The organism is Nocardia sp. NPDC058705, from assembly GCF_042749305.1.
Classification (GTDB): Bacteria; Actinomycetota; Actinomycetes; order Mycobacteriales; family Mycobacteriaceae; genus Nocardia.
On sequence record NZ_JBHYRN010000021.1, the window covers coordinates 1 to 111,728 of the forward strand.

Below are 111,728 nucleotides of genomic sequence, written 5' to 3' on the forward strand. Positions count from 1 at the left end.
GCGTGGTTGCCTTCGGCGGCTTTTCGGTACCAGGTCTCAGCGTCGCCGCTACGCTCACCATGTTCGTCGAACAAGACCCCGAGGCTGTACATCGCTTTCACATGACCAATTTCCGCGGCTTTGCGGTACCAGGTTTCGGCTTCATCGGTTCGGCCGCGTTCGTTGAGTAGGACTCCGAGGTTGCCCATCGCGGTGGCGTTGCCTGTTTCGGCGGCTTTGCGGTACCAGGTTTCGGCTTCATCGAGGTTGCCACGATCGTGAAGTAGTACGCCGAGACTTGACATCGCGGACAAATGGCCGGTGTTGGCGGCTTTGCGGTACCAGGTTTCGGCTTCATCGAGGTTGCCACGATCGTGAAGTAGTACGCCGAGACTTGACATCGCGGACAAATGGCCGGTGTTGGCGGCTTTGCGGTACCAGGTTTCGGCTTCATCGAGGTTGCCACGATCGTGAAGTAGTACGCCGAGACTTGACATCGCGGAAGGATGACTGGTGTCAGCGGAGCGCCGAAACCAAACTTCCGCCTCGCCGACCTCTCCGCGCTCGTCGAGCAATACCCCGAGGCTGAACATCGCCTTCACATGGCCGGTCTCAGCAGCATTTCGATACCAAGTCTCTGCCTCGCCCACGTCACCGCGCTCGTAGAACACGACCCCGAGACTGAACATTGCGGAAGCATTGCCTGTCCCGGCAGATTTTCGATACCAAGTCTCTGCCTCGCCGACCTCGCCGCGCTCGTGAAGCAGGGTCCCGAGATTGACCATTGCGGAAGCATGACCGGTCGCGGCAGATTTTCGATACCAAGTCTCTGCCTCACTGGCTTCGCCGCGCTCATCAAGAATGAGTCCGAGACTGGACATCGCAGCAGCATGGCCGGTTTCCGCTGCTTTCCGATACCAGCTCTCAGCTTCGCGGTCCTCCCCACGCTCATCAAGCAAGCTTCCTAAGCTGTACATCGCGGGCGGATGCCCAGAACTCGCCGCGCGCCGAAATAGTGCGCTTGCCATGGCTGTATTCTCGCGCCAAGAAGCGACGTATCCGACAGCTGTCAAAGTCTCGGGTGTGGCGTTGTGGGTCGCGTTGTGCCAGAAGGACTCCGCGATACGACGTGGTACTCGCTGGTTTTGCCCATCGTCGGCGGCGACAAGGTAGTCGAACGCTCGGTAGCTGAGGGTGTCACCCTCATCGCCATCGCGGTATGTGGTTCGCAGCGCAGCGGCGCGGCCGGCGCCGGGTGGAGGCCGACGTGCTGAAGTGATCGCGGTCTGCACGTCTTTGTCGGTGGCGTCGACATGGGGATGAGTTGTCCGCATGCCACGCACCGTGAGCTGGGCCAGAGTCGACTCGGGTATGGGTTCGGTGCGGCCGATGCGTGCCCAGTCGACTGCGACTGTGATTACAGTATGTAGGAGCGGGTTATCTGCGCGCGCATCGTCATAGCGGTCCAAAAGCTCTGGCGCGCCGGCAAGAACCTCACCTAAACCATGACCGTCAAAGGCTAATTCCGGGTATGTACGCTCGGCGGCGGCGCGCTCCTCAGAGTCATCATCGGTGGAAGCCAACTCGATGAGTAGCGACTGATCGAGCAACATTCGAGTCTCGCGCCGCATCTCACCGTCGCCCCTCAACTGGGCGCGCATCTCTGAACGAAGCGTCGCAACCACCAACGTCCGGCCACGGCGTCGGGTCAGTGCGTCCAATATCGTGGAAGTCAGGTCGCCAGCATTACCGGTTAGATACATGTGCAGGTCATCGAGCCAGACCACCAACGTGTCGCTGCTATCGCTGATTCGGGAGGCTGCGGCCAAGTCCGCGATCAGACCGACAACAGGGCTTACGATCCGCGCGGTCGAGTCATAGGCGTGTACTGCTTCGAACAAGGTGCGGGTCTTGCCAGCTTTTGATGGGCCAACGACTACGACAAGCTGATTCCCTCGGAACGCCTTAGCCAGTCGCGAATCGACCCGGTTGGCAGTGCGAGAGACGTACCTGTCCGCAACCCGGAAGTGTCCCGCCCTACCGAACGGTGAACTGGTAGCACCTAAACGGTAGGGATCCAGCTCAGCAACCGTTGGCAGGTCCCCGTCTCGACCCATGATCTGGACCAGGTCCCTCAGATGCCTCGATGGGGCGTGGTCGCCGACAAGGACTGGACCTTCGAATGTGTTCCCTGAGAGTATCGCCCCGATCGAGGGCATGCCGGGCGCAGAACTGTTGGGCGTCAGCCCCGCGCCGTGGAAGGGTCCACGAATCCTGCATTCACCCCGCTGATCTCTGTCGACCCTGCGATCTGGCTGTTGGCAACCCGCACGCCATCTCCGGTCGAGGATATATCGGAGATCTTCAATGCTGCTGCTACCAAACCCCGCACGTCCACGCCCACCACTACCTGTGGGTCGTGCTGGCGGACAACCTCCAGCACCGCCGCCGCCGCAGCAGCCAACTCGGCGTCCGCCGTAGCCCCCGCATCTACGAGATCCTCTGCCAGCGAAGCCTTCTTCGACTCTGAATCCGGCTTTCGCTCCAACCCTGACACGTCCACGTCGGCATATTTGTGCGAAATCAGGTTCTTCAAACTGGCATATGCGTCATGTACGACTTGCTTTGCTGTGTCGCCTACGCCAGCCACAGCGCCCGCAGCGATCGCCGAAACAACAAGTGCCATCACAGGATCCATTCCACAATCTTGCCACCCAGTAGGTAGCGCTGCTTGTGCTTTGTCGAGATCTAGCACTAGGGGATCGCTGTGCAGTCCGGCTGTGGCTTGAGCTCCCACGCCAACCCTGTTCCAGCCCGACTCGATCAGGCTGGTGCATCGTCGATGGGTGGGTTCGACTCGGGGCCCGTGCGTTTCGGTCTCGTGGCTCGCCCTCGAGGCGCGCCAACTCGCGATCAATCGATCGGCTGACTCGGCGGAGATCTCTTCGTTGGGCTCGTCCGTTCTGGATGCGTAGTGCCGGAGGTACTCGGTGGGACCCACTCGAGGTCCCTGCCGAGCACTTCGTCGGTCGGCGCAGGTCGGGTGGCGGTCCGGGGCGCGAGCCAGATAGTCCGACGCGCACGCCAACCATTGGGGTAGTCTCTCGCGTCGTCGATCAACGCGAAGTAGCGCACTGCGGGCTTGTGGCTGTCAAGCATTTTCGCTGTCCTTCACGGCACTGCCCTTGGCGGCGCTGCTCACGGCACAACGACGCCAACGGCCCGAGATAGATTCGGGCCGTTGATGTGTCGTTGTGCCGGGACTTCGAATATGCGGCTACTGGACCGAACCGGCCAACTTGTCGGCGTACGGAGCGATGAATTTTCCGATGACAGGAAGCTCCGTGCGAGCACCGCCACTGTTGTTCGCTCGGACCATGGCCATGATCCAGACGACGACCGTGAAGATCGAGAGCGCGAGGCTGGCGAGGCTGAAGATGATCCCCAGCGCACCGAGGAGCGAGCCGACGATGCTAAGAACGATGTTGAGCACCGACACCGCCCCGAAGAAGACGACCGATTGCGCGGCATGGAGTTTCACGTCGGGATCGTTCTTGCCGACAAAGAGGAAGACGATCCCGGTGAGCCAGCCCATCGCATAGGACAGGATCGCGCTGGTCTTCTTGTCCAAGCCTGCGGACTGCGGCTGGTGCGGGGGAAGCTGAGAAGATGTCATGCGGCAAGTAAATGCCTCGTCTGCCCCCTACCGATCCCAACTTTCCACCTGAACCCGCAGGTCGCGGCCAGCCGAGGTAGGAGCAGAGCCCAGACCGGGCCGCGGTCACTACCAGCGACGATTGCTGGCAGAGATCTCATCGCCAAGGCTACGATGGTCCCTATGTCCCGCCTCGATCGCATCACCTCTGATCCGCAGATCTGCCATGGTCAGCCGGTAGTGCGCGGACTGCGGATCCCTGTGCGGGACATCCTGGAAATGATGGCTTCGGGCATGAGCACCGAGGAAATCCTCGACGACTACCCAGACCTGGAATCCGACGACCTGCTCGCCGCGCTGGAGTTCGGTGCTATCGCCGCAGGCGGACACACCGTCGTCTCTGTCAGCGCAGCGTGAAGTTCCTGGTCGACGCGCAACTCCCGGCACGGCTCGCACGATTCCTGAATGACGCTGGGCACGATGCGCGGCACACATCGCAGTTGTTCGCAGGAAACCGCACCGCCGACGACCAAGTTGCGAAGATCGCCGACTCCGAGGACCGGGTAGTGGTCTCCAAGGCTGCCGACTTCCGGATCTCACACCAATTGCAGGGCCGGCCCCGCCGCCTTCTGGTCATAGCTATGGGCAACATCAGCAACAACGGTCTACTCGCCGTGTTCGAGACACACCTGGACTCCATCGTGGCAGCGTTCGACGACGCCGACCGCGTCGAGATCCGGCCCACCCAGATCGTGGCCTGGCAGCGGACGACACCGGAACAGGACTAGGAACAAGCGGGACCCTGGAAATGACGAAGAACTCGGACTGGGTGAACCTCGACTCCCGGGACGGGCCGGACGGCCAGCGCGACTTGCGGTGAGCTGATCTCCCGTGTGCGTGGCGACTAGTAGCCTCGGGCTTTGCCGTCCATCCAGGCGATGACGTCCAGGGTGCGAAGGACGCTGATTTGTTCAGTGAGTCCGGCTGCGGCGCGGATGCGGCGAAGGCGCTTGTCGAGTTCGTGGTCGTTATGGCGTAGCGCGATTCTGATCGGCTCCAAGTGCTGATCTCGGGTGCCGAGGACGGCGGCGATGACCGTGTCCCAGATCGGGAGAAGTCGGGGTCGTTTACGGGCGAGCAGTTTGCTGGCGATGGTGCGGCCGACGCCGGGAAGCTGACGGAGCTGGGTGTCGAGTTGCCATGCCGGCCAGGACCGTGTGAGTGGGCCGTGTTCATCGGCGAGGTCGCGGTCCGGTCCGATTTGTGCAAGCAGGTCCGCGAAACGGTCGGCTCGGGTGGCGAGAATTTCCCGCGCGGCCAGTGGTTTGACTTCGACCGACAGGAAGCTCACTGCGATCAGATCGTCGGCGGTGAATCGATCGATACTGTCGGTCGTGTCGCCGGCGGTTTTCCAGCTGTCGAAATAGGCACCGACGTAGCAGCGTCCATCGTCGAGATACGGGTCGCCGTAGTAGCGGCGCAGCGCGGCGATCGCGGCCGCGTCGTCGGCGGTCTGCAGTGCCGAAGGCAGGATCAGAGTCATGATGGCTCGCGGGTGGTGCGCCACACTTGGGCGGTGTCGTAGCCGAGGGCGAGCGACTCCGGTGCGGCCAGATCGTCGGAGACGTCGGGTGGAAGCATCATGGCGGATTGCCTTCCTCGATGGGACCTGAATCGTCCCACCAACAGCGCCCGAGTCGACAGAATGGGGATACTGGTCGGGTGGGTCAATTCGACGGCGGAAAGCCGGTTCTCGTCATTGATGGCTCTCGCTTCGATGACTACGACGAGTTCGCTCGGGAGTTCTCGGCGCTGCTCAACGACTGGACGTGGAACAAGAACCCCGACGCGTTCAATGACATCCTCCGGGGTGGATTCGGCACGCCGGAGGGTGGCTTCGTTCTTCGATGGCTGCATTCGGACAGGTCACGGCAGGCGCTGGGTTGGTCCGAGACAGTCCAGTACCTGGAAGATGTCCTCGCACGTTGCCATCCATCGAACCGTGAGCGCATCAGGGCGGAGGTCGAGGCTGCCCGGCGTCAGGAAGGGCGGACGCTATTCGACTTTCTGGTGGAGATCGTCCAGAGGCATGGTGCGGGTGGGAACGAATCGGAAGACGGTATCGACCTCGAGCTGCTCTGAGTTCGTACGATCGACCCGCTTGCCCGCTCCTCCACATGAGCGGACGATCTATGGCGGGCATTGCATAGAAGCGTCGGCTCACCTCTGGTGCGGCGCCAGGATAGGCACACCTTCCCGCACCGCGTCCCAATCAGCGCCCACCTGGTGCGCCAATGCCCGTGCCAACAGGGTGCGCCGCTGCGCCTGTTCCTGGATCAGGAGGGCAGTATCGAGTTCGATTCCCGCGGGAGCGCCGGTTGCGGCCAGGCGGTCCACCCGCTGCTGCATGAACTCGAACAGTCGATAATCGAAATCCGTTACAGCGTCGATGAATTCGTCTGTGCCGACCGACACCTGACCCGATAGCGGCGCGGTGAAGGCGATTTCACCATCGGGATCGACAGGGAACTGCCAAGCTACGGTGACAGTGTCGACGGGATCGACCGAGCGCCACCACCGCAACACGGGTCCGAAACGGAGATAGCCGGTGTCGATACACCGCTGACTGTGGAAGTCGTAAGCGGCGTCGAGCCGCATGTTGTCCAAGACCTCGTCGGTGTCGACCCACTCTGCGGATCCGGCAGCTACGAATTCCGCCAGATCGTCCGGCACGGGTTCGAGTATGAAGGGCAATGCCTCCAGAATGTCCTCCCACAGTCGGACCACGTAATAACCCACCCACGGCGGCGCCGTTCGGTGACTTTCGCGGGGGAACGAGGCCATCGTCTGCTCGGTATATCTCAACAACTCGATTCCACCCACCTCGAGGCAGAACCAGCCCTCGGTGAGAGCGAACCAGTGCAGATGCTGGCTTCCAGCAGGCCCCCACGGGCAGACCTCGTCGACCGGCAGCAACTCGAACCGAAATCGAATCATGTTTGGATACAACCAGATCGTCCGCAGGCTGACGATCGCTCATCGTCGTGAGTCTTCCGCGCAACGCCACAGCTAGACCTTCTGGGCCGGGCTCGAAGGTAGCTGGCCCCTTCCGGGGGTTCCTGGTGTTTCTTGGTGGGCGGGCGAAGTGCGGGATAAACAAAGAAGACCCCAGACCATTTCGCCTGGCCCGAGGTCTTCTCTATGCTCCCCCATCTGGACTCGAACCAGAAACCTGCCGTTTGAATTGCATTGCACCCCAATGGTTCTCAGCGATTCCCAATAGATCCTTTCGCTTGCGGATTTGTCGTTCAAGGTGCTCCCGTCGCATCTCAACCGTTCCCGCTACTTCTCTTTGAATCCGTGTTGTTTCCGTGTTGTGAGTCGAGTCGGCGAGCGCCGGAGGGCGATGTCGAGTGGGCGCACCCTGCGGAGCTCGACCAGAGCGGGCCAACCTGCCTCCGCACTTCGACGTTACCTACCAGGCGCAGATAATCGAGGTGTGTCCTGCGCTGTGCCCGAGCGGAGTGCGCCGCAGGGCTCCGGCGTGCTCGACGTCGAGTCACGGGGGTGGAGGCATCACCGAGCTGGCGATCTGATGGATGCCCCGCCGCCAGTGCGAACGGTACGACCAGTGGTTTCAAGCGGTCAGGTGACGATCGAAGCCGACGACAAGCTCTCCTTCGCGGGTACTGTGGATCGTCGGCCCCGCGGAGTTCTTAAACTCGGACCGGTCCAGACCCAGAGCGTCGCGACATACCCTTCGGGTGAGGCGCGCGGGAATGGCATTGTGTGCCGAGCTCGGCCAGCTCGCGTCTGCCCGCATTGCCGCCTCACTCCCTGGCGAAGTTGAATTCTGGTCGACCGACCGCGACCGTGTCGTTGTGATGCGGCAACCGAGGCTGCATCTGCCGGGGCATAGGTTGCACAGCCCTTAGAAGGCGCCGTAGTTGAGGCGTAACGAGCTGCCGAGGGGACCTACCAGTGCCATGGTCACCAGTCATTTAGATGCAGATGAGACTCAGTACAGGCTGAGCGCTGGTGTTGCTCGGCTTGCTTGGCGCGCAGTCGGTACCATAACCGGATGGCGTACCCCTACGAAGACTTGGACGACTCGCAGTTCGAGCGGCTAGTCGTCCAATGTAGCCGAAAACTGTTTGGAGCTGGTGTTCAGTCTTTCTCGACTGGGCCAGACGGCGGCCGGGACGCTCGATTCGAGGGGGCTGCTGAGAGGTTTCCAAGCGCAGCAAGTCCTTGGACCGGTATTACCGTAATTCAGGCCAAGCATACTAATGCGATGAACGTTCACTACAGTGATCCGGATTTCAGTGGTGAGACGAAGAGTTCTGTTCTGACAGAGGAGATAATTCGAATCAAGAAATTGGCTGACGATAGTGAGGTCTCCAATTACATTTTGTTTTCCAATAGGAGGCTGGGGGCTAACGCTAGTGCTTCGATTGTGAAGCGAATATCTGAAGGTTCAGGGTTAGAGCGCAAATCCATCTTCCTGGCCGGGGTGGAGTATCTTAATGATCTACTGCGGGAGTTTGTAGACATAATCTCCCTGGCTCGTATCGATCCGATAGACGGACCTTTGCTATTATCAAGCTACGACTTGGCCGAAGTAATTCTCGCTATACGGGACGGATTGTCGGCAGCTAGTGCAAGCTCTGACGCCCATGTTGTTGAGCGTGTTTCGTACGAAAGCAAGAACAAGGTAAACAATATGTCGGCTGATTTTGCCGGACGTCTCCGAAAGCTCTACCTTCCTTATTCTATGCAAATAGGGAACTTCCTAGCGGATCCAGGAAACGCGGAAGCGTTAAGGCAGTATGAAGGGGCGGTTGAGGAATTTCAGCTTAAGATTGTGTCTAAGCGTAGGAATTATCAGACATTTGACGAACTATTCAACTACTTGGTTGACTTCTTGCTGAAGCGAGATGCCGTACTTGCTCGTAATGCGCGACTAGTTAGGACGATGTTATTCTATATGTACTGGCACTGTGACATAGGTGAGTCTGCGGATGCTGCTACCCAATAAGCACTCGCATCCCGATGGAACCGTGCTGGCTGCTGCCACTGAAATTCTTAAGGAGCTAATGCGTAAGCGCATTATTGCCTACTCTGACCTCAAAATGGCAACGGCAAAACGGGCAGATTCTACCGACTACCTATTCACGCCAGCGCTGAGCCTACTCTATGTGCTAGGTCTGGTGGAATACTTGCCCAAAATAGACTCGTTCGAGTATACGGGGAAATGATGAAGCTATCGCGACTTTACTCAAACCACCCACAGGCGTTTCGTGGTATAGACTTCAAAGAAGGCTTCAATGTTGTACTCGCGGAAATTCGCGTACCGGAAAATCGAGAACTAGACACTCATAACTTGGGCAAGACGACAGTTGGTGAATTGCTGGACTTCTGCCTGCTGAAGTCGAAATCTGGTAGCTTCTTCCTCTTTAGGCACGAGGTTGTCTTCCATGACTATACTTTCTACCTCGAAGTCGAGCTCGATGACGGTACCTATCTGAATATTGCCAGGTCTGTTACGCCAGGAACGAAGATTGAGCTGAAGCGAGGACCTGAGAAGGTTGCCGATGCGTCGGCACTGGCGCCAGGCGAGTGGGATCATATCGGACTTCCTCTGGACCGTGCGAAGAAGATAGTGGATGGTATTCTTGCTATCGACGCACTCCGCCCCTGGGGTTATAGAAAGCTCATTGGCTATCTAATTCGTTCCCAGCGGGACTATCTTGATGTATTTCAATTGGGAAAATTCTCGGGATCGCACGCGGACTGGAAACCATTCGTAGCGCATCTTCTAGGGATGAGTGCCGAGACGGTAGTCAACCTCTACAGTAAACGTGACGAGCTTGGTGACGAAAGAGCCCGACTATCCACATTGTTGCAGGAGTGGGGAGGAGAGGATGCTGATCCTTCGGTTCTTGACGGATTGATCTCTGTGAAAAGGCGTGCAGTTGAGGAAAAGTCTCACACCCTGGAGTCTTTCGACTTTGGCGCGGAGGATCAGCGTGCGACCGCTGAAGTGGTCGAGAGAACCGAGTCGCGGATTGTCGCCCTGAATGAAGAGCGTTACCGAATTGCTCAGCTGATAGTGCGACTTAGTGAGTCGATCGAGAGCGAGGCTGTAATGTTCCGAACGGCCGATTCGGAACGTCTCTTTAATGAGGCTGGCGTCGTTTTCGGGGATCAACTAAAAAGGGACTATGAGCAGCTTGTCGCGTTCAACCGGGCGATTACGCAAGAACGTCGAGCTGCGCTTAAGCAGCAGCTTGCCGACGCTGAGCGCAGGACGACTGAAATCGACGATGAGTTGCCGAGGCTGAACTTTGAGCGATCGCGCTCATTGGAATATCTACGGAACTCGGAGTCGCTTTCTAAGTACAAAGAGATCTCCCGGGAGTTTACTGTTATTCAAGCGGACTTGAAACAGCTTGAATCTCAGCGCGCAGCTGCTACAAGGCTGATCGAGCTTAGGCGACAAGTACGGCTCCTTGAAGAGGAGTACAGCAGGGTTCAAGATGACACGGAGACTGAGCTGGTCGCTATTAGTCAAGATGAGGGCAGTCACTTCGGCCGTTTGCGTAGATACTTCACTGAAATCATTCACGACGTATTGGGGCAAAATGCTATCCTCGCGATCAGAATAAATTCGAATGGTGGGTTGGATTTCGTTGCTGAATTTGTGGGAGAATCTGGCATCGCAACAAGTGGTGATCGTGGAACTTCCTATAAAAAGCTGCTCTGCATCGCATTTGATCTAGCCGTTCTGCGGTCTTACGCGTCGGTTCCTTTCGCGCGTTTTGTATATCATGATGGTGCATTGGAGCAGCTTGAGCCACGTAAGCGGGCTAAGCTGATAAAGGTATTCCGGCAGTATGCTGAATACGGTATCCAGTCAATTATTTCGGCGCTGGATAGTGATCTGCCAGAACCTGTCGACTCATCTATCACCGCGATATCCGAGCGAGAGGTCGTTCTGGTCTTACATGACGAAGGCGACGCCGGTCGACTATTTCAAATGCCATCATGGTAGAACGTGGTGGCCAGCGAGCCACATGATCGTGTTACTCGCGTGGCGACGGTATCCTGATCGACATCAACAGTGTTGCAATACTGCGTCTTTGGAATCGAGCACTAAGGTTTCGTCGCATTCTAGATTGGTGTACGTGCCTGTCGAAGCGCTACAGCAAACCATCAACTCCGAGCTTGCAGACCACCGCGCAGAACACCAGAGACGACAAGCTCTGACGCTCTCGCAACGACATCGGGAGGAGCGCGCATACCTCGAATTCACACTGACGGCCGAGAACTTCGGTAACGACGAGTATTTCGAACTGGATACCGACCAGCAGATTCGCCGAACAGAACTAGGGTCTATATGCGACCGGGCTGACAGGACCCGGTTCTATTGACCGCTGTGATGCACCAACGCCGCAGGGCGATTCGACCACTACGTCACTACGTACACCAACAACTCGCGCACGGACAGCGCTGTTGATCAACTAATTAAGATTCACAGCAAATAGCTTGTGGCACTTGTCATTGTGCTACGCGCGAGGCTCAAAATAGTGCTTCGCCCTGAGACGATCCGATGGGTGTCGGACGCATGGCCGCTATGTCGCAGGTTCGCGCCCGGGGCGGGATACGCAAACATGGGCAACCGAAAAATGCCTGGTTATCGCAGATCCTATCCGATCTGACACCAGCGGTCCGCCGGTACGGATGACGAATAGTTCGAGGTGGCCGAGCGTCCGACTTGGAGTTCTTGCTCTCATATTTTGGCATAAGTCTTCAGCCCGGCGACCTGTTGCACATGCGTGGTGAAGTGTGGTTTGCGGCGCGCCGGTCAGAGTGGGATCATTTGGTCCGTGGCCTGACTTGAGCCCAATCCTGTGATCTGCCGGAGACTGGGGGTGGGCTCGCCGTTCGATTTGGTGAAATTTAGACGTTGAACGAAGGCATCGATGCTAGCGTCTTGCCACTTTGATTTCGAGGTCGCCAACACGATCTGGTCCGCTCCGAGTACCTGCGCAGCGCGCAGCCTCTTGGTAATGGCGAGTTCACGCTTCTTCTTGTCGCCTAACGTATCACTGTTTTTGACCTCGGCGATCAGGAGTTGCCGGTCGACCAGAGCCAACAAATCGGTCTCAACCAAGTCTACGAATTCGAACTCATACGTGTCCGCGAAGCTGTGCTGTGTGCCTTCACGCAAATGCTTGGACAGCAGCAAGGGGTAGTGGCCGTTGTCTCGGATCAACATTCGGGCGGTGGGATGTAGATCGTAGTACCAGCGGGGTTCGTCGATTGGTTCGCACCACCGGTGCCAGGTGAGTGGGCCAGCCTGGCGACAACGCGGGCATGTGATTACGGTGGCCAGATCATCAATCGGGACGAACGAGCGGTGCGTACAGCTGGGACAGCGCAGAATGAGCCCGCGGTGCAGGAGACCGGCGGTAAGTAGGTCATCGACTAGATCGCGCGCTTCAACCTCAGATGAGCAAGCGCTCAGATTCATGATCCCTGAGAACGTGAGATAGGTCTCATCGCTCATTGTCCAGCCCTGTCCGTCCGGGTAGGTGGCGGCTGACCTCTTCGATACGACAAACTCTTGCAGCGCCCGCGCGATGGGCCCGGACACCAGATCGACCAAAGCCCTTCTGCTTCCCAGCAACCGCGCGAGGATGTCGGCATGTCCTCCTGCTGGCGAGGGCCTCGTCGTCAGTCCATGCAAGTCACCACGGGACTTGGCCCAACTGTCCAGCGCGGGGAACCGCAATTTGGGTCGAGCCAACTGCCATTCCACCGTCGCTCCACCGCTGATGAACGACCACCGGCGGGCCTCGTACGAGATACCGGATCGACCCGATCGATACCATGTCAAGTGCGGGTTCTCATCGTCGGCTATCAAGTCTTTCGGAGCAAGGACTGAAACACCAACCAGCGCGCTCTGGTTAGGGATGGTCACATCAACCTGCCAATTCAGGCCTTGCACCTGGCTGAGTAGGGCATCGGAAAGTTTCGGCACCGGCGGCAGAGCCTGCAGAACGATCGTGCCATTGTCGCTGGTCACCGCACTCGACCACTGGCTAGAGTAGTCCTCAACCAGAGCCAGATGCTTCTTGTTGAAGCGTATATGGGCGATCGACTCATGCTCGATCGACTGCATCGGGGGGTCGTTGAGAATTGGTACACCCCCACTCCACATTCGCGGCGGCCGATGAGCATACTTTTCAGCCATTGTTTTGACCTCCTCTAGTGGGAGTGAAGTCGAGGTGAACACCAATTCCTTGGCGTCGGCGTTGACGGCGCTGGTGAAAATGTCCAGGCCCACGAGACATGCGCTCTGTGACCGCTGCCACCAATCGAGCGGCACCCACCTGCCCTCGCCATAGATGCGATCCCACAACATGGCCCACGCGAAATCGTTGGCGGAGTCGCCGAAAACAACGACTGCGCATGCTCGCGGTCCAGCACCAAATTCGTGTGCCCAGCCCAGTCCGACCTCCGTGCGTGAAAAATCCGTTGGCCGGCCCGCCGCATCAGAGCTGGTCACGCCGTCCAGAGGGTAAGTCTTGGCCGACAGAATCGCGCTTATCGCGGCGCGCTCGTCGGCCGGGGTGACAGGTTTCGGGACCGCTTCGGGGCGTTGATGCGCCCCCCAGGCCGCCGCAGCCGCAACACCTAAGTGACCGCCGAGTGTGTTCGCCGCACCGATCGATAGCACATCAGTGCCGGGGGCGACACCCTCGATGTCGGCTATCGCGGTCAAGGGCGAGCCTGGGCCATTGCGGTAGTGGGCCAGTCGCAGGTCTGCGTGCCCTGGTTCCAAGAGTGATTGTGCGCGGGGCGACCGGTAGTCCGCGCACCGTCGAGAAAGGGACCGGCAAGCGTTCTCGCACTGGTCTTCGGCAGGGGCACCAGTTCGGCTCTGCGCCGACCGTAGAAAGTCGGGCAATCTGACGATGTAGTCCGGGTCGTACTCGCGAAGCAACTCCACAAGGCTTGGATGCACGCGCCCGTCATGATGAGGAAGAACGACGAATCCCGACCCTCCCCAAGTGGACGAAGCTAGGTGAATTGCATTGCGCACGTGGGTATCCCAGTATGCCTTCCCCGGAACGACGATTGCGACCCGGGGGGCGCGGAGATTCATCTGCGCGACTTCTTGCGTGATCATCACGCAGCTATTGTCCGCCCTCACTGTCGTCCGCCCACGAAAGTGTGACCCTATTCGGCAAGAGGCAGGCCACCCGTCTGCCGATGTGCGGCACTCGCTACCTGTCGACCAGCGCCTGCTCGCGCTTCCTGATCTCCATGTAACCAGAACGGAACCCGCCATGGCTACTACACAATCGCCCGTCATCGCACCGGTCGGCCAGGTTCGTCGGCCACCGTTGGACCGCCAATCCGGTGTGGTGACGACCGTGACCGCAGTGCTGGCCGGGGAACAGCAGATCGCGCTTGACGTCGTCGGGGCCGGGACCATTGAGGCGCGGATCATGGTTCGGTGGGGTCGGGTGGCGATGACTTTTACTGCGGCGGAACAGGTTCAGAGGATGTTGGGGCTGTTTGGGTTGGCGCGTCAGGCGATGGTCGGCGTGGTCGAGCGGGTGCCGATGCCCGTGGTGGAGGATCCGGTTTCCGATGTCGCAGTGTTGGCCGCGATCACCTGGACGCATACGCCGACCGGGGCCGCGTCAGTGGAGCGGATGTATCACCTGGGGATGCGTCGCACGATCAGCTTCGTCGCACTGACCATTGGGCCGGTGGCGTTCCACATCCTCGATCGGGCTGGTCTCGATAGCGCGATGAAGGCGCTTGTGCGCGCGCATCAGCTGTCGGTGACCGTCTACGCAGACGGTCACCGCTTCGCCGACGACCCCAACGTCGCTGCGTGGGAACGTAGTAGTCGGCGAGTTCTGAAACCCCACGGCAACGGTTGGTCTTACCGATGACGGTGTCATTGAATCGCTCACCGGCGCGGCGCTAGCTGGATTCGGTGCGTTTCGGTGATCAGCGAGGGATACGCGGTTCGAACCAAGGTCGCAGTTCGGAGGGAACTCGATGACGGACGCCGGCACACCTGAACTGGCTGACACCGCTGCTGTTTCGGATCTGGATCTGTGCGGTACTCCGCTGTCTCCCGCCGACTCTGAGATCGGCGCAGAGCGGGACGCGCAAAAGCCCTTGGCTGCTGGCGATGACGTTGTCAGCGCCGCCCAGATCCTCGTGAGTTATCTGTGGAACAGCGAATACGAGGGCAGCGGTGAAACCCAGCGTGGCCATATTTGGCAGCAGTTGCGGACTCTGACGCGCTGGCTGACCTCCTCGCCCGGGGAGTGACCGCAACTTCCCGCGCCACCAGCGACCTAGGTGCGGTCGACGTCGTCGACAGCACCTAGCGCCGCTACGGCCACGCGCAGACCCTCGACCGCTCCCTGTGGATGCGAGCTGGCGAGATCCTCACATTCCTTGTCTACCAACGAATTACGCGTCGGCGATGCCAGCTCGGCCGCTGACCTGATCATGTCAATCCGAAGGAGTTTGTCGTGTCGTTGCCTTCCTCTGTTCGTCATGCCGAGTTGGGTGATCTGGTCGCGTTGCTGAATCGTCAGCAAGCCGCCAAGGTCGACGTTGTTGTACCCGGCTCATCGTTGCGGGCACGCGGTGGATTGCTCGAACTGTCCGGCGTCGCACCGGTGATGGACGAGCGTGGCGTCACACTCACCGACGGGGCCTATCTGCCCACGGCGGTCGCTGACACTCAGTTGGCGACCAAGCTCAAGATCCCGGCCGGCTATCTGAAGTGGTTGCGCGAGCAGCAACGCACCGATCTCTACGACGCGAACGTCAACGGGCTATTGCACGGCCACGATGACCCCCGCTTGCGGGTTGATGAACAGGAGCGGTCATTTCTGTTGCGGCTGTTCACTTCTGGTGAGACCGGCGAGGCTGGGGTGCTGCGGGCATTCCTGTCTGATCGGTACGGCATCATCGACAACCTCGACGTGCTGACCGCGGTGCTGGACGGCATCAAAGCCGCCGATGCCGAGGTCGTGGTGCGGTCGGCGGACTTGAGCGAGTCCTCGATGCACTGCAAGGTGTATTCGCCGAAGGTCTCCGCGTTGGCGCCGACGTTTCTGCGCAACTATCGGAACCCGTTCGCCCATCCTGAGTTCGAGGCCGAACGACGCAGAGTCGCAGGCGATCTGGACCGGGGACGGCGGTTGGCGGCTCGTGACGGTCAGGGGTATCGGTCCGGGCGTGAGCCGGTGGTGTTCGCAGGGGTCCGCTTCTCCAATTCCGAGGTCGGCCATCACGCGGTGACGTTGAAACCCGAACTGGTAGTGAAGATTTGCGGTAACGGGCTGACCATCCCGTTGCTCGCTTACACGAAACGACACCTCGGTGATCGCCTCGACATCGGCGCCGTCGACACCTGGTCGCACGACACCTACCGCAAGCGGCTGGCGGTGATCACCGCCGAAACCCGCGACAAGGTCACCGAATGGCTCTCGCCGGAGTTCCTCACCGCACGAGTCGGTGAACTGGAACGCCACGCCGGAACCCCGGTGGGTCAACCGGACAAGGCGATCGAGGTCTTGGCGGGAAAGCTGGGTTTCAGCGAGGACGAACGTGCCGGGATCTTGTCGCATTTCATTGCCGCTGGGCAGCTTACGGCGGCGGGGATCGCGAACGCGGTCACCAGCTTCTCCCAAACGATTCCCGACTCCGACCGCGCGGACGCACTCGATGACCTCGCACTGAAAGCCATAACCCTCGTGTGAACGCGCCGGCCTGCGGCGTCGTTGACCAACCCTGCTCGCTTGCCCCATCCACCGTGGGCACCTCACAGGATCTGTCCACGCCCAAGACTTTTCGGAGGTTCTCCCATGACCGACTCGGTGACCCGTCTCGAATTCGACCTGGCCGTCCATTACGGCATCGCCGGCCCCTCGGCCGACCTGACAGCCACCACGATCGCGCAGTGGCGTGAGCGTGATCCGGGTTGGAAAGCCAAGCACTGGGCCTACACCGACCCCGACAACTACGGCGCCCGCAGGTTGCGCCCGATCAACGTCACCACTCGTGCCGCGGTCGCGGACTGACACCGCTGACCGGTCCCGCGATCGAATCCATGCTCGCCATCGAAGGCAGGCACCGACACCGTGCAATCGGTCGGTGCCTGCCTTCCTCACCATTCAGGAGGACTTACGATGACCCCCGACACCACCACCGATCCCGCAATCCCTGAACCTGACAACACCGCAACGCACGGCGCCCGCCCCAGGAACGCAGTGGCAGTCTTCCGTGACCCGCACACTCTCATCACCGACAACAACGTGCGCGAAACGTTCAACCTCGACGACTTTCCCGAGCTCGCCGACTCGATCGCCGAACACGGAGTCCTGACACCCATCACCGCCTACGGCCACCCCGACGACCTCACCGCGACAGTCCGCGACGGGCAGCTCCGCACTTTGACCGCGATGGCTGTCGGGATCGAGCAGGTCCCGGTTTGGTTGATCGAACCCGACGAGGCGCTCGCCGCGAAAGATGGCGAGATCTCACGGATCCTGACGCAGATCACGGTCAACGATCGTCGGATCGCGCTCACCGACGGTGACCGTGCCGCCGGAATCGCGTTGGCTCTCGAGCTCGGAGCGTCGGTTACCCGTGTCGGCAAAGCACTGCAGACCAAACGCGACGAGATCAAGCAGGCCGGCAAGATCGGTGCCTCTGCTACGGCCCGCAAAGCTGTCGACGACGGTCAGCTCGACTTCGATCAGGCTGCGATCCTGGCCGAGTACGAAAACGTGGGCGACGCCGACGCGGTGCGGCAGCTACTCGACACCGACCGCGGGTACTTCAGCTACGAAGCGCGACTGATCGCCAACGATCGTGCCGAACGGCGTACCTACTTCACCGCGGTGTTGCCATGGGCCGAGGCCGGATTCGGCGTGCTGCACGACTACCCGGACTGCGGTGGTTCCGACCCGGTACTTATACACGCGAACGATCTGGTCGACGTCAACGGTGACACGATCGACATCGATAATCTCGGGGCCGACGCGGGCTGGTTGGTGTGGATCGAACAGGCGAGCACTCCGTTGACCGTCGAACGCGATACCGGTGCAATCGTCGACGCGGCCACCGTCGACTGGAACACCGAACACGATCCCGACCGCGAACCCGCCGACGGGTTACGCCACGCTCGCGAAGTCACCCAACACGATCGCTGGCAGGCCGACTACTTCCTGCCCGCCGACCAACTCGACGCCGCGGGTCTGCGACTGGTCAGCGACCTGCCCGACGCCGAACCCACCGACAACCCCGACAGAGAAACCGACGACGCTCTGGCGCGTGAGGAGCTCGCCGCACGACGAGCCGAAGCCGAGGTCGAAGCGGCCGCGCGACGCGAGCAGGAGCGGTTGGCCGCACGGCGGGTCCGTGAACTCAACAAGCAGGGGCTCGCCGCGATGGAGGTACGTCGGGAGTTCGTCACCCGGCTCCTCGCTCGTAAGACTCTGCCGCCGGAGGCTTCGAAGTTCATCGCCGAAGCATTGGTGGCAGAGCCCGCAGTGCTCGGTGAGTACAACGCCTTCGAGACTGCGGCCGAGTTGCTCGGCGGTAAGGGAACTTGGCGGCGCGAGCTCCAACAGGTGGTCGAGACGGCGAAACCGGCACGCTGCCAGGTCATCGTCCTCGGACTCGTTCTCGGCGCCCACGAAAAGCGAGCCGTCAAAGATTCCTGGCGGTACAGCGACACCGGTGTGAGCCGCTACCTGCGGTTCCTTCAGCAAGTAGGCCACGAACTCGTCCCCGTCGAACTCGCAGCAGTCGGCGACCTCGACTACGAACACATCGACATCGACACCCCCGTCAGCGAGCCCGAAGCAAACGCAGCCTGACCGCACCGCGAGGCGGCCGAGTCAATTTGTTGCACCAGGGATCTCGGCTTGTTCTGTCCGCCGAAGACGAAAGGAACTCTGTTGTGGAAGCCAGCGACGAAATCAGCAGCCCGGAGTTCGATGAATTCGACGCCAACTCGGCCGCCACCGAGAACAACGTCCCGCGCCTGCGCGTCGATGACGCCGGCGAGTTGATCGCGGCGATACCCGCGATGCTCGGATTCGTTCCCACCCGGTCGTTGGTCATGGCGTTGCTCAGCGCCGACGCCACACCAGAAGGTGCGCAGTCGATTCGGGCGGTAATGCGGTTCGACATCGACGACGCCGCCGACCCGGCCGGAGTGCAGCACCTCGCGGCCGTGGTCGAAGCGGTGTGCCTGCGCGAGAACCTGACCTCGACCATGCTGGTGGCCGTCGATGACCGGCCGAACGCGTCGACGATCGCCGAGGACGTTCTGCACCACCTCAACCAGGTGGGGATCGAACCCAGTTACGCCTGGTGGGCGGAGGCGATCGTTACCGGTGCCGAATACAAGGACCTGTTGGCGCTCGATCGCGGCGGTCGGGTCGATGACCCTCACGCGTCGACGGTGGCGTTCGCGTATGTCCTCGAAGGCAACCAGATCTACGGTTCCCGCGACGAACTCGCCGACCTACTTACCCCGAACGCTGACCTCGCTGCCCAAATGCAGCCACACATCGGCGGTGCCGCTGACCGCTACCGCGACAACATCGCCGAGGGGAACGACGCAGAACACGGCAACGCTTTCCGACGCGATGCCATCGAGTGGTTGCTCGCCCAGATCAGCGCTGGCGACCCAACGTCGCTCACGGCTGAGGATCTCGCCACGATCGTCGCACTCCTGCGCGACAGGATCGTCCGCGACATCATGTTCGGTCTCGCCGGTACCGAACACCGCGGTACAGCGGAAGCCCTGTGGCGACAGATCGCGTCCGCAACCGAGGGCTCGGATCATGCTGCGGTCGCAACCCTTTTCGGCTACAGCGCTTATCACCACGGCGACACCGTCGTAGCCGCCATCGCGATCACCGCAGCCCTGCAGGCCGACCCCAACCACGTGATGGCGAACCTGCTCGACCACGCGCTACGCGATTGCATTCGACCAGACCAGATCCGACGGATGGCCGTCACCGGACGCAAGATCGCGGCGGCACTCGGCATCGACATCGCCACGACCGTCTAACCCTGTGGCGGCGCGAGGCCGATACGCAGCAGGGCGGTGAGCCAATAGCGGTCGCGGCGGTTCCTCACTGATACACCGCGCGCGTCGACCACCGCAGTTACCGGGTTCGCCGCCGTTGGATCCGTTCCGGCGAACACAGCAGCCGCGCAGTCGCATTGCGCTGGCACGTGCCGCATTCACTGTCAATCACCTACCCACGGAAGGCTTCGCCATGTTCGGTGAAACGAATATGCAGATCATAGGAAATCTCTGTTCCGACCTCGAGCTGACCTACACACCAGCAGGTGTGGCGGTAGCGCACTTCACCGTCGCGTCCACACCCCGCTACCGCGACCCCAAGACCGGCGAGTGGCGCGACAAGGATCCACTGTTCCTGCGCTGCAACCTGTGGCGCGAGGCCGCGGAAAATGCCGCAGCCTCATTGTCCAAAGGCTCGAGGGTGATCCTGATGGCCAGGCTCAAACAGCGCAGCTACCAAACCCGCGATGGCGAGCAACGCACCGTGTTCGAACTCGACATCGACGAGATCGGCCCGAGCTTGCGCTGGGCCCGCGCGACCCTCACCCGCACCACCGGAGGACGCCAAAACGCCTGCAGCGGCACAGGTTTCGGCCAACGCAACGGCATCCGTGCGGGAGAACATGACAGCAGCGGTGGCGCCGTCACCGACAGTCGCGAACAGGACGATCCGTGGTCGAAGCACAGCCCGGCCCCAGACACCGAGGACTCCGGCGGCGACGAACCCTGGGCTACCCCGATATTCGCCGGCGCCGTAGCGGGGGCATTGGGTGGTGAACCCGACTTCTAGCGGTGTTGCCCGGTCTTCTCCGTCCCGCCGGTCTGTGATCGGGTCGGCGGGGCGGGGTCCGGGGTGACGGTCTGGGGTGGACCCAGCCGCTCGAGGGCTACCAGGCCAGCGCGCGCCACGGCTACGGGCCCGCGCCCGGCGGAAACGAGCACCCCGCGCCCGAACCAGCCGCGGCCACCGGTTCGGCCGGTCAGCGCGGGGAACTCGCCCCCGCACGCAGTGGCGCGTTCCCTCCGTCGTGTCGCCCGCTGGCCTGGTCGGTAGCCCTCGGCTGGGCCCACCCCAGCCCGGCACCCCTCGTTGTGCGAAAAGCATGGCAGTTCCAGCGCGCTCGGGTGCCGTCGCATCTCTCGACCACGTCAGGAGTTCCGCTGTGTCCACTACCGCTGCCATCGAATCGGTTGTGCCCGATACGAATCTGTTCATCGATGCGATCGCCGACATCCGAGATACGTTCTTCACCCTCGACCGCGACCACCGCGGCGCACTCGAAGCATTGCCCGCCGCGCTGGCGTTGGCGACCGAGCACGATTGGAAGCTGCTCGACTACATGGTCGAGGTCTTCACCCTCTTTCCACTCGACGCCGCACTGAGCCGGCTCACCTCCCGGTTCAAAACCGCCGACGACCTCGAGCGGCTCCGGATGCTCGAATTGGTGCCCGACACCGACCCCGGCCTACACAGCCACGAAGCCGCCGACCTGGCTGGCATCCTCGAAGCCCGAGCGCGCCGCAACAACTCCACCGTCGCCGACGAGTTCGCCAAACTGCACGCCCAACTTCAGACCGCTGAAATGCCACGCCAGTCGATCCGACTGTGGCGCAACCCGTCCTCACGCCTGGTCGTGCCAGCAACCCGACGCATCGATGCCTCCCGCCTCACCCCGACCCAGCTGCGCACACGCGTCCTCGCTCGCAGGAAACGACGCCCGGCTGAAATCGAACCGTCGCAGGTGTCCGACTACGTCCGCGAGAACCTGTTCGTCGACACCGAAGTCGACGACCAAGGCCGTCTGCGTCGTCGACTCGCCGAACTCGCTGTCCGCGGCATCGTCATCGGCAACCGAGCTCCCCGCGGCTGGACACCGCGCCGCCCAGGCGAGTTGCCGCCACGCCCCGCCGACCTCGCCTCCGCGATCTGGGATCACGAATACTGCCTCTACGTTGCCGATCAACACGACCACGCCCACGCCGTCGCCGGGGCAGCGGCAACGTCACAGGAAGACTCCGTCGCCTGGGCCGCGCAGCGCACCGGACTACACGGCCGCGCCGACCGCCGCGACACCTTCCTGTTCCAGGGCAACGGCCTCGACGATTTCCGGACAGCCATGGCTCCCACCTTGGGGTGGCGGTGTGTGTCCTGCTTCGTCGAACGCTCCCACACCGACCGCCATCCGATTCATTCCCGCGACAACGCCTTCCGCAGCGACGACGGGTTGTGTGACTACTGCCGCAGCGACAACCATCCCGGGCTGCCCGCGCTGGCGGCCGGATTCACGTTCGCTGATCTGGCGACGGCGTACTGCCGGTTCTTCGCCGAGCACTACCCGGACGCTGCGCGCGGGCTGCTCGCTGAGGTTCGGCGTCGCGCACCCGAGTGGCTCACCGCCACCATCGATGGGTTCCTGCTCGAACACCCCGAGTTGCCCGGCGCACCGGAGCCGGCCGCCGCCGAACAGGAGTCCGCGACGGCGTCTGCGCGTCCGCGACGCCGTCGCGAGCGTGCCTTGCCGCCCGGCCTGCGTCAGGCCCGGTGTGAAGGGTGCACCGAGTACAAGCCCATTCACGACGACGGCTTCTGCACCGTGTGCCGTGTCTGGCTCGAACTCGAGGTCCCCGCACCCCGGGAGCATCGCGTCCCCGCCTGATCGACCCGTCGTTGTTCGGTGCGCGGCTGGGAGGCCACTTGGTGCCCCAGCCGCACACCCTCACCAACCGATCTCACCATCGCCCGCAACCTCACCGTGCCCATAGCTCCCTGCCCGTACCCGTGCCACTCCGACGCACCGCATCCACGCACCCTCACTCTCCACCACCCATAACACCCCGCCTCTCATCTCCCCAATTTTCAGGCAAACGTCTGGCACCGCGGAATTGCAATTCGATTACATTACCCGCCAACGCTTCTCAACATTTCCCATCACTTCTCACAGCGAATTTCTCCCCTTGTCAGAGACTATTTCGCCGGTGACAAATGAAGCATGGTCGCAACAATTCACCGGGTCACCGCAGGCAACGGATACAACTACTACTTACGCAATATCGCCGCCAACGACAGCACCGCGCGTGGGCGTTCCTCGCTGGCCGACTACTACTCAGCCCACGGCGAAGCGCCTGGGCGATGGCAGGGGAGCGGACTCGCCGCGGTCGGCCTCGCGCCGGGTGCGGAAGTGACTGAGTCACAGATGAAGTCACTGTTCGGACTGGGCATCCACCCGAACGCCGAACAGATCGAAGATCAGGTCTACTCGCACAAGATCACTCTGGGGGCCAATGACCGTGAAGCCACCCGCGCCGCCGAGAAAGCATCGAAACTAGGCAACAAGTTCTCCGTCTACGAGGCTCACTCGCAGTACCGGCAGCAGTGTTCCGATGCCTTTCGCGCACACAATTCCGAGCAGAACCTCGGACCGACTACCGCAATCCCGGACGACGAACGCGCACGAATCCGCACACAAGTCGCCACCGAAATGTTCACCGCCGAGTACGACCGCCCACCATTGAATGCCCGCGAATTGTCGGGTTGGGTAGCGAAGAACTCGCGTCCGAAACACTCTGCCGTCGCCGGTTTCGACATCACCTTCAGCCCCGTCAAGAGCGTCTCAGTGCTGTGGGCGCTCGCGTCACCCGATATTTCGCGCCAGATCGAGGCCGCACATCGACGCGCGATCGAGGATGCGTTGACATGGTTGGAGCGCAATGCGATCTTCACCCGGTTGGGCCGCAACGGGATCCGGCAGGTCGACGTCGACGGGATCGTCGCCGCGGGATTCACCCACCGTGACAGCCGTGCGGGCGATCCCGACCTGCACACCCATGTCCTGATCGCCAACCGCGTCCGCGCCCTCGACGGTAAATGGCGCACGCTCGACTCCAAGACCCTGTACGAAGCCGTGGTCACCGCCTCGGAGATCTATGACTCCCGAGTCGAGCACCACCTCGAAACCGCCCTCGCTCTGCAGTTCGAACCCCGGCCCGGGCGCACCCCCGAGCAAGTCCAGATTCGTGAAATCGTCGGGATCCCGTTGGAACTGATCGAAGCGTGGTCGCAGCGGGGTGTTGCGATCGTCGCTCGCCTCGACCAGCTCACCGCGGCATTCCAGACGACCTTCGGGCGTGAACCCTCACCGAAGGAGATCTATGACCTGTCGGACCGCGCGACGTTGGAAACTCGTCCGAGCAAACACCTCTCGACCTCACTCGCCGAGCAGCGCGTCACCTGGGCCGCGCAGGCCAGGCAACTATTCGGTGGTCGTGACGGCGTCGAAGACATCGTGACGCGCGCGGTGTCGGTGCCGCCGATACCGCGCCCGCATCCTGATGCCGCGTTCATCGCCTCGGCTGCCGAACGTGCGCTGACAGGGGTCTCGGCCAGGCGCTCGACCTGGGGAGTGTTCAACCTCCGCGCCGAGGTCGAACGCCAACTCCGCGGCCGAATCGCATCTGCCGACTGGAACTGGATACCGGAAAGTGTTGTCGCCGAGGCACTGTCACCGCCGTCAGCAGTTGCGCGCGGTGACCCCGACCTCGCTGAGCAACCGGTATTGCGAGCGGTGCCGACGTGGTTGGGTCGCAGCGACTCCACCGCCGTCCATGTCCGTGCGAACTCCCAGATCTACACCACCGAATCCACCCTGGACGTCGAAGTGGCACTGATCGCGCTCTCGGTCGAGCCCGGCGCTCGCGTCCTGGACGCCGAACTGGTGGCCAAATCCGTCTTCGACTACAACACCACGAACCCGGAGCGACCGCTCAATGCCGGCCAGATCGGTGTCGTCTCGTCCTTCGCCACCTCCGGTCTCCGCGTCCATACCGCCAACGCGCCAGCCGGAACCGGCAAGACCACGGCGATGCAGGTGCTCACTGCCGCATGGCATTCCGGTGGCGGAACAGTCCTAGGAATGGCACCCACCGCAGCTGCGGCTGCTGTTCTGGGTGAGTCGATCGGCACCCGTGCCGAGACCGTCGACAAACTCCTCGACGTCATCAACCGACACACCCCGAGCCCGGACAGCCCAACCATCGCCGGTGATCATCCACCGTCGTTGCCCCAATGGGTACTCGACATCGACGACCGAACACTGGTGATCGTCGACGAACACGTCAAACTCGGCAACACCAAACGCCTGCAGCTGCTGCGGTTCCTGTCTGCGCGCGGAGCGACGGTGCGCTGCATCGGCGACGACAAGCAGCTGCCGGCGATCGAAGCCGGTGGCGCCGACGCCGACATGAACGCAGCCTCGCCTGAACAAACCCTGACGCTCTCGCACGTCGTCCGGTTCGCCTCCACGGGCGAAGCGACCGCCTCGATCGGGCTACGCGAGGGCGACCCGTCCGCGCTGGCCTGGTATCTGGACAACGATCGCATCCACGCCGGGCACACCGGATCGGTCTACGACGACACCTACCAAGCCTGGTCCACCGACGACCTCGAAGGTCGCGACACCGTCATGCTTGCACCCACGCACGATGTCGTGACCGCGCTCAACGCCCGCGCCCGCGCCGACCGACTCGCTCGAACCGACACCGAAACCGGTCCAGAAGTCGTCCTCGCAGACGGTCTGTGCGCTTCGGTCGGTGACACCGTGCGCACGCGACGCAACAACCCGAAGCTGCGTTTCGGCGACCACGACTGGGTCCGCAACGGCTACTCCTGGACCGTCACCGACGTCCACACCGACGGTTCACTGACCGTTTCACACCGACACCGCGGCACCAACAGCGACAAAACGGTGCGGCTGCCGGTCGACTATGTGCGCACGCACGTGCGCCTCGGGTACGCGTCGACGATCGATTCCGCGCAAGGAATCACCGCCGACACCTGCCATGTCGCGCTGTCCGGACGCGAATCCCGCCAACAGTTCTACGTCGCGATGACCCGCGGAATCCACGCCAATCACGTCCACATCGTCACCGCGCTCGACGGCGCCGAAGGCGCGATCTACACCGAACCCGCCACCTACCCGCGCACAGCCATCGAAGTCCTGCACCGCGTGATGGCTCGCGACGGTGCACAAAAGTCCGCGCACACCGCCCTCCGCGACGCCCTCGACCCGGCCTCGAGGATCGGTCGCGCGGTCGATATCTACCTCGACACCCTCGGCCTGACTGCCGAACACGCACTCGGCACCGACCGACTCGAAGCCCTCGACCACGCCGCCGACACCGTCTACCCGAACCTCACCGACAGCCCCGCCTATCCGATCCTGCGCCAGCACCTCGCCCTGATCGCGCTCACCGGCACCGACCCCATCGCCGCGCTCCGCACCGCCGCCGCCCAACGCGAACTCGACACCGCCGATGATCCAGCCGCGGTTCTCGACTGGCGCCTGGACCCGACCGGTGCCCATTCCGCAGGCACCGGTCCTTTGGCCTGGACTCCTGGACTCCCGAACCAGACAGTTGATCGTGCTGTCGCCGAACCAGTTCGGGCACGCGAAAAGATCGTGATCGATCTCGCCGCGCAGATCCGCGCCACCGCACAACGCTGGACACCGAGCACCGCACCCGCATGGGCACGACCACTATTGGGCACCAACCCAGCGTTGCTCGGCGAGCTCGCGGTGTGGCGAGCCGGACTACACGTCCCCGACACCGATACCCGACCGACCGGACCACCCCGCCACATCGACCTCGAACGCCACCACCAACAGCGCCTCGAGCACCGCGTCATCGACGCCTACGGCGATCCGACGCTTCCACGCAACAGGTGGGCCGAGGTCATCGACCGCATCGATCCCCGCATCACCACCGATGCCTACTGGCCCGCTGTCGCTGACAAGATCGACCTCGCAGACCGCGCCGGGCTCGATATCACCACCCTGCTCACCGATGCCGCCGCACACCACCCATTGCCCGACGAGATGCCCGCCGCCGCTCTGTGGGCACGCCTGGAACTCGAGCCCTCCGCTCTCGACACCACCGGAGCCGACCTCCTCCGGCCAGAGTGGCTACCCGACCTGGAAGCAGTTCTCGGCACCCACATGGCCGAACAGATCACCACCGAACCGGCATGGCCACGCGTCGTTGCCGCCGTCGAACGTGCGACCAGCACCTGGACCTCACACGATCTGCTCAGCACCGCCTACGAACTCCTACAAAGCGCCCAACCCGACGACGCCGCACCGCTGCGTCCCGACCAACTCGCCGCCGCCCTGGCCTGGCGCGTCGACGCCCTCCACCACCACACTCCGACACCCCGGCCGACCGCACCCACCGTCGCCGAAACAGGCACAACCGCCACCGATTACGAACAGCCACCGGCGACCGACGCCGCCGAGAACCGCCCACCTTCCATTACAGACAAGGCCACCAGGTCGGACCACACCGAACACCCCACCCGCGACGACACGACCCCCGGGATCGAAGACATCGCACGACTGTTCGCAGCGGGGCGGATCACCGAAGCAGTCGACACGTTCCGACGCTTCAACAACGCACTATCCGAGGAAGAACGCAGCGTCCTGACCGCCGTCGCGGACACCTTGTACCAGAACAGTTTTCCGGTCGCACGTGCTCGACTGCGCTGGGCCGCAGACCAATTCCCGCACCATCGTGAGCTGATCCGAGCGTGCACGCCAACGACCGATCCACACACCTTCCGCCGCGAGACCGGCCCCGATCGTGAACGAACCCGCCCCGCCCTCGACCATCGCGAGCACACCGACCACACGCTCACACCATCCGTGTTCGACCCGATCCAGGCAGCGGGCGACGACGCCTTCGACACCTATCTCGCTGCCGCGGAATCGTCCGAGAGCACTGCATCAGGGACGAGCGAGCGACCTCGAACAGCGGTTGCAGGGTTCCCGATCGACTACGACCTGGCCGCGATGCCCACCATCGCCGGCCTCGCGTGCGTCGACTGCAGCATCGAGCGCCCCCGCAACGCGATCATCCCGGTGCCGCCGCGCCGCTACGACGACGGCCTGTGCCACTCCTGCCGCGACAACGACCGACCAGGAATCCCCGACCACGACCCAACCGACCACATCACGGTGCGATGCGCCCACATCGCCGAAACACACTCTGCACCCGCGGCACTAGCGATGCTGCGCCGAGACTGGCGAGCCCTCGACGCCGCCCGGCGCGCCACCATCGAACAGTGGCTACACGACAACCCGCTCACCGAGCCGCCACTACCAGTGCTCAATTCGCTGCAACGGCTCACCGATCACGAACTCGTCGAAGCGATCGAAGGCCTGCAGCAACGACTCGGAAACATCGCCACCGAGGCCGACTTCTTCGCACCCATCCGACACGATGAAGTCGACATCGAACCTGATCCGGCCGTGCCCGACCACCAACACGCGGCCGACCGCGCACAACAAACCGCGCGACAGTGCGCCAACGAACTCGACATTGCCATCCGTCGACTTCACTCCGCCTCGGTTGCACTCGACAGCGCGCGCGACGAATTCGATGCGCTCTCGGTTGCACGGCGTCGCCAGCGCAAGACCCTGCAAGAACACATCAACACCTTGACCGGTGAACATCGCCAACACGCCGAAGCACACCAACATGCCCGCGCCGCCGCGCGCGCAGCCAACCGCACTGCCAACGAACTGGCAGCCCGCGCCGAACACATCGCAATCGAAGACGAACATCGCCGCCTCGCCGATCATGCCCGAGCCAACGACAACGACGGTGCAGCACGCGACGCAGCTGTCGAAGCGCTACAGCAGACCATCAGTTCCGAACTCGCCGACCACCGTGAAGAACATGAGAGGCGACACGCGCTGACGCCCTCGCAACGGCATCAGGAGGAGCGTGCACGCCTCGAATTCACCCTGAGGGCCGAGTATTTCGATCGCGAGGAGTATCTCAACCTGGAGGTCAACCCACAGATTCGACGAACAGGCCTGGGTCCATAGGCGACCGATCTGACAGCGGACGGACCTATTCACTTCGTGTGCGCCAAATACCGCCGGGGGACCCACCAATGCGTCAACCGACTAGAAGATCGAACGGTGCCGGTCATCGGCATATACAGCGCGGCGAAAGCCACAGCAGGTTGCGGAATACTGATTTCGTCGATCGGGCGTCCGCGTTGTACTCTGGAGCCCTTGCCTTCGCACGGTGAGGTCACGGAAGTAGACCCGCCCATGTCATTCAACCCCGGCCAGCCTGTCGCGACGGACCCCGGCCTGTTCCCCATTCCGGTGGGGCCGGCGCGTCGAAAGGTCATCCAGAAGTACCGTGCATTGGCCGAAGCGATTGGCCGCACGTGGACCGCGACGGTCAGAAGTGATGTCGCCCTGCACCCAGGGAGCAGGTTCGACATCGATTGCGAGCAGGTCGTGATCGACGCGGCCAACGCACTGGTCATCGCCCGCACCATCGACCAGGAGTTCGAGGGTCTCCTGGCTCCGAACGATCAAGAGGCCTACAAGAAATTCCGCGACGATGACACGGACGGACGAATTGTGCGTGGGCTGACGCTGATTCGCAATGCCGACACCCACGCGGATTCGGTGATCGAGATGGATTCGAATCGAGTGGTCGGCGGCGCAGGTGGCTGGCGGGTCTTCCCGGTCTGGAAGGAGCACGCCGATCTGCCCGTCGAAATTCAGAATCTCCATCGCACCGCTTCTGGCGTACACAAACGCTACCGAGACTGGGTCGCGGGCAGACTGGTGGTGGAAACCTTGCTGGACGTCATGCGTTTCTTCGATCGGTGCGATCCGTCACTGGCGCGTCGCTCGGAATCGGGAGACCTCCAGGGCTTTCCGCTCATCGAGATGGGAGCTCAAGGGTATGACTGTCTCCATCCGTACTGGCTGCGGGAAAACGAGCTCAGCGAACAATTGTTGGATCGCTTCATGGCCATGGCGCCGACTGGGGTCGGTCGTCGGATCCACCGCGCCGTACCTCGCATCGACACAACCTTGCTCGTGGGCGTTACCGTGCTGAGCCACTACAGGATGTCGTTCATCGAGTCGGCCGAACAGGTGGCTCGCGATATCGCGGGAGGGTACGTCTACACAGCAGCGACGAATGACGGCGACGTTCCTGTGATGCTATGCGACGGAGTGCTGATGCTTGGAGTAACCGCCCTTGCCCAGGCCGACCTGGCCGCGATCAGCGACGAAGGGGCACTCGCCCAAGACGGCACCGACGACGACATCTGCGCCTCCTGGGAGGCGCAGATGTCCGACGCATTCTGGTACCGCGAGCATCGACGCCCGGCTTTGTGATAAGCAGTGGAACTTAGCTGGTTGGGGCAGGTCACGCTGTCACCGGATCGTGCAGCAGTCCCATGCCGGAGACAACAGCGCGTCGTCGGGCGGCGCCGCGAGTCGCGCAGGGCCTTCGATAAGATGTTGCTCGGTGTATTGAATCCGCGCTGCGGGTGCGCCCACAAGTATTTGAACCCCTGGTTGTGCGGGGGTGTTGGTTCGGGTCTTTCGGTGTTCACATCGCTACCAAAGTGCCTCGCATCGCCCGATCACGTCGGCGTAGGCACGGATCCTGTCGAAGTCGGCATTCCGGAACATCTCGGTCTCGCGGCTGTGGACGGGTCTGCCATCTCGCGCTCGTGGATAGGACAAGTGCGCTCCGTCGCACAACTGACGGGCGTAAGTTTTCACTAAAGTTTCGGCCCGGCTCAGATCCTCCGACGCCATGGTCGCGGTCTTCCACTCCCGCTCGACAGTGAGCCGGTGACGCTCAGAAATCTGCCTGTGCAGCGCAGTGCGGCGTCGAGTCCACCACTTCGTGGTTTTGCCTACCTTGACCCAGTCGCCGGTCAACCCCAGCACATACACGCATCCAAAAGAACCATCTTCGGGATACTCGGCCTCGCCGGTCGCGTCATAGTCGAGTAACCAACGCTCGTACTTCCAATCCAGATAATCCGGAACCAGTCGTACTTCCGCGTTCGCCAGCTGGTTTAGAACCGCGCTGAATTTGCCATGCTCGTCGATCCTGCCATTCGGGCCGGGCGTGGCGCTCATTCCACAGTGCCCAAACAGTGGTTTGGGCACGTCGAACCGGTCTCGCGCTCGGGTAGATAGCCATCCATGACGGCAAATGCGCTGAATTCGATGTTGAGTGGCGCATCGCACTGGACACAGTTGCGTCCAGAAAGCGTTGTAATCCGAACTGTCCGTGTCATGGCATGAGAGTACGTCCGGACACTGACAGCGATGCCTACGGCATGGCGGACCAGGGAGGGGCGTGGCGGAAAGGGCTTCGTTGTCCGGCCTCGGTTGGTCGCGATGGTTCGAGTGCGCGTCGCTCACGGATGTTGTTCGCCCAGAACCGATCTAGGCACCTCTGTGTCGGGGGCGTGCACCGACTCAATGGCTGGTCAGCAGGCGGCGACCGTTGCGGCGGTGAGCAGCACCACGCTTGTCGGTGGTGGTTGCTAACGTTGCTGCTGTGATCAGGCGGTTCTACCCGCGGGCATGCAAGCATCTCGAGGCGGCGCGAGCGCGCGATTCCGAGATGGCCGCACTCTGGAAGTCGCTCCTCGATGGGCCGTTCCTCGACGACGAGGTCGTGATCGATCCCGATCACACCGGGCGAATCGTCATTTATGCGGACTGGCCAGCTGATAGCCGAATGCGGCTGACGGAGCTGTTCCGGCACTGCGTCGATGAACTTTGGGGATGTCTGGACTCGCTGGTGACCGAGTCGGTCGAACAGTTCAGCGTCCTGCATCGTCCTCGAAATCCACAGCAGCCTCGATACTTTCCCATTGCCGACTCTGCCGAGGGACTGGAAGCGTTACTGGCCGAGTCCTGTCTCGACGGTGTCCCTATGCGCCAGGTCCAGCTCATACGTGATTGCCAACCCTTTCTCGGGCCATCCGAACACGCGATTGTCAGCAGGTTCCGCACAGCGCTGGGTCAGCTTCTGGAATGGGACCACCACCTGGAGTCGGGTGTTCAACTCCGTGCCTGGACGACCCCAGTTTTGCCCGAGCTCCGGACCCAAAGCCCGGTGAGGGTCGCGGATTTCACTGTTTCCGAACCTGGCGAACTGATCGATGAGCGCGTTGTCGCAACCTTCCGGCTCGAGAACTACGACTCGGTCGACAGCGTGGCTGCCCGGTCCCGGACGATCGTCGACTTGTGCCTGCCCGAGGGATTTTCACCAGCCGACCACGACGACAGCTTCCACCAACGGCTCAACGAGGTCTTCGACGCCGTCAAGTACGTCTGTGCCTACTTTGCGCACTTGTCCGAAGAGGCCGAGCACCCTCGACAAGTCCTGCTGGGAAGCCGCGCGCAACCACGAGCAAGCTGGTACGACGCAACACAGTCGCCCTGGCAGTGGAGCGCCGAAGAGCTGACGGCGGTTGCGGAATCAGACTTCGGCGTGGGGCGAGTCGCCAATGAAACCGATGACCTCATCCTTGTTGTCGACACAGGCGACGGAACTTTCGAGCGCGTCATCCCGCGGGTTTCACCGGTGCGTGCCCATCCACAGGTCGGAATCGCCGCCGAAGCAGCCATACGCGATGCCGCTGCAACCTGGGGACTCCCAGACTTCGTGACGGTGCCTAGCGTCGAACGCAAAGGTAAGGGCGTCCGCGAAATCAGTGACGGCCTGCTCGTCGTCGGTAAACACGGAGTCATCGTCCAGTCCAAGGCCCGCGAGACTGAGCCCGGTTCGTTCGAGCGGGAAAGGTCATGGATCGACAAGAAGATTCGAGAAGCCACCGGCCAAGTCAAGGGCACTGCTCGGCGGTTGTCGCGTGAAGCGACACTGATGAAGAACGGTCGCGGTCGCACCGTTCGAATCGACGGTCCTGTCATCGACTGGGTCGGTGTCGTCGTCATCGAACATCCAACCCCGCCGTCGAGTCATCCCATTCCCGCGGTCGACTGCGCCGTTCCTGTGATCGTGTTGCTGCGGCGCGACTGGGAGTTTCTGTTCGACCAGCTCCGTTCGACCTACGCGGTGGTCAGCTACCTGCATCGCGTAGGTGAATCGGCCGAGATCCTCGGAACCGAGCCCGAACGGTACTACGAACTCGCGCGAGCAGATCGAGACGCGGCACCTACCGTCGTTGATCCACACCTGATCGGACCTGGGGTGCGGCAGTCGCTCCCATTGCTGCCGACAGCCCCTGCTGGCAGCGACGACGACGAAGCTCACGGCATGGTGCGCATCATGCTAGAAGACATCGCCACCAGCGCATTCGATGCCGACCGCATCGACGTTCTACAAAACGTCCTTGCCTCGATCGATAGTCTGCCGGTCGGCTATCGCACCGAACTCGGTCGGCTTCTGCGCGATGAACTGGCCGCCGCCCGAACCGTAGCTGACGGCGCGATCAGCTGGAGGTCTCGGATCTTCGCAGGAATGCCCGACGAGACCCAACTCGGTTTCGCTGTCTGTTCCGTACTGACTGAGGAAACACGCGCCAGCTTCATTGCCTGGCTGGAGCTTCGTCACCACGAGCGATGTGAGCGACTCAGCACCTACGAGCTGGTCTCAATCGGCGTCCTGCTCACGCCACGTGCAGACAGCTACCGCGAGTGGGACACCACAATGAGTGCAATACATGGCGATCTTGAGCTCACTGAGAATGAGTTGCGCCTGTACCAGTCGGTTTGGAATACCCGGGACGCGGAGAACTAGTCCTTGCTGTCTCGGGTCGTTCGCCTGGCTTCCATCCTGGAGGAGCCTCGGCGTCCAGGACTACGACCGAGCGCGGCTCAGTTCCTTCAATGCCGCGTCCCAAGGCACCGTGCCGAGCCCCCCGTCGATATGGACGAAGCGCACGCCCCACTCGGACAGTTTTTTCACCGCCTCGCGGATCGCGGGGAACGCCATCTGCTCGGGTTTTGCATGTGGCACCGCCACGACCGGACGACCTCCGCCGACAGCCTCGACCAGCATCGCTAAAGGAAGTGTGTCGCCGATCCCGCAAGCCCATTTGGCCAATGAGTTCGACGTGATCGGCGCGACGATCAGTGCATCAGCCGGAGGCAAGAGGTCTACGGTCCCTGGTTCCTTGAACTGTGAGCGCACAGGATGCCCGGTCTCGGCCGCAAGTGCCGAGACGTCGATGAACCGAGCGCCGTTGGGCGACGCGACCACGCACACGTCCCATCCGTCGGCCTGCGCCAGCCTGACCAACTCACCGACATCGCTCGCCGGGGTAGCACCTGTCACGATCGCGTACAACACCGGAGTTCGCTCAGCCATAGCCCCATCGTCGCAGGCGTCGGGAAGATCGGCACTGCTAGGCCGGAACCACGCCCACTCGTTGTGCCAGCCGACCCAAGTCGCCAGTAGTCAGGTCACGCCGCGCTTTGCGCATCATGTGCCCGACGAGCTCTCGAACATGGGTCATATTCCGAACCTGCTGTGGTGCAGTATGTTCTGCCCGCAGAAGGGCGTTTATCGAGGCTGGATAGTTTCGTTTCATCGATTGCGCGCGACCGACTTCGACGAAGTACTGCGCGGTCCGCCCCGCAGTTGGCAATGTGTGGGGATCGAGCTGGCGCGCCATGTGCAGCACGGTATCGGGGTCACGTACTTCCATTGCTGCCGACATCCTCCAGAGCGCGACGTTCGGGGGGCCGAACGTCGGATTCCCCAGAATCGATGGCGCCCCTGATGCTGGCGCCGTGTCCAGTCGTGTTGCTTGGTCGGCAGCCTCGTCCAGGTGCGTTTGCGGGTTGCCGCCGCTGGCTGCGGTCACTAGTGATGCCTGCAGGTGCAGCATGCCGAGTGTCTGTACTTCGCCGACGGTCCGAGCAGTCGATGCCATTCTTTTGGCCGTGTCCTCAGCACAATCCAACGCTGCTTTCAACGCTCCGGGGCGGGAGAGCAGGACCTGGCTGCGGGCGAATGTCGCCGCCGCATGCCCTGGTCGGCTATCGATCATCTGGGATGCGCGTTCAGCTTCCTGCGCCGCCGACCATGCCACAGCCGTGTAGCCGCGGGCTCGCATAGCGATCGACGTACTGAACGCGACCTGAGCCAGCGCGTCCCACGCTGCGTATTGGTCGGCCGTAGATCCGTCGCGTGTTTGCCGATACAGGTCGGTGAGCAGCGCGGGCAACATTGGCGCGAGGGTGGCGTACTCGCATTCCATCTGCAGTCGAGCGGCGTGTTTGCTCGCTGCGACGAGAAAGTCGGCACGGCGCGTCGGGGCCGTGTCGGTGACGTTTCCTGCGGTCCAGAACGCCGTTTCGATATCCGGCACTGCAGCATGAAAATCTGTGACGGGTGTGCCGAGGCGTTCGTGTTCGTGCCCGGTGAGGTCGCCGATGTCGACCGACAGCGCTGCGGCGAGCGCGTGTAGAAGCTTGCGGGAATCGACGGGTCGTTCGCCTGCCTCATATTTCGCGATGGCTCCACGGCTGACACCGACGCGATCGGCAAGAACCTGTTGGGTGATTCCGCGGCGAGCACGGATCGCACGGACTTGCCGACCGACGAACATGTCGCCGTGAGCGATTCCGGTCATCTACTGCTCCCATTCGTGTACGCGAGCGATCAGCATCGCTTTGCCCCGTTGTGCCCGTGTCCCGCAGTGGGACAAAGGTCGTCGCCGACTAGCTCACTCTCAACTGATGCCACCACCATCGATAGCGATGATCGGAATACGCGCATATCGCTCATCCCGTATTTCACACGCAGACAACGGCTTCCAGCCGATCACCCACCTTGGGGGCACCGGCAGTTCCTACGGCAATCAACCCGAACCCCCTCCAGTATCTAGCCATAGTCCGGGATCTGTCGATGTTTGCCTCACCGTGCATGAACTGCCGACCGGATACCAGCTGATCTCCGCCTTCCGTGGAGCATTCGGCCACCTGCCAGGTGACCACCTCATCGCACGCTGGGCTCAAGCGTTCGCGCATTTGCACCGGTGCCGCCATATAAACCCCGCAAACATTGCCCGAATCGATACGCGCAGAGCTGAACTCGCCGAATTGGTCGATGCCTGGGTTGCGAACCATTCCAGGCTGCCCGACCGCGACTACGGCACAGCGCTCGATGAACTCGCCGCCGCGTACATCGGCTTCGAAGCGAAGTTCCACGCGAGCGCACCCGTCGACTTCGACGACCTGCACCGAGCGTGGACCACCGTCGCTGACCACGTCATCGCCTGGGGCGACCTTCGGACCGGCCAGGCAGCCGTGCCGTGGCCGCTGCAGCGCCCATCCGCCGATTGAAAGGTGAACTACCATGCTCGATCTCGACTACCCGACTGACCCACAGTTCCTCGAAACCTGCACACGCGAGGGAATCGAAGCCACCGAAGCCGCGGCCGCCATCGCGGAAGGCACCCTGGTATTCCTGCGTTCCAACGATTCTCGCCATCACAAGGACTTCGTCCCGATCTTCGTCGGCGCGGGTACCCGGCGGAAAGTCACGGCGCTGATCGGCTTGGGACCCAAGGACACCAACCGCGACGCGATTGTCGACAGCATGTCGGTGATTCTGGCCGCCAAACCTGACGCGGTGATCGACCTGACCACGAACCCCGAGGGCATCGCACTGCGCCGCGAGCTGAAGGAAGTGGTGGGGATTCCGTTGGGCTGCTGCCTGACTTACGACCTGTTCGCCCAGCCCCGCAAGAAGCTCGGTCGCGCCGAGTTCCTCGAACGGTTCGAACTCGGACTGGACTCCGGTGTCGACTTCGCGCTGATCCACGCCGGGATCAACCCGGAGTTAGCGCGAATGAGTGAGCAGTCGACACGGATCATGCCCACCACTTCCCGCGGCGGCGGACTGATCGCCCGCTACATGCGGATGCACAACACCGAATCTCCGTTGCACGAGTACTTCGACGGCATCCTCGAGATCTGCCGACGCCGCGGCGTGGTGCTCGACCTCGGCGATATCTTCCGCCCCGGCGCCACAGCCGACGCCGGTGACGACCTGAAATGGCGCGAGATCGAGTTGTTGGCCGTGCTGCGCCGCCAAGCGCTCAACGCCGGCGTCCAAGTTCTGTGCGAAACCGGCGGCCACATCCCGCTGCACCGCATCGCCGAAATCATCCCCGCCTACAAGAAGGCACTCGGTGGCGCGCCGCTGTGGCTGGCAGGCCCGATGGTCATCGACAACGCTGTCACTCTCGACTCGATCGTCAACACGATCGGCGTTGCCACTGCTGGGCAGCACGGCGGAGACATGTTTGCCTCCATCACTCAGGTCGAGCACTACCTGATGCCCACCGGACCCGACACCGCCGAAGCCGTCCGCAACGTCAAAGTCGCCATCACCGCGCTCGAACTGGGCCGCGGCAACACCGACGAAGCAGCCCGCCAGCGAGCCATCTCCGTGGCCCGGCGCGCGAACAACTGGGACGTACAAGCCACCCACGCGCTCTACCCACGGTTGGCCGGCAACGCCTTCATCAACGCCGGATTGAAAACCGGTGCACCATGCACGATCTGCGGATCGCTGTGCCCACACCTGACAGCCAAAAAGGACAACGAAGAAACTCCTGTGCCCGCCAGTACGGCTTCATCGTCGATCACTGCCGTGAAGGGCTGACCAATGACCGCGACCGCTCCCCAGCCAACCGGCACCATAGCCTCCTTGGCCGCCATGATCACCCGGCGTCTCCCCGACACTGCGGACCTGACGACGGTTGCAACCCGTTTGGCCGGTGACCTGGTCGCCCTCGGCGATCACGTGCCCGACACCGACTGGCTCATCCTGGGTGGATCGTTGGCGCGCGGCGAACCGAGCTGGATTCGCTTTCACCAAGATCAGCGCCAGCTCATCAGCGATCTCGACCTGCTCTATGTCTCCTCTGGGGAGACACCGACAACGCTCATATCCCAATTGCGTACGGACGCCGAAAAGCGCTTTCCCACTGTTGATTTGATGACGCTGCCGCTGCGCGACTATCGCACAGTCACAACGTCACTGGGCTACGACTTCAAGAACCTCGGCGTCCCATTGACTCCGCACGGCCTGCCAGAGCACAACTCCGTCCGGCTCGACGACCGCGACGCCTACGAGATCCTGCTGTATTACATCCAGGCGTACTACTGGCATCGACTCAACTACAGGTGGCAGACCGGCCTGGACTCCATCCAATTCCACCTGCTGGTGAACCGACTGTGCATGAAAGTTTTGCGTTCGACGGCGATGCTGGAACGCGGCGCCTACGCCCACCACGACTTCGACCGCATGGCCCCACACCTCGCCGAACAGATGCGCGCTGAACTGGCCTGGCGCGCAGATCCGCGGCAGCCTCCGTTGGAGCCTTCCCGCTTCTGGGGCTACGTGCACGACGCCTTCCGTCGCTTCGATTTCGCCTTCGGTGGTCCACGCCCAGATGCAGTACGACTGAGCAGATACGCCAACACCAGCAGCGGTCAGATCATCGCCCGCCATCAAAAGCGCGTCAGCGAATTGGCGCGTGAGGTTGCCGCTGCATGGGTCTCGAACCCGCGCCTGGACAAGATCGGTACCGTGGAGCGCGCAACTTGGTCACGAGTCACCGGCTGGGCAGGAACGCAGCAACAGCCGGGCCCCGCCTCCTACTTCGCCAAGCACCGACGCGAAATCCACGACCACCTCCTCGCTATGAAAGTGCAGGTCGCTGCATGAAGATCCTCGTCACCGGCGGCGCAGGCTACGTCGGCGCCACCGTGACCCGGCTCCTCCTCGACGTCGGGCATCAAGTCGAGGTTGTCGATGACCTCTCCCGCAACGACAACCGCCAGATTCCCGCCGAAGCACGGTTTCACCAGCTTCGCGTCCACGACATCGCCGCCGTCCTCACTCCGGCCGCCGGGTTCGATGCCGTGTTGCACTTCGCCGGACTGATCGCGGCAGGTGAATCGATGAATCACCCGGAATGGCACTGGGACAACAACACCCGCGCATCGCTCGCGCTGCTCGATGCCATCCGAGGCGCCGGGGTACCGCGACTGGTGTTTTCCTCCACCGCTGCGGTCTACGGCGAACCCGACCAAGTCCCAATCACCGAGAACGCCTCGACGAACCCGGTGAACACCTACGGCGACACCAAGCTCACCGTCGACCGGGCGATTGCGTCGATCACCCGTGCCAGTGATCTCGGTGCTGTCAGCTTGCGCTACTTCAACGTAGCCGGTGCGCATACCTGCGCTGACGGGTCGATGATCGGTGAACGCCACACTCCCGAAACGCATCTCATTCCATTGGCGCTGGAAGCCGCCGCAGGTTTGCGTGACAAGTTCAGCCTGTTCGGCGACGACTACCCGACTCCTGACGGCACCTGCATTCGCGACTACATTCACGTCACCGACCTTGCGCAGGCGCATCTACTGGCGCTCGATTCCATCAGCCCCGGCGAACACCGAATCTATAACCTGGGCAACGGAATCGGCTTCTCCAACAAGCAAGTAGTCGACGCTGTCCGGCAGGTCACTTCCGCCGAGTTCAATGTGGAGACAGCACCACGCCGACCTGGCGATCCAGCTGTGCTGTATGCCTCCTCCGAGCTGGCACGGCGTGAACTCGGATGGACACCGACGAAACCCGGCATCATCGACATCGTTGGGGATGCTTGGAAATTCCATCAGTCTGCCGCCAGATAACTGATACCAACTGGCGGCGGCGCGAAGCGCAGTCGGAAAGCTGCCCACCGACGTGGCGGATATTCTCTGGGAATGAGTGAGTCTGCGGCAGACCCCTCTGCCTGCGATGATTCGGAGTCGTTGCGGATGGCACGGCGCTATCTGGGTCGGTCGGTGGAGCTCACCATCGACCGACCCTATGGCAGCACCCACCCCGTTCACGGATTCCGCTACGACGCGAACTACGGCTACGTCCCTGGCACCGCGGCACCCGACGGCGAAGAACTCGACGGCTACTACCTTGGTGCAATACAGCCCATGCGGACTGCGCAAGGTACTTGCATCGCGATCGTGCATCGCATCGGCGATGACGACGACAAACTCGTCGTGGTTCCAGCCGGAACCCAACTCGACGACGCTCAGATCGCGGCAGCGGTCGAGTTTCAAGAGATCCCCGGCAGATACGAGATCCTGAGGCGCTGATACCCCGTGACATGCCGGAGCATGTCTGGCCCGGGCTGCTGGCTTCACCCCAGGAAGCCTGGCCAGCGACCTGCTACGCCGAAATCCATCCGGGCAACGAGCCAATTTTCAAGTCCCTGAACAAGATTCGTGGAGCCCGCGCCGTTGGCACGGTGGTTCGGGTGGACATCTGCGGAGCCATCTCATATGGCCGAGGCACCGCTGAAAATCGCCCGCGTTGACGTTTTGGATCCGGCGATTCGAGAGCCGAGTCGGTTCCAGCAAATTCTTGTGGCGAAATTTCTGCTTTTGGGGTTCCATGGAATGGGAAGAGTCATCGGCCGGGCCTGACTTTGAGGCGCGCAATGAACAACGACCGACAGCAAGACTCTTTCGATCCCGCCCGCCGCTTGCACTGTGCGGGCTATCCACCTGATACGCCGAAACGGCCCCGGCCGCACCTCGCCATTCTGAACGGACCGACGCGAGGTGAGGTTCAATGACCAGCGATGAGGTCTGGCTGACCACCGACGAAGTCGCCGCACGGCTGAAGGTTCCGCCAAAGACATTGGCTACGTGGGCATCTGCCAACCGCGGACCACGATTCGCCAAGATCGGTCGGTACCGCCGCTACCTACTGCGTGATGTTCAGCGATGGGAGCAGGCGCAACTCGAGGCTGCCCGACGCGAGCAACCACCGAACACTCCTGCCTGACGGCCAACTGCCGCGCCCACAGGCACACCTCTCCGGACGGGTGTGCCGAATTCGGCTTGTCCCCGGCCCGCCATGCCCGCATTCCCGTTGAAGGGAGGACACATCGATGCCACGCCAATCACTCCCCATCGGCACCTACGGCAAGATCAAATCCACCCGGCAGCGCAACGGCAGCTGGCGAGCAACGACGCGCTACCGCGACGAGGACGGCATCAGCCGGCCCGTCGACCGCTTCGGTGCCACCAAGGGGCAAGCCGAGGGTGCACTCCGCCGCGCACTGGCAGACCGGAAGCACTCGCAGGGCAAGCTCATCACCCGCGAGACGACACTGACCGAACTCGCCGACCTGTGGCTTGCCGAGAAGGCCGTCCAAGATGGCATCACGCCGCAGTCGCTGGATCTCTACCGTCGCGAGATCGAGGTCTCGACCGACAAACGGGCCAAACCTGACGCGGTCAAGATCAAATCTTCGCTGGGCGGGCTGCGGGTCTGGGAGGCCACGACATCGCGACTGGATGCCCACATCAAGCGCATCGCGCTCGACGGTCATCGGGAGAAGGCACGGCGCCAGCGCGTCATCCTGTCGGAAATGATGGGCATGGCGGTTCGTCACGACGCGATCGACCGCAACCCCGTCCGCGAGGTGGCGGACCTGCCCCGCAAACGTGCCAAACCGCGTGCCGCCGATATCGAGGTTCTCTACGAGCTGCGCCAGCACCTCGACGAGTGGGTAAAAGGTGCTCCACTCGATGGGTCGCCCGGGTACACCTACGGGCCCAAACGCAACCAACGAGTCCTCGATGTCGTCGACGTCGAACTCGGGACCGGCCCGCGGCCAGGAGAAGCGTTGGCATTGATTTGGTCCGATGTCGATCTCGAGGCCATGCCACCGCGGGTCACTTTCTCGGGCACCATCGTTCGTATCAAGGGCAAAGGGTTGATCCGCCAGCCTCGAACGAAATCCGACTCGGGCTATCGCACCGTGTTGATCCCGCCGTTCGTCGTGGAGACCTTGCGCCGGGTGCAAGCCGAAGCCACTCCCAACGAGCTGGATTTGGTCTTCCCGAACCGCGACGGCGGTATCTGGGACCCGAACAACTTCAACCGCCTCTGGAAGCAGGCGAGGGGAGACAAGTTCGCCTGGATCACCGCCAAGACCTTCCGCAAGACGGTCGCCACGATGATCGCGACCGTGCACAGTCCGGAGGATGCGGCCCGCCAACTCGGCCACGCAGGCGATGCGGTGACCCGCCGCCACTACATCGATCAACCGACGCAGGCACCCGACTTCACCGCCACTTTGGAGCGACTGAAACGGTGAAAAGATGTTGTTTTCGTGTAGTGAGGGGTCAGAATAGTCAAAAACCAGGGTCAAACGGTGACGTTTGCCCTGGTAGATGCTCCCCCATCTGGACTCGAACCAGAAACCTGCCGATTAACAGTCGGCTGCTCTGCCAATTGAGCTATAGGGGATTGCCCTGGGTGGTTGGACTCAGGCGGTCTGCCTTGGCGGGCTGACCGAGATGAAACTTTAGCGCATCGTGTCGCGGGAACCCAAATCGGGGCGCTACCTGCGGACATGTGGCGTATAACGATGTGTCGTCGAACGGTGGCCGGATCGACACGGGTGGGGCGGCTGGGGCAGGATAGAGCCCGCACACAGACGTGGGAGGAGCTCCAGGAGATGCTGCGGTTGATCATCGGCGTAGCGGCCGGTTATGTGCTTGGCACGAAGGCCGGTCGGGCGCGCTACGAGCAGATCACTGCGGCCTCGCGGGCGGTCGCGGGCAGTCCGGTGACGAAGAAGCTGGTGTCGGTGAGTCGGCAGAAGCTGTCGGACAAGTTGAGCACCCAGCCCAAGCTGGAGCCGATGGAGCCGATCGACGAGCGCACCACCGTCTTGATCCCGCACAACCAGCTCCGTCGCTGAGTCGAATTCATCTACACCACAGATGTTTTCACCATGGCATCCCGCACTGGTGATCAGCCCGGCGCGGTCGATGTAGCGATAGTCTGACGCTATGTATGGACACAGAAGTGCCGCTTTGTTCGCAAGCGTGGCCGTGGTTGCGGTGATGGCGACCGGGTGTTCGAACTCCGACACCGCTGACGGCGAGTCCTCGCCCAGCACCACCACGTCGGTCGCGGCCGCGAAACCGACCGGCACGCCTATCGGCACGGCGACGATGCAGGTGTCAGGTGGCGCGGGTCCGGTGACGATCCGCTACTCGATCAACGGCGCGGCCGAGCAGACCGAGACCGATGTGACATTGCCCTGGTCGAAGGAATATCCGGTCTATGACCAGGTGCAGTCCGCGGTCAGTGCCAAGGGCGCGGCGGCTTGCAGCATCACTATGAAGGGGATGTTGGTGGCGATGAAGCACGAAGCCGATCCGACGTGCACTTTCTCCTACTACGGGTAGCCGGTTCGCGGCCACTCGGTCGGCGAGTGTCGGTGGTGGGCCGGTACTCCACTAGGCTCGGCGAAACTACCGCTCACCTGAACCGATACACGGGGGAACCCTATGACCGATCCGAACACCGTCGGCGCCGCACCGGTGCCGTTGTTCAGCGCCCCGATTCACAGTGAGGCGAAGGCGGATCCCGGCGAGCCCGTCCCCGGAAACCTGTTTCCGACCTTCTTGACCGCCGCCGGAGACGAAGACCCCACCAACTGAGGAGAATCCGACCTTCGGCGAGGACGAGTCGGGGGCGGATAACCTGGGGCGCAGCCACATGGGTGCGAAGGAGTGGTGATGGAGTTCGAGCCGGGGGCGGTCCTTGCGGGATACCGCATCGAACGCAGGCTCGGCGGTGGGGGAATGGGTGCGGTCTATCTGGCCCAGCATCCACGACTTCCGCGCCGGGACGCGCTGAAGGTGCTCGATGCGCGACTGGCGGTGGAACCGACATTTCGGGCGCGGTTCGAGCGTGAAGCCGACCTGGCCGCCCGGCTGCGGCACCCGAATGTGGTGCAGATCTTCGATCGCGGGGTCGACGATGATCGACTGTGGATCGCGATGCAGTTCGTGGACGGGCTCGACGCCGCGCAGTTGCTGCGCCAGGGGCTGTCGGTGCTCACGCCGGAGCGCGCGGTGCGCATCGTCGCCGAGGCGGCGCGGGGACTGGACTACGCGCATCGACAGGGGCTGTTGCATCGCGACATCAAACCGGCGAACCTGCTGATCGCGCGCGCCGACGACGGCACCGACGAGGTGCTGGTCACCGACTTCGGAATCGCTCGAAGTATGGGCGAGACAACAAGTCTCACGTCCGCGGGCTCGGTGCTCGGCACCCTCGCCTATGCGGCGCCCGAACAACTGGAGGGTCATCCGCTCGACGTGCACACCGATGTGTACGCCCTCGGTGGCACCCTCTATGAACTGCTCACCGGGTTCGTCCCGTTCCAGCGGGAGAGCGCGGCCGCGTTGATCAGCGCGCATCTGATCGAACCGCCGCCGCGCCCGTCGGCCGGTAATCCGGCGCTGCCGATTGCCCTGGACGCGGTGATCGCGCGGGCGATGGCGAAGAAGCCCGACGATCGGTACGCCAGCTGCGGTGAACTCGCCGACGCGGCGGTCGCGGCGCTCACCGGCAGGCCGGTGGTGTCGGATACCGCTGTGCTGCTGCGTGATCCGACTCCACCCTCGCGAACACGAAAAATCCTGGCGGGGGTCGCTGCCGCGGCAGTGGTGGCCGGGGTGACCGGGTTCGCCGTGCTCACCGCCAAAGATCGGGTCGGGTCGGACGCGCCGATGACCATGCCGAGCATCGAGATCGGTGCGGTCCCTGAGAGTCCGAAGGCGGCGACGGTCCTACGCCCTTGGCTCGACGATGTTCTCGCCGGTGACACGAGCGCGTTGATCCGCAAGTGCTGGACCCAGTCACCCGCCGAGATCCCCACGATGTACGGCGACGTCGAGCAGATCACCGATGCGGTGCGCCGCGCAGGCACCCTCGGTCGGTTCGGCCCGTTCTGGGAGAATGACGAACTCCGGGTGAGCTTGCGCCCCAGCGAGTTACGGTCCTTCTACGGCTGCCCGATCGTCAGCGAGCGATCGGCGACCGGGCTCACCGACGAGCAGGCCCGCTACACCGTCGAACGCTATCTGAGCCGGGTTGTCGGCGATCCGGTGAACCCGGCCGATGTGGAACCGGACTACCCGCTGCTGTGTAGCGGTGCGCAGCCCGGCACCGTGCTGTCCGGGGTGCGTCGCTTCGAGGACAAGGCGCTCACGGTCCGCGCCGGGTCGACAGTGACCGTCAGCGCACCGGTGACCGGTGTCGACGGTGCGAAGAAGACGGTCGACTTCGCTCTCGACCAGGCCGCGAACGGCTACTGCATCTCCCGGATCGCATGAGCCTCACGGCACTGCGAGTGCCCGCGCTTGTCGGCTGATGAGAGTGCCGAAAAGCGCCGCGAGCGGGGTCATCAACACCGCGTAGACGGCGGCGGGGACGGCGATGCGGGAGCTGTCGAGCACGCTGATGGCCAGGGTGATCGCGATGGCGCTGTTGTGGACACCGATCTCCATCGACGACGCAATCGCCTGCGGTGTCGCGATCCCGAACGCGCGTGGCACGAGGTAGCCGGTGGTGAGGCTGATCAGGCAGAACAGCGCGGTGATCGCGCCGACGTCGAAGAGGTAGCCGCTCAGTGCCGCTCGGTCGGCGATCATGGTGGCGATCACGATCGTGGCGAGGATCGCGATCGAGGCGATGCGAACAGGTAGGTCCATCTTCGACGCGAATTCCGGTGCGCGACGCCGTACCTGCATGCCGATCAGGACCGGGATCAACACGATCGCGATCACCTGCACCGTCTTGCCGAACTGCAGGCCCAGAGTGGCTGCCTCGTCGCGGGCGAACTGGTGGATCGCGAAGTTGGTGACCAGCGGGACGGTCACCACGCACAGCACCGAATTGACCGCTGTCAGCGTGACATTGAGCGCTACGTCCCCGCGGAACAGGTGGCTGAACAGGTTTGCGGTGGCGCCGCCGGGCGAGGCGGCGAGCAGCATCATGCCCACCGCGAGCAGCGGCTGCAGATCGAACAGCTTCACCAGGCCGAACGCAACCACGGGCAGCAGGATCACCTGGCAGGTCAGGGCGACCGCGACCGCTTTCGGAGCTCGCAGCACCCGGGTGAAATCGGCTGCGGTGAGCGATAGTCCGAGGCCGAACATGATCACGGCAAGGGCCGGAGGCAGGGCTGTGGAGACAAGGGAGGAGTTCATAGACCACCGATCGTCGGGAAATCACCCTAACCAAAGGCACTGCCCGCGCGTGGGGCGAATGCGCACCGGAATCGGTGTGGGAAGGTGGCTGGGTGCGACAGTGGCGGGGCGAGAGCGGGTCGGAGCGACCCATCTCAGGGGCAACCCCTGGGAGCTTGTTGTCAGTTGGGCTCAGCGTCCAGAGCTCGGGCGCACGCTTCGCGTGCCTCGCAGCACTGCGAACGAAGGATTCTGGTCGCCCCGTCACTGTCGCATCCCGATGAGCCGGGCGATCGAGCCCGAACTGGCCGGGTGGCTGGCACTTTCGTTCGACCAACTCGGCGACGGGTGGGCGTTGTCGACGCTGGCCGAGGCGTTCGCCGAGGTGATCGAACCGGGTCGGGCGCAGGAGATCGCGGGTCGGGTGATCGACCTGATGCCGGTCGAACCGGTGGATCCGGTGAACACGTTGCGCCGGGTGCTGGTCGACCTGCCGAAGCTCGCGACGACCGTCGTTTCCCTCGAACCCGTGTCGATGCGGTTCGGTGCGGTCGAGATCCCGGACCTCGCCGCGCTGGCCCAGTTGCTGAACGTGACGCCGACCGAGCTCGAATGGTTCGCCGATCGGGGTGGCTGGTTACGGCACGCGTCACCACCGTTGTCGCACTACCGATATCGTCGATTGCCGAAGGCGACCGGGGTGCGGGTCGTCGAGGCGCCGAAGGTGCGGTTGCGGGAGATCCAGCGCCGGATCCTGCATCGGATTCTCGCGGGCATCCCCGCTGATCCAGCTTGTCACGGCTTCGAGAAAGGTTGCAGCGCGGCCACTTTCGCGGACCCGCACGCCGGATCCGAGGTGGTGGTCAGACAGGACCTGCGCGACTTCTTTCCGACGATCCTTGTAGCACGGGTGCGCGCGGTATTCGCGGCCTGCGGTTATTCCTCGGTCGTGGCCCGCGTCCTCGCCGAACTGTGCACCACCGCGACACCGGTGGCCGAACTGCGTGGGCTCGACTATTCCCAGCGCACCCTGCTCGCCGCCCGCCACCTCCCGCAGGGCGCCCCGACCTCGCCGCGCTTGGCCAACCTCGTCGCCCGCAGCCTCGATCGCCGCCTGACCGGCTACGCGCACCGCCACGGCCTGACCTACACCCGCTACGCCGACGACCTCGCTTTCTCTGGCAACGCTGACCTCGACACCGCCCGGCTGATCTGGACGGTGACCCGAATAGCGCGCGACGAGGGCTTCACCGTGCACACCGGCAAAACCCTGATCCGCCGCGCCCACCAGCGACAAGTACTGGCAGGCCTCGTCGTCAACGATTCCCCAGCCGCCCCCCGCGACCGCTACGACGCCGTCCGCGCCCTCCTGCACAACTGCGCACGCACAGGCGCCACAGCGCAGAACATCAATGGCCACAACGACTTCCGGGCCCACGTCTACGGCCTGATCTCCTGGATCGGCGAAACCGCCCCGCACCGCCGCGACAAACTCCTGACGATGGCCGACCGAGTCGACTGGACCACCTGACAGCCTGGAATCAGATGACGATGACCCGACGCCCACGGGAATGCCCGGCCTGGCTGTCGATGTGTGCCGCGGCGGCCTCGGCCAGCGGGTACGACTTCTCGACCGGGGTCCGGAGCTTTCCCTGTGAAATGAGCGCGGCGGCCTCGGCAAGTGCCGCCGGCACGCTCCCAGCCACGCCGGAGAACCGGACCCCGAACTTCGGCGCATCGAGGTCGGCGATGGAGACGACCCGCTGCGGGTCCCCGGTCAGTTCGACGAGCTCGCGGATCACCCCCGAGCCGGCCAGATCGAGGGCGGCGTCGACGGAGCCGAGTCGTCGCACCCGCTCGACCCAGCCCTCGCCGTACGTGGTGGTGCGGGCGCCCAGGCTCCGCAGATAGTCCTGGTTCGCGGCCCCGGCGGTGCCGATCACCGTGATGCCGCGTTCGCGCGCGATCTGCAGCACCGCCGATCCGACACCCCCGGACGCACCGCTGACCAGCAGCGTCTGTCCGGCCAGTACACCGACCTCATCGATGACGCGCAGCGCGGTCTCCACCACGGAGGGGTACCCCGCGGCCTCCTCGAAGGTCAGTCCCGACGGCATTCGCGCCCAGGCGGTCAGCACGGCGAACTCGGCATAGGTGTCGACGCCTTCGCCGAACACATAGTCGCCGACCTCGACATCTTCGACGCCGTCGCCGACCTGGTCCACCACCCCGGCGGCGTCCAGCCCGACGCCGGCGGGCAGCTCGAGCGGGTGCGCACCGAGGATCTGGCCTTCGCGCAGCCGCCAGTCGACGGGGTTGACGCCCGCCGCCCGCACGGCGATGCGTACCTGACCGGGGCCCGCGGCGGGCTCCTCGGCATCTATGAGTTGCAGAACGTCCGGACCGCCGAACTCGGCGAAGCTCACTTTCTTCATGGTCGAAACAGTAGCACTAACGGTTAGTGTTTTGAAACAGTTATGACTTCATAACTGATCCAGGTTCGTAACTGGTAGCCTCCTGGTATGACCGTGCCGACCGGGCGTCGTGAGCGCAAGAAGGCCGCGACCCGCCAGAAGATCGCCGACACCGCCCTTCGGCTCTTCCTGGAACGCGGGTACGACGAGGTGGGTATCCGCGAAGTGGCCGCGGAAGCCGACGTGGCCGTCACGACGCTGTTCGCCCACTTCGCCTCCAAAGAGGCGCTGGTGTTCGAGCGGGACGAAGACTTCGAGCAGGGACTCGTGCGGGCGGTCACCGGCCGGGCGCCCCATGAACCGCTCATCCCCGCGCTGCGTCGCGAGATTCATGCCATGGTGCGACATTGCACGGCGGACGGCGCCTCTCCGCTATGGCACATGATCGATGAGTCGTCCGCGCTGCGTAGGTATGGAGAGTCGATGCGGCTGCGGCATGCGGAGGCGTTGGCAGCTGCCATCGCTGCCGATCCCGAACTCGCGCAAACCGAGACGGCGAGCGCGACGATCGCTCGGTTCGTGATCGACGCGTATTCGCTGGCTCGGGAGGCTGCTGATCCGGAAGCCGCGGTGGACGAGATCTTCCGGATGATCGAGGCGGCCTGGGAAGCCACCCGTCCTGGAGTTCCCGCGTAGTTCCTAGGTGTTCAACCTTCGCGGGCGCCGACTAGTCGTAAAACGCTGTCTCGCAGCACTTTCTGCGCCTCTTCTTGCGTCATTCGACCAGCCCTGACCTCATCGCCCGCGGCATGGCTGACCGCGACGATCGCCGTGACGAGCCACTGCGCCGCCACGGTGGTGTCGAACTCGCCCGCGTGCTGGCCGCGGGTGACGAGCCTGAACAGGCGGTCGTTGATGGGGAGGTGGCGGTCTTCGTCTCGCTGGCGGGCGAAGGAGCCGACGTGGTTGGCCAGTGGTGATACTCGGAAGAACCGCCAGCCCAAGTCCAGCATCCGCAGCAGTGCGTCGGTCGCGGGGCCGCTGTCGAGGTCGGCGGCGCGCATGGTCTCGACGGCCTGTCCCGTCGTGCGATCGATGACGGCGTTGATCAGGTCGTCACGAGAAGCGAAGTGCGCGTAGACAGTTTGCCGTGTCACGCCCGCTTCGGCGGCGATCGCGGCCATGCCTGCGTCGGGCTGGATCGCGAGCAGGCGGGTGGCGGCATCGAGGACGGCGGCTTTGCTGCGCGTGGCGTCGGCTCGCCGCTTCGGTTCCCGCGTTTCGGTCAAAGTCTTACACCCTTGTCAAAGTTGCCTGGTTCCGCTTAACCTTTACATCACTGTAAGAATTCTACGGCTGGAGTGCCATGGACCCCGCACCGCCCCGCTCACCCGAGCGGTTCATCGCCGATTTCTTCACCGAATTCACCGCCGCCGCCCTGGATGTCGACAACGACCCAGCTGAGGTCGTCGACCGTTTCCACACCCCCGATATCGTCCAGATCGCCGACGGCATCCGGCTCGACCGGGACCGACTGATCGCTCACCTGCGTCCGGTGCGAAAGAACCTGCGCGACTACCGGTTCGAGATCCATGAGGTGATCGCCGATGGTGATCGGATCGCCGCGCGGATGACCATCCACGCCACGATGCGCAAGACGGGACCACTCACCACGGAGCTGTTCCTGTTCGGCGAGTTCACCGCCGACGGCAGGCTGCGCCGCGCCGACCAGCTCACTCGCACCCTCTGACCCAGGAGATCTGTCGTGCTCATCCGCTCGCTCGCCCTGCTCACCACCGGACTCCTGGCCGGCGCATTCGGTTACGGCGCAGCCAATCTCGTCCCGACCTTCCATCGCGTGCCGCTGCAGATGCGCCTGGAATTCCACACCGAACTGATGCAGAACAACAGCATCAGCATGCAGGCCACGATGGCAGCCGCAGCATTGAGTTGTGTGGCTGTGGCCGTGCTCGCGACCGGCAGGCATCGGGTCGTCGCGGCGGCCGCGACGGCACTGGTGATCGCCTCGTTCGCGATCACCAGATTGGGCAATGTGCCGATCAATCACCAGATCAACCGGTGGGCACTCGAGGGCGCCCCGGCGGACTACGCCGCGATTCTCACCCGCTGGGATATGTTCCATTTCCTGCGCACCGGAACAGCATTGGCCGCCTTCGTGCTCGTCATCGTGCTGGTTGTCCGCGCGTCGCGGGTCGCTGAGTAATGGTGCGGCCCGTACACCGCCGCGAGGTAGCGGCGGTCCTCGGCGGCGTTCACATAAACGCTGAGATAGTTCTTCTGCTGCGCGATCCCTCAAAGGTCACTTGTGGTTACTGAGTCACCGATGGAGAATGAGGGGCGACCTGGAAGAACACACTTCAGAGGAACCGCACAGTGACCACTCGACTCACCGGCACCCCCGACGACGCGGATCTCGCCCGCTCCGACTCGCTGGCCCGCGAGATCTTCTCCGACATCGCCAACAAGTGGGCTCTGCTGATCGTCGAATACATCGGCGACAACACCCTGCGGTTCAGCGAGTTGCGTGACCTCGTCGAAGGCATCAGTCACAAAATGCTCACCCAGAATCTGCGGATGCTCGAGCGCAACGGGTTGGTCGAACGCACCGTCTATCCGACCGTGCCGCCGAAGGTCGAGTACAACCTCACCGAATCCGGCCAAGCCCTGCGCGCCACCATTGACGGGATGTGCATGTGGACGCAGCGCTACTTCGACCACATCGAAGAGTCCCGCCGCCGCTTCGACGCGTGAGCTACGGCGCGACCAGGCCGGATTCGTAAGCGAGAACGACCAATTGGGCTCGGTCGCGGACGTGGAGCTTGGTCATGGCCCGGTTGATGTGGGTCTTGGCGGTGTGGGGGCTGATCACCATGTGGGCGGCGATGTCGTCGTTGGACAGGCCCTGCGCGACGAGGGCGACAGCCTCGCGTTCGCGGGTGGTCAGTTCGTTCAGGGCGGTGCCGGGTATGCGCGGCTGGGCGATGTAGCGCTGGATCAGGCGCCGGGTGATCGAGGGGGCGAGGAGGGCATCGCCGCGGGCCGCCACGCGGATGGCGTGGAGGAAGTCCTCCGGTTCGATGTCTTTGACGAGGAAACCCGCGGCGCCCGCCCGCAGGGCCTCGAGGACGTATTCGTCGAGGCCGTAATTGGTGAGAATGACGACGTGGACGCCGGACAGGGCGGGATCGGCGGCGATGCGGCGGGTGGCTTCGATGCCGTCGACCACCGGCATCTGGATATCGATGAGCGCGATGTCGGGCAGGTGCGTGCGGGCCAGTTCGACACCCTCGCGACCGTCACCGGCTTCGGCGACCACTTCGATGTCGTCCTCGATGTCGAGGAGTGCGCGGAAGCCGCTGCGGATGAGCGGCTGGTCGTCGACGAGCAGGACTCGAATCATGGTCTGTCCAAGGGTAATTCGGCGTGGACCGCGAAGCCGCCACTGGTTCGCGGCGCGGCGTGCAGGTGGCCGCCGAGAGTGGTGACGCGTTCGCGCATCCCGAGCAGGCCCACTCCGGGGACCGGAACTGTTGCGGGACTGGCAGTTCCGTTGTCCTCGATGTCGACGACGAGGCTGTCCGCGCCGTACTCGATGCGGACAATGGCAGACGTGGCAGCGGCATGGCGGGTGACGTTGGTGAGCGATTCCTGCACGATCCGGTAGGCGGTCCGGTCGACCGCGATGGGCACGTTCAGGTGCGTGCCCTCGATCGTGAGGGTCGCGTCCAGGCCGGTGCATCGGACGCGCTCGACCAGGTCGGGGAGGTGGGCGAGCCCGGGGCGCGGGGAGGTGTCGTCGTCGCGCAGTACCTCCAGGGTCGCGCGCAGTTCGCGAGCCGCCTCGCGCCCGGCTTCGCGGATGGCCAACAGTGCGGCCGGGACCTCCTCGCCCCGCTTGCGCGCCACGTGCACGGCGGCCTCGGATTGCACCTTGATCACCGAGATCTGGTGGGTGAGTGAATCGTGCAGCTCGCGCGCGATGTGCAGGCGTTCCTCGTCGGCCCGGCGACGGGCGGTCTCCTCTTTGGTCCGTTCGGCTTCGTCGGCCCGGCGTTCGGCCTGGCGCAGCGCTTCGCCCGCGGCGCCTGCGGCGATCAGCCAGGCGATCTCCAACGCGTCGCGGGCGCGCGAGAGTGACGCGGCGACGTCGTGCAGCGAAAACATGGCTGCCAGCGGTAGTGCCGCGATGAGTGCCACCGAGGCCAGTACCGCGACAACGTGGTGACCGGCGCGGACGGTGGAATACACGGCGAACAGGAAGGCGACGGCGGGCATGTCGACATCGAGTGCCTGATAGCCGAACGCGCACAGCCCGGTCACGATCAGCACGGCTATCGGCGCACGTCGCCGTTCGATCAGCGCGAGGCCGCTGACAACGAGCAGCCCATAGGCGAGGAGGTCGAGGGGTGAGCCGGAATGTTCCTTGGTGAGCCCGGTGACCAGCAAGATCGCCGCCACCCCGACGGCGATCACCCAGTCGACGACCCGTGCCCTGCTCATCCGTGAACCCTAGCCCGGCTCCCTTACGACCGCGTCCAGCACCAGGATGATCCTCGGACTACCGCGATCGTGGTAGTCCCGGCGTTACCGCGCGCAGTCGCAGTATCCACCTACCACTCTCGTGGCAACGCGAATTGTCCACGTCCGCACGATGACCGAGCCGCTGAAGACATCGACGATAGAACGGTCACCATCGGAACGGTCGCCCGCGACCAAGCCGCACGGCAAGCAGGTGCGTGCGACCGCGAACCCGACAATGTCGGGCCGCCAGAGAACGCACCAGATCGGGGTCGGACCGGTTTCGGGACATCGGCAACGACGACCGCACCGGTGACGACCGATGCCCGGCCACCGTGACCGGCGATCAGAACTCCGGCAACGCGCCGGGCTGACACGAAGGAGCACCCATGTCCAGCCGCCCGCTCACCACAGCCACTGTCACACTGGCCCTCATCCTCACCGCCGCCGCACCCGCCTCGGCGGACACCATCACTCTCGCCGACTCCTACGGCATGACAGCCGACCGTTTCTTCGCGACATCGGCCGCGCTCCTCGGCCTGGCCGCCGCGATCGTGGGTGCGTGGGCCGTGGTCCGTGCCGGAAGCTGGGCCAGATCGTCGGCCGCGATCGGTGGGGGCGCCGTCGCGGCGATCGTCGGCGTGATCGGCGTCGCGACCGCGGACGGCGGTCCCGGCACCGGAAACGGCATCGTCGGCGCGGCGATCGCGATCGTCCTCGGCGCGCTGGCCGTCGCACTGGGCGCCCGCGCACGCCTCCAGCGCTGATCAGCAAGCCGAGATCAAGATCACCAGGCTCTCATGGCGGAATTTCGGGCCGAAAACAACCCGGAGAGCCTGGTGATCGCCTGTCCAGCTCAGTGACCGCGGGCGATCCAGTCCGCGAGCGCCGGTTTTTCCGCGCCGATGGTGGTGGCGTCGCCGTGGCCGGTGTGGACCGTCGTTTCCTCGGGGAGCGTGAGCAGCCGATCCCGGATCGAATCGATGATCGTGTCGAAGTCGGAGAACGAGCGGCCGGTGGCGCCGGGACCGCCTTGGAAGAGGGTGTCGCCGGTGAAGAGGGCCGCGAGATCGGGGACGTGCAGTGACACCGAGCCGGGGGAGTGGCCTGGGGTGTGCAGGATGTCGATATCGGTGCCCGCCACCGTGATTCGCGTGGTGTCCGCGAGTGAGCGGTAGTCGGCGGTCGGGTGGGTCATGCGCCAGAGGGGCTCGTCGCCGGGGTGCAGCAGGACGGGCGCGTCGAGGCGCTTCGCGAGTTCCGGGGCGACGGTCACGTGGTCGTTGTGGCCGTGGGTGCACAGGATCGCGGTGACGTGCCGGTTGCCGACCGCAGTGGCGATGGCGTCGGCGTCGTGGGCGGCGTCGATGACGAGCACCTCGTTGTCGTCACCGATGAGCCACACATTGTTGTCGACATCCCAGGTGCCGCCGTCGAGTGCGAAAGTGCCCGAGGTGACGACTCTTTCGATGCGGGTCACCAGACCACCACCGAACGCAGCACCTTACCGTCGCCCATCGCGGCGAATGCCTGCTCGACCTCGTCGATGCCGATCTTCTCGGTGACGAACCGGTCCAGCGGCAACCTGCCCTGCCGGAACAGGTCGACGAGCATCGGGAAGTCGCGTTCGGGCAGGCAGTCGCCGTACCAGGAGGACTTCAACGACCCACCGTGCGAGAACAGGTCGATGAGCGGCATCTCCAGCTTCATCTCCGGCGTGGGAACTCCGACGAGCACCACCGTCCCCGCCAGATCGCGGCCGTAGAACGCCTGCTGCCAGGTCTCCGGACGGCCGACCGCGTCGATCACCACATCGGCACCGAAGCCATCGGTGAGCTCCTTGATCCGCTCGACCACGTCCTCACTGGTCGCGTCGATGGTGTGGGTGGCGCCGAAGTCCTTGGCCCAGTCCAGCTTTCGCTGATCGCGGTCGATCGCGATGATCGTGCCAGCACCGGCGAGTCGCGCACCGGCGATGGCGGCGTCGCCCACACCACCGCAGCCGATCACCGCGACACTGTCACCGCGCGAGACGTTTCCGGTGTTCATGGCGGCGCCGATGCCGGCCATCACGCCACAGCCGAGCAAGCCCGCGACGGCCGGGTCGGTCTCGGAATCGACCTTGGTGCACTGCTTTTCGTGTACGAAGGTCTTGTCGGCGAACGCGCCGACGCCGAGGGCGGGGGTGAGCGGGGTCCCGTCGGTGAGCGTCATCGGGACGCTGGCGTTGTGGGTGTCGAAGCAGTACCAGGGGCGTCCGCGTCGACACGCTCGGCATTCGCCGCACACCGCGCGCCAGTTCAGCACCACGAAGTCGCCCTCGGCCACATGGGTCACGGCGTCGCCCACGGACTCGACCACGCCGGCCGCCTCGTGGCCGAGCAGGAACGGGAACTCGTCGTTGATCCCGCCCTCGCGATAGTGCAGGTCGGTGTGGCACACCCCGCAGGCCTGGACGCGGACCACCACATCGTGCGGCCCCGGATCGGGAATCACGATGTCGACGGTTTCGACCGGCGCGTTCTGCGCGCGGGCGATGACTCCGCGGACGGTGTCGGGCATGCGGACCTCCTCATGATTGACGTTGGCTACGTCAACGCTAGCCCGAGCGCGCGCCCGATCAATCCGGGATGGGTGGGATGTCCCCGGTCGGAGTGCCGAGCTCTTCCTTCACATGATGCTCGACGAGCAACGGCACGTAGTCGCGGATATGGACCTTCCCGAACGCGTCGTACACGCTGTGCACGATGTCGGCGATCTCGGCGGGTTCGATGGTCGGGTACCGGATGGTCAACCGCTCGATGACCTCATCGAGCTGTCGGTTCTCGTTGGTGGTCATACTCCGGGGTTACCCGCAGACGCCGACGATCAACGCCTACTTCTCGTCGAAAACCAGATCGGTCGGCGGATGGGTGAGGCGGACCGTCGCGCCGTCGATCACCGTGATCGCGTCGAGGCCGGTGGTGGAGTGACCGGTCGACACGATGAAGAAGCGGTCGGCCGCCTGGGCGAGGAACGCGGGGAAACCGTCGAGTGACAGGTCGCCGTCGCCGAGCTCGAGGTAGTCGGCGAGGCGGCGGAACAGTTTCGGGAGCAGTACGAGGTCGTCGGTGAGCGAGGTCGGCGAGGTGAGTGCGGCGCCGCTCGTTGTCGCGTCGGTGGGCCAGATGCCGAGTCCGGCGGCCGCGGCGGCGTTCGCGGTGGCGGTGAATTCTTCGCGCAAGGCAGGGAACAGGCTGCGGTAGAACGTGGGGTAGGCCAGGCCGGTGGCCAGCTGGTGGTGGTTGAGGGTGAGGCGCAGCAGGGCGACGTCGACGAAGGTCTCGCTGCCCGACTCGCCGGGTGCGGGTCCGCGTCCGGCGAACGCGACGCAACGGCCGTGCAGGTCGGCGCCGCGGGTCAGGATGAAACCGGGCACGTCGGCTTGATCGGTGCTGGTCACCGTCTCGCTCGCGTTGCGGACGACGCCGGTGAAGCCGAGCCAGGCCAGCAGTTCCTCGGCGGCGGCGTGAGCCAGTGGCAGCGGTTGGTGCATACGGGTGCCGTGCCGGGGCGTGTAATGCGTTTCGAGCGAATCGATTCCGTCGAGACGCAACTGAGCTGCCCCCGAAGCGTTGCGTTTGACCCGATGCGGACCGCCGACCCGATCCCAGAGAGCGAGGTCGTCGGGCCGGAAGCGCACCGAATCACCGTCGGGCTGTGCGCCTTTGGCGACGAAGACTCCGGAGATCAGTAGAAACGGCATCGCGCATCCTTCGGCTCGTCGACGGTCGCCGACCCGCCGATCGCGCGGGGCAGCGGGGATCTCGACCACGCTGTCGAACAGGCCTCCAGTCTGGACACATGGTGTCGCGCAGGGCAATACACGTCGTCGATGGTTCCGCGCTGTTCACCCGATGGTCACCACGGCCGATCCGAGCGCGGCGGGTTGGCTCCGCCGATGGTCTGCGCACACCCGCACCGGTTCGGCGGTGACGCCGAGTTTCGTGGTCGAAGAGGCGCGGCTGGGAGGCGCCTCGGCTTGTCGGACCGACATCCATAGACGGTGTCGATCGGCGCGATCGGCGCTGCGTCCTGGACGTGGAGCAATCGGATGGGCACGGTGGAGGGACCTGACCAGAGGAGATACCGATGAATCCGGCTCGCCCGACAATTCGTGGCCCCCGTGCGGCCGTGCTTGCGCTCGCGGTTCTCGCGGTGGGCATCGGTGCGTGCTCCGCCGACCCGGGGGCGCAGGAAACCGCCACGGTCGAGGCGGTACCTGAGACGTCAGCCGTGACGTCCGCCACCGCGCCCCAGCCCTTGCACTTCGACGATGGTCTCGACCCCGCCCTCTACGACGCCGCGGTCGCCAACGACACCGCGCGGGTCCGTGACCTGATCGCCCGCGGCGCCGACCTGGAGACGCGGGGCGAGGGCGGGCGCACCCCGCTGGTCGCCGCCACCAAGAACGCGGCGAACGAGGCCGCAGTGGCGCTGATCGAGGCGGGAGCCGACGTGAACGCCAAGGATGACATCCAGGACTCCGCCTACCTGTACGCCGGCGCCGAAGGCCTCGACCAGATCCTCGAGGCGACTCTGCGTCACGGCGCCGACCTGCGCAGTGTGAACCGCTACGGCGGCACGGCACTCATCCCAGCGAGTGAGCACGCGCACGTGAGCACGGTGCGGATGCTGATCGCGGCGGGCGTGGACGTCAACCATGTGAACACGCCGCAGTGGACGGCATTGCAGGAGGCCGTTGTCTACGGTGACGGCTCTCAGCCCTACCAGGAAACCGTCACCGCGCTGCTCGCCGCGGGCGCCGACCCGCAGATCCGCGACGCGCAGGGGCGAACCGCGCTACAGAACGCCGAACGCCTTGACCAGGAGGCGATCGTCGCGCTGCTTCGCTGAGTAGCCACCGGCCCGCTGCGCCACCGGCCCGCTGCGCCACCGCTCCGGTGCCTTGCCGCCCCGTGCGTTGCCGACCCGTGCACCGCCGACCTGCTGCGCTGCCGGTGCGCGCCGACCGCATCGCAACTCGGCGCATCCACCAGCATCCGTCGAGTCCGAGCGTCGCCGCATGTACCTCACCCCACGTGTTCACGCACCAAGGCGGCGAAAGCCGTTGCGGCAGCGCTGCGATGGCCCGCTGCCGTGCGAAGCAGTGTGACGGTGCGCGCAGGCATGCTCGGCCGCAATGGAATTCGAGTGAGCTGCGGATGAGTGTCGGTGACTGCCTCGGGCAGGATCGTGACCAGTGACGAGCGGGACACCGCCTCCAGCAGCCCCTGAATCGAGTTGACCTCCAGGGCGATTCGTGGCGACACCCCCGTGTGCGTGCAAGTAGCGGTCGATGTGGTGGCGGGTCGCGAAGGACGGAGCGAGCAGGGCCAGATCGTGGCCGAGGAGATCTTCGGGCCCGAAGTCGGCCGGCGGGTAGGGGTGCGCGGAGATGCCGAGCACGGCGGCCAGTGTCTCCTCGTAGAGTGCTTCGGCGGTGAGCCCGGGTAGCCGCGGGGGAGCGAACGCGATCCCGAGGTCGATGCGGGCATCGAGCAGTTCGGACTCCATCGCGTCCTGGGAGGATTCACTGAACTCGACGGTGATCCCCGGATAGCGCGCCCGCAACCGTGCGATGAGCGGGCCGATCAGGGACGGCGTGAAGGTGGGCGTCGCGGCGAAGCGGAGCAGGCCCCGACTGAGATCGGTGACGTCGTGCACGGATCGCTGCGCCGCGGCGACCTCGTCGATGGCGCGGCGGGCATGCTCGAGGTAGACCGACCCGGCGTCGGTGAGTCGCACGCTGCGCCCCGCTCGATCGAGCAACACCGCCCCCACCGCCCGCTCGAGCTGCTTGATCTGATGTGACAGCGTCGGCTGCGACACGTGCAGCTCCTCGGCTGCCCGGGTGAAATTCCCGTGCTCGGCGACGGCGGCCAGATAGCGCAGGTGCCGGAGTTCTGGCGTCACCGCCCGAGAATACGCGCGTTCACCGCCTTCGACGTGGACCCGCGTACCTCGGCGGAGCGACGTCAGTGTCCGGCTGGTCCGAGCTTGGCCAGCACCGCGTTGACCACCAGGCACGCACTGTCCACCACATCGGTCATCGGCTGCCGGTATTCGTCGAGGACCCATTTCTGGGCGATGATCACGATCGCGCCGACCAGGCCGAACAGCACCGTGCGCACGTTGACAGCGGGGTGGGTTTCGAGGTCGACGTGCGGAGTGACCAGGGCCAGGCAGATGTCGACCAGGGCGTCGAGGACCTCGTAGTAAGCCCGGTCCACCGCCGGGCTCACGCCGAGGATCTCGAAGAACGCGATCCTGGGAACCCGGGGGTCGTCGAGGATGAGCTGGAAGTACGAGGTGAGGGCGACACGCACCTGGGTATCGACGTCAGTATCGGCATCGCGGATGCCGGTGTGGATCGCCTCGATCATCCGCGCGGCCGTCTCGCGATACACCTCGAGCAGCAAATCCTCACTGTCGGAGAAGGATTCGTAGAAGTAGCGTTTACCGACGCCGGCCGCCGCGCAGATCGTGGTGACCGTGGTGTTGCGGTAGCCGTCGATGCCGAAGGCGTCGGTGGCCGCCTCGATCAGCCGGGTGCGGCGTTCCTGCTGACGCTGCCCCGGCGCGGCGCCGCGGTATCGGCGGCCGTCATCGAGCTCGGGCGCTGTCACAGTGCCGATTCTGTCAGGTGATCGCCGCGAGGTGCGCGCGGGCGCTGATCGAGGATTGCCCAGAACATGTTCTTGCGATCGAACGTGACGCACGCTACGTTACTTTGCGGTACGGGAACGGCATGGTTCCCGATGGTGGAGGGCTGAACCGAAGCATGATCACACATCGTGGACGGCTGGCTGCGCTCGTCGCATCGGTCGTCGTATTCGCAGGCGTCGTCGCATCCGCGCCGGTCGGAGTGGCCTCACCGAACGCGGAGGGCCTCGACGCGCAGTTCGTCGCCACCCATAACGCACCACAGCAATACCCCAACGTCTTCATCGAGTGGGACGTGCCGATCACCATGAGTGACGGCACGGTATTGAAAGCCAACGTCTATCACCCGGCTGGTGCCGACGGGCAGCCGATCGCGGCGCCGACGCCCACGATCGTCAATATGACGCCCTACACCAAGCTGGTCACCAACGTCGCCGACTCGACGCTGTCGGTGCCGGGGCTGTCGGAACTGCTGAACCCGGTGTTGGCGAACCTGGACTTCTCGCCGTTCGGTTTCAGCAGCCTCAGCGACATGTTCCGGATCGTGCCCGGCGGCGCCGCGCGCACCTTCTCCGTCGACCGGAACCTGATCCGCAGCGGCTACACCCAGGTGGTCGTCGACGTGCGCGGCACCGGTTTCTCGCAGGGCACCTGGCAGGTGTTCGGCGAACGCGAACAACTCGACGGTGTCGAGGTCGTGGACTGGGCTGCCGAACAGGGTTGGTCCGACGGCAAGATCGGGATGAGCGGGGTGTCCTATTCGGGCATCAACCAACTGCAGACAGCCCAACGTCATCCCGAAGCGCTGAAGGCGATCTTCCCGATCGTGCCCGGCAGCGACCTGATCCGCGACGTCGCCGCGCCCGGCGGCAACCTCGGTGTCGGCTTCATCCCGATGTGGCTGCTCGCTGTCAACGGCGCGAAACTGCTCCCCGACATGGTGTCGATCCTGACCGGCAAGTTCGACTGGGTCTGGCTGGCCGATCGCGTCCGCGACCCGTTCACCTTCTTCAATGTGCTGATCGCGGCGCTGAGCACGCCGACCGTCGACCAGATCCCGCCGGAGTTGGCGCCGATCCTCGACGACGACAGCCCGCTGCGCACCTCCTGGGTCGGTAAATCGGATCAGGTGCAGGTGCCGACTTTCGTCTACGGCGGCTGGCACGACCTGTTCACTCACACCACCCCGCAGATCTACAACGCGGTCGATGTGCCCGCCGAGCAGAAGAAGCTCGTCATGGACGACATCTACCACATCACGTTGAGCTCGGGCATGGGCCAACCGGCCGGGCCCGCGCCGCTGGACGCGTTGCAGCGCGCGTGGTTCGACAAGTGGCTCAAGGGAATCGACAACGGTGTCGATCGCTACGACCCGGTCACGTTGTGGCAGCAGGGAAGTGAGCAGTGGACCAGCGACGTCTCGTTCCCGCGTCCTGGTATGGAGTACCGGCGGATGTACCTCGACGGTGCGTCGTCGGGGACCGCGCCGGGAGCCAGGTTCGACGGCAGTCTGGTCACCGAACCCGGTGCAGCCAAGCGTGTTTCGGTCGACCCGGGTCTGACCACCATCTGCTCGCGTGATGCCGCGCGTGGCATGGCGGGCCTGATACCGCTGCCGGATGCCTGCCTGAAGGACGCCCGCATCGCCGAAAGTGCTGGACTTACCTTCACTTCGGCCCCGGTGACCCAGCCGACCAAGATCTCCGGTTCGATCGCCGCCCATCTGAACACGGTGCTCGACGCGACCGACGGCTACTGGACGGTGACTGTCAATGATGTTGCCCCCGACGGCCGTTCGACGGTGTGGACGCAGGGTCAGGTGATGGCGTCGCTGCGCGCGATCGACGACACCAAGTCGACCCGCTCACCCAACGGCGACTACACCGAGCCGTTCCCGTTCCTCACCCTGGACACCCGCCGACCGGTGGTGCCGGGCGAGCCTACGATTGTCGACATCAGCATTCGCGGTACCGACGGTGTGCTGCTGCCCGGTCATCGCCTGCGCGTGGACGTGTTCCCCAGCAATTTCCCCAGCGTTGTTCCCTTGCGGCCGTTGCTGAATGAAAGTGGTTTGAAGACCCAGCATCTCGAGCTGGATCCGTCGCGCCCGAGTTGGGTCAACGTCCCGATGGATGCCGATCCCGGCTGGTGACCAACGGTTGAACCCCGCCTCGGATTCGATTCCGGGGCGGGGTTTTTGCTGTCACAGGTCGGGAACCCGGGTGACGTCCGCGCCCGCAGCCGCCGCGAGATGGGCGAAGGTGACGGCATCGCGGACCGCCGCACCGCCGTGGTCATTGTTGAAATAGACGTAGCTGTCGTCGTCGGGCGACCAGGTGTCCAGCAGTCGGCGCACCCAGCTGTTCAGTGCGTGCCTGCCATAGGACGGCAGGGGAGTGGCACGGCCCGCGTGCAGGCGCAGATACGCCCAGTCGGTGGTCCGCCACAGCGGTGTGACCGGCCGGGAATCGCGATCTGCCCAAGTCAGGGCGGCGTTGCGGGTAGTCAGGACGTCGCGGATCTCATCGGTCCACCACGAATCGTGGCGAGGTTCCACTGTCACCCGCACCTTTGCGGGGAAACAGCGCAGACAGTTGTCGAGGAGGTCGGCGTCCGCGCGCAGGGTCGGCGGCAGTTGGAGCAGGATCGGGCCGAGCCGATCACCAAGTCCCGCAGCGTGATCGAGTAATCGTTGCACCGGTTCTTCGGGTTCGCGCAATCGCTTGATGTGGGTGAGATAGCGGCTCGCCTTCACCGCCATGACGAAGCCGGCGGGCGTGCGTTCGCGCCACGCGGCGAAATTCTCCCGGCTCGGCAGTCGATAGAACGCATTGTTCGATTCGACCGTCGCGAATGCCTGCGCGTAATGCTCGAGCCACAGCCGCGTCGGCACGCCAGGCGGGTACAGCACACCGCGCCAATCGCGGTACTGCCAGCCGGACGTGCCGACGTGCATGGTCATTTCGGCGCTACTGGCGCACGGGTCAGATTTCCGAGTGCAGCAATGGTGCGAGTTCGCTGCTGTAGAAATCGAAGAACGCGTCCATATCCGGGCCCGCGTTCATCAACACCACGTGATCGAAACCCGCGTCGACGGCCTTGCGCACTGCTTCGACGTACCGTTTCGGATCATTGCCGCAGATGAAGGATTCGAGCATGTCGTCGGTTCGCACCGTGGTCGTCGCGGCGGCGAAATTCGCCGGATTGGGTAGTTCGCTCATCACCTTCCAGCCGCCGGTCGACCAGCGATTGGTCGACAGCGCGGCTTCGGCGCCTTCGCGATCGTTGTCGGCGAAGGCGACTCCCACTTCGACATAACGCGGACCTGAGCCGCCTTCTCGCTGAAATGTCTGCACGAGTTCAGGATCCGGCTCGGTGGCGAACAGTCCGTCGCCGAGTTCGGCCGCGATCTTCGCCGCGCTGGGGCCGCCCGCCGCCACCGCGATCACCGGCAGTGTCTCCGGCAGGTCGAATACCCGCGCGTCCGATAGTTCCAGGAACTCGCCGTAGTAGCTGCGATAGCCGCCGCGCCACAGCAACCGGATGATCTCCAGCGCCTCGCGCAACATTCGCTGCCGGATCAGCACCGGCGGAAATTCGTGCCCGACGATGTGCTCGTTGAGCCGCTCGCCCGAACCGATACCCAGGGTGAATCGCCCGTCCGAGACCAGGGCGGTGGTGGCGGCGGCCTGGGCGATGATCGCGGGGTGGTAGCGGATGATCGGGCAGGTCACGCCGGTGGCGAGGCCTATTTCCTCGGTTTCGGCCGCGATCGTGCCGAGGACCGTCCAGGCGAAAGGGGAGTGGCCCTGGTTGTCGAGCCACGGGTGGAAGTGATCGCTCATCTCGACGAAATCGAAGCCGACTTCCTCGGCCCGAACTGCCTGTCGAACAAGCTCTTTCGGGCCGAATGCCTCGGCGGACAATTTGAATCCGAGCTGCATGGCGAACCTTTCGCAGTGGGGTCAGCTGCGGCCGAGAGCGTTGGCCAGTTCCTGCTTGTTCATCTTGGAACGGCCGTCGATATTGCGGCGACGGGCTTCGTCATAGAGCTCATCGCGGGTCTTGCCGCTGCCCTGGGCGCGCTGACCGCCGCGCTTTGACCCGGAACCGGAGGATTTTCCAGACTTGGTTTCGCCGTGCTCGGCGCGGGTCTTGTTGACGGTGGCGGCGGCGATTTCCTCGGCCCGCTTCTTACTGCGGCCGCGGTCGAGTTCGGATTTCTTGATGTCTTTGTACTGGCGTTCGCGCTTGTCGCTCCACGCTTGCTGGGGCATCGTCTGCTCCTTCTCGATCGGGATGACGGCTCTGATTGCCGCCTACCCGGAGCGCGGCAGCGGAAACAACGGCCGGGCGAGGATGACCGGAACCGTGATCGGCGACTGGCACACTGACGTGGTGAGCGCTTCGGGCACCGTCCGGACGGCCGCCGAGGGGGTATGGCGGTGGATTCGCAGCGCCCCGGGTACTTACCTGTGGCTGGTCGCGCTCGGCGTGACCACCGCAATTCAGCAGGGCCTTTCACCTGAGGAAGCCAGGATCTGGCTCGGGCACCGCTCGACCAACCTCGATCACCTCGGTGACGACCCGATCCGTGTGCTGATCGGCAGCGCGTTCTGGACCGATGGCGGCGGGTGGTTGGTATACGCCGTGCTGTTCAGCCTCGTGCACGCGAATGCCGAACGGTGGCTCGGCACGCTGCGATGGCTAGCCGTTGTCGTGCTCGCGCATGTTGGGGCCACTTATCTCAGCCAGGGACTGTTGCTGTGGGCGATTCGCCACGACGAAGCTCCCGAGCGAGCGGCGTTCGCACTCGATGTGGGAGTCAGCTACGGGCTCGCGGGAGTTGCGGCGGTGCTGGCCTACCGTGTGGTTCTTCCGTGGCGGGTGCCGTACGTGCTCGGCGTACTACTGGTCTGTCTGCCGCCGGTTTTCGTGTACCGGACGTTCACCGATGTTGGGCACGCGGGGGCGGCGTTGATCGGCTTCGCGTGTTATCCGCTGACCCGAGGGCGAGGCAGTGGCTGGGCCTCGGGTTTACGGGGTTGGGAGGACGACCGATGACGCGGCGATGGCGTCCACCGCTGGTGGGCGCCATCACAGTCCGGCCTGAAGGTCAGACGAAGAAATCGACAAAGGCGTTCAGAACCCAAAGAAAGAAATCGAAAAGCATCGTCGCTCACCTCCCTCCTTCTAGCCGGTCCAGCAAACTGGTCGACTGCCTTGGAATTTTGGGTGCAGAAGAGGCCTTTTTGCTGGTAGCGGGGCTTCTATCCGCGTATATCGGGGGTACCCGAATTTGTGTTAGCAATAACATAGCGATCGATCTGTCTGGGCCTGGCTATGTGGGTCGATGCTGCGGCTAAGGTGGCCGGGTGATCTTGCTGGCTATAGGTGTGGTTCTGCTCGGTGTGTTCGCGCTGTGCTTCCGTCAGGAGCGGCGCCGATTCAGCAACGGCGTGCTGTTGCTGCTCGGGATCCTGTTCGTCGGTTCCGGGCTGGTCGGCTCGGGCGCCGAAGGAGAGGGCGCCGAACTGTTGTTCTTCTTCGGTCTCGCGCTGTCGCCGCTGTTGGTGTTGGTGCTGGCCGGGCTGCTGATGCTCAACGGCGTGGTGATGCTGCGCCGCGAGGGTATGCGGGTGGCGAACCTGCTTTCGCTCGGGCTCGGCGTCGCACTGCTGATTCCGTATGCGCTGCTGGTCTGGGCGGTGGTCTCGGAGTGGTTCGTGCTCGGGGCGTTGCTGCTGGCAGTGGTGTTGGTTGCTGCGTACCTCGGCTTCGTGCTGGTCGCGTTCCTGCTCTATTCGGTGGTCTACGGCTGGGTGACTCGCACCGACAACGCCCTCGCGATCGTGGTGCACGGCTCGGGCCTGCTCGGTGATCGGGTGCCGCCGCTGCTGGCGAGCAGGCTCGATCGTGCGATGGGCATCTGGCGCGTGGATCGCGCCCACGGCCCGTCGCCGCTGCTGGTCACCAGTGGTGGCAAGGGTTCCGACGAGAAGGTCGCCGAGAGTGTGGCCATGGCCGCCTACCTCGTCGAACACGGCGTGCCCGCCGACGAGATCATGCAGGAGGACCGCTCGACGACCACCCGCGAGAACCTTGTGTTCAGCAGGCAGTTGCTCGCCAGGCAGGGCATCGACAGTCGCATCCTGCTGGTCACCAGCAATTTCCACGTGCTGCGCACCGCCCTGCTCGCCCGCTCGGTCGGCATCGATGCCCAGGCGGTCGGCGCTCCGACCGCGCGCTACTACCTGCCCAGTGCCCTGCTGCGCGAGTACGTCGGGATCCTGGCCGAGCACAAGGTGCTCAATGCGGTGATGTGCGCGCTGCTGGCGGCGGGCCCGGTCGCGCTGGCGATCTACGGTGCGGCGCACTGACCCAATCTTGGTGTTACCCGATTTAAGTGTTACCAGACGTACTGGATAGTTGTATCCTCGAAGTGCCGGGCAGGATGCAGCGTCGCATCCTCGAGCACGTCGCTGACGTGCGCGGTTGATCGAGGAGTATCGATGAAGTTACTTCGCTGGAACACCCGAAATCCGGAGGTCGATCCGGGCACGGTCGCGCTGCACGCGCGCAATGTCGCCTTCGATTGGTCGGGCGTCGACCTGCAGTGGATGTCGGCCGAGCCGATCGCCAGTCATCTGATCAGCGCGCTGAACATGCTGCTGCCCGAGGGTGAGCGCATGTTCATCGAGACCTATCGTGAGGCCCTGCCCTACGTCAAGGACGAGAAGCTGCGCGAGGACATGCTCGGTTTCATCGGGCAGGAGGCGATGCACGCGCAAACCCACGGCCAGGTCCTGGAAGACGTTTTCACCGCGCACAACGTCGACGCGAGCCCGTATCTGCGCCAGATGGAATACCTGTTCCGCATCTCGCTCGGACCGCGCGGCGGTGACGATCGCGCCGGGCGTCAGATGCTGGTGGAACGCCTCGCCTTCATCGCCTGCCTCGAGCACTTCTTCGCCTGGCTCGGCGATTGGATTCTCAATGCCGACCTGGAGCAGTTCGGCGCCGATCCGCGGATGGTCGACCTGTTCCGCTGGCACGGTGCCGAAGAGGTCGAGCATCGCAATGTCGCCCACGATGTCGCGGAGTATTTCGGGGTCGGCTACATCCGTCGCTGCGCGTCGATGACGCTGGTCTTCCCGATTTTCCTCGTCGTGCTGGTGCGCGGCGCGCGATTCCTCGTGCAGCAGGATCCGCAGTTGCCCGATCGGGGCTACACGCGCCTGCTCAGCGGGGTGTTCGGTGCGATGTGGCGGGGCGCGCTGCCCGGCGTTCCGTCGCTGCTGGTGAGTGCGCTGTCGACGTTCCAGCCGGGCTACAGCCCGCAATCGGTCGGCTCGACGGCGCAGGCCATCGCGTACCTGGCCGCCTCGCCCGGTGCCCGTGCGGCGGCCTCGTGACTGTGCGCGACATCCCCGCCGACCTCTACGGCAAGTACCGCCACGATCCCGCGATCAAGATCATCGATGCCATCGCGGCCGCCCGGTTGCGCTGGAGCGCGCTGGTCAACCGCGGTGATCTGCGCTCGCGCGTCGACGACCGCCGACTGCCCGTGGTGGTGACCGGCCGTCGGATCGAAGCGCACGACCAGGACGTGGTGAGTCTGCGCCTCGAGGCCCCCGACGGCCGTGTGCTGCCCCGCTGGCATCCCGGCGCGCATCTGGATCTGGAATTGCCGTCGGGTCGGCTGCGGCAGTATTCGCTGTGCGGCGACCCCGCGGACGAGCGCGCCTACCGGGTCGCCGTGCGGCGCATCCCCGCTGGCGGTGGCGGTTCGATCGAGGTGCACGACGCGCTGCCCGTCGGCAGCCGGTTGGTGGTGCGCGGGCCGCGCAATGCCTTCCCATTCGCCGTGCCGGGCCACGGATCACCTTCGCGGCGACTGCATTTCGTCGCCGGCGGCATCGGCATCACCCCGATCCTGCCGATGGCCCGGCTCGCACACCGGCTCGGTGTGCCGTGGACGCTCGTGTACAGCGGGCGCAGTCGCGACACCATCCCGTTCCTGGCCGAGATCGAAAGCTTCGGCGCGAAGGTCCTCGTGCGCACCGATGACGAGCACGGCCTGCCCGCCGCGGCGGATCTGCTGGCCGGTGTCGGTCCCGGCACCGCGGTCTATGCGTGCGGCCCGACCCCGATGACCTCGTCGATCGTCGTAGCCGTACGTGAAATGCCCGACGTGGAACTGCATTTCGAGCGATTCTCGCCGCCGCCGATCATCGACGGCACCCCGTTCGAGCTCGAATTCGCCTCCACCGGTGCGGTGGTCACCGTCGACGCCGACCGCACCGTGCTCGACACGATCCTCGATTCCCGCCCCGACCAGCCCTACTCGTGCAGGCAGGGGTTCTGTGGCACCTGCGTGGTGCGGGTTCGCTCGGGCGAACCGGACCATCGCGAGACCGCGCTTTCCGATGCCGACCACGCCGAGGGTGCCATGCTGGCCTGTGTATCCCGTTCTCGCGGTGAGCGATTGGTGCTCGACCTGTGATTTCCCTGTTGAACAAGGAGCCCGAAAGATCATGACGAACGACAGTCCGCAGCCCGCGAACCAGCGCACCGTCCGCAGCGGTGATTTCGATATCGCCGTGTTCGAATACGGTGACCCGACGGCCGACACCATCGTGCTCGTGCACGGCTGGCCCGACACCCACCACCTGTGGGACCGGGTGATCCCGCTGCTCACCGACCGCTTCCACGTGGTCGCCTACGACACCCGTGGGCACGGTGAATCCACCCGCACCCAGCGCACCGACGACTTCCGCCTCGACGAACTCGCGCGCGATTTCTACGCCGTGATCGACGTGGTGAGCCCAGAGCGCCCGGTCCACGTGCTCGCCCACGACTGGGGTTCGATTCAACTGTGGGAAGCGGTATGTGAGCCGCAGGCCGCGCAGCGCGTCGCCTCGTTCACCTCGGTGTCGGGACCCAACCTCGATCATGTGGGCAAATGGGTGCGCGCGCGGCTTTCGCGGCCCACCCTGCGCAATGTGTGGCAGCCGATCACCCAGCTCATGTCCTCGGCCTACACCGGCTTCTTCATGCTCCCAGGCCTGCCACGTGCCACCTTCAACTCCATCGGCACCGAAAAGGTCTGGCAGCGTGCGGTGTCGGTCATGAACGACACCTCCGCCGCCAACGTGAAACTGGGGCCGACGTTCCGCCGTGACATGGTCGACGGGCTGCTCATCTACCGCGCGAACATTGTGCAGCGCATGCTGTCTCCGCGCGAACGGCACACCGAGGTCCCCGTGCAGTTGATCGTGGCCGGGCGCGATGTCGCCATCCGACCCGCCAGCTATGACGACTACGCCCAACGGACCGATCGGCTGTGGCGACGCGACGTGCCCGCCGGACACTGGATGCCGTTCTCACATCCCGAACTCCTCGCCACCGCCACCACCGAGCTGATCGACGCGCTCGACGGCGTCGGCGTCTCGCGCGGCCTGTCCAGGGCCGAAGTGGGCACTGCGCGTAGAGAATTCGAACACAAGCTCGTGGTTGTCACCGGTGCGGGTAGTGGTATCGGCCGCGAGACCGCGCTGGCCTTCGCGCGACTCGGTGCCGAAGTGGTGGTCTCCGATGTCAACGAGCTCGCAGCCAAGACCACTGCGGAGCTCATCGTCGCTGAAGGTGCTGTGGCGCACGCCTATTCGCTCGACGTGTCGGATGAGAACGCGGTGCGCGAGCATGCCGACGAGGTGATCGCCGCGCATGGGGTGCCCGATGTGCTGATCAACAACGCCGGTGTCGGCCAGGCAGGCGGGTTCCTCGACACGCCGTCGGAGGAGTTCGACCGTGTGCTGCGCATCAACCTCGGCGGCGTCGTCAACGGGTGCCGGGCATTCGGTGCGGCGATGGCCGATCGCGGTCTCGGCGGGCACATCGTGAACCTGTCCAGCATGGCCGCCTACAGCCCGCAGCGCGACATGGCCGCCTATGCCACCAGCAAGTCGGCGGTGTTCATGTTCTCCGACTGCCTGCGTGCCGAACTGGCCGATCGCGGCATCTCGGTCTCGACCGTGTGCCCGGGCATCGTGCACACCAATATCGTTGCCACCACCCGTATCTCGGGTGTCTCCGCCGAAGAAGAAGCGGTCACACAGCAGAAGTTCGACAAGCTGTACCAGCGACGCGGCTACACCCCGGACCGGGTGGCGGCGCAGATCGTCAAGGCCGTGCGGACCGGGCGCGACATCGTGCCGGTGACGCCGGAATCGTGGGTGCAGTACCGGCTCAACCGGATCGCCCCCGGCGCGGTGCGCTTCGCGGCGCGGCGGATGAAGCTGGTCTGAGTCGGTTACGTCCGGCGCAGTTGCTCCTCCACGGCGGCAACGTGCCGGGCGTCCACGCCCCATGGGTCCTCGACGCCGACTTTTCGGTCCAGGTCCCACAGCACGCACTCTTCGTCCGGTCGCGCCACCAGCGACCAGGCGACCACGGTGCGGCCCAATTGTTCGACCATGGTGCCGTGATTCTGGCTGCTGTCCCCGACACCCTCAGGGAAATGGTGCAGAAAACGTCCGTACGCCTGCTCGCAGAAGTTCGCGTAGAGCTGGGTGCAGAGGATGAAGCCGTGCCACGCCTCGTCGACCGCGTGCGAGGGCATCCCGATCACCTGATCGTCGCGAATGGCGGCACCGCAGCACCGCAACCATTGGCGCAGACCGGTTTCCACGAGATCGCGGGGTTGCCACGGTGAGGTCTTGAAGATCGCCTCGGGGAAGCGCAGGGCAGCGACGGCGCGGTCGACGGTGGGGAGGTCGACTTGCCGTCTGCCGGTTCGCGGGAAAGAGAACGCCACAATTCACTGTAAGGCCACTGGAGGTGGGGGTGCTGCGAACCCGTTCGGGGGTTAGCCTGCGGACATGGTGATGACGCTCGTGATCGTGCTCGGTTTCATGGTGGTGGGGATCGGTGTGGTGGTGACGGCCGTCGTGCTGCTGATCCGCAAGGTGAGTCAGCCGCAGCGGCCGCTGGATCGCCGGTGGGTGGCGGGGTCGGCGGGGATGGTCGGTTACGTCGACGGGACCTCGGGTCAACCGTGGGATCCGGGCGCACCGTCGGGCGGCTGCGGTGGGGGTTCGAACGGTGGTTGCGGCGGGGGTAGTGGCTGTGGCGGCGGAAGCAGCAGCGGTGGGAGTAGCAGCAGTTGCTCCGGCGGGAGTAGCAGCAGCTGTGGCGGTGGAAGCAGTAGCAGCTGTGGCGGCGGTTCGTGACCTGGGTCCCAGTTCACTTGACCTGAACTCGACTCGAGGTTCCATCCTTGACTCCTACGGTCAACACCACGAGGGAGTCGCCATGCGTGCAGTGCAGGTCAAGGAATTCGGTGGGCCAGAGGTGCTGGAAGTTCTGGAACTTCCCGCGCCACAACCGGGTTCGTCCGAAGTGGTCGTCGACGTCGAAGTCGCCGACGTGATGTTCCTCGACACCCGGCTGCGCAGCGGATGGGGCCAGGACTACTTTCCGCTGAGCCCGCCGTACGTCCCCGGCGGTGCGATCGGTGGCGTGGTCAGCGCGATCGGCGCCGGGGTCGATCCCGCCTGGCTCGGCAAGCGCGTTGTCACCCAGACCGCCGCCAGCGGCATCGGCGGCGGCTTGCCCATCGGTGGCTACGCCGAGAAATCCCTCGCCAAGGCCGCCACTCTCACCGAGATCCCCAGCGGACTGACGACGCAGCAAGCCGTGGGGCTCGCTCACGACGGCCGCACTGCCCTTGCCGTTTTCGACAGGGCTGCAGTGCAACCGGGTTCGTGGGTGCTGATCACCGCCGCCGCGGGTGGACTCGGCACGCTACTCATTCAGCTGTCGGTCGCGGCCGGCGCGCATGTTGTCGCGGCAGCGCGTGGCACGGAAAAGCTTGCGCTCGCAACACGATTGGGCGCTGATGAGGTTATCGACTACTCGGATGGCGGGTGGGAAGCGCGAGTCCGCCGGATCACCGGCGGGGGAGCGGCGGTCGTCTTCGACGGTGCGGGCGGCGAGATCGGCGGGGCGGCATTGACTGCCGCCGCCGACAAGGGCCTGTTTCTCGGATATGGCTCTGCCGCAGGTGATTTCGCTCACGGCGACACCGACGCCGCGATGACGCGCGGTGTCACGGTACTCGGCCTGTTCGATATCGTAGGCAAGGACGTCGACTGGGTCGGCATCACCGACCGTGCCCAATCCGCGGTCGCGGAAGGCGCGCTGGAAGTGGTTATCGGGCAAACCTTCCCGATCGACCAGGTGCGGCAGGCGCACGCCGCCATCGAGAACCGCACCGCCCTCGGCCGTACCTTATTGACGGTCGGCGCGTCATTGTAAAGTATCAAGCGCCGCAACGGAATACACGTTAAGTTATGTTCCGTGCAGGGAATCATAATCATCGCGGTAATCATCGCGGTTCTGTTGTTGGTAGCCGGAGTGATCAAGTTGGCCAGCAACCCAGGGGGCAACATCGAACGTCACGAGCGTGACGTACGAGTACGGGATGGCCAGCGAGCTTCACGCTCGTAAACCCATACCCCGGGTGCAACACACAACGGCGATCGGTCGCCGCGCCTTCGTTTCGAAGCCGCGACCCCGATCGCCGTTCCTGTACCCCGACACGACCACCGCGCCAAGTGGTCAACCCCGCACTCCGCCGGGTACCATGCGACTCGCCCGCGGAGACCCCCGCGGCGAGGGGCGGTAGCTCAGTCGGTTAGAGCCGCGGACTCATAATCCGCTGGTCGTGGGTTCGAGCCCCACCCGCCCCACTCTCCCTTCTGACCTGGAGCGCAACGTGAGTCAGTATTTCGAGGCGGGTGGGCAAACGGTCTGGAATCCGTCGAACGGTGCTTCGCGGTTGTTCTTGCGCCAACTCCGGTCGTTCGAGGAGGAACTCGGTGTGCCCTCGGGGATCGGACCGATGGAGGCCGACGAGTGTGAGATCACGCCTGCTGTGCTCGAAGAGTTCGTCGCTGCTCTGTTGACCTGGCGCGCAGGCACCGATCATGCGGTCGTCCAGGTGCTGTCCGACGGTTTCATCGCGACCGTGACCGTTATTGCTGAGCGGGCAGGTATTGATGTGGCGTGGCGCCTACTCGCTCGGGACTCTGGTGTTCGCGAGTGTGCGCATCGGCTGGACCGTCATATGGCACGTTGATGGTGACCGGCAGGCGTCATCATCGAAATCAGCGTCCCGCGTCGACAATTCGCGCGCAGCACAACGCGTCGGTGCGAGAGCGGCCCGCGCTATTGAGCGCCGCGGCTGGTGAAGTCGAAGGAGCCGCCGTCGATGCCCCAGGAGATGATGCGGTCGGGGTGGATTCGGATGATGGCGGGTTCCTGGTGTGGGAACGGCGGCTTCTCGTCGGGGAGTGCCTCGGCGGTACCGCGGATCTCGATGCCGCGAATTTCGTAGGGCTCCAAGGAAATCTGTTGGTCGATGACGAAGGACACCCGGCTGCCGGCTTCGACGTTGCGGTATTTGCGGGTGGTGAGCATGCGCATGCCGCCGATGTCGATGGTGCCGTCGTCGTTCACCCGGTAGCTGGTCGGGTTGTTCTGGACGACGCCGTCGGGCGAGACGGTGGCGAGACGGCCGATTCCGGCCTCGGCGAGGAACTGCTGTTCGTTGGTCGTGTAGGTCATGTCGGGTACTCCTCGGGTGTTGAGATCAGAACAGGATCAGGGTGGCGCACAGGCCGGCGATGGCGATGAACTGCAGGGTGATGCGGTACTTCAGGATGCTGTCCCACTTGTCCTGCAGCGCACGGGCATTGGGCGGAATGATGCCGGTTCGGGCGGCGGCGGTCTGCTGGGTGTTGATCGGCTTGGCGATGCGGACGTAGAGGGCGAGCCAGGTGAACAGGGCTGCCACCGCGATCCCGGCGGCGATGGCGGCGCCGGTCTGGCCGGCCACCAGCGCGAGCGCCAGCGTGAGGACCGCGGTCACCACCCCGCCCGCCCCGAAAATCGGCATCCGCTTGTCGCCGTAGTGGTGACCCCATCCTGCACTCACGGTCACGGTCGCGTCGTCGAGTTTGCGGTACACGGACCGCATGATCGCGGCCGCGCAGATATCGGTGCCGTAGATGACGGCATTGGCGAGAACGGCGACGACGGCGACGAGCTGACCGGTGAGAATGAGCATTGTATTTCGGCTCCCCTTCATTATGCTAGCACTGCTAGAACCAAGAGCAACGGTAACAGCTGCTAGCTAGACTGTCTAGCGGTGCTAGATTTCAGCGGCGGAGCACCTCTCGCGGAATCCCTCTGCCTCACGCCGTCGGTCATGCCTCCGAGGTGAGCAGTTCGCTCCATCGGTTCATCAGTAGTTCGGTGTACTGGTCCGCGGCGATGTCGTAGGCGCCGAGGGCGTAGCCGTCGTTGGCCTCGACGAGTGCCGTTTCGCCGCTGGCCAAGACGCCGAAATCGATGCCGTAGGCGTTGGGTGCGGTGTCGCAACGGCCGTAGGCGGTGATCGCGGATTCGACTGTTTCCATGTTCAGCGGCACGGAGTTGTCACCGTCGTAGTGGTCGACGGCGACGATCCGCTGGTCGATGACGTAGACGCGGTACTCGGAAATCCACGCGACGACCTCCGAGCACCAGACGCGCTGGCGCCGACTGGCACGTCCCCAGGCGGCGAAGTCGCGTTCCGAGTAGCAAACGGTGCCGGTGAAGCTCTTTCGCCGCTCTGCGGGCTTGACGAAAACTGGTGTGGCACAGGCGCTGTCCATCGCCCGCTCGATCTCGCCCAGGGTCGATGGCCAAACCTTCCGTCCCAGGAACTCGCGAAGCGCCTCTGGGTAGTCGTCGGGTTGCGGTATCGGGATACGTAGCTGGCGCATCGCACCGTGCATCGCATCCATGTCCCCGGCGATAAAAACGTCTGGCCCCAAAGCCAACTGCCTGCGCTGGATACGTTTCAGGCTGTAGTGGCGGATCGGAATGTCGAGTCTTGCGAGGCCCTCGGTGAGCAGTTGCTCTTCGTGCCGCATCGGGCCTGATCCGGCGTACTGCAAGTAGGCCACGGTGAAACTCATGCTTCGATCATGCACGCAGTGGAATCACCTGCGCGGCATGAGGATCACGATCGGGATCGTGCGGCTTCCTGCATTGTGTTGGAAGAAGTCGTAGCTCGGGAAAGCCTCGACGAAGTTCGGCCACAGGCGGTTTCGTTCGGCTTCGGTCGCAACCCGAGCTCGAACTGGGTGGACGTCCGCGCCGATCCGGATTGTGGTGTCCGGGTTGGCTTTCAGGTTGTGGAACCAGGCGGGGTGGGTTGGTTGGCCTGCCTTGGATCCGGCGATGGCGAAGCTGTCGCCGTCTGCGTGGTACATGACAGGTGAGGTTCGGTGGATCCCGGTCCTGGCGCCGACGTGGTCGAGGAGCAGGATTCGGGCATCCGGGAAGGCGGGGAAGCGGCCGCCGATTCGCCCGTTGGTCCGGCGGTACAGGGCCACATGGAGTTTCGTCGATCGGCGGCCCAGGTAGATCCCGTGACTGCTCGTGAATCGTGACCCCGATTCCACCATGCGGGCCATCGACGACCGTTCGGCACCACGTCCGGGATCGGCTTCGTTCGAATTGCTCATCGCCCCTCCTGAGTTTGATCTACTACGTTCGATAGTAGACCTGTTGCTGCTGACGGACAGGCGAATCGTCAGGCGAGGAGTTCGCGGGCAAGGGTTGTGGTCCACCAGGATTCGACTCGGTCGGGGGACCAGCCTCGTTCGGTGATGAGGGTGGTGTAGACGTCGATGGTGCAGAGGGCGGCATAGATGTCGACCGAGGTGGCGAGGTCTTCGCGGAGGGTGGCGGGGGGCCAGGAGGTGAAGACCTCGATGCGGGTTCGGTCGGCTCGGTGGCGGGCGTCGGTGTAGGTGGTGGCGAGGGCGGGTTCGGTGCGGCCTGCCTCGCGGATCAGGGCGATGACGTCGGCGGCGCGTTCGTAGAGGCGGCGGTCGTAGGCGGCCATGGCGGCCAGTTGGGCTCGGGGGTTGCCGGTGGCGGATTCGAGGGCGTCGAGCATTCGGGGTGCGTCGGCGGAGAGGTCGGCGGCGTCGACTATGGCCTGGATGAGGCCGGTTTTGTTGCCGTAGGCGGAGTAGACGGTGGGCACGGAGACGCCTGCTTCGCGAGCCACGTCGCGGACTGTGGTGGCGGCCCAGCCTCGTTCCACGAACAGGCGGCGGGCGGCCTGGGCGATCTCGGCGCTGGTCGCTTGGGCTTGGAGACTCCGGCGCAGTGAGTCGTAGCGGCGGCGGGGCGGATCGGCGGTCAAGGGGTTCCCCTTTCGGTTTACGGTACGTATATTCAAAATATGAGCAATAAATCTAATCTGTCGAGCGATGCGGCGTTTCGGCGGGTCGCGGGGATCGCAGGCATCGGGTTCGCGCTGGTCATCCTGGGGTCCAATCTGATCTTGGCACCCGCCGGACTGCCGAAGCCGGGTTCGGACCCACAGACTGCCGTCGCGTTCTTCGTCGACCACCGTGACCTCGTGGCACTGGCGATGGCGCCGGTGCCGCTGGGATGGTTCTGTGCAGTGCTGTTCGGCGCCGGTGTGCTGGCGGCACTGCGACCGGCTGAGCGGGTAGCGGGTACGGGGTGGTCGCTGGTCGGCTTCGCCGGATTGCTGTTGCAGAACGCGACTTTCGCCGTGATCATCGGAATCCGTTATGCCCTCGGCACTTCGAACGGTGAAGGTGCGGCACTATGGGCACTGCAAGACGCACTGCTCGCGCTGAACGGCACGTTTCTCGCGACGGCGCTGGTCGGCCTGACCATTGCGGGCCGACTCGGGGGATTGGTGCGGCCTTGGCACGCGGCCATCGGATTCCTCGCTGCCGCACTGCAATTCACCGCTGCGACTATTGCGTCGATGATCATCGACCATGACGGGCCACTCGGTCTGATCGGTTTGTCCGGCTGGCTGCTGTGGGCGGTCTGGTTCGTCGCCTACGGCGTGGCGCTCTTCCGCACCAGCGGAGGCCGATGACTTATGTCATGGCCGACCCATGCGAATCGCATAGGGGATCGGTGACTGCGCTTACTACTGGTGGTGCGTCGTTGAGAGCACCGTAGAAGGCATGAGAAACGCAGACGTCATCACCGCTCGGGGGCTCCGGCGGACATATGGGCGCGGCGACGGCGCCTTCGAAGCTGTCAAGGGAGTGGATCTCGAGGTTCTCGAGGGCGAGGTTTTCGCGCTGCTCGGGACCAACGGGGCCGGTAAGACATCGACGCTCGACATGCTCGAGGGGCTCGTCGCGCCGACGGCGGGGCAGGTCGAGGTGTTCGGGTTGGATCCGCGTAAGCATCGGGATCAGGTTCGGGCGCGGGTTGGGATCATGTTGCAGTCCGGTGGGTTGCCTGCTGAACTGACCGTTGCCGAGACGTTGGAAATGTGGCGCGGGACGTGCAGTGATCCGACCACCGCTGAAGTGGTCTTGGAGCAGGTCGGCCTGACCGATCGGGCCGGTGTGCGGGTCGGTGCACTGTCGGGTGGTGAGCAGCGTCGGGTCGACATGGCGTGCGCGCTGCTCGGGCAGCCGCGGTTGTTGTTCCTCGATGAGCCGACGACCGGTCTCGATCCGGAAAGTCGGCACGGGACATGGCAATTGCTCGCCGACCTCAAAGCATCGGGGGTGACGATGGTGCTCACCACGCACTATCTCGACGAGGCGGAGGCGCTCGCCGACCGCATCGCCATCATGAACAAGGGCACGATCGCGCGCAGCGGCACCCTGCGCGACCTGGTCGACGACCATCCGGCGCGCATCGCGTTCGACCATCCCGGCCTGCCGGTGCCGCACCTCCGAGACGCACGCGTGGACGCGAAAGCACGAGTCACTGTCAGCACCAACGACTTACAAGGACACCTGTTCGAGCTGCTCGGCTGGGCACGCGACGCGGGAGTGCAGTTGACCGGACTCGAGGCGCGCGCCGCGTCCTTGGAGTCGGTGTTCCTCGATATCGCAGGCCACCCGGCAACCACACCCGAACTGATCGGAGCGACACGATGACCATCACCATGCCCGCCAACGGATTTCGCCGCCGACCCGTCACCGCGCTGGCCAAGGCGGAGTGGCTGCAGTTCCGGCGCAACAAGACCCTCGTCTACATGGCGACGGCGTTTCCGATCGGAATCCCGTTGGCCACCTTCCTGATTGCCCGCAAGGACACCGAACCGACGACGGCGATGGCCGCGGTGGCGCTCGAGATGCTGGCGTTGATGGCCCTGCTGTTCGTGCAGTACTACTCCGTGCTGTCGATGGTGACCACGCGCCGCAGCGAGGGCGTGCTGAAACGGTTGCGCACGGGGGAGGCCGCCGACTGGCAGATCCAGCTCGCGCCCGCCATCCCCGGGGCCGTGATGACTGCCGCAACCACTGTGGTCGTCGCCGCAGTGGTGTACGGCACGGGCACGCCGATGCCGGTCAACCCCCTCGCTATCATCGTCGCGCTGGTCGGTGGGACCGTCCTGTTCACCCTGCTCGCCCTGGCGACCAGCGCGTACACCAAGAACGCGGAGGCCGCGCAGATCACCTCGCTGCCGGTGATGATGGTCGCGATGCTCGGCCTGGCCTCGATCCGCTCCGTACTGCCCGACCGGCTGGCGCAGATGGCCGACTGGACACCCTTCGCCGCCGTCTCCGACCTGATCTCGCTCGGCGCGGCGGGCAAGTTATCGACGGATTCCGACTCGGCGCTCAGCTTTGCCGACACCGTCACCGCATCCGGCCGACCGTTTGCGACACTGGCGCTATGGACAGTCCTGGCGCTCGTGCTGACCCGCAAGAGCTTCCGCTGGGACGATCGCGGGTGAAGCGCGTGACCGCCTGGTGGCACGAGTTGCCGGGGTCGGCCAAGTACCGGCTCTATTCGCGGCTCACGTTCCAGTCGGCCATCGCCGGTTTGGTCGTCGCATTGGCAGTCGCGGCGGACTCGGCGCCCGCGGTGCTCGTGATCGTCGTCGGCGGCATCGCGGCGATGGTCGCGGTGGAGGCGCAACCGGACTTCGCTACCGTCCCAGGTGTGGTGGCGCGGCCGCGGATGCTGCCGGTAGCTGCTGCGATCCTGGCCGCGATCTGGGTGGTCAGCGGTGCTGTCGCTCAACTCGCCGACGACGAATCGACTGCCACCGGCGCGGGCGTTGTCGGCATGTCCGCGGCCTTGCTCACGATCTTCTCCGTCATCCCGTTCACCCGGCACAAGTGGTGGATTCTGATCGCCCTCAGCGTCGCGACCCCGCTGGTGCTCGGCGCACCGCTGCGGGCGAGCGCGCGGGGGATCGTGTCGTTGCTGCTCGCGGGGGTTTTCGCGATCGTGCTGACGCTGCTCACCGTGTGGGCGCTCGGCATCATCGACGAATTGGAACGGACCAAAGGCGTCGAAGCGCAACTACAGGTGGCAGAGGAACGGCTGCGGTTCTCACGCGACCTGCACGATGTCGTCGGGCGAGGCTTCAGCGCCATCGCGGTGAAAAGCGAACTGGCGATGGCCTTGTCGCGGGCAGGCGATACCGATCGCGCGATGTCGGAGATGGAAGAGGTCCGAATGCTGGCGGTCGAATCGATGGGGCAGATGCGCACCCTGGTTCGCGGTTACCGCAATATCGACCTACGTGGTGAGGTGGCCGGGGCGCGGTCGCTGCTGTCGGCGGCGGGCTGCGAACTCGTCGTCGAAGGCGATGCGGCCAAGGTGCCAACGGCCTTTCACGAAGTCGCGGCCTGGGTGGTGCGGGAAGGCACGACCAATATCGTCGAACACTCGGCAGCGACGACCGCCACGCTCACGCTCGGCGGGTCGGGCATGTCGCTGCGCAACGATCGACCTCACGGCGCGATCGGTGAACGATCCGGGCTGCGCGGTCTCGGCGAACGACTCGCCGCCGTCGGCGCGACCCTCGACGTCACCACCTCCAGCGACGAGTTCGCCCTCGAAATCCACTGGGAGAATCAGTGATTCCCGTATTCCTCGCCGACGACGAAACCCTGATCCGCGCCGCGATGGCGACGATGCTCGGCCTGGAACCCGACCTCGAGGTCATCGCCCACGTCGGCTCCGGCGCCGAACTCGTTGACGCGTGGCGTCGCAGGGCCGAGGAAGGTGCGCCGGTAGCGGTGGCCGTCATCGACCTGCAGATGCCGGGCATCGACGGCATCGACACCGCGATCGAACTGCTCCGAATCACCCCTGGCGCAGGTACTTTGATCGTCACCAGTCACGGCAGGCCCGGCTACCTCAAGCGTGCTCTCGCCGCGGGTGTGCGGGGGTTCCTGCCGAAGACGACCTCGGCGGCGACGCTGGCCGAGGTGATCCGGTCGGTGCACAACGGTGGTCGCTACGTCGATCCCGAACTCGCGGCCGAGGCGATCAGCGCGGGCGATACCGTGCTCACCGCCCGTGAGGCCGACGTGCTCGAATTCGCCGCCGACGGTGCGTCCGTGGAGGACATCGCCAAACGCGCGCACCTCTCGCCGGGCACCACCCGCAACTACCTGTCCTCGGCCATGTCCAAGCTCGGGGTGTCCAATCGCTACGAGGCCGCACTCAAAGCCCGTGAGAAGGGCTGGATCTAGCTAGGGTGTGGGGCGTTACGGTGCGATGAGAGGGATGACGATGGCTGCTGCGCTGGTCAAAGGGCAGAATGCGGGCTTGGTTTCGGGGGAGGTGGTGCTGTCGGTGCGGGGCGGGGTCGCGGCCGATCTCTCGGCGCTGTTGGTGACCGATGCGGGCAAGGTGCGCTCGGATGCCGACTTCGTCTTCTTCAATCAGCCACAGGCGCCGGGTGTTCGGCTCGACGGCACCGGACTCGAGGTGTCACTCTCGGACGTTCCTGGCGAGATCGCGCAGATTCGCGCGGTGGTCACTGTGGCGGCGCAAGGGGATACGTTCGGAAAGGCCGCTGCGCCGGTGGCGTTGGTCGCTGATCGCGCGGGGAATGTGTTGCACGAGTATGTGATCGACGGGCTCGCTGACGAGTCGGTGGTGATCGCGCTCGAGTTGTACAGGCGGGGCCAGGAGTGGAAGGTCCGTGCGGTCGGGCAGGGGTACGCGGGCGGGTTCGCCGATCTGGTGACCGATCACGGGGTGAGCGTCGCCGACGAGCCGGAAGTCGTCGCGGAGGTTCGAACGGTCCCCGGCGAGGCGGCGCTGTCGTTCGAGAAGCGGCAGAAGCTGGACATGCGCAAGCGTGAGGTCGCGAAGGTGCTGATCGACAAGAGCGCTTTCGGAACCAGGGCCAGGGTGGTGCTGGTGATCGACAAGACCGGCAGCATGCAGAAGATGTACAACGTGGGCACCGTGCATCGGGTTGTCGAGCGGATGGTCCCGGTCGCCACCCAGCTCGATGACGACGGCACGCTCGAGGCTTATCTCTACGCCCTCACCTACGCGAAACTGCCCGACATCACGGTCGCGAGCGCCGAACAGTGGGCCAAGACCCACCTTCACCTCAAGGGCACCCACGCGGGCATCGACTACGACGCCATCGGCGGACGCAACGACGAACTGCCCATCATGCGCGCGATCATCGACACCCTGACCGAGCCGACCCTTGTACTGTTCTTCACCGACGGCGGCTTCGCCAAGAAGCGCGAGATCGCCGCCCTGATGCGGGAGGCCGCCCACTTGCCCGCCTTCTGGCAGTTCATCGGCCTCGGCAAAGCCAACTTCGGCGTCCTGCGCACCCTCGACGAACTCGACGGCCGCATCGTCGACAACGCGGGCTTCTTCGCCCTCGACGACATCGACAAGGTCGACGACGCCGAGCTCTACCGGCTGCTGCTCAGCGAATTCCCGGACTGGCTGCGCGCCGCCCGCACCGCGGGGATCGTCGGCTCCTAAGTTATGGACCATGGGAAATCCGGTTGTCACTGATCGGAGGGATCGTTAGCGTGTCTACCGTTTGCTGTTCGGCAAACTGAAAGGACGAGCTCATGGAACCCATCACCGAACGCGACATCAGGTCGTCGTTCGTCAACTGTTCGAAAGGTGACGCGAAGCGGTTGAACGTGCCGCGTGACCTGGAGCAACGGCCCTGGGAGGATCTCGACTTCCTCGGCTGGACCGACCCGTCGTACGCGGGGCGCTGCTATATCTCGGTGCCGCGCGCCGACGGGCTGGTCAGTATCGCGTTGCGGCACGAGACCGGCGGGTCGGGCAAGTCGCAGATGTGCACGATCTGCCTCACCACGCATTCAGGCGGCGGTGTCTCGCTGATGACCGCCAGCAAAACCGGTGAGTCGGGGCGCAAGGGGAACACGGTCGGCAGCTACATGTGCACCGATCTGGCCTGCTCGCTGTATGCGCGCAACAAGAAGCGGCCCTCGATGGGCAGCCGGTATCGCGAGGATCTGACACCGGAAGAGAAGGCGCAGCGGGTGGTGGAGAACCTGAACGCCTTCGTGGACCGGCTCTACACGTAGTAGAACCGACGCGCTGACACGACAGGAGGTAGATGCTGTGCGCCGACACTCGATAACCCAAAGGGCCCGAGTTCTGTTGAACACCAACAGAACTCGGGTGTTCCTTGCCGGTCGAGTCGGCCCGGGGCGATCCCGGACCGGTCCGAGCGGAGCAGGAACCTAGAGCATCGCGTTCATGATGGTGCCCGCGCTGGTGGCGACGACGCCGCCGATCATCGCGCCCGCGACCATCTTCGGTGACTGCATCGCACCGCCGGTCCATTTCTCCCAGGCGAACTTTCCGCCCGCGACGGTGATGGCGACGATGCCGGACAACAGGATGAACCAGGTCAGATAGCTGACCATCTGCATGATCTTGTTCGCCAGTGGTGGTGCTTCGGGGGTCGGATTGCCGATCTGCGCCAAGGTATCGGTGACGGCGGCCAGAAACATGGGGTCTCACTCGGTAGCTCGGAGGGACGGAACGACGATCAACTCTGCACCGATGGTATCCGGTCAGGTGCGGTGGCGTCGGTGCCAAGTCGACCGTACCGATCGGTTTTGTTGGTGTGCAGGGGGTTCGCGCCCGTATCCTGGACCACGATCGAATACGACAGCGCTGGAACGCACTTCGCGGCACGCGATAGGGGAGCAGGCTATGAGCATCATTCTGACGTCGATGGCCGACACCATCACCACGTACGCGCAGATCGGTAATCCGTCGCCGGAAGCGCCTCCGCTGTCGGACAAGATCATGAAAATGGTTCAGTACTTGACCTGGTTCATGATCCTGTCGGGAGTGCTCGCCATCACCGTCGCCGGCGGAAAGTTCGCCTGGGAGAAGTGGAACGGCAGCGCGATGGAGTCGCCGAAGATGATCGCGGGCGCGATGATCGGCGGTGTGGTCGCCACCAGCGGCGGCACCATCATGAACGCGATTCTCGGCTAGATTCGCGCGCCCTTGGCGCGATTGCAGGCCCGGCACAGGATCTGCAGGTTCGTCGCGCTCGTCGCACCACCGCGACTGAGCGGGATGATGTGATCGAACTCCAGGTAGTGGCCGTCGCCGCATTCGACGCACGCGCCGCCGTCGCGCTGCCACACCTGGGCTTTCACATCCTGCGAGATGCTGCGGCTGTCACGCTGTCCCGGCGCGAGGACCAGGCGTTTCGATACGCGCAGCGCGCCTTCCAGCGCCGCCGCCACATAGTCGGGGTCGGCGACGCCGAAGGTCGCCCCGCCGCGCGCGGACGTCGCGGCGAGCACGACGGTGCCGTGTTCTGGATGCACCGACACCACCCGGTTCCAGGGGAGTTCGATGCCGGTGCCGTCGCCGACGAAGCGGAGTTTCTTGGAGCTGCCGATCAGGCGGCCCTCGGTGTTGCGCGGGCCGCGGGCGAGCATGCGGACGTGGACGGCGGGCAGATCGAGGTGGACGCGTTCGTCGGGGTCCAGGTGCAGGCCCGGGGTGTTGATGGTGGGCAGTTCGCCGGCACGCAGGCGGGACAGGGTGCGGCCGCGATGCATTCGGCGGCGCAGATCGTCGACGATGGGGCCCGACAGTGCCAGCTCGCTGACGACATGTTCGAAGGCCTCCAGCTCCTCGGCGAAGACCTCACCGTCGGCGAAGGCGAAGGCGACCATCCGTTCGACCTGGGTCAGGCCCGCCTCGCGCAGTAGTGTCCGGCCGCGCTGCTCGTCGATGCGCTGGAAGCGCAGGGCGGCCCACACGTCGATCCACTCCTGCGACATCGTGCCGGGGCCCGCGAGTGCGCGCCTGGCCCGGTTGCGCCAGTGGGTGAGGAATTCCTCGATCTCCTCGGCACAGTTCTTGCATTGGCCATGGCCGCCGAACAGTTTGCGCCGCAGGGGATTTCCGCAACGGGGGCAGCGGGCTCGGTGGTCGTGGATGTGGGTGTGGACGCTGGCGGTCCACTCGTCGCCGTCCCACCAGCGGAGCTGATCGGGGGTTTCCGGGTCTGGGTGCCAGTCGGCGAGGTCCGGGTCCTGCGGTGGTGGGGGTGGGACGTCGATGACGCGGCGAGACAAGGCCGGTGGGCGGGTCGACGGTGGTCCGGCGTGTGGTCGGGCCGCGGGATCCGGAGACCCGGGGACTGTGGTCCGGCTGTGTCGGTCCCGGTGCGCATCGGCCGGATCGATCGTCGAGGGCTCGGTAGTCGTCGTCGGGTCGGGTCGGGACGGCGCGCTCGCGCCTCGACCGTCGGGATGCGAGGCGTCGGCGGAGCTGGTCTGGAACGATCGCGCGGGCACTCTCGTCCGGTCAGCGGTCCCGGCGCCGGGTTGCCCGGCGGGTTCGTCCACAGTGACGCCGAATTCGGTGGCCAGCCCGGCCAACCCGCCGGACCAACCCTGGCCGATCGCGCGGAACCGCCACTGCCCGTCGCGGCGGTAGAACTCGCCGAACATCATCGCCTGGACGTCTTCGATGCTGTCGATGGTGAACTGGGCGATCGGGCCGTCGGCGGCGTGGACGGTCAGGGTGAGGTCGGGGAGTTGGTCGAAGGTGGCGTCGTCGAGGGACGCGCTGACGACGATGCGGGCCACGTCGGGTTCGGTGCGTGGCAGGGAAATGCTCAGCCGCGCGGTGCCGGGGGCGGGCTCCTGGTCGAGGGTCACCGCCTGGGAGGCGTGGCGGGGTGCGTTGAAGAAGACGAAATCGCGGTCGCCGCGGACCAGGCCCGACTCGGTGACCAGCAGGGCATGCGCGTCCACCGTATGCGCCGACCGCCATGAAACGACCACGGCAAGAAGCGATGTCGGGACCGGCGCGTGCGCACCCTTGCGTAGTTCCATGGTGTTCGCATGATGTCATGGAGGTCCGACAGGATTGTGGAGTGCTGCCGCGGAACCGGACACGAAGCCCGGAGTGGGGTGCTCATCCCTGCACCGGGGGCGTGGTTGCGGCACAGTGGTGTTATGACGAACCCGAGGAAACGGGGGCGCGCGGAGGAACCTGCTCCGGCGGCGCAGGGGCGGAAGGTGCCGGGGGCTGATTTGCTGTCGGCGGCGCAGGCGGCGGTGGGGGCTGCGCAGGCGGCGGCGGGGCAGGCTATTGATGCCGCTCAGCAGACCGCGGGGTATGCCTTCGATACGGCGGTGCGGTTGCCGCCTGCTTCGGCGCAGTTGGCGGCGCAGTTGCCGGATCTGGTGGATAACCTGTCGATCGCGGTCGAGCGGCTCAACAGCACTATCGATCGGCTGGATCGGACGTTGGCGTTGGCTGATCCGGTGTTCGCCACTTATGACCGGTTGTTGCCGCGGCTCGAGGCGATGATTTCGCTGGGTGAGGATGTGTTCGGTGCGGTGGCGAAGCTGCCGGGGGTCGGGCTGTTGGGGCGGATCACGGGGCGTGGGGGCGAGGAACCCGCGCCGGAACCGGAGCCGGAGAAGCGCGGTCGCCGTCGGCGCTGATTTCGCGAAGGTCGCACCGACCCGGCAGCAATGCGCACCGCCCGGCAGCGATGAGTCCCTACCCGGGTTGTGATGCGGGTGCGCCTCGACTCACGTCCGGGGTGCCAAGGCTCGGAACGTGGCGGCCGCTTTGAGCACCATCTCCGCGTACTCGTCCTCCGGATCGGAATCGAGCACGATCGCGCCGCCCGCGCCGATCCGCCACTCGTCGTCGTAGCGGACGGCCGTGCGGATGACGATATTGAGGTCGGCAGTGCCGCCGAGCCCGAGAAAACCGATGGTGCCCGAATAGATCCCGCGCGCTTCGGTTTCCAGCTCATCGAGGATTTCCATGGTCCGCAGCTTCGGCGCCCCCGTCATCGAACCGCCGGGGAAGCAGGCGCGCAGGCAGTCGATGACACCGGCATCGCGCAGCAGGGTTCCGCGCACCGTGGACACCAATTGGTGCAGGGTGGAATAGGTTTCGGTGTCCATCAGCTTCGGCACGTGCACCGAACCGACCTCGCACACGCGGCCGAGGTCGTTGCGTAGCAGGTCGACGATCATCAAGTTCTCGGCGCGGGTTTTCGGGTCGTCGGCCAGCGCGCGACGCAGGCGCTCGTCCTCGTCGGCGGTCGAACCACGCGGCGCGGTGCCTTTGATCGGCTTGCTCTCGACCACCCGGCCCCGGTCGACCTTGAGGAACCTTTCCGGCGAGGAACAAGCCACATCCAGACCGTCGAAGCGTAGGTAGGCGGCATACGGCGCCGGATTGCAGCGGCGCAATCGACGGTAGAAGGCGAGCCCGTCGTCGGGTGCGGCGGCGACGGCGACCGCGTCGGTCAGGCAGATCTCGTAGGACTCGCCCGCGTGTAGCCGGTCCTGACACACCGCGATGTCGGCCAGATAGCGGTCGCGCCCACGCACCAGATGCGCCTGTACCGCATCGGGATCGGCGGGCACGCGCAGGTCGGGGGGATTGACCCAGGTCGGCAGGCCAGCGAGCGCGTCAGCGGTCTCGTGTAACCACTGTGCGGCGGAATGCTCGCTCCCGGATTCGGTCAGCGTGAGCAGGTAGGTGCGCCCGGCCTCGTGGTCGACGACGATCAGACGGTCGGCGAAAATCCACTCGGCATCGGGGGTGGGGGAGCGGTGCGCAGCGCTCGCACCACAGTCGGCTTTCACCTCGTACCCGAGGTAGCCGACGTAACCTCCCGCGAAATCGAAAGGTAGCGACGGGGTTTCGCAGTGCCTGGCCCGGAGTTCGCGGTCGAGGTAGTCCAGGATGGTGCCCGCTATGGTTCGGGTGCCCTCGACGTCCGTCACGGTGACGGCACCGTCGCCCACCCGGTAGCCGACGATTTCGGCATGCGGCCCGCTCGCATCGCCGAGGAACGAGAACCGGTCGAGGCCGGGTTCGACGTGTTCACTGTCGAGCCAGAACGCGGTCGGAGCCGACGCGTACAGGCGAAGGAAGATCGCTTCCGTATCGATCGCTCGTTCGATTACCTTGTCCTGCAAGCGAAACGATCGTTCGGGTGAAACCGGCGCAACGGCTGCTGGTCCACGTACGACCACCGGCGCGGAAATCTGGACCCGCGCCTTGGTGAGATCGGCGAAGTTTCGCAGCAACGCGGCCCCGAACTCACTCGACACCGACTCGGGATGGAACTGCACACCCCACTGCGGCCGCTCCCGATGCCGCACCCCCATGATCACCCCATCGCTCGTCGACGCGGTCACCTCCAGCGTCGCGGGCAGCGGTTCCTGCGCGGCAAGGGAGTGATATCGCACGACGGTGAAGTCCTGCGGGAGACCGGCGAACAGGTCGCGATCGTCATGGCTCACCTGATCGAGAAAGCCGTGCCTGGCCCGCGGCGCCCGCTCCACCGACCCGCCCGCGCCGAGCACGATCCCCTGATGGCCGAGGCACACACCGAGCAATGGCAGGTCGGTCTGTGCGATGAGTTCCGTCGAGATGCCCATGTCGCGGGCGCGGTCGGGACGGCCAGGTCCGGGCGAGATCACCACATTGTCGAAGTGCTGTAGCTCCACCGGGCCCTCGTCGTTGCGCACGACAATCGGCTCGCTCCCGTTGACCTCGCTGATCAGCTGATAGAGGTTGTAGGTGAACGAGTCGTAGTTGTCGATCAAGAGCGTGCGCATCGTGGCAGAAACATTACGCCGCGCCCGCACGGGCGGGCACAATGTGCGCCATGGCTGTTTCTCAACCTGTCGATGTTGACCCGGCGATCGCCGATTTCGCGGCAATCGGGCGGTGGATGGACGAACAGGGCTTACCCGGGACGGAATTCGAGGCGGTCACCGCCATCGGCGGCGGCACCCAGAACGTGATGCTGCGCTTCACCCGGGGCGGGCGCGAGTTCGTGCTGCGGCGCGGACCCAAGCATCTGCGCGCCAAGAGCAATGAGGTGATCGGCCGGGAATCGCGGCTGCTCGGCGCCATCGCCGGCACCGAGGTGCGCTCGCCACGGGTGATCGCGGCCTGCGACGACGAGTCGGTGATCGGCGCGGTGTTCTACCTGATGGAGCCCATCCGCGGCTTCAACCCGCAGACCGAACTGCCGGAGCTGCACGCCGGTGACCCCGAGATCCGCCGCCAGATGGGGCTGTCGGCGGTCGCGGCCATCGCCCGGCTCGGCGCCCTCGACTACCAGGCGCTCGGCCTCGACGACTACGGCCGTCCCGCGGGTTTCCTCGAACGCCAGGTGCCGCGCTGGCTGCGCGAGCTCGACTCCTACAACACCAACGATGGCTACCCCGGCCCGCAGATCCCCGGTGTCGAGCACATCGGCGACTGGCTCGAACGGCACCGGCCGACCGACTGGATTCCGGGCATCATGCACGGCGACTGCCACCTGGCGAACATGATGTTCGACTACGACGGTCCCGAGGTGGCGGCGATGGTCGACTGGGAGATGTCGACCATCGGCGACCCACTGCTCGACCTCGGCTGGCAGCTGGCGACCCGGCCAGAACCCGGCACCGTCGGCGCGGGCCTGATGGGCACGCTCGGCACCGTCGGTGGGCTGCCGAGCGCGGCGGAGATGATCGAGCACTACGGCAAGTTCTCCGACCGCGACCTGGGCGCCGTCCCCTGGTACACCGTGCTGGCTTGCTTCAAGCTGGGCATCGTCCTGGAAGGCACCTACGCGCGGGCGTTCGCGGGCAAGGCGCCCAAACCGGTCGGCGACTTCCTACACGCGGTGACGCTGGAACTTTTCGAGCAGGCGAACAAGCTCGCCGAATGATGCCCGGATCTCGCCGATAGTTGGCGGAAAATTGATGGAGCACAAGTTGCGGACAACCTAAGCTCACTTCCATGATCGCCCCCGACACCAAGAACTGGACCTGGGTCCTCGAACGTCCCTGCGCCGAATGTGGATTCGACGCCGAGGCCATCGCGTTCGCTGCCGTGCCCGAGATCGTCCGCGACGGCGCGACCCGGATCGGCTCGGCGCTCGAACGCGACGATGCTCGGGTGCGGCCGGACGAGGCGACCTGGTCCGTTCTCGAGTACGGCGCGCACGTGCGCGATGTGTGCCGGATCTTCGACACCAGGCTCGCGCTGATGCTGGCGGGCGACGGTGTCACTGCACCGGCGTTCGAGAACTGGGATCAGGACGCGACCGCGCTCGCCGATCGCTACGACCTGCAGGACCCCGCTGTCGTCGCCGAGGAGCTGGCTGTCGCCGCCTATCACGTAGCCGCCGCCTTCGGCTCGGTGCCCGCGGATCGGCTCGACCTGCGGGGCGCGCGCAGCGACGGTTCGTTGTTCACCGTCACCTCGTTGGGCCGGTACTTCCTGCACGACCTCGTGCACCACGTCCACGACGTGCGCGGATAGAAATTTCTCGATGAATTTCTAGAACGTGTTTCAGAAACCGGCGATTTGTCGTTAGGGTGAGTGCAGTCACAACGAGGCACGAGCTTGGCGAGAGGTCTACCGGCATGAAGACGAAGGGCGCGATCCTGTGGGGCACCGATCAGCAATGGTCGGTGGAGGAGATCGAGGTCGGCGACCCCGTCGCCGGTGAAGTGCAGATCCGGATGGAAACGGCGGGCATGTGCCACTCCGACCATCACATCGTCACCGGGGCGACGCCGATGCCGGCGTTCCCGGTGATGGGCGGACACGAGGGCGCGGGCGTCATTACCAAGCTCGGCCCCAACTGTCCGGCCGATCTCGCGGTGGGCGACCACGTCATCCTGTCGTTCATCCCGGCCTGCGGGCGGTGCCCCTCGTGTGTTTCCGGGAACATGGCGCTGTGCGACCTCGGTGCGGGATTGCTGATGGGACAGGCGATTTCGGACGGCACCTACCGCATCCAGGCGCGCGGCGAGAACGTCATCCCGATGTGTCTGCTCGGCACCTTCGCCCCGTACATGACGGTGCACCACACGTCCGTGGTCAAGATCGACCCCACCATTCCGTTCGAGGTGGCCTGCCTGGTGGGTTGCGGCGTGCCGACCGGGTTCGGTTCCTCGACCCATGTGGCGCAGGTGCAGCCGGGGGAGACCGTGGTGATCGCGGGCATCGGCGGTGTCGGCATGAGCGCGCTGCAGGGCGCGGTGCTCGCCGGTGCGTCGAAAGTCATTGCCATCGACCCGAATCCGTGGAAGCGCGAGCAGGCGCAGAAGTTCGGCGCCACCCACACCTACGAGAGCATGGCCGCCGCGATCATGCCGATGATCGACGCCACCGAGGGGCGGATGGCCGAGAAGGTCATCCTCACGATGGGTGAGATGCACGGCGACTACGTCGAAGAGGGCTTGATTCTCACCGGCAAGGCGGGCACCCTCGTCGTCACGTCGATGGGGCGCATGGACGCGAGCGACGTGAAGATGAACAGCTTCCTGCTGTCGATGCTGCAGAAGACGGTGAAGGGCACCATCTTCGGCGGCGGTAACGCCCGCCAGGACGCGCCGCGACTGCTGGCGCTCTACAAGGCCGGCCAGCTCAATCTCGACGACATGGTCACCCGCAGTTACTCACTCGAAGAGATCAACCAGGGATACCAGGACATGTTGGACGGCAAGAACATTCGCGGCATCATCCGCTACACCGAAGCCGACTGGTAGATCAGCTCTTTCGGGTCCGCTCGGCGAGACGAACCGCGACCTGCGCGATCAGGTCGAACGGAATCGGTTCGCCGAGTGGGAATTTCAAGGTGCCACGACCCGTGTTGTAGGGCTCGACGGCCTTGTCGAAAGCTTCGTCGCCTTCGGGAACGGGGTACACGCTCACGTGGGCTTTCCAGCCCGCGAAGAAGATGAACACCCGGCCGTCGATGGTGGCGGCCGGGATGGCGTAGCTGATCTTCTCGCCCGTGTCGGGGACCGCGCGGTGGATCGTGTCGCGGATCTGCTGCAGGACGGCGCGTTCGGCCGCCGGTTGGGCGGCCAGATAGGCGTCCACGGAGGTGGGTTTGTCGGCCATGGTTCCTCCCACTGGGTAGGCGGCAATTCTAGGCCCTGACCAGCACTTCCTTCGGATGACCCGCGGCTTCGAGGCGGCCGTCGCGCAGTAGCAGGCAGTAGTCGGCCTGCTCCGCTTCGGCCATGTCGTGGGTGGCCTGCACCACGGTGACCCCGGTTGCGCTGATCTCGGCCAGTGCACGGGAGATCTCGGCGCGCGAGGTTGCGTCCAAGCCGGTCGAGGGCTCGTCGAGCAGCACCAGGTCCGACTGCTGGGCCAGCGCTTGGGCGAGCAGAGTGCGTTGGCGCTGGCCTCCCGAGAGAGTGTCGAGTCGCCGTGACGCCAGGTCGGTGAGGTCCATTCGCTCCAGGCAGGCTCGGGCGATCTCGCGATCCTCCTTGGTGAGCCGCCGCCACGGACCGCGGTGCGCCCAGCGGCCCATGGCCACCGCCTCGCGCACTGTCATCGGTAGTGCTGCGGGAATAGCGCTGTGCTGCACCACGAATGCCGGTTTTTGCGCGGTGGATCGGTGCACGGTGCCCGACTGCGCCGTGACCGTGCCCGCGAGGATGCCGAGCAGGGTCGACTTCCCGGAACCGTTGGGTCCGACGATGGCGGTGATCCGGCCGCGCGGGATGGTCGCCGATATCTCCGACAGCACGGGTTGCCCGGTGTAACCCGCTGTCAGGCGTTCGATACGGAACGCTGCGTCATCTGTGTGTGTCATCTCACCTCATTTGAAACGATAATCATTTTCAGTATATCGTTCCGCGCTATGGATTGGCTGATCGCACCGTTCGAGGTGGCATTCGTGCAACGAGCGATGTGGGGTGGGCTGCTCGTTTCCTGCGTGTGTGCCCTCGCCGGAACCTGGGTGGTGGTGCGCGGCATGGCATTTCTCGGCGACGCGATGGCGCACGGGATGCTGCCCGGGGTGGCGGTGGCGGCGCTGCTCGGTGGGAATCTGATCGTCGGCGCGGCGATCAGCTGCACCGCGATGGCGTTCGGGGTGTCGGCGCTCTCGCGCAGTAAACGGTTCGCGGCCGATACCGCGATCGGGTTGTTGTTCGTGGGGATGCTCGCGGCCGGTGTGATCATCGTGTCGCGGTCGCAGTCCTTCGCGGTCGATCTGACGGGGTTCCTGTTCGGTGATGTGCTGGCCGTGCGCACCGTCGACCTGTGGTATCTCGTTGTGGCGCTGGCGATTGCGCTGGTGATCGCGGTGCTCGGGCATCGGGCGTTCGTGGCGCTGACCTTCGATCCGCGCAAGGCGCACACGCTCGGATTGCATCCGAAGGCGGCGCAGGTGGCGTTGATCGGGTTGCTGACGTTGGCGATCGTGGCCTCGTTCCATGTTGTCGGGACGCTGTTGGTGTTCGGGTTGCTGATCGCCCCGCCCGCGGCGGCGGTGTACTGGTCGGATCGGATTCCGGTGGTGATGGTGATCGCCGCGCTGGTCGGCGGGTTCTCCACCGTTGCGGGACTTGTCATTTCGTGGCACGCGGGGACGGCGGCGGGGGCGACCATCGCGGCTGTGGCGGTGGGGTCGTTCTTCGTGTCCGCGATCTGCTCGGCGGTGCGTGAGCGGTTCGGGAAGGTCGGGGCGGCGTCGGTGGCCGCGCTTGCCGCGCTGCCGCTGGTGGGGTGCGCGGCGGCTGAGGAACCCGCGGTGGTCGAGGAGACTCCGCACGGGTACGTCGCTGGTGCGGAGGAGATGAGCGAGGCTCAGACGCGCCTGGTGATCGCGGATGCGGGCGGAGCTGTTCGGGTGATCGATCTGCTGACCGAGAAGGTCACCTCGATTGGTCCGGAAAGCGCTGGTGCGCACGCAGATCCGAGCAGTTCGGGAGTGTCACCTTCGCCGAGTGGTGGTGACCGGGCGCCGACCATGGGCGGTGACGGCCGGTACGCGTATTTGAGTTCGGGTGGGTCTGTTCGGCTTGTGGACAGTGGTGGGTGGACGGTCGACCACGACGACCACCGGCACTACTATCAGGCGCCGATCCGCGACGTCGGCGCGGTTGCCGCGACGGGGGCCGGTGCCGGGAGTGCTTCTTCCGGAACGGATTCGGGGTCAGCAGATGGTAGCGGCGCGAATGGTCCCGGCGCCTCGGGTGTCGGGACGGGTACCGGTTCCGCGGTCGTCGGCGCGTACAGCGACGCCGCCGTCGCATCCGTTGTGCTCGACTCCGGGGCGACGATCCTGTTCGACCGGCCGACGCTGGACGGCGGTGTCGCTCGGGAACAACGCCGCGTCGAGGGCATCGCGCTGCCGTACGCGGAGCGGATCGTGGTCGCCGACGGTTCGGGTCGCGTCGAGGTGCGTGGGCGTGATGGTGCGGCGGGACAGGTGCACAACGCCACCTGCCCGCAGCCGAAGGGGCAAGCCGTCACACGGCGCGGAGTCGTATTCGGTTGTGCTGACGGGGCGCTCGTGGTGGCACAGCGAGAAGGTGACTTCGTCGCCGAGAAGATTCCCTATCCGGCGCCGACCTCCGACCGGGCGAGCGCGTTCACACACCGGCCCGGGAGCATCACGCTGACCGCGCTGGCCGGTCGTGACGGCGTGTGGACGCTCGATGTCAGGAAGAAGACCTGGACGCGGACCGCGATCACCGATCCAGTTGCGGTGAACACCGCCGGGGAAGGGGCGTCGCTGCTGGTACTCACACGCGACGGTGTCCTGCACGGCATCGACCCCGTATCCGGCTCGGAGACAGCGCAACTCGTTGTTCCCGGCGGACCCGTCGAAGGGCAACCGGTGATTCGCGTCGATCCGGATCGCGCCTACGTCAACGACATTCGTGGCCGCAAGGTCTACGAGATCGCCTACAACGACAACCTCCGTGTCGCGCGCACGTTCGAGTTGGACATCGCGCCGTCGCTGATGGTGGAGACGGGGTTGTGATGCGCGTATCCCTCGACGTGCGGCCACCGACCACAGCTGGTGCGCGCGGCGCGACGATGTTCGCAGCCGACGCGCCAACGGCCGAACGAGTTTCCTCGATGTCTGGGAGGCCGATGTCTGTGTATCACCCTATTGGCCGAATCCGGCTGGTAGCCCGCACTTTCCGCGTTCGCAGCGCGCTCGGAGCCAGCGCATCGTCTGTCGGCGCGGCGATGCGCCGGACGGCCCGGCTGTTCGTCGCGGCCGCGCTGCTCATCCCGTTGCTCGTCGCGTGCACCAGCGGGTCCGAGCGGTCCGGGATCGTGGTGACCACGAACATTCTCGGCGACCTGACCAAGGCGGTCGTGGGTGACGCGGTGCCGGTGACAGTGTTGATGCAGGCAGGCACCGACCCGCATTCGTTCGCGATCTCCGCACGTCAGGCGGCCGATATCGAGCGGGCCGCGCTGGTGGTGCACAACGGGCTCGGGCTCGAGGAAGGCGTGGCCCGGCACGTGCAGGCGGCGGTGACGGCGGGCGTGCCTGCCATTGCCGTCGCCGAGAAGGCGGACCCGATCCGCTATGCCTCCGACGAATCCGTGGGACAACCTGATCCGCACTTCTGGACCGATCCTGCGCGGGTGCGCATGGCGGTCGAGGCGATCAGCGCGGAAGTGCTGGCGAAGGTCGACAGCATCGATGCCGGTGCGGTACAGGCCAATACGCAGCGCTACCTCGGCGAAATCGACCAGCTGGATCGATGGATGACCGACCGGTTTGCCGCGATCCCGGCCGAGCGCAGACAGCTGGTCACCGACCATCACGTCTTCGGTTATCTCGCACAGCGATTCGGGTTCCGGGTGATCGGCGCGGTGATCCCCAGCGGCACCACCCTGGCCTCGCCCAGTGCCTCGGATCTCGACGGACTCGCCACCGCGATCAGGACCGCGGGCGTGAACGCGATCTTCGCCGATTCCTCGGCGCCCGACCGGCTTTCGCGCGTCCTCGCCGAACACACCGGGCTGCAGGTGCAGGTGATCGCCCTGCACACCGAATCACTGACCTCGCCCGGTGAGGGCGCGGCCACCTATCTGGAGATGGCACGAGCCAACACCGACGCCATCGCCCGTGGTTTATCCGGGCCCACAACGTAATTCACGCACGAAGAGATGGAGCAACACATGAACAGGTCACGGATCACCACGATGGTGGCCATGTCCGGGGCACTCGCCTCGGTGCTGGCGCTGAGCGCTTGCGGCACAGAGGATTCCGACCACGGTCACGAGCACACCCCGGGTGCGGAACCGATCGCGCTCACCTATGAGGGCGGCATCTACGTCCTCGACGGCGCCACGCTCGCCCAGGAAGGCGACGTCAAGCTCGACGGCTACAACCGCCTCAACCCGGCCGGCGACGACGACCACCTGATGGTGACGACCAAGGACGGCTTCCGGGTCTTCGACGCCTACGCCGCGAAGTTCACCGGAACCGAGTACCCCGCTGGCAAGCCCGGCCACGTGGTGCCGCACGCGGGCAAGACGGTGCTCTTCGCCGATGCCACCGGTGAGGTCACGATCGTCGACACCGACAAGATCGACAGCGGCAAGTCGTCCGGGACCTACAGGACCGCCACCGCACACCACGGTGTCGCCGTCGAGCTGAGCAATGGGAACCTGCTGGTCACCCTCGGCACCGAGGACGCACGGGTCGGCTTCATGGCCCTCGACAAGGACCGCAAGGAGATCGCCCGCAACGAGGACTGCCCCGGCGTCCACGGCGAGGCCACCGCGCAGGGGGAAACAGTGGTGGTCGGTTGCCAGACCGGCGCCCTCGTCTACCGCGACGGCAAGTTCACCAAGGTGACCAGCCCGACCCCCTACGGCCGGATCGGCAACATGTCCGGCAGCGAGGTCTCGCCGATCGTGCTCGGCGACTACAAGCAGGACAAGGAAGCCGAACTCGAACGCCCGCAGCAGATCTCGCTGGTGAACACCGCCGACGGCACCCTGCGCCTGGTCGACATCGGCACCAGCTACACCTTCCGTTCGCTGGGCCGCGGCCCGCAGGGTGAGGCGCTGGTGCTCGGCACCGACGGCAAGATCCACGTGATCGACCCCGTCGCGGGCAAGGAAGTTCGCACCATTCCGGTGCTCGGCACCTGGCAGGAGCCCCTCGACTGGCAGGACGCCCGCCCGGCGCTGTTCGTTCGCGACGGAATCGCCTACGTGAGCGACCCGGCGACCAAGCAGGTCCACCGCGTCGACCTGGCCGAAGGAAAGGTCACCGCCACGGCCACCCTCGCCGCCGCGCCGAACGAGATCACCGGCGTCACCGCGCACTGACACCAGAACGCATCCGGCCGCATTCGAGCCGGACGCGATCGTGGTCGCGACCCGCAAGACCGGCCTAATCGTCCAATTGGGCCCGTTTCAGTCAAAAAACTGACTGAACGCCGCTGATTTGGACGATTAGGCCGGGGTGATCGGTACTCACCGTCCCGGCGATGCCTGGCTGAAGGGACACCGGCCTACCGGTCGGCGCACCGCACGACGACCTCGCGCAGGTTGCGGCTGCGCACATCGTCGAGGATCGCCATGCCGAGCCGGTTCATGCTGTAGCCGAAGCCCAATCCTGTTGTGGGGTCGGCAAATCCGAACGATCCACCCAGGCCGGTGGTGCCGTAGGCGCGCTTGTCCGAGCCGAAACGGAAAGTGCCGCGCGACTTCCGGAAACCCAGGTGGTAACGACTCTTGGTGTGCAAGACCAGGTCATCGGCGGGCACATCGTCGGCGGTGTCGGCGGCCGCGAGCAAGTCGAGAACCTCGTCGCTGATCGGCAGGACACCGGTTCGGCCCGCGGCGGCGCCGTAGACCTGCGCGAGCGCACGGGCGTTGCCGACACCGTTCATGCCGGGCCATTCGATTTCGAGGAACTCCCGGCGCGCGGCTCGAGCGGGCGCGCCAGGACGCGGATTCGTCAGCGCTGCGTAGGAATAACCGCGCTTGGCGTAGACCTCACCGCCGATGCGCAGCGGCACATCACGCCGCTCGTAGCGCCAGATGTCCCAGCCCTTCGTGGCGGACAGTTGGGCGACCCGTTCCATCGGCTCGGACTCTGGCAGTCCGATGAACAGATCTGCGCCGACCGGGCCCGCGATCTCTTCGGCGAAGAACCGCCCGAGGCTACGGCCCGCCGGATCCACCCGCCGGAGCAGTTCGCTCTGATACAACCCCAACGTCAGCGCGTGATAACCGTGCCGGGTGCCCGGCTCCCACGCCGGTTTCTGCGCGGCGAGCACCGCGCCGAGGGCATCACGGTCTACCAGCTCACGCAGTTTCACGATCCGGTCGAGCCCGGACAGCCCGGCCTGATGGTCGATCAGCTGACGCACGGTGATCGCCTCTTTGCCCTGCGCGGCGAACTCCGGCCAGTACTTCGCCACCGGCGCCTCGTAGTCGAGCAGCCCGCGCGAGACCGCCGTCGCGATCGTGAACGCCGACATCCCCTTCGATGAGGAGAACACCGGCACGATCGTGTCGCGCTCCCACGCCACCTCGCGTTTGCGGTCGCGATGGCCTGCCCACAGGTCGACCAGTGGCTGGTCACCGGCGTAGACGGCGACGGCGGCGCCGATCTCGCCGTGGTGGGTGAAGTTGCGGCGGAAAGCGTCGGCGACGGGGCCGAAACCGGCCGCCACGTCGCCGTGGATCGATGGTGCGGGACTCATGGTGACCTCGATCGTAGCGGCGTCTCGTACGCTGCGGATATGCGATCGTTGCAGCAGGTTCAGGACTGGCCCGTCAAAAATGCCGCCGCCGCCGTGGTCACCGCCGACAGTGTGTCGAGCATCGGCGATACCGAGCGGGTGTTCCGGCTCGCCTCGGTCACCAAACCGCTCGTCGCCTACGCCACGCTCGTGGCGCTCGAGGAAGGCGCGGTCGAACTCGACCAACCCGCTGGTCCGCCCGGATCGACCGTGCGTCATCTGCTCGCCCACACCTCTGGCGTCGCGTTCGCCACCCCCGAGGTGATCGCCGAACCCGGCGCCCGCCGGATCTATTCGAGCGCGGGCTTCGAACTGCTCGCCGATTTCCTCACCGCGCAGACCGGGATCGAATTTCCGCAGTATCTGCGCGAGGCCGTTTTCGAACCGCTCGGCATGACCACAGCGGTCCTCGACGGTTCCGCTGGCCACGCGGGCAGCGCCTCCCTCGCCGACCTCACGCTATTCGCCGGAGAGTTGCTGATACCCCAATTGATATCTCGGCAAACATTGGACGAGGCGACCTCGGTGCAATTCCCCGACCGCAACGGAGTACTGCCCGGATACGGCTCCCAGCGCCCCAACGACTGGGGACTGGGATTCGAAATCCGCGACGGGAAAACCCCGCACTGGACCGGTTCGGCCAATTCGGGGCGCACCTACGGGCACTTCGGGCAGTCCGGCACGTTCCTCTGGGTCGACCCGGAAATAGGGGTGGCGACAATCGCGTTGAGCGACGAGAATTTCGGTGACTGGGCCAGAACGGCGTGGCCGAAATTCAGCGATTCCGTTATCGCAGAGACACATAACACGCAGTAAAGTAACACGCGCAACACCGCACACTTCAGTACACTCGTGCCACGCCAGACCACGACGGGCCGTTGGGGAAGACGTTCCTTGTCGAGGCTGGAGGTGTTGTTAGTGCGCGCATCGAGTCAGTTCGCTGACGCGACGGCGGGTGTGGTTTACATCCACTCATCGCCCGCCGCGTTGTGCCCGCACGTGGAATGGGCGCTGTCCACCGCGCTCTCCTCGCCGGCGAAATTGCGCTGGAACACCCAGCCCGCCGACGGACAACTGCGCGCCAGCAGCGATTGGATCGGCCCCGTCGGCACCGCGGCCCGGATAGCCCAATCATTGCGCACCTGGCCGGTCCTGCGCTTCGAAGTCACCGAGGACCCCAGCGAAGGCGTCGACGGCGAACGCTACAGCTTCGTCCCCGCCCTCGGCCTCTGGCACGGATCCACCGGCGCCAACGGTGACGTGATGCTCGGCGAAATGCGATTACGCGCCTTACTCCAAGCCGCCTCCGAACTCGACTCCCACGGCACCTTCGACCTCTCCACCGAACTCGACCGCGCGCTCGGCTCGCCCTGGGATGAGGACCTCGAGGCGTTCCGGCAGGGGACCGACAGTGTCGGGGCGGAAGTTACCTGGTTGCGACGGGACGTGGGTTAACGGCTCTCGTCCGCACTCTGCGCTGATCCGGGCGCAGCGGTCGTCATGGTGACAGGCCGATTGAGGTAGAGCGCGTGGGCCGCGCACAAGATTGCGCAAAGCGTGAGCACCGACGCGGCTGCGAGTAGTGCGCGTCGGAGTCGGTGTCGGTCGCTGTACCCGACCGAGTTCTGAAAGAGAACCGGCGTGACAGCGCCTGCCGCCGCTGTTGCGAGCGTGTGCGCGTAGGACCACTGGCCTGCCCAGGTCTGCAGCAGCACCCAGGCGAAATGCGACACCCGTTCCGTGGCCGCGCCGTTCAGCCAGTGCACGGTCCATGTTGTCGAGACAACTCCGCCGAGTGCGGCGAACGGCCACAGCACAACGGTTCCGACAACACCGAGCACGCCGCATCTGGCGAGGAAACCGGCCCGCTCGCGGGCGCCGACGCGAACAAAAGCCGTTGCCGGAAGCCCGATCCCGACCGCAACGCCCGCCCCGATCGCCAACGGCAGGACGATCAGCCACAGGTAGCTCGCCGCCGTGGCCGATGACGACAACACGTCGGATCCGAACTCCCGCACCGCCAGCAGGGCGCCGACAGCGCCGCCGACCACCGAAACGAGGAGCGTGGCCACAATCGCCGACGCCACGGTGGTCGCTATCGCCCGCCTCATGGTTCGCCTGCTGGTCGATAGTGCTGAATCGGTCACGCCGCCCACTGTATTCAGCGTCCAGCTGGTTTGTGGCCGGGCGTGGCCCCTGTGCGATGCCGGCTGCTAGCGTCGTCGATATGAATAGTGGGGGCGGGAAATTCGTGTGGTCTGTGGTGTTGGTCGGTGCGATGGCGCTGACCGGATGTTCCTCTGACGGCGCGGAGGCGGGCCCGACATCGCAATCCGCGCGCCCGCCCGCTGCTCCGGCCGCGACCTCGACATCGCCGACGGCCCCTGCGCCGGCAGGCGATCTGACCGGGATGACCTGCACCGAATTCCTCGCACTCGACGATGCCACCCAGAAGTCCACGGTGCCTGCCCTTGCCGACCAACTCGGTTACAAGACGAAGGTGCACCCCGGCAACTACAAGATCGTGCAGTCGTTGTGCAAGACGGACGAGTCCAAGCTCGTGAAGGAGTGGCTCGGCCGGGCATGATGCGGCGGTGGTCTCAGGCCGGGCGTCGTGGGGGAAGTGTGATGCGGTCGAGATCGACAGCGAGGACGGCTCCGGGGAAGTCCGCCTGTTCGGTGAACAGATGGTCCTCGTTGGCGGTGTACCGCTCGGAAAAATGTGTCAGGACAAGGGTGTTCACGCCGCAAGTGCGGGCTACCTCGCCTGCTTGGCGTGCGGTGAGATGGCCGCGTTCGTGTGCCTGGTCTGTTTCGGTGTCGAGGAACGTGGACTCGATGATCAGCATGTCGACGCCGTCTGCGAGCTCGAAGACGTTGTCGCACAGGCGGGTATCCATGACGAAGGCGACCTTCTGGCCCGGCCTCGGTGCTGAGCACTCCTCCAGCAGTGGCCCTGATAGATCGCGGATCGCGGCGCCGGAGATGCCGTGCTCACGCAGCTTCTCGGGTAGGAACGTGCGACTGTCCGGCTCGGCGAGGCGGTAGCCGTAGGTGGGGATGCTGTGGTCCAGGGGGAGAGCGGTGAGGGTGAAACCGTTGCCCTGCAACGTTTCGCCGGGGCCACTCACCGGGTGCTCGACGAGCGTCGGCGAGCCGTAGTAGCTCGTCGCGTACCTCAGCCGCTCCCAATACTCGGCGCCCTCGGCGGGGTAGACAGCGTGCACATCATGGGGCACCCCGTCGCGAGCGAGCCGCTGCACGATGCCGGGGACGCCGAGTGAGTGATCGCCGTGAAAGTGGGTGACACACAACCAATTCAGCTCGGTCGCGGAAGCGCCCGCGTGCGCCATCTGACGCTGCGTTCCCTCGCCCGGATCGAACAGCACGCCCTGCCCGTCCCAGCGCAGGAGGTATCCGTTGTGATTGCGGCGACGGGTGGGCACAGCACCTGCTGTGCCGAGGACGACGAGTTCTCGTGTCGACATCGGCCCATCCTCGCGGGTCACGGCGGCGGTGTCACCTCGATTGACCGCGAGCGGAGCATCGGGCATGTTCGTAGTCGCCCCGACCGATGACGCGACCATGCCGGAGGATGCTGATGGACATATTCGACTACGACTCGGAACTGCGTCTGCACAACGGGCACCTGCTCGCCGCCGCACGGGTCGGAACCCGTGATCGTGTGCTCGATATCGGTTGTGGCACAGGCCAGACCACGCGTGCCGCTGCCCGCGCCGCCGTCGACGGCAGCGCCTTCGGGATCGACATCACCGAACCGATGGTCGAACGAGCGCGCGAACTCAGCGCCGACGAGGGTCTGTCCAACATCAGCTTCGAGCTCGCCGACGCGCAGGTATACCCGTTCCCATCAACGTATTTCGATCTCTGCATCAGCAGGTACGGCGTGATGTTCTTCGCCGACCCGGTCGCCGCCTTCACCAATATCGCGCGCGCACTACGCCCTGGAGCTCGACTCGCGTGGCTGGTCTGGCAGAACCATGACCGCAACGAATGGGCCGGCTCGGTATTCGGTGAAGTCCTCGCCGGCGTGATCGCCACCCCGGCGCCCGGCCCGTTTTCCCTCGCTGACCCAGCCGTAGCCGAAAGCGCCCTGACCGCAGCCGGTTTCACCGATATCGCCTTCACTGAGGTAGCCGAGCCCGTCGACTACGGCCCGAACAGCGCCGCCGCCTACGACAACCTGCTCCGCCTGTCCGGCTTCAGGTCCTTCCTCGCCAACCTCGACCCGATCGCCGCCGACGAAGCCCGCGCCCGACTACGCGCCACCCTCCTGGACCACCAAACTGACAGCGGCGTGCACTTCGACTCACGCTCCTGGCTCATCACCGCCCGCCGTTCTCGAGCGGGCGCTGAGACAGGCGGCACGCCCGTTCGGTAGTCGGCGACGCGCTCGACGTCGGTCAGCGGCACCCGCTTCACAGGTGGCGGGTGCCGTCGAGGTGGAATACCTGACGATTGTGGAAGAAGTCGTCTTCTCTGAGTTCGGTGATACCGCCGGGGGTGGCGCGGAAAGCCGCGTATCCCGCTGACTCGATCGGCATTCCGATCCATGCCGCGATCACAAAGGTGAGGCTACCGCCGTGCGTTACGACAACCTGGTGTCGGCAGGTGCTCGCCACGATCGAGTCCATGGCGGCGTAGATACGTTGCGCGAAGACAGCTTTCGTCTCGGCTCCCGGAATACCCTCGTCGTGCCCCATCCGGTCGCCGACGAGAGGTGGCGGGACGTATCTCGCATCGAGCCACTGCTGAGGCCTGCCGCCTGCCTCGCCGTACGACTTCTCGCGCAGTCGCGCATCGAGGATCGGCTCGACGCCCAGTGCCGCACCGACTGCTTCGGCCGTCTGCGCTGTGCGTCGCAGGTCCGAGGAATACAGCTCGACCTCAACGTTTTCGGGGATCCGCGTTCGCAACTCCGTGGCAACTGCGGCAGCGGCGATCGTTCCGGCCGGAGTGAGTTCGGAGTCGAACCAACCGCCGACGAGCTGGTCGAGGTGATGCGTCGCCTCGGGATGGGTGACCACGAAGATATTGCGCATCGCTCATCCTCTCGTGGGCTATAGGGGAAGTGCTGAGCCTGCGGTGCGGTTCGGTGGGGTATCGGGTGTCGGCGTTGGATCCAAGGTCGCGAGGAAGGTGGTGAGGAGGGTGTGGCCGTGTGGCCAGTCGCCGAGATTGCTGGCCGTATTGAGGTGGCCGCGGGGGCCGACATCGATGTGCGGGAGTTGCCAGCGTCGGCTCATTTCCTGGGCCGCGTCGGGGGTGCAGTACGGGTCGTTCGTGCTTGTCACCACAAGACCGGGGACCGGGAGGGGCTTGGGTGCGAGATCGACGAAAGTCGGTGCGGCACTTGATGGGAAGTTCACGCCGGTCGGGTCCGGTGGGGCGACCATCAAGACACCCTGTGCGGCGTTGTCCGGCTCTCCTAGCCAGTGCGCGACGGCGAGGCAGCCGAGGCTGTGGGCGATCAGCACCACATGCTCTCGTGATCGGACCGCCGTCGAGATCGCACTCGTCCAATCCGCCAGATCCGGTGCCGACCACGAGGACGGCGCGATCCGATCGGCCCCGTCCTTCTGTTCCCACAGTGTCTGCCAGTGCCGCGCATCCGATCCATCGATCCCAGGAACCATGATCAACTGCATCTTCGTCTCCGATCTGTGTTCAGTCGGCCCTACTATGCGATGAATGATCACCAGCCAGCACCCCGAGCCGATGAATCCGAGGAAAACGGTCGAATCAAACGCTGATCCATTGGATCGAATCGATCTGGCGATGCTGGCGATCCTGCAAACAGAAGGTCGAATCAGCGGAGCCGACCTCGGCCGTCGGGTCAGACTTTCGCAACCAGCGGTCTCCGCGCGCCTACAGCGGCTCGAACGAACCGGTGTCATCACCGGCTACCGCGCGCTCGTCGACCCTGCTCGGCTCGGCCTCAACCTGCACGCCGTCGTCCGTCTTCGCACCACGCACGCACATCTGACCGAAGCGATCGCGCTCTTCGACGCGACCGCCGAAATCACTCAGGTCTATCGCCTCACCGGAGAGGACTGCTTCCTCGTCGATATCCACGCGCCCGACGCGCGCCGGCTCGAGGAGATCGTCGACAGGGTCGCGCGATTCGGGCCGGTCACCACCTCGCTGGTACTGCGGGAGTATCCGTCGAAACCTATAGTTCCCGCCGACGGTCGTTCACGTCGACCCTGATCGGCATCACGATGGTGAATCCTTCGGTGGTGGTTGTGCCTCTTATGTATGTCGCGACGGACGTCGGGACGGGACATGGAGGTTTGTTGTGGTTGTCGGAATTGGTGTTGTGGTCGGTCTGATGTTGGTGTGCACCTGCATGTATGTGGTGAAGCGCAAGCGGGCTGGGCGTGGGTGAGTCTCGGTGGCCTGATGAGCGGTTGATCGTTGCCGCGCAGGGTGGGGATGTGGATTCGATCGCGGCTTTGGTGTCGGGGGCGCATCCGCATATTCAGCGGTTCGCCCATTCACTGTGTGCCACAACGGAAGATGCTGAGGATGCGGCGCAGGAGGCGTTGATCATTCTGTATCGCAAGATCGGGATGTTGCGGGCCTCTGGTGCTTTGGCGTCGTGGATGTTCCGGATCGTTCGCAACGAGTGCCTGCGCCGGGCGCGGTTGGCGGGGCGAATCACGTTGCAGCACAACGTCGCTGTCGCTTCGGCTGAGGAGGAGGTGTTGCGACGACTCGAGGCGGGGAGGGTGGCGGCCGCGGTCGCCGCTTTGCCCGCGGATCAGCGGAGCGTGTTGATCATGCGCGATATTCAGGGCTATAGCGGGCGGATGGTCGCCGATGCGCTCGGGCTCAGTACGGCGGCGATGAAGTCGCGGCTGCACCGGGCTCGGGCGGCGATTCAACAAGCGCTTCAGGGTGCTGGAGGAAAAGATGAGTGACGAGTTCGCGAGTAAGTCCGTGTTCGAGCACCTGGTGCGTGGCGGCTTGGGATTCGGTGCGCTGGTGGGGTCCGTTGCGTTGATTCCGGTCGTCGGGGTGGTGAGCTTGGTGTTGCTGCCCGTCGGGTTGGTCGCGCTGCGTGGGTGTCCGATGTGTTGGGTGATCGGGCTGATGCAGACCTTGTCGCGCGGCAAGCTGCAGCGTTCCTGTGAAGACGGTCAGTGCAAGCTGACCGTCGGCGGGCACGACCCGCATCTGGGCGCTTCCTGAGAAGCTGACGTCTTCGAGCGGCCGGTGCTCGGGCCGCTCGAAGACGGTCAGTTGGCGTGGGCAGTGCGGACTCGGACAGCGAACGCGATCTGCCACAGGCCGATGAACAGCGTCGGGAGACGCTCGTAGAGACCGGCCAGCGAATTCGCACCCTCGGCGGTCCCTTCGACCGCGGCGAAGAACGCGCCGACCGCCGCCAGCGACACCACGCCGGTCGCCACCGAGAAGGCAGACCAGCCGGGGGATCGACGGCTCACGGCGGCGAACGCGGCCACCGGGAACGCCACGAACACCACCAGGGCGCCCAAGCTGTGCACTGTGCCGATCGTGGTGATGGTGGTCGGTGCGCCCGCGGGGAAGTCGAGGACCGGGTCGGTCGGGAAGAAGCCGATGAGAATCAGGCCCGCCCCGGCGATGAGCAACGACACGTAGCCCGTGAGGCGGAGGGCGGCGCAGCGTCGTAGCCCTTCGGCGAAACACAGTGTCAGTGCGCCGTAGAGGAGGAAGTTCGCGTTCTGGATCCAGCCGTGCGGGGCGAGGCTGAGGGCGCTGATGGTGTCGTGCGAGGAGACGTAGTCGGGTTGTGCCGCACCGTTGACGAGGTAGGTCGCGATGAAGACGACCGGGCCGGACGCACCCAGCAACAAGAGCGTTTGTGTACTGCGTATACTCATGATTACAACGTACACATCTCGTGTGTACGTTGTATACGCGAGAGAGGGGCAGTGTGACTTTTCTGTGGGAACGGATGGCTCAGACCACACCGGGTAAAGCCTTGTCCGCCAAGCTGATTGCCGAGACCGCGGTGAAAGTCGCCGATGTCGAGGGGCTCGATGCCATCACCATGCGGCGTCTCGCCACCGAACTGGGTGTCACCCCGATGGCCGCCTACCGGCATGTGTCGAACAAGGACGAGGTCCTCGAGCTGATGGTCGACCTGGTTTACGGCGAGATCGATCCGCCTGACGGCACCGATTGGCGCGAGACCCTGTGGGCGATCGCCCAGGCGGTTCGCACGCTGATCCTGCGTCACCCCTGGCTCACCCGCCTGTCGGCGCCCCAGATGCTCTACGAGCTGACCCCGCATCGATTGGCCCTCACTGAGCAGGCTCTGACCGCACTTCACGATGACGGCGGCCTGGACCTCGACGCCGCGATGGCCGCCTGCCGCACCCTCTCGACCTACGTCCAGGGTGCGACGAGCGCCGAAATCGGCCTTCGCGACCTCATGAACGACCACGGCTGGTCCACCGGCGCGGATACCCGCGAAGGACTTTCGCCGCAGATGCGCTGGCTACTCGCCACGCGTCGCTACCCGACCTTCGAGCGCTACATCCTCGAAGCCGCCCGCAAGGATGATCTGCAATGGCAATTCGACACCGGCCTGAATCAGGTGTTGGACGGGATCACCCAATGAGGGGTTGATCCCAGGGTGGGGTCCGGGGTTGTCCCGGATGTGCGGTCGGGTGGGGATTCCTATCGTCGGAGCATGCGTAGTTTGTCGATCGTCGCCGCGGTTGCGGTTGTCGTCTCGTTGGTGGGGTGTTCGAGTCCGGACGGCAACCGCGAATCCTCCGATCGCGTGCAGCGGGTGCGTGCAGACATCGACGCGGCAGTCGCTTCGGGTGTGGCGGGGGTGATCGCGACGCTCACCGAGAACGGTCGCACCACTACGTTGGTTGCCGGTGTCGGTGATCGTGCCGCCGGGGTGCCGATTCCTGCCGAGCCGCCGCAGCAGGTGCGGGTGGGTAGCGTCTCGAAGTCGTTTGTCGCGGCGATCGTGCTGCAACTGGTGTCGGAGGGGCGAATTCGGCTCGATGCGTCGATCGATACCTATTTGCCCGGCTTGCTGGTCGGCGACGGTGTCGATGGGCGCGGCATCACGGTGCGTCAGGTCTTGCAGCACCGCAGCGGATTACCGGAGTTCGCGGACTCGCCGGAGATCGATGAATATCGCGCCGCCATCGAGGGGCGGAGGTTCACGCCCGCCGACGAGATGGCCATCGCCTTACGGAACCCGGCGAAGTTCGCACCGGGCGCTCGCTTCACGTACACGAACACGAACTATCTCGTTGCCGCGATGCTCGTCGAGCGAATCACTGGACGGTTCTATTCAGATGTGTTGCAAGAAAGGGTCATTCGTCCGCTGGGCTTGACCGGGACTTATCTTCCAGCCGCCGGCGAGCATGATATCCGGGGCCCTCATCCCCGCGGGTACGCGACGATCGACGGCACTCGCACCGACGTCACTCGTATCGAACCGTCCGTACCGTGGGCGGCCGGTGCGCTGGTCTCCACCGGCAACGACCTGAACCGGTACTTCCTGGATCTACTGGCCGGAAGAGTGGTGGCGGCACCGGAACTTCAGCACATGCTCACCACGTTGCCCACCGGCGTGGACTCCATGCCCGAATACGGGCTCGGTCTGATGTCGGCCCAACTACCGTGCGGCACACGCTATCTCGGGCACACCGGCGGAATCACCGGGTACGCCACCTTCTCGGGAGCTACGACGGACGGGCGAGCCGCCACGATCGTTTGGACCGAGCCGCCCGGTCAACAGCCGGACATGATGGCGATCCTGACCCGCGCGCTCTGCCCCTGATGCCGTCAACCCCCGAACAACAGATACAACCCGGTGAACGTGAAGCCGACCATCGTCAGCATCAAGGCCAGCTGACCGGTCAGCTGGTGACGTGGTGGGAGAAGCCGCAGGCAGCGGTCGTGCGCGGCGGCGACGCCGAGGATGTGGCCGATCAGGACCGCGAGCACTGTGCTGGTGGCGAGAAGGCTCGGATGATTCGACAGCACATAGTCGACGTCTCGATCGGCCAGGCCCGCGATGTTCCAGCCGCGGTCGAGCGGGTCGGCGAACAGCAGGACCGTCGCCTGTCCTTTCTCGACGAGGAATGTGAGGTAGTGGGCGATCAGGTAGCCCGCGATGATCGGGGTGAGGCTGAGCGCCAGCCGTCGGGGTAGCAGCGTTCGATCGGCGCGGGAGACGCCGCCGGTGGCAAGTGCGGCAACGGAGAACAGGCCGCCGACCACTCCGATGAAGACCAGCAGTCCGGCCGTGCGGACCAGCGTCGGGTCGACGACCGAAGCCAGGTCGTCGACCAGTTCGCGCCATCGTGGGAACGTCGAGAAGCTGTCGAAGGCGGTGGATCCGAGCAGTGTCGCCGCGACCGCGACGGAACCCGCGAGTCCGGGAGTGCCCGCGAGATTGTTCAGCGGCATTCGCAGCACCGGCTGTCCCGCGCGGTTACGGCCGTAAGGGCTCAGGCGCGCTAGCAGCGTGCTGTAGACCTCGAGCGGATCGGCCCGCTCGGCCCAGACGGTGCCGAACAGGATCAGGCCGATCGAGGTGACGATCAGATAGCCGAGCAACCATGTCAGCACCGAGCTCACCGAACCTGGTGTGTGCCAGGCCAATTCCAGCCAGACGAAGGAGAAAAGGCTGATGGCGGCGGGGTAGTACCCCCATGTCTCACGGTAGCGGAGGAATCCGTGATCGGGCGGGCGGTGCAGCAGCAGGCAGCCGAATCGGTGGATTGCACGGACGGGGGAGAGGACCTTCCAGATCGGTCCGATCAGCAGCGAGCCCATCATCACCCCGACCCAGACGCCGACGTACAGCACGCCCGGCACGGGATTCAGGGCCGGATCCGAGGAGCCGAACACCGCGATGAGGAGCACGCAGGCGGTGATGATCACGCTCGCGGTGGCGATGACCGTCCGCGTCGCACGGGCATCGATCATCCGGCGTATCGGTGCGGGCAGTACGAACCCTGGGGAGTCGGGGTTCAGGCGAGGCCGACGCCAGGCGAACAACAGCACCGCGAACGAGAAGGTCAGTGCCCATGCCGCACCGACCAAGGCGTAGGTGAGTGGAATCGGCAGGTCCGTGGCGCCGCCGAGGCCGTGGGCGAGGGGGCTCACGGGCGGACCAGCAGGGTTGTCACCGTCCGTCCGTGGTGGTGCAGTTCGATCTCCACCTGGCTCGGCACTGTCACCGTGAAGCTGAACTCTTGGTCGGCGGTCGCGGCGACGGGAAAGGTGTGCGCGGGAGTGGAGTGGACGTGGAGTTCGTCGGTGGCGTCGCTGTCGACCCGCAATACGATGGGCTGTCCGACCTGGGCTTCGGTCCGCGTATTGGTCGGGGATACTGCGCCTTTCGCGATCCGGATGTCGATGGTGCGGGCTTCGTCGGTCTGCTCGGGCACCGTGCTCGATGAGCAGCCCGCAAGCAGTGCGCCCGTGGCGACCGCGACAAGGCCGTACCGGAGTGGGCGAGGTGTCACGGATTCTCCTCGGTGCGGTCGGTCTGCGCGGATCGGTCTTCTGCACTGTCGCGTTTCTCCGCGCGCCGGTCGCGTATCGCGATGAACAGCACCAGCCCGACCAGTGCGACTGCAGGTAGGAAGGCCGGAATCGCCAGCAGGAGAGAGTGATCGGCGAGCAGGTCGACGTTCCCCTCGCGAATCAAGGTGCGACCGTTGCCTTCTGGTCCGGCGTGCTGCCCGCCGCCAGATAACGATCGTTGACGCGGGCCGCGCCCCACGCCATGGCCGCGATCAAGGCCAGGCTGCACGCCAACACCACCAGGCCCGCGACGGCCATCAACCAGGACGGATGGTCGAAGGACCGCTCGCGTTGCAGTACCGAGACCTCCTCGACGAACGGTCGCGTGAAGCTCGCGGGCGCCGACACCTCCGCGGCGCCGATGCCCTCATCGAGCGGCATGAAGATCGGGAGCGCGGACTGCATGCGTCCGTCCTGCAAGCGCAGCACCGTCTTCCAGGTGCCGTGCACGGGCACGGGACGGGTGGAAACGAAGTGGTCGTCGGCGACGCGACGCAACTTGTCCACGACGAGGCCGTGGCCGGGACTGCCGTCGCCGGTGCCGCCCTGCCAGGCGAGGATCTCCACCCATTCGGGATCGGCACCGATCAGATCCGCGGGGGAGAGGTGGACATCGGCGGTGACCATCCGGCCGCCCTGCTCGGGCTCGGCGTCGGTGAGTACGACTGTCGCCGAGGCGTTTTCCGGTACGCGGATGATCACCCCGTTGGTGGTCGCCGCGGCCGCGATCACCACAGCGGCGACCACGAGACCACGCCGCACCGCGGGCTTGGGCAATGCCTCGCCGCGCAGGACGGTGCCGAGCATCGCGCCGACCACACCGCCCGCCACGCCGACCGGCACCGCCATCGCGAGCAGTTCCGGCCACATCCCGCCGACCCACGGATTGACGAACATCCGCTCCACCCACAGTGATTCGAGCCAGATGCCCACCGTCGCCACCCCGAACCCCGTGAGCGCACCCCACCAGAGCGGTCGCCTGATCAGCGGCAGGAGGGCGAACAGTTCGACCACGATCGCGGCACCGAGGTAGAGCGGAAAGACGTTGCGCGGCGCCTCGAATCCGGTGCCGACGAGGACCGCGACGATGTAGCGCACGCAGAAGGCGAAGGCCACGAGCAGCAGGGTGCTGAAGGGGCCGAGGGTCAACCGCGCCGAGATCAGGGCGATCGTGGCGGCGAAAACGATCAACATCGGTTGCAGCACCAGCCGGAATTGCTCTACGCCGAAGTCGAACTCGACCTGGAACACCGACAGGCCGATCACCAGGCCGCCGAATGCGAACCCCTGGATTGCCCACAGGAACCGGCCGTCGGGTCGTTCGGGGTCGGGGCGGTTGTAGCGGCCTTCGAGTTCGAGCAGCAGCACGCCGATCAGTGACAGACCCGCGCCACCGATGAGCATCAGGTGGGTGGGTCCCCAGAGGGTGACGTCCTGGCCGAACAGCCGATGCCAGATGTCGTCGAGCGGGAAACCGATCAGCGCGTACAAACCGGCGCCCGCGATCAAGATGCCGCCGACGGGTGCGTACCAGTCGCGGGTGATCTTCACCGCGGCCCGACCCGGCTTCTCGTCGAGCGGCAGGATCACGGCCAGCATGCCCGCCATGAAGAGGAAGAACAGGCCGACCAGGATGAAGTAGTGCGCCGGGTTGGCCAGCGGTCCGGCATCGCGACCCTTGCCCACATGCAGGCTCACATCCCAGATGAACCCGAGAAACGCGGTCAGGATCGTGGCGAGGAACATCGCGATCGGCAGCGCCACCCAGCCGGGCCGGTTCATGAGGCGGCCGCTGAAGTCGGCCAGCCGCTGCAGCCAGGTGATGCGCCGCGTCCGATGCAGGTAGGCCACCCACAACAGCACCGCGGCGACCACCGCCGCCGCACCGGTCATCAGCGCGACCTGGTCCAGCGCAGCGCCACCGCCTTCGGTGCCCTGCGCGACCAGAATCATCGACGGATCGGTCATCGCTGTGGCCACGGCAGTCCTCCGATGTGTCGAAGCGCCCGGTCTGCGGGGTAAAGAACAGTATCCCGGATCTCGCGCGCAGCCGATAGCCCATGCGCATAACGTGCCGCAAGTTGAAACGCCAGCGAACGGGTGTGGATTGCTGGGAACTCCGAACGCACGGCCCGAACTCGTTCTACGTCGGGTGTCGGCGTCCGCCCTGACGTGGCCGGGCCCGCCTTGCTGCCGGAGCAAAGGTATCGGATCTAGTAGAACCGTGGGCGCAGAGGGGATCGAACCGTTGTCTCATCGGACAGCCGTCGCATTGCTGCGCGGCGTTGACCTCGAGGGCCTTCCCGTGGCAGTACCCATTGCCGACATGTCGCCGGGCTTACGCAGGTTTCCATCAGGCTTGTTTAACGTCCCGGCGCAACTCGCCGCGGACGGTGTGGCTTGCTGTGTCGCGGTCCAGTTCGGCATGGCAGATCTCGCATTGAAAGACGCGATCGGACAACCGCAGTTTGATTTTCACTGCGCCGCATTCGCTGCACGTCTTCGAACTGGGGTAGAACCGATCTGCGATGATCAGCGAGGTCCCTCGCCAGGTCGCTTTATACGTGAGTTGACGGCGCAGCTCTCCCCACGACGCCAGCTGAATCTTGCGGCTCAGCTTTCGGTTTCGGATCAGTCCTGCGACGTGCAGGTCCTCGATGACGATGGATTCGCAGGAAGCGGTGAGTCGGGAAGTCAGCTGGTGAAGGTTGTTCGTGCGCGCGTTGGTCAACTGTTTGTGCACACGTGCCACCTCGGCTCTGGTTCTGAGCCAGCGTCGCGACGGCGTGCGGTTGGTCCGCCTGTCGGGACCACACCGACGGGCGGCGCGACGTTGCAGACGCCGAAGCTTTTTCGTGGCGCGCTCGGCATCCGGTGGGGCCGCGACGAATCCGTTCTCGTCGG

General features: G+C 64.8%; 114 protein-coding genes, 2 tRNA genes and 1 pseudogene (1 of these 117 running past the window's edge). 69 read left to right on the top strand and 48 right to left on the bottom strand.

Features of this window, described 5'->3' with window-relative positions:
* The 3 genes from ACFW6D_RS22210 to ACFW6D_RS22220 form a co-directional block, all read right to left on the bottom strand.
* Positions 1-1,880: tetratricopeptide repeat protein (locus tag ACFW6D_RS22210; RefSeq protein ID WP_379330956.1), on the bottom strand; the 1,880-nt coding region annotated here is incomplete at its 3' end.
* Positions 1,881-2,221: 341 nt separating this feature from the next.
* Entirely contained in the window at positions 2,222-2,677 is a 456-nt protein-coding gene (locus ACFW6D_RS22215; RefSeq protein WP_379330958.1) for a hypothetical protein, read from the bottom strand.
* Positions 2,678-3,256: 579 nt separating this feature from the next.
* Complete coding sequence (locus ACFW6D_RS22220; RefSeq protein ID WP_379330960.1) at positions 3,257-3,655, bottom strand: DUF4870 domain-containing protein; 399 nt, start codon at positions 3,653-3,655, stop codon at positions 3,257-3,259.
* A gap of 162 nt (positions 3,656-3,817) precedes the next feature.
* Here ACFW6D_RS22220 and ACFW6D_RS22225 point away from each other — a divergent pair, with 162 nt between their 5' ends.
* Together ACFW6D_RS22225 and ACFW6D_RS22230 are read left to right on the top strand one after the other, a co-directional pair.
* Complete coding sequence (locus ACFW6D_RS22225; protein WP_379330962.1) at positions 3,818-4,051, top strand: DUF433 domain-containing protein; 234 nt, start codon at positions 3,818-3,820, stop codon at positions 4,049-4,051.
* Positions 4,048-4,422, top strand: coding sequence for a DUF5615 family PIN-like protein (locus ACFW6D_RS22230; protein ID WP_379330964.1), 375 nt, complete (start codon positions 4,048-4,050; stop codon positions 4,420-4,422). The genes ACFW6D_RS22225 and ACFW6D_RS22230 overlap by 4 nt, the downstream gene beginning before the upstream one ends.
* A gap of 116 nt (positions 4,423-4,538) precedes the next feature.
* Here ACFW6D_RS22230 and ACFW6D_RS22235 read toward each other — a convergent pair whose 3' ends face one another.
* Entirely contained in the window at positions 4,539-5,177 is a 639-nt protein-coding gene (locus ACFW6D_RS22235) for a DUF6308 family protein (RefSeq protein ID WP_379330966.1), read from the bottom strand.
* Between the two features lie 179 nt (positions 5,178-5,356).
* Between ACFW6D_RS22235 and ACFW6D_RS22240 the strand changes: the two genes are divergently transcribed.
* A complete protein-coding gene (locus ACFW6D_RS22240) occupies positions 5,357-5,776 on the top strand; it encodes a barstar family protein (protein WP_379330968.1) in 420 nt (139 codons plus the stop codon).
* Positions 5,777-5,854: 78 nt separating this feature from the next.
* Here ACFW6D_RS22240 and ACFW6D_RS22245 read toward each other — a convergent pair whose 3' ends face one another.
* Positions 5,855-6,631, bottom strand: coding sequence for a DUF5984 family protein (locus ACFW6D_RS22245; RefSeq protein WP_379330970.1), 777 nt, complete (start codon positions 6,629-6,631; stop codon positions 5,855-5,857).
* Between the two features lie 1,084 nt (positions 6,632-7,715).
* On the opposite strand from ACFW6D_RS22245, the gene ACFW6D_RS22250 reads away from it, so the two are divergent.
* From ACFW6D_RS22250 to ACFW6D_RS22260, 3 genes are read left to right on the top strand one after another with little or no spacing between them, the layout of a single operon-like run.
* Positions 7,716-8,672, top strand: a complete 957-nt coding sequence (locus ACFW6D_RS22250; protein WP_379330972.1) for an ABC-three component system protein — start codon at positions 7,716-7,718, stop codon at positions 8,670-8,672.
* The gene (locus tag ACFW6D_RS22255) at positions 8,644-8,892 is read left to right on the top strand and encodes an ABC-three component system middle component 8 (RefSeq protein ID WP_379330974.1); all 249 of its coding nucleotides are present in this window, start codon (positions 8,644-8,646) and stop codon (positions 8,890-8,892) included. Before ACFW6D_RS22250 ends, ACFW6D_RS22255 begins: the two co-directional genes overlap by 29 nt.
* A complete protein-coding gene (locus tag ACFW6D_RS22260; protein WP_379330976.1) occupies positions 8,889-10,688 on the top strand; it encodes a DUF2326 domain-containing protein in 1,800 nt (599 codons plus the stop codon). The genes ACFW6D_RS22255 and ACFW6D_RS22260 overlap by 4 nt, the downstream gene beginning before the upstream one ends.
* Positions 10,689-11,501: 813 nt before the next feature.
* Here ACFW6D_RS22260 and ACFW6D_RS22265 read toward each other — a convergent pair.
* Complete coding sequence (locus ACFW6D_RS22265) at positions 11,502-13,424, bottom strand: hypothetical protein (RefSeq protein ID WP_379330978.1); 1,923 nt, start codon at positions 13,422-13,424, stop codon at positions 11,502-11,504.
* Between the two features lie 655 nt (positions 13,425-14,079).
* On the opposite strand from ACFW6D_RS22265, the gene ACFW6D_RS22270 reads away from it, so the two are divergent.
* Together ACFW6D_RS22270 and ACFW6D_RS22275 are read left to right on the top strand one after the other, a co-directional pair.
* A complete protein-coding gene (locus ACFW6D_RS22270) occupies positions 14,080-14,610 on the top strand; it encodes a hypothetical protein (RefSeq protein WP_379330980.1) in 531 nt (176 codons plus the stop codon).
* A gap of 109 nt (positions 14,611-14,719) precedes the next feature.
* A complete protein-coding gene (locus ACFW6D_RS22275; RefSeq protein ID WP_379330982.1) occupies positions 14,720-14,998 on the top strand; it encodes a hypothetical protein in 279 nt (92 codons plus the stop codon).
* 26 nt (positions 14,999-15,024) lie between these two features.
* On the opposite strand, the gene ACFW6D_RS22280 is transcribed toward ACFW6D_RS22275, so the two are convergent.
* On the bottom strand, positions 15,025-15,183 hold the full coding sequence (locus ACFW6D_RS22280) for a hypothetical protein (RefSeq protein ID WP_379330984.1): 159 nt from the start codon (positions 15,181-15,183) through the stop codon (positions 15,025-15,027).
* A gap of 21 nt (positions 15,184-15,204) precedes the next feature.
* Between ACFW6D_RS22280 and ACFW6D_RS22285 the strand changes: the two genes are divergently transcribed.
* From ACFW6D_RS22285 to ACFW6D_RS22320, 8 genes are all read left to right on the top strand, one after another.
* Positions 15,205-16,443: a hypothetical protein gene (locus ACFW6D_RS22285; RefSeq protein WP_379330985.1), complete on the top strand. Its 1,239-nt coding sequence runs from the start codon at positions 15,205-15,207 to the stop codon at positions 16,441-16,443.
* Positions 16,444-16,548: 105 nt separating this feature from the next.
* A complete protein-coding gene (locus tag ACFW6D_RS22290) occupies positions 16,549-16,764 on the top strand; it encodes a hypothetical protein (RefSeq protein ID WP_379330987.1) in 216 nt (71 codons plus the stop codon).
* Between the two features lie 108 nt (positions 16,765-16,872).
* The gene (locus tag ACFW6D_RS22295; protein ID WP_379330989.1) at positions 16,873-18,567 is read left to right on the top strand and encodes a ParB/RepB/Spo0J family partition protein; all 1,695 of its coding nucleotides are present in this window, start codon (positions 16,873-16,875) and stop codon (positions 18,565-18,567) included.
* 83 nt (positions 18,568-18,650) lie between these two features.
* On the top strand, positions 18,651-19,772 hold the full coding sequence (locus ACFW6D_RS22300) for a DUF4192 domain-containing protein (protein WP_379330991.1): 1,122 nt from the start codon (positions 18,651-18,653) through the stop codon (positions 19,770-19,772).
* Between the two features lie 211 nt (positions 19,773-19,983).
* A complete protein-coding gene (locus tag ACFW6D_RS22305) occupies positions 19,984-20,580 on the top strand; it encodes a single-stranded DNA-binding protein (protein ID WP_379330993.1) in 597 nt (198 codons plus the stop codon).
* A gap of 373 nt (positions 20,581-20,953) precedes the next feature.
* Entirely contained in the window at positions 20,954-22,447 is a 1,494-nt protein-coding gene (locus tag ACFW6D_RS22310; protein WP_379330995.1) for a hypothetical protein, read from the top strand.
* Between the two features lie 333 nt (positions 22,448-22,780).
* Positions 22,781-28,672 (top strand): MobF family relaxase, encoded by a 5,892-nt coding sequence (gene mobF, locus ACFW6D_RS22315; RefSeq protein WP_379330997.1) that lies wholly within the window; start codon positions 22,781-22,783, stop codon positions 28,670-28,672.
* 231 nt (positions 28,673-28,903) lie between these two features.
* Positions 28,904-29,995 carry a hypothetical protein gene (locus ACFW6D_RS22320; protein ID WP_379330999.1) on the top strand — a complete coding sequence of 364 codons (1,092 nt, stop codon included), beginning with the start codon at positions 28,904-28,906 and terminating at the stop codon, positions 29,993-29,995.
* A gap of 225 nt (positions 29,996-30,220) precedes the next feature.
* On the opposite strand, the gene ACFW6D_RS22325 is transcribed toward ACFW6D_RS22320, so the two are convergent.
* Positions 30,221-30,754: a hypothetical protein gene (locus ACFW6D_RS22325; RefSeq protein WP_379331001.1), complete on the bottom strand. Its 534-nt coding sequence runs from the start codon at positions 30,752-30,754 to the stop codon at positions 30,221-30,223.
* 427 nt (positions 30,755-31,181) lie between these two features.
* Between ACFW6D_RS22325 and ACFW6D_RS22330 the strand changes: the two genes are divergently transcribed.
* Positions 31,182-33,392, top strand: a complete 2,211-nt coding sequence (locus tag ACFW6D_RS22330; RefSeq protein ID WP_379331003.1) for a hypothetical protein — start codon at positions 31,182-31,184, stop codon at positions 33,390-33,392.
* Positions 33,393-33,452: 60 nt separating this feature from the next.
* Here the strand turns inward: ACFW6D_RS22330 and ACFW6D_RS22335 are convergent, their stop codons facing one another.
* Positions 33,453-33,962, bottom strand: coding sequence for a flavoprotein (locus ACFW6D_RS22335; RefSeq protein ID WP_379331005.1), 510 nt, complete (start codon positions 33,960-33,962; stop codon positions 33,453-33,455).
* Between the two features lie 37 nt (positions 33,963-33,999).
* A complete protein-coding gene (locus ACFW6D_RS22340) occupies positions 34,000-35,232 on the bottom strand; it encodes a helix-turn-helix transcriptional regulator (protein ID WP_379331007.1) in 1,233 nt (410 codons plus the stop codon).
* A 289-nt stretch (positions 35,233-35,521) separates the two neighbouring features.
* Between ACFW6D_RS22340 and ACFW6D_RS22345 the strand changes: the two genes are divergently transcribed.
* The 7 genes from ACFW6D_RS22345 (at position 35,522) to ACFW6D_RS22375 (ending at position 41,790) form a co-directional block, all read left to right on the top strand.
* Positions 35,522-35,944 carry a hypothetical protein gene (locus ACFW6D_RS22345; protein ID WP_379331009.1) on the top strand — a complete coding sequence of 141 codons (423 nt, stop codon included), beginning with the start codon at positions 35,522-35,524 and terminating at the stop codon, positions 35,942-35,944.
* 13 nt (positions 35,945-35,957) lie between these two features.
* Positions 35,958-37,271: a phosphomethylpyrimidine synthase ThiC gene (locus ACFW6D_RS22350; protein WP_379331011.1), complete on the top strand. Its 1,314-nt coding sequence runs from the start codon at positions 35,958-35,960 to the stop codon at positions 37,269-37,271.
* A gap of 45 nt (positions 37,272-37,316) precedes the next feature.
* Positions 37,317-38,339, top strand: a complete 1,023-nt coding sequence (locus tag ACFW6D_RS22355) for a hypothetical protein (protein WP_379331013.1) — start codon at positions 37,317-37,319, stop codon at positions 38,337-38,339.
* Positions 38,336-39,313 (top strand): UDP-glucose 4-epimerase GalE, encoded by a 978-nt coding sequence (gene galE / locus ACFW6D_RS22360; RefSeq protein ID WP_379331015.1) that lies wholly within the window; start codon positions 38,336-38,338, stop codon positions 39,311-39,313. The genes ACFW6D_RS22355 and galE overlap by 4 nt, the downstream gene beginning before the upstream one ends.
* Before the next feature lie 72 nt (positions 39,314-39,385).
* Positions 39,386-39,775 carry an inorganic diphosphatase gene (locus ACFW6D_RS22365; RefSeq protein WP_379331017.1) on the top strand — a complete coding sequence of 130 codons (390 nt, stop codon included), beginning with the start codon at positions 39,386-39,388 and terminating at the stop codon, positions 39,773-39,775.
* 478 nt (positions 39,776-40,253) lie between these two features.
* Complete coding sequence (locus ACFW6D_RS22370; RefSeq protein ID WP_379331019.1) at positions 40,254-40,469, top strand: helix-turn-helix domain-containing protein; 216 nt, start codon at positions 40,254-40,256, stop codon at positions 40,467-40,469.
* Positions 40,470-40,575: 106 nt separating this feature from the next.
* Complete coding sequence (locus ACFW6D_RS22375) at positions 40,576-41,790, top strand: tyrosine-type recombinase/integrase (protein WP_379331021.1); 1,215 nt, start codon at positions 40,576-40,578, stop codon at positions 41,788-41,790.
* A 79-nt stretch (positions 41,791-41,869) separates the two neighbouring features.
* On the opposite strand, the gene ACFW6D_RS22380 is transcribed toward ACFW6D_RS22375, so the two are convergent.
* A tRNA-Asn gene (locus ACFW6D_RS22380) sits at positions 41,870-41,942 on the bottom strand.
* A gap of 211 nt (positions 41,943-42,153) precedes the next feature.
* Between ACFW6D_RS22380 and ACFW6D_RS22385 the strand changes: the two genes are divergently transcribed.
* The 4 genes from ACFW6D_RS22385 to ACFW6D_RS22400 all read left to right on the top strand — a co-directional run bounded on the left by ACFW6D_RS22385 (position 42,154) and on the right by ACFW6D_RS22400 (position 44,830).
* Positions 42,154-42,399, top strand: a complete 246-nt coding sequence (locus tag ACFW6D_RS22385; protein ID WP_379237632.1) for a hypothetical protein — start codon at positions 42,154-42,156, stop codon at positions 42,397-42,399.
* Between the two features lie 91 nt (positions 42,400-42,490).
* On the top strand, positions 42,491-42,892 hold the full coding sequence (locus ACFW6D_RS22390) for a hypothetical protein (RefSeq protein ID WP_379331023.1): 402 nt from the start codon (positions 42,491-42,493) through the stop codon (positions 42,890-42,892).
* A gap of 102 nt (positions 42,893-42,994) precedes the next feature.
* Positions 42,995-43,147, top strand: a complete 153-nt coding sequence (locus ACFW6D_RS22395) for a hypothetical protein (RefSeq protein WP_379237636.1) — start codon at positions 42,995-42,997, stop codon at positions 43,145-43,147.
* Positions 43,148-43,225: 78 nt separating this feature from the next.
* On the top strand, positions 43,226-44,830 hold the full coding sequence (locus ACFW6D_RS22400) for a serine/threonine-protein kinase (RefSeq protein ID WP_379331025.1): 1,605 nt from the start codon (positions 43,226-43,228) through the stop codon (positions 44,828-44,830).
* 3 nt (positions 44,831-44,833) lie between these two features.
* Here the strand turns inward: ACFW6D_RS22400 and ACFW6D_RS22405 are convergent, their stop codons facing one another.
* Positions 44,834-45,706, bottom strand: coding sequence for a bile acid:sodium symporter family protein (locus ACFW6D_RS22405; RefSeq protein WP_379331027.1), 873 nt, complete (start codon positions 45,704-45,706; stop codon positions 44,834-44,836).
* Positions 45,707-45,965: 259 nt separating this feature from the next.
* Between ACFW6D_RS22405 and ACFW6D_RS22410 the strand changes: the two genes are divergently transcribed.
* Positions 45,966-47,216, top strand: a complete 1,251-nt coding sequence (locus ACFW6D_RS22410; protein ID WP_379331029.1) for a reverse transcriptase family protein — start codon at positions 45,966-45,968, stop codon at positions 47,214-47,216.
* 10 nt (positions 47,217-47,226) lie between these two features.
* Here the strand turns inward: ACFW6D_RS22410 and ACFW6D_RS22415 are convergent, their stop codons facing one another.
* Positions 47,227-48,120, bottom strand: coding sequence for an NADP-dependent oxidoreductase (locus ACFW6D_RS22415; RefSeq protein ID WP_379331031.1), 894 nt, complete (start codon positions 48,118-48,120; stop codon positions 47,227-47,229).
* An 87-nt stretch (positions 48,121-48,207) separates the two neighbouring features.
* Between ACFW6D_RS22415 and ACFW6D_RS22420 the strand changes: the two genes are divergently transcribed.
* Positions 48,208-48,795: a TetR/AcrR family transcriptional regulator gene (locus ACFW6D_RS22420; protein ID WP_379331033.1), complete on the top strand. Its 588-nt coding sequence runs from the start codon at positions 48,208-48,210 to the stop codon at positions 48,793-48,795.
* A gap of 11 nt (positions 48,796-48,806) precedes the next feature.
* Here the strand turns inward: ACFW6D_RS22420 and ACFW6D_RS22425 are convergent, their stop codons facing one another.
* Positions 48,807-49,388: a TetR/AcrR family transcriptional regulator gene (locus ACFW6D_RS22425; RefSeq protein WP_379331035.1), complete on the bottom strand. Its 582-nt coding sequence runs from the start codon at positions 49,386-49,388 to the stop codon at positions 48,807-48,809.
* Positions 49,389-49,465: 77 nt separating this feature from the next.
* Between ACFW6D_RS22425 and ACFW6D_RS22430 the strand changes: the two genes are divergently transcribed.
* From ACFW6D_RS22430 to ACFW6D_RS22440, 3 genes are all read left to right on the top strand, one after another.
* Positions 49,466-49,849: a nuclear transport factor 2 family protein gene (locus tag ACFW6D_RS22430; protein WP_379331037.1), complete on the top strand. Its 384-nt coding sequence runs from the start codon at positions 49,466-49,468 to the stop codon at positions 49,847-49,849.
* A gap of 15 nt (positions 49,850-49,864) precedes the next feature.
* Positions 49,865-50,323 carry an anthrone oxygenase family protein gene (locus tag ACFW6D_RS22435; protein ID WP_379331039.1) on the top strand — a complete coding sequence of 153 codons (459 nt, stop codon included), beginning with the start codon at positions 49,865-49,867 and terminating at the stop codon, positions 50,321-50,323.
* Between the two features lie 170 nt (positions 50,324-50,493).
* A complete protein-coding gene (locus tag ACFW6D_RS22440) occupies positions 50,494-50,871 on the top strand; it encodes a winged helix-turn-helix transcriptional regulator (protein ID WP_379331041.1) in 378 nt (125 codons plus the stop codon).
* 1 nt (position 50,872) lies between these two features.
* Here the strand turns inward: ACFW6D_RS22440 and ACFW6D_RS22445 are convergent, their stop codons facing one another.
* Positions 50,873-51,520, bottom strand: coding sequence for a response regulator (locus ACFW6D_RS22445; protein ID WP_379331043.1), 648 nt, complete (start codon positions 51,518-51,520; stop codon positions 50,873-50,875).
* Complete coding sequence (locus ACFW6D_RS22450) at positions 51,517-52,620, bottom strand: sensor histidine kinase (protein WP_379331045.1); 1,104 nt, start codon at positions 52,618-52,620, stop codon at positions 51,517-51,519. Before ACFW6D_RS22450 ends, ACFW6D_RS22445 begins: the two co-directional genes overlap by 4 nt.
* Before the next feature lie 407 nt (positions 52,621-53,027).
* On the opposite strand from ACFW6D_RS22450, the gene ACFW6D_RS22455 reads away from it, so the two are divergent.
* Complete coding sequence (locus tag ACFW6D_RS22455) at positions 53,028-53,405, top strand: DUF6223 family protein (protein ID WP_379331047.1); 378 nt, start codon at positions 53,028-53,030, stop codon at positions 53,403-53,405.
* Positions 53,406-53,494: 89 nt separating this feature from the next.
* On the opposite strand, the gene ACFW6D_RS22460 is transcribed toward ACFW6D_RS22455, so the two are convergent.
* The 5 genes from ACFW6D_RS22460 to ACFW6D_RS22480 all read right to left on the bottom strand — a co-directional run bounded on the left by ACFW6D_RS22460 (position 53,495) and on the right by ACFW6D_RS22480 (position 56,674).
* The gene (locus ACFW6D_RS22460) at positions 53,495-54,118 is read right to left on the bottom strand and encodes an MBL fold metallo-hydrolase (RefSeq protein ID WP_379331049.1); all 624 of its coding nucleotides are present in this window, start codon (positions 54,116-54,118) and stop codon (positions 53,495-53,497) included.
* Positions 54,115-55,200, bottom strand: a complete 1,086-nt coding sequence (locus tag ACFW6D_RS22465) for an S-(hydroxymethyl)mycothiol dehydrogenase (protein ID WP_379331051.1) — start codon at positions 55,198-55,200, stop codon at positions 54,115-54,117. Before ACFW6D_RS22465 ends, ACFW6D_RS22460 begins: the two co-directional genes overlap by 4 nt.
* 58 nt (positions 55,201-55,258) lie before the next feature.
* Entirely contained in the window at positions 55,259-55,477 is a 219-nt protein-coding gene (locus ACFW6D_RS22470) for a three-helix bundle dimerization domain-containing protein (protein ID WP_379331053.1), read from the bottom strand.
* A gap of 36 nt (positions 55,478-55,513) precedes the next feature.
* On the bottom strand, positions 55,514-56,383 hold the full coding sequence (locus ACFW6D_RS22475) for a hypothetical protein (RefSeq protein ID WP_379331055.1): 870 nt from the start codon (positions 56,381-56,383) through the stop codon (positions 55,514-55,516).
* A gap of 144 nt (positions 56,384-56,527) precedes the next feature.
* Entirely contained in the window at positions 56,528-56,674 is a 147-nt protein-coding gene (locus ACFW6D_RS22480; protein WP_379331056.1) for a hypothetical protein, read from the bottom strand.
* 95 nt (positions 56,675-56,769) lie between these two features.
* Here ACFW6D_RS22480 and ACFW6D_RS22485 point away from each other — a divergent pair, with 95 nt between their 5' ends.
* Entirely contained in the window at positions 56,770-57,534 is a 765-nt protein-coding gene (locus tag ACFW6D_RS22485; protein WP_379331058.1) for an ankyrin repeat domain-containing protein, read from the top strand.
* A 176-nt stretch (positions 57,535-57,710) separates the two neighbouring features.
* Here the strand turns inward: ACFW6D_RS22485 and cynR are convergent.
* Together cynR and ACFW6D_RS22495 are read right to left on the bottom strand one after the other, a co-directional pair.
* Positions 57,711-58,593: pseudogene (gene cynR, locus ACFW6D_RS22490) on the bottom strand (transcriptional regulator CynR).
* A gap of 62 nt (positions 58,594-58,655) precedes the next feature.
* The gene (locus ACFW6D_RS22495) at positions 58,656-59,306 is read right to left on the bottom strand and encodes a TetR/AcrR family transcriptional regulator (RefSeq protein ID WP_379331060.1); all 651 of its coding nucleotides are present in this window, start codon (positions 59,304-59,306) and stop codon (positions 58,656-58,658) included.
* Positions 59,307-59,461: 155 nt separating this feature from the next.
* Between ACFW6D_RS22495 and ACFW6D_RS22500 the strand changes: the two genes are divergently transcribed.
* Positions 59,462-61,495 (top strand): CocE/NonD family hydrolase, encoded by a 2,034-nt coding sequence (locus tag ACFW6D_RS22500; RefSeq protein ID WP_379331062.1) that lies wholly within the window; start codon positions 59,462-59,464, stop codon positions 61,493-61,495.
* A 51-nt stretch (positions 61,496-61,546) separates the two neighbouring features.
* Here the strand turns inward: ACFW6D_RS22500 and ACFW6D_RS22505 are convergent, their stop codons facing one another.
* The 3 genes from ACFW6D_RS22505 to ACFW6D_RS22515 are packed head-to-tail and all read right to left on the bottom strand — an operon-like array spanning position 61,547 to position 63,620.
* Positions 61,547-62,305 (bottom strand): DUF72 domain-containing protein, encoded by a 759-nt coding sequence (locus ACFW6D_RS22505; protein WP_379331064.1) that lies wholly within the window; start codon positions 62,303-62,305, stop codon positions 61,547-61,549.
* Between the two features lie 22 nt (positions 62,306-62,327).
* Entirely contained in the window at positions 62,328-63,287 is a 960-nt protein-coding gene (locus tag ACFW6D_RS22510; protein ID WP_379331065.1) for a TIGR03557 family F420-dependent LLM class oxidoreductase, read from the bottom strand.
* A 21-nt stretch (positions 63,288-63,308) separates the two neighbouring features.
* Positions 63,309-63,620, bottom strand: coding sequence for a plasmid stabilization protein (locus ACFW6D_RS22515; protein WP_379331066.1), 312 nt, complete (start codon positions 63,618-63,620; stop codon positions 63,309-63,311).
* A 22-nt stretch (positions 63,621-63,642) separates the two neighbouring features.
* Between ACFW6D_RS22515 and ACFW6D_RS22520 the strand changes: the two genes are divergently transcribed.
* The 5 genes from ACFW6D_RS22520 (at position 63,643) to ACFW6D_RS22540 (ending at position 69,653) form a co-directional block, all read left to right on the top strand.
* On the top strand, positions 63,643-64,407 hold the full coding sequence (locus tag ACFW6D_RS22520; protein ID WP_379331067.1) for a rhomboid-like protein: 765 nt from the start codon (positions 63,643-63,645) through the stop codon (positions 64,405-64,407).
* A 311-nt stretch (positions 64,408-64,718) separates the two neighbouring features.
* Positions 64,719-65,723, top strand: a complete 1,005-nt coding sequence (locus ACFW6D_RS22525) for a YdcF family protein (RefSeq protein WP_379331068.1) — start codon at positions 64,719-64,721, stop codon at positions 65,721-65,723.
* A 132-nt stretch (positions 65,724-65,855) separates the two neighbouring features.
* Positions 65,856-66,758, top strand: a complete 903-nt coding sequence (locus tag ACFW6D_RS22530) for a metal-dependent hydrolase (RefSeq protein ID WP_379331069.1) — start codon at positions 65,856-65,858, stop codon at positions 66,756-66,758.
* A complete protein-coding gene (locus ACFW6D_RS22535; protein WP_379331071.1) occupies positions 66,755-67,849 on the top strand; it encodes a PDR/VanB family oxidoreductase in 1,095 nt (364 codons plus the stop codon). Before ACFW6D_RS22530 ends, ACFW6D_RS22535 begins: the two co-directional genes overlap by 4 nt.
* A gap of 31 nt (positions 67,850-67,880) precedes the next feature.
* Positions 67,881-69,653 (top strand): SDR family oxidoreductase, encoded by a 1,773-nt coding sequence (locus ACFW6D_RS22540; protein ID WP_379331073.1) that lies wholly within the window; start codon positions 67,881-67,883, stop codon positions 69,651-69,653.
* A gap of 5 nt (positions 69,654-69,658) precedes the next feature.
* Here ACFW6D_RS22540 and ACFW6D_RS22545 read toward each other — a convergent pair whose 3' ends face one another.
* The gene (locus tag ACFW6D_RS22545) at positions 69,659-70,162 is read right to left on the bottom strand and encodes a hypothetical protein (RefSeq protein ID WP_379331075.1); all 504 of its coding nucleotides are present in this window, start codon (positions 70,160-70,162) and stop codon (positions 69,659-69,661) included.
* A 64-nt stretch (positions 70,163-70,226) separates the two neighbouring features.
* Between ACFW6D_RS22545 and ACFW6D_RS22550 the strand changes: the two genes are divergently transcribed.
* The 4 genes from ACFW6D_RS22550 (at position 70,227) to ACFW6D_RS22565 (ending at position 72,487) form a co-directional block, all read left to right on the top strand.
* On the top strand, positions 70,227-70,577 hold the full coding sequence (locus ACFW6D_RS22550) for a hypothetical protein (RefSeq protein WP_379331077.1): 351 nt from the start codon (positions 70,227-70,229) through the stop codon (positions 70,575-70,577).
* A gap of 82 nt (positions 70,578-70,659) precedes the next feature.
* On the top strand, positions 70,660-71,664 hold the full coding sequence (locus tag ACFW6D_RS22555; protein WP_379331079.1) for a zinc-binding dehydrogenase: 1,005 nt from the start codon (positions 70,660-70,662) through the stop codon (positions 71,662-71,664).
* Between the two features lie 360 nt (positions 71,665-72,024).
* Positions 72,025-72,098 (top strand) — tRNA-Ile (locus ACFW6D_RS22560).
* A gap of 26 nt (positions 72,099-72,124) precedes the next feature.
* Positions 72,125-72,487 carry a DUF6086 family protein gene (locus ACFW6D_RS22565; protein WP_379331081.1) on the top strand — a complete coding sequence of 121 codons (363 nt, stop codon included), beginning with the start codon at positions 72,125-72,127 and terminating at the stop codon, positions 72,485-72,487.
* Positions 72,488-72,576: 89 nt separating this feature from the next.
* On the opposite strand, the gene ACFW6D_RS22570 is transcribed toward ACFW6D_RS22565, so the two are convergent.
* The 5 genes from ACFW6D_RS22570 to ACFW6D_RS22590 form a co-directional block, all read right to left on the bottom strand.
* Complete coding sequence (locus tag ACFW6D_RS22570) at positions 72,577-72,975, bottom strand: PPOX class F420-dependent oxidoreductase (protein WP_379331083.1); 399 nt, start codon at positions 72,973-72,975, stop codon at positions 72,577-72,579.
* A 25-nt stretch (positions 72,976-73,000) separates the two neighbouring features.
* The gene (locus ACFW6D_RS22575) at positions 73,001-73,477 is read right to left on the bottom strand and encodes a DUF1772 domain-containing protein (RefSeq protein WP_379331085.1); all 477 of its coding nucleotides are present in this window, start codon (positions 73,475-73,477) and stop codon (positions 73,001-73,003) included.
* 139 nt (positions 73,478-73,616) lie between these two features.
* The gene (locus ACFW6D_RS22580; RefSeq protein ID WP_379331087.1) at positions 73,617-74,372 is read right to left on the bottom strand and encodes an ATP-grasp domain-containing protein; all 756 of its coding nucleotides are present in this window, start codon (positions 74,370-74,372) and stop codon (positions 73,617-73,619) included.
* A gap of 24 nt (positions 74,373-74,396) precedes the next feature.
* Positions 74,397-74,924, bottom strand: a complete 528-nt coding sequence (locus tag ACFW6D_RS22585) for a nitroreductase family deazaflavin-dependent oxidoreductase (protein ID WP_379331089.1) — start codon at positions 74,922-74,924, stop codon at positions 74,397-74,399.
* Between the two features lie 68 nt (positions 74,925-74,992).
* A complete protein-coding gene (locus ACFW6D_RS22590; protein ID WP_379331091.1) occupies positions 74,993-75,613 on the bottom strand; it encodes a TetR/AcrR family transcriptional regulator in 621 nt (206 codons plus the stop codon).
* Positions 75,614-75,652: 39 nt separating this feature from the next.
* On the opposite strand from ACFW6D_RS22590, the gene ACFW6D_RS22595 reads away from it, so the two are divergent.
* The 7 genes from ACFW6D_RS22595 (at position 75,653) to ACFW6D_RS22625 (ending at position 81,764) form a co-directional block, all read left to right on the top strand.
* Entirely contained in the window at positions 75,653-76,330 is a 678-nt protein-coding gene (locus tag ACFW6D_RS22595) for a hypothetical protein (RefSeq protein ID WP_379331093.1), read from the top strand.
* 91 nt (positions 76,331-76,421) lie between these two features.
* Positions 76,422-77,357 carry an ABC transporter ATP-binding protein gene (locus tag ACFW6D_RS22600; RefSeq protein ID WP_379331095.1) on the top strand — a complete coding sequence of 312 codons (936 nt, stop codon included), beginning with the start codon at positions 76,422-76,424 and terminating at the stop codon, positions 77,355-77,357.
* Complete coding sequence (locus ACFW6D_RS22605; RefSeq protein WP_379331097.1) at positions 77,354-78,160, top strand: ABC transporter permease; 807 nt, start codon at positions 77,354-77,356, stop codon at positions 78,158-78,160. The genes ACFW6D_RS22600 and ACFW6D_RS22605 overlap by 4 nt, the downstream gene beginning before the upstream one ends.
* Positions 78,157-79,299, top strand: a complete 1,143-nt coding sequence (locus tag ACFW6D_RS22610; RefSeq protein ID WP_379331099.1) for a sensor histidine kinase — start codon at positions 78,157-78,159, stop codon at positions 79,297-79,299. The genes ACFW6D_RS22605 and ACFW6D_RS22610 overlap by 4 nt, the downstream gene beginning before the upstream one ends.
* A complete protein-coding gene (locus ACFW6D_RS22615; protein ID WP_379331101.1) occupies positions 79,296-79,916 on the top strand; it encodes a response regulator in 621 nt (206 codons plus the stop codon). Before ACFW6D_RS22610 ends, ACFW6D_RS22615 begins: the two co-directional genes overlap by 4 nt.
* 40 nt (positions 79,917-79,956) lie before the next feature.
* Positions 79,957-81,183: a VWA domain-containing protein gene (locus ACFW6D_RS22620; protein WP_379331199.1), complete on the top strand. Its 1,227-nt coding sequence runs from the start codon at positions 79,957-79,959 to the stop codon at positions 81,181-81,183.
* 92 nt (positions 81,184-81,275) lie between these two features.
* Positions 81,276-81,764 (top strand): FBP domain-containing protein, encoded by a 489-nt coding sequence (locus ACFW6D_RS22625; RefSeq protein ID WP_379331103.1) that lies wholly within the window; start codon positions 81,276-81,278, stop codon positions 81,762-81,764.
* A 159-nt stretch (positions 81,765-81,923) separates the two neighbouring features.
* On the opposite strand, the gene ACFW6D_RS22630 is transcribed toward ACFW6D_RS22625, so the two are convergent.
* Positions 81,924-82,196, bottom strand: coding sequence for a hypothetical protein (locus tag ACFW6D_RS22630; RefSeq protein WP_194828569.1), 273 nt, complete (start codon positions 82,194-82,196; stop codon positions 81,924-81,926).
* Positions 82,197-82,401: 205 nt separating this feature from the next.
* Here ACFW6D_RS22630 and ACFW6D_RS22635 point away from each other — a divergent pair, with 205 nt between their 5' ends.
* A complete protein-coding gene (locus ACFW6D_RS22635) occupies positions 82,402-82,692 on the top strand; it encodes a hypothetical protein (protein WP_378637732.1) in 291 nt (96 codons plus the stop codon).
* On the opposite strand, the gene ACFW6D_RS22640 is transcribed toward ACFW6D_RS22635, so the two are convergent.
* Entirely contained in the window at positions 82,689-84,557 is a 1,869-nt protein-coding gene (locus ACFW6D_RS22640) for a TerD family protein (RefSeq protein WP_379331105.1), read from the bottom strand. The genes ACFW6D_RS22635 and ACFW6D_RS22640 overlap by 4 nt on opposite strands.
* 123 nt (positions 84,558-84,680) lie before the next feature.
* On the opposite strand from ACFW6D_RS22640, the gene ACFW6D_RS22645 reads away from it, so the two are divergent.
* Entirely contained in the window at positions 84,681-85,175 is a 495-nt protein-coding gene (locus ACFW6D_RS22645) for a hypothetical protein (RefSeq protein WP_379331107.1), read from the top strand.
* Between the two features lie 90 nt (positions 85,176-85,265).
* On the opposite strand, the gene pabB is transcribed toward ACFW6D_RS22645, so the two are convergent.
* The gene (gene pabB / locus ACFW6D_RS22650) at positions 85,266-87,320 is read right to left on the bottom strand and encodes an aminodeoxychorismate synthase component I (RefSeq protein WP_379331109.1); all 2,055 of its coding nucleotides are present in this window, start codon (positions 87,318-87,320) and stop codon (positions 85,266-85,268) included.
* Positions 87,321-87,361: 41 nt separating this feature from the next.
* Between pabB and ACFW6D_RS22655 the strand changes: the two genes are divergently transcribed.
* The 3 genes from ACFW6D_RS22655 (at position 87,362) to ACFW6D_RS22665 (ending at position 90,257) form a co-directional block, all read left to right on the top strand.
* Entirely contained in the window at positions 87,362-88,426 is a 1,065-nt protein-coding gene (locus tag ACFW6D_RS22655; RefSeq protein ID WP_379331111.1) for a phosphotransferase family protein, read from the top strand.
* 71 nt (positions 88,427-88,497) lie between these two features.
* The gene (locus ACFW6D_RS22660; RefSeq protein ID WP_379331113.1) at positions 88,498-89,022 is read left to right on the top strand and encodes a DinB family protein; all 525 of its coding nucleotides are present in this window, start codon (positions 88,498-88,500) and stop codon (positions 89,020-89,022) included.
* Positions 89,023-89,126: 104 nt separating this feature from the next.
* Positions 89,127-90,257, top strand: a complete 1,131-nt coding sequence (locus ACFW6D_RS22665; protein WP_379331115.1) for an NDMA-dependent alcohol dehydrogenase — start codon at positions 89,127-89,129, stop codon at positions 90,255-90,257.
* Between the two features lies 1 nt (position 90,258).
* Here the strand turns inward: ACFW6D_RS22665 and ACFW6D_RS22670 are convergent, their stop codons facing one another.
* Both ACFW6D_RS22670 and aztA read right to left on the bottom strand, forming a co-directional pair.
* Positions 90,259-90,615 (bottom strand): iron chaperone, encoded by a 357-nt coding sequence (locus ACFW6D_RS22670; protein WP_379331117.1) that lies wholly within the window; start codon positions 90,613-90,615, stop codon positions 90,259-90,261.
* A 28-nt stretch (positions 90,616-90,643) separates the two neighbouring features.
* Positions 90,644-91,321: a zinc ABC transporter ATP-binding protein AztA gene (gene aztA, locus ACFW6D_RS22675; RefSeq protein ID WP_379331119.1), complete on the bottom strand. Its 678-nt coding sequence runs from the start codon at positions 91,319-91,321 to the stop codon at positions 90,644-90,646.
* 48 nt (positions 91,322-91,369) lie between these two features.
* Between aztA and aztB the strand changes: the two genes are divergently transcribed.
* From aztB to aztD, 3 genes are all read left to right on the top strand, one after another.
* On the top strand, positions 91,370-93,502 hold the full coding sequence (gene aztB, locus ACFW6D_RS22680; protein ID WP_379331121.1) for a zinc ABC transporter permease AztB: 2,133 nt from the start codon (positions 91,370-91,372) through the stop codon (positions 93,500-93,502).
* Positions 93,503-93,714: 212 nt separating this feature from the next.
* Positions 93,715-94,635: a zinc ABC transporter substrate-binding protein AztC gene (aztC, locus tag ACFW6D_RS22685; protein WP_379331123.1), complete on the top strand. Its 921-nt coding sequence runs from the start codon at positions 93,715-93,717 to the stop codon at positions 94,633-94,635.
* Between the two features lie 27 nt (positions 94,636-94,662).
* On the top strand, positions 94,663-95,823 hold the full coding sequence (aztD, locus tag ACFW6D_RS22690; RefSeq protein WP_379331125.1) for a zinc metallochaperone AztD: 1,161 nt from the start codon (positions 94,663-94,665) through the stop codon (positions 95,821-95,823).
* A 185-nt stretch (positions 95,824-96,008) separates the two neighbouring features.
* On the opposite strand, the gene ACFW6D_RS22695 is transcribed toward aztD, so the two are convergent.
* Positions 96,009-97,208: a serine hydrolase domain-containing protein gene (locus ACFW6D_RS22695; protein WP_379331127.1), complete on the bottom strand. Its 1,200-nt coding sequence runs from the start codon at positions 97,206-97,208 to the stop codon at positions 96,009-96,011.
* Between the two features lie 39 nt (positions 97,209-97,247).
* Here ACFW6D_RS22695 and ACFW6D_RS22700 point away from each other — a divergent pair, with 39 nt between their 5' ends.
* Positions 97,248-98,063, top strand: coding sequence for a serine hydrolase domain-containing protein (locus ACFW6D_RS22700; protein ID WP_379331129.1), 816 nt, complete (start codon positions 97,248-97,250; stop codon positions 98,061-98,063).
* Positions 98,064-98,165: 102 nt separating this feature from the next.
* Positions 98,166-98,702, top strand: a complete 537-nt coding sequence (locus tag ACFW6D_RS22705; RefSeq protein WP_379331131.1) for a DUF3145 domain-containing protein — start codon at positions 98,166-98,168, stop codon at positions 98,700-98,702.
* On the opposite strand, the gene ACFW6D_RS22710 is transcribed toward ACFW6D_RS22705, so the two are convergent.
* The gene (locus ACFW6D_RS22710) at positions 98,699-99,394 is read right to left on the bottom strand and encodes a hypothetical protein (RefSeq protein WP_379331133.1); all 696 of its coding nucleotides are present in this window, start codon (positions 99,392-99,394) and stop codon (positions 98,699-98,701) included. The genes ACFW6D_RS22705 and ACFW6D_RS22710 overlap by 4 nt on opposite strands.
* An 80-nt stretch (positions 99,395-99,474) precedes the next feature.
* Between ACFW6D_RS22710 and ACFW6D_RS22715 the strand changes: the two genes are divergently transcribed.
* Positions 99,475-99,834 (top strand): hypothetical protein, encoded by a 360-nt coding sequence (locus ACFW6D_RS22715; RefSeq protein ID WP_379331135.1) that lies wholly within the window; start codon positions 99,475-99,477, stop codon positions 99,832-99,834.
* A gap of 13 nt (positions 99,835-99,847) precedes the next feature.
* Here the strand turns inward: ACFW6D_RS22715 and ACFW6D_RS22720 are convergent, their stop codons facing one another.
* The gene (locus tag ACFW6D_RS22720) at positions 99,848-100,735 is read right to left on the bottom strand and encodes a ribonuclease Z (protein WP_379331137.1); all 888 of its coding nucleotides are present in this window, start codon (positions 100,733-100,735) and stop codon (positions 99,848-99,850) included.
* Between the two features lie 113 nt (positions 100,736-100,848).
* Between ACFW6D_RS22720 and ACFW6D_RS22725 the strand changes: the two genes are divergently transcribed.
* Positions 100,849-101,649 carry a class I SAM-dependent methyltransferase gene (locus ACFW6D_RS22725; protein WP_379331139.1) on the top strand — a complete coding sequence of 267 codons (801 nt, stop codon included), beginning with the start codon at positions 100,849-100,851 and terminating at the stop codon, positions 101,647-101,649.
* 37 nt (positions 101,650-101,686) lie between these two features.
* Here the strand turns inward: ACFW6D_RS22725 and ACFW6D_RS22730 are convergent, their stop codons facing one another.
* Positions 101,687-102,310 carry a histidine phosphatase family protein gene (locus ACFW6D_RS22730; protein WP_379331141.1) on the bottom strand — a complete coding sequence of 208 codons (624 nt, stop codon included), beginning with the start codon at positions 102,308-102,310 and terminating at the stop codon, positions 101,687-101,689.
* Between the two features lie 18 nt (positions 102,311-102,328).
* Entirely contained in the window at positions 102,329-102,916 is a 588-nt protein-coding gene (locus ACFW6D_RS22735; RefSeq protein WP_379331143.1) for an RBBP9/YdeN family alpha/beta hydrolase, read from the bottom strand.
* 109 nt (positions 102,917-103,025) lie between these two features.
* On the opposite strand from ACFW6D_RS22735, the gene ACFW6D_RS22740 reads away from it, so the two are divergent.
* The 3 genes from ACFW6D_RS22740 (at position 103,026) to ACFW6D_RS22750 (ending at position 104,462) form a co-directional block, all read left to right on the top strand.
* Positions 103,026-103,478: an Lrp/AsnC family transcriptional regulator gene (locus ACFW6D_RS22740; RefSeq protein WP_379331145.1), complete on the top strand. Its 453-nt coding sequence runs from the start codon at positions 103,026-103,028 to the stop codon at positions 103,476-103,478.
* A 227-nt stretch (positions 103,479-103,705) separates the two neighbouring features.
* Positions 103,706-104,191, top strand: a complete 486-nt coding sequence (locus ACFW6D_RS22745) for an RNA polymerase sigma factor (protein WP_379331147.1) — start codon at positions 103,706-103,708, stop codon at positions 104,189-104,191.
* On the top strand, positions 104,184-104,462 hold the full coding sequence (locus tag ACFW6D_RS22750) for a hypothetical protein (protein ID WP_379331149.1): 279 nt from the start codon (positions 104,184-104,186) through the stop codon (positions 104,460-104,462). Before ACFW6D_RS22745 ends, ACFW6D_RS22750 begins: the two co-directional genes overlap by 8 nt.
* Positions 104,463-104,509: 47 nt before the next feature.
* Here the strand turns inward: ACFW6D_RS22750 and ACFW6D_RS22755 are convergent, their stop codons facing one another.
* Complete coding sequence (locus tag ACFW6D_RS22755) at positions 104,510-105,136, bottom strand: DUF998 domain-containing protein (RefSeq protein ID WP_379331151.1); 627 nt, start codon at positions 105,134-105,136, stop codon at positions 104,510-104,512.
* Positions 105,137-105,210: 74 nt separating this feature from the next.
* Between ACFW6D_RS22755 and ACFW6D_RS22760 the strand changes: the two genes are divergently transcribed.
* Together ACFW6D_RS22760 and ACFW6D_RS22765 are read left to right on the top strand one after the other, a co-directional pair.
* A complete protein-coding gene (locus ACFW6D_RS22760) occupies positions 105,211-105,879 on the top strand; it encodes a TetR/AcrR family transcriptional regulator (protein ID WP_379331153.1) in 669 nt (222 codons plus the stop codon).
* A gap of 72 nt (positions 105,880-105,951) precedes the next feature.
* Complete coding sequence (locus tag ACFW6D_RS22765; protein ID WP_379331155.1) at positions 105,952-107,067, top strand: serine hydrolase domain-containing protein; 1,116 nt, start codon at positions 105,952-105,954, stop codon at positions 107,065-107,067.
* Positions 107,068-107,072: 5 nt separating this feature from the next.
* Here the strand turns inward: ACFW6D_RS22765 and ACFW6D_RS22770 are convergent, their stop codons facing one another.
* The 5 genes from ACFW6D_RS22770 to tnpB all read right to left on the bottom strand — a co-directional run.
* On the bottom strand, positions 107,073-108,401 hold the full coding sequence (locus tag ACFW6D_RS22770; RefSeq protein ID WP_379331157.1) for a hypothetical protein: 1,329 nt from the start codon (positions 108,399-108,401) through the stop codon (positions 107,073-107,075).
* Positions 108,398-108,763 carry a hypothetical protein gene (locus ACFW6D_RS22775; protein ID WP_379331159.1) on the bottom strand — a complete coding sequence of 122 codons (366 nt, stop codon included), beginning with the start codon at positions 108,761-108,763 and terminating at the stop codon, positions 108,398-108,400. The genes ACFW6D_RS22770 and ACFW6D_RS22775 overlap by 4 nt, the downstream gene beginning before the upstream one ends.
* Positions 108,760-108,948, bottom strand: a complete 189-nt coding sequence (locus ACFW6D_RS22780; RefSeq protein WP_379331161.1) for a hypothetical protein — start codon at positions 108,946-108,948, stop codon at positions 108,760-108,762. Before ACFW6D_RS22780 ends, ACFW6D_RS22775 begins: the two co-directional genes overlap by 4 nt.
* Positions 108,945-110,792, bottom strand: a complete 1,848-nt coding sequence (locus tag ACFW6D_RS22785) for a hypothetical protein (protein WP_379331201.1) — start codon at positions 110,790-110,792, stop codon at positions 108,945-108,947. Before ACFW6D_RS22785 ends, ACFW6D_RS22780 begins: the two co-directional genes overlap by 4 nt.
* A gap of 385 nt (positions 110,793-111,177) precedes the next feature.
* On the bottom strand, positions 111,178-111,728 hold the 3' end of the coding sequence (gene tnpB, locus ACFW6D_RS22790) for an IS607 family element RNA-guided endonuclease TnpB (RefSeq protein ID WP_379331163.1). The gene runs 778 nt beyond the window's last position; the window shows 551 of its 1,329 coding nt (coding positions 779-1,329); the start codon falls outside the window, past its right edge; its stop codon occupies positions 111,178-111,180.

Bases quoted from the DNA above. Each gene is read 5' to 3' on its own strand.
- ACFW6D_RS22215 (WP_379330958.1), bottom strand. From the start codon at position 2,677: ATGGATCCTGTGATGGCACTTGTTGTTTCGGCGATCGCTGCGGGCGCT.
- ACFW6D_RS22220 (WP_379330960.1), bottom strand. From the start codon at position 3,655: ATGACATCTTCTCAGCTTCCCCCGCACCAGCCGCAGTCCGCAGGCTTG.
- ACFW6D_RS22225 (WP_379330962.1), top strand. From the start codon at position 3,818: ATGTCCCGCCTCGATCGCATCACCTCTGATCCGCAGATCTGCCATGGT.
- ACFW6D_RS22235 (WP_379330966.1), bottom strand. From the start codon at position 5,177: ATGACTCTGATCCTGCCTTCGGCACTGCAGACCGCCGACGACGCGGCC.
- ACFW6D_RS22245 (WP_379330970.1), bottom strand. From the start codon at position 6,631: ATGATTCGATTTCGGTTCGAGTTGCTGCCGGTCGACGAGGTCTGCCCG.
- ACFW6D_RS22250 (WP_379330972.1), top strand. From the start codon at position 7,716: ATGGCGTACCCCTACGAAGACTTGGACGACTCGCAGTTCGAGCGGCTA.
- ACFW6D_RS22260 (WP_379330976.1), top strand. From the start codon at position 8,889: ATGATGAAGCTATCGCGACTTTACTCAAACCACCCACAGGCGTTTCGT.
- ACFW6D_RS22275 (WP_379330982.1), top strand. From the start codon at position 14,720: ATGACGGACGCCGGCACACCTGAACTGGCTGACACCGCTGCTGTTTCG.
- ACFW6D_RS22280 (WP_379330984.1), bottom strand. From the start codon at position 15,183: ATGATCAGGTCAGCGGCCGAGCTGGCATCGCCGACGCGTAATTCGTTG.
- ACFW6D_RS22290 (WP_379330987.1), top strand. From the start codon at position 16,549: ATGACCGACTCGGTGACCCGTCTCGAATTCGACCTGGCCGTCCATTAC.
- ACFW6D_RS22295 (WP_379330989.1), top strand. From the start codon at position 16,873: ATGACCCCCGACACCACCACCGATCCCGCAATCCCTGAACCTGACAAC.
- ACFW6D_RS22305 (WP_379330993.1), top strand. From the start codon at position 19,984: ATGTTCGGTGAAACGAATATGCAGATCATAGGAAATCTCTGTTCCGAC.
- mobF (WP_379330997.1), top strand. From the start codon at position 22,781: ATGGTCGCAACAATTCACCGGGTCACCGCAGGCAACGGATACAACTAC.
- ACFW6D_RS22320 (WP_379330999.1), top strand. From the start codon at position 28,904: ATGTCATTCAACCCCGGCCAGCCTGTCGCGACGGACCCCGGCCTGTTC.
- ACFW6D_RS22325 (WP_379331001.1), bottom strand. From the start codon at position 30,754: ATGAGCGCCACGCCCGGCCCGAATGGCAGGATCGACGAGCATGGCAAA.
- ACFW6D_RS22335 (WP_379331005.1), bottom strand. From the start codon at position 33,962: ATGGCTGAGCGAACTCCGGTGTTGTACGCGATCGTGACAGGTGCTACC.
- ACFW6D_RS22340 (WP_379331007.1), bottom strand. From the start codon at position 35,232: ATGACCGGAATCGCTCACGGCGACATGTTCGTCGGTCGGCAAGTCCGT.
- ACFW6D_RS22350 (WP_379331011.1), top strand. From the start codon at position 35,958: ATGCTCGATCTCGACTACCCGACTGACCCACAGTTCCTCGAAACCTGC.
- galE (WP_379331015.1), top strand. From the start codon at position 38,336: ATGAAGATCCTCGTCACCGGCGGCGCAGGCTACGTCGGCGCCACCGTG.
- ACFW6D_RS22365 (WP_379331017.1), top strand. From the start codon at position 39,386: ATGAGTGAGTCTGCGGCAGACCCCTCTGCCTGCGATGATTCGGAGTCG.
- ACFW6D_RS22370 (WP_379331019.1), top strand. From the start codon at position 40,254: ATGACCAGCGATGAGGTCTGGCTGACCACCGACGAAGTCGCCGCACGG.
- ACFW6D_RS22375 (WP_379331021.1), top strand. From the start codon at position 40,576: ATGCCACGCCAATCACTCCCCATCGGCACCTACGGCAAGATCAAATCC.
- ACFW6D_RS22385 (WP_379237632.1), top strand. From the start codon at position 42,154: ATGCTGCGGTTGATCATCGGCGTAGCGGCCGGTTATGTGCTTGGCACG.
- ACFW6D_RS22390 (WP_379331023.1), top strand. From the start codon at position 42,491: ATGTATGGACACAGAAGTGCCGCTTTGTTCGCAAGCGTGGCCGTGGTT.
- ACFW6D_RS22395 (WP_379237636.1), top strand. From the start codon at position 42,995: ATGACCGATCCGAACACCGTCGGCGCCGCACCGGTGCCGTTGTTCAGC.
- ACFW6D_RS22400 (WP_379331025.1), top strand. From the start codon at position 43,226: ATGGAGTTCGAGCCGGGGGCGGTCCTTGCGGGATACCGCATCGAACGC.
- ACFW6D_RS22405 (WP_379331027.1), bottom strand. From the start codon at position 45,706: ATGAACTCCTCCCTTGTCTCCACAGCCCTGCCTCCGGCCCTTGCCGTG.
- ACFW6D_RS22410 (WP_379331029.1), top strand. From the start codon at position 45,966: ATGAGCCGGGCGATCGAGCCCGAACTGGCCGGGTGGCTGGCACTTTCG.
- ACFW6D_RS22415 (WP_379331031.1), bottom strand. From the start codon at position 48,120: ATGAAGAAAGTGAGCTTCGCCGAGTTCGGCGGTCCGGACGTTCTGCAA.
- ACFW6D_RS22420 (WP_379331033.1), top strand. From the start codon at position 48,208: ATGACCGTGCCGACCGGGCGTCGTGAGCGCAAGAAGGCCGCGACCCGC.
- ACFW6D_RS22430 (WP_379331037.1), top strand. From the start codon at position 49,466: ATGGACCCCGCACCGCCCCGCTCACCCGAGCGGTTCATCGCCGATTTC.
- ACFW6D_RS22445 (WP_379331043.1), bottom strand. From the start codon at position 51,520: ATGATTCGAGTCCTGCTCGTCGACGACCAGCCGCTCATCCGCAGCGGC.
- ACFW6D_RS22450 (WP_379331045.1), bottom strand. From the start codon at position 52,620: ATGAGCAGGGCACGGGTCGTCGACTGGGTGATCGCCGTCGGGGTGGCG.
- ACFW6D_RS22455 (WP_379331047.1), top strand. From the start codon at position 53,028: ATGTCCAGCCGCCCGCTCACCACAGCCACTGTCACACTGGCCCTCATC.
- ACFW6D_RS22465 (WP_379331051.1), bottom strand. From the start codon at position 55,200: ATGCCCGACACCGTCCGCGGAGTCATCGCCCGCGCGCAGAACGCGCCG.
- ACFW6D_RS22470 (WP_379331053.1), bottom strand. From the start codon at position 55,477: ATGACCACCAACGAGAACCGACAGCTCGATGAGGTCATCGAGCGGTTG.
- ACFW6D_RS22475 (WP_379331055.1), bottom strand. From the start codon at position 56,383: ATGCCGTTTCTACTGATCTCCGGAGTCTTCGTCGCCAAAGGCGCACAG.
- ACFW6D_RS22480 (WP_379331056.1), bottom strand. From the start codon at position 56,674: ATGTCGGTCCGACAAGCCGAGGCGCCTCCCAGCCGCGCCTCTTCGACC.
- ACFW6D_RS22485 (WP_379331058.1), top strand. From the start codon at position 56,770: ATGAATCCGGCTCGCCCGACAATTCGTGGCCCCCGTGCGGCCGTGCTT.
- ACFW6D_RS22500 (WP_379331062.1), top strand. From the start codon at position 59,462: ATGATCACACATCGTGGACGGCTGGCTGCGCTCGTCGCATCGGTCGTC.
- ACFW6D_RS22505 (WP_379331064.1), bottom strand. From the start codon at position 62,305: ATGACCATGCACGTCGGCACGTCCGGCTGGCAGTACCGCGATTGGCGC.
- ACFW6D_RS22510 (WP_379331065.1), bottom strand. From the start codon at position 63,287: ATGCAGCTCGGATTCAAATTGTCCGCCGAGGCATTCGGCCCGAAAGAG.
- ACFW6D_RS22515 (WP_379331066.1), bottom strand. From the start codon at position 63,620: ATGCCCCAGCAAGCGTGGAGCGACAAGCGCGAACGCCAGTACAAAGAC.
- ACFW6D_RS22520 (WP_379331067.1), top strand. From the start codon at position 63,643: ATGACGGCTCTGATTGCCGCCTACCCGGAGCGCGGCAGCGGAAACAAC.
- ACFW6D_RS22530 (WP_379331069.1), top strand. From the start codon at position 65,856: ATGAAGTTACTTCGCTGGAACACCCGAAATCCGGAGGTCGATCCGGGC.
- ACFW6D_RS22540 (WP_379331073.1), top strand. From the start codon at position 67,881: ATGACGAACGACAGTCCGCAGCCCGCGAACCAGCGCACCGTCCGCAGC.
- ACFW6D_RS22550 (WP_379331077.1), top strand. From the start codon at position 70,227: ATGGTGATGACGCTCGTGATCGTGCTCGGTTTCATGGTGGTGGGGATC.
- ACFW6D_RS22555 (WP_379331079.1), top strand. From the start codon at position 70,660: ATGCGTGCAGTGCAGGTCAAGGAATTCGGTGGGCCAGAGGTGCTGGAA.
- ACFW6D_RS22570 (WP_379331083.1), bottom strand. From the start codon at position 72,975: ATGACCTACACGACCAACGAACAGCAGTTCCTCGCCGAGGCCGGAATC.
- ACFW6D_RS22575 (WP_379331085.1), bottom strand. From the start codon at position 73,477: ATGCTCATTCTCACCGGTCAGCTCGTCGCCGTCGTCGCCGTTCTCGCC.
- ACFW6D_RS22580 (WP_379331087.1), bottom strand. From the start codon at position 74,372: ATGAGTTTCACCGTGGCCTACTTGCAGTACGCCGGATCAGGCCCGATG.
- ACFW6D_RS22585 (WP_379331089.1), bottom strand. From the start codon at position 74,924: ATGAGCAATTCGAACGAAGCCGATCCCGGACGTGGTGCCGAACGGTCG.
- ACFW6D_RS22595 (WP_379331093.1), top strand. From the start codon at position 75,653: ATGAGCAATAAATCTAATCTGTCGAGCGATGCGGCGTTTCGGCGGGTC.
- ACFW6D_RS22600 (WP_379331095.1), top strand. From the start codon at position 76,422: ATGAGAAACGCAGACGTCATCACCGCTCGGGGGCTCCGGCGGACATAT.
- ACFW6D_RS22605 (WP_379331097.1), top strand. From the start codon at position 77,354: ATGACCATCACCATGCCCGCCAACGGATTTCGCCGCCGACCCGTCACC.
- ACFW6D_RS22620 (WP_379331199.1), top strand. From the start codon at position 79,957: ATGGCTGCTGCGCTGGTCAAAGGGCAGAATGCGGGCTTGGTTTCGGGG.
- ACFW6D_RS22625 (WP_379331103.1), top strand. From the start codon at position 81,276: ATGGAACCCATCACCGAACGCGACATCAGGTCGTCGTTCGTCAACTGT.
- ACFW6D_RS22630 (WP_194828569.1), bottom strand. From the start codon at position 82,196: ATGTTTCTGGCCGCCGTCACCGATACCTTGGCGCAGATCGGCAATCCG.
- ACFW6D_RS22635 (WP_378637732.1), top strand. From the start codon at position 82,402: ATGAGCATCATTCTGACGTCGATGGCCGACACCATCACCACGTACGCG.
- ACFW6D_RS22640 (WP_379331105.1), bottom strand. From the start codon at position 84,557: ATGGAACTACGCAAGGGTGCGCACGCGCCGGTCCCGACATCGCTTCTT.
- ACFW6D_RS22645 (WP_379331107.1), top strand. From the start codon at position 84,681: ATGACGAACCCGAGGAAACGGGGGCGCGCGGAGGAACCTGCTCCGGCG.
- pabB (WP_379331109.1), bottom strand. From the start codon at position 87,320: ATGCGCACGCTCTTGATCGACAACTACGACTCGTTCACCTACAACCTC.
- ACFW6D_RS22655 (WP_379331111.1), top strand. From the start codon at position 87,362: ATGTGCGCCATGGCTGTTTCTCAACCTGTCGATGTTGACCCGGCGATC.
- ACFW6D_RS22660 (WP_379331113.1), top strand. From the start codon at position 88,498: ATGATCGCCCCCGACACCAAGAACTGGACCTGGGTCCTCGAACGTCCC.
- ACFW6D_RS22665 (WP_379331115.1), top strand. From the start codon at position 89,127: ATGAAGACGAAGGGCGCGATCCTGTGGGGCACCGATCAGCAATGGTCG.
- ACFW6D_RS22670 (WP_379331117.1), bottom strand. From the start codon at position 90,615: ATGGCCGACAAACCCACCTCCGTGGACGCCTATCTGGCCGCCCAACCG.
- aztA (WP_379331119.1), bottom strand. From the start codon at position 91,321: ATGACACACACAGATGACGCAGCGTTCCGTATCGAACGCCTGACAGCG.
- aztB (WP_379331121.1), top strand. From the start codon at position 91,370: ATGGATTGGCTGATCGCACCGTTCGAGGTGGCATTCGTGCAACGAGCG.
- aztC (WP_379331123.1), top strand. From the start codon at position 93,715: ATGCGCCGGACGGCCCGGCTGTTCGTCGCGGCCGCGCTGCTCATCCCG.
- aztD (WP_379331125.1), top strand. From the start codon at position 94,663: ATGAACAGGTCACGGATCACCACGATGGTGGCCATGTCCGGGGCACTC.
- ACFW6D_RS22695 (WP_379331127.1), bottom strand. From the start codon at position 97,208: ATGAGTCCCGCACCATCGATCCACGGCGACGTGGCGGCCGGTTTCGGC.
- ACFW6D_RS22700 (WP_379331129.1), top strand. From the start codon at position 97,248: ATGCGATCGTTGCAGCAGGTTCAGGACTGGCCCGTCAAAAATGCCGCC.
- ACFW6D_RS22715 (WP_379331135.1), top strand. From the start codon at position 99,475: ATGAATAGTGGGGGCGGGAAATTCGTGTGGTCTGTGGTGTTGGTCGGT.
- ACFW6D_RS22720 (WP_379331137.1), bottom strand. From the start codon at position 100,735: ATGTCGACACGAGAACTCGTCGTCCTCGGCACAGCAGGTGCTGTGCCC.
- ACFW6D_RS22725 (WP_379331139.1), top strand. From the start codon at position 100,849: ATGGACATATTCGACTACGACTCGGAACTGCGTCTGCACAACGGGCAC.
- ACFW6D_RS22730 (WP_379331141.1), bottom strand. From the start codon at position 102,310: ATGCGCAATATCTTCGTGGTCACCCATCCCGAGGCGACGCATCACCTC.
- ACFW6D_RS22735 (WP_379331143.1), bottom strand. From the start codon at position 102,916: ATGCAGTTGATCATGGTTCCTGGGATCGATGGATCGGATGCGCGGCAC.
- ACFW6D_RS22750 (WP_379331149.1), top strand. From the start codon at position 104,184: ATGAGTGACGAGTTCGCGAGTAAGTCCGTGTTCGAGCACCTGGTGCGT.
- ACFW6D_RS22755 (WP_379331151.1), bottom strand. From the start codon at position 105,136: ATGAGTATACGCAGTACACAAACGCTCTTGTTGCTGGGTGCGTCCGGC.
- ACFW6D_RS22760 (WP_379331153.1), top strand. From the start codon at position 105,211: ATGGCTCAGACCACACCGGGTAAAGCCTTGTCCGCCAAGCTGATTGCC.
- ACFW6D_RS22765 (WP_379331155.1), top strand. From the start codon at position 105,952: ATGCGTAGTTTGTCGATCGTCGCCGCGGTTGCGGTTGTCGTCTCGTTG.
- ACFW6D_RS22785 (WP_379331201.1), bottom strand. From the start codon at position 110,792: ATGACCGATCCGTCGATGATTCTGGTCGCGCAGGGCACCGAAGGCGGT.